109 protein-coding genes, 14 pseudogenes, 2 riboswitches and 2 other annotated features (2 of these 127 running past the window's edge) are annotated in these 115,343 nt (G+C 32.0%); of the genes and pseudogenes, 26 read left to right on the forward strand and 97 right to left on the reverse strand.

All coding sequences use genetic code 11. From position 1 onward, the window contains the following. The 12 genes and pseudogenes from Q9B79_RS05465 to Q9B79_RS05520 all read right to left on the reverse strand — a co-directional run. A protein-coding gene (locus Q9B79_RS05465; protein ID WP_306182932.1) for an NUDIX hydrolase crosses the window boundary here: on the reverse strand, window positions 1-110 show its beginning. Its footprint begins 334 nt before the window's first position; the window shows 110 of its 444 coding nt (coding positions 1-110); the start codon lies at window positions 108-110; the stop codon falls past the left edge of the window. Window positions 111-325: 215 nt separating this feature from the next. After that, window positions 326-751 carry a GNAT family N-acetyltransferase gene (locus Q9B79_RS05470; protein ID WP_306182933.1) on the reverse strand — a complete coding sequence of 142 codons (426 nt, stop codon included), beginning with the start codon at window positions 749-751 and terminating at the stop codon, window positions 326-328. Window positions 752-997: 246 nt separating this feature from the next. Further along, window positions 998-2,206: an L-lactate MFS transporter gene (locus Q9B79_RS05475; RefSeq protein WP_306182934.1), complete on the reverse strand. Its 1,209-nt coding sequence runs from the start codon at window positions 2,204-2,206 to the stop codon at window positions 998-1,000. A gap of 284 nt (window positions 2,207-2,490) precedes the next feature. Then, on the reverse strand, window positions 2,491-2,634 hold the full coding sequence (locus tag Q9B79_RS05480) for a hypothetical protein (protein WP_080492610.1): 144 nt from the start codon (window positions 2,632-2,634) through the stop codon (window positions 2,491-2,493). 31 nt (window positions 2,635-2,665) lie between these two features. Further along, window positions 2,666-3,681, reverse strand: a pseudogene (locus Q9B79_RS05485) (serine hydrolase domain-containing protein). A gap of 101 nt (window positions 3,682-3,782) precedes the next feature. Next, window positions 3,783-4,037 (reverse strand): heterocycloanthracin/sonorensin family bacteriocin, encoded by a 255-nt coding sequence (locus Q9B79_RS05490; protein ID WP_306182935.1) that lies wholly within the window; start codon window positions 4,035-4,037, stop codon window positions 3,783-3,785. Between the two features lie 184 nt (window positions 4,038-4,221). Further along, window positions 4,222-4,668: an NUDIX domain-containing protein gene (locus tag Q9B79_RS05495; RefSeq protein ID WP_306182936.1), complete on the reverse strand. Its 447-nt coding sequence runs from the start codon at window positions 4,666-4,668 to the stop codon at window positions 4,222-4,224. 27 nt (window positions 4,669-4,695) lie between these two features. Beyond that, entirely contained in the window at window positions 4,696-5,034 is a 339-nt protein-coding gene (cutA, locus tag Q9B79_RS05500) for a divalent cation tolerance protein CutA (RefSeq protein WP_306182937.1), read from the reverse strand. 30 nt (window positions 5,035-5,064) lie between these two features. Further along, the gene (locus Q9B79_RS05505; protein ID WP_306182938.1) at window positions 5,065-5,523 is read right to left on the reverse strand and encodes a GNAT family N-acetyltransferase; all 459 of its coding nucleotides are present in this window, start codon (window positions 5,521-5,523) and stop codon (window positions 5,065-5,067) included. Between the two features lie 76 nt (window positions 5,524-5,599). After that, entirely contained in the window at window positions 5,600-6,523 is a 924-nt protein-coding gene (locus tag Q9B79_RS05510; RefSeq protein WP_306182939.1) for a nucleoside hydrolase, read from the reverse strand. 194 nt (window positions 6,524-6,717) lie between these two features. Then, complete coding sequence (locus Q9B79_RS05515) at window positions 6,718-8,043, reverse strand: family 8 glycosyl hydrolase (protein ID WP_306182940.1); 1,326 nt, start codon at window positions 8,041-8,043, stop codon at window positions 6,718-6,720. Window positions 8,044-8,181: 138 nt separating this feature from the next. Beyond that, window positions 8,182-9,096: a DMT family transporter gene (locus tag Q9B79_RS05520; protein ID WP_306182941.1), complete on the reverse strand. Its 915-nt coding sequence runs from the start codon at window positions 9,094-9,096 to the stop codon at window positions 8,182-8,184. 148 nt (window positions 9,097-9,244) lie between these two features. Between Q9B79_RS05520 and norG the strand changes: the two genes are divergently transcribed. Next, window positions 9,245-10,678 carry an efflux pump transcription regulator NorG gene (gene norG, locus Q9B79_RS05525; protein WP_306182942.1) on the forward strand — a complete coding sequence of 478 codons (1,434 nt, stop codon included), beginning with the start codon at window positions 9,245-9,247 and terminating at the stop codon, window positions 10,676-10,678. A 45-nt stretch (window positions 10,679-10,723) separates the two neighbouring features. On the opposite strand, the gene Q9B79_RS05530 is transcribed toward norG, so the two are convergent. After that, the gene (locus Q9B79_RS05530; protein ID WP_306182943.1) at window positions 10,724-11,254 is read right to left on the reverse strand and encodes a DUF4269 domain-containing protein; all 531 of its coding nucleotides are present in this window, start codon (window positions 11,252-11,254) and stop codon (window positions 10,724-10,726) included. Between the two features lie 174 nt (window positions 11,255-11,428). Between Q9B79_RS05530 and Q9B79_RS05535 the strand changes: the two genes are divergently transcribed. Continuing rightward, the gene (locus Q9B79_RS05535; RefSeq protein WP_306182944.1) at window positions 11,429-11,890 is read left to right on the forward strand and encodes a DUF2306 domain-containing protein; all 462 of its coding nucleotides are present in this window, start codon (window positions 11,429-11,431) and stop codon (window positions 11,888-11,890) included. Window positions 11,891-12,161: 271 nt separating this feature from the next. On the opposite strand, the gene Q9B79_RS05540 is transcribed toward Q9B79_RS05535, so the two are convergent. Both Q9B79_RS05540 and Q9B79_RS05545 read right to left on the reverse strand, forming a co-directional pair. Beyond that, window positions 12,162-13,025, reverse strand: a complete 864-nt coding sequence (locus Q9B79_RS05540) for a glycerophosphodiester phosphodiesterase (RefSeq protein ID WP_306182945.1) — start codon at window positions 13,023-13,025, stop codon at window positions 12,162-12,164. Window positions 13,026-13,070: 45 nt separating this feature from the next. Next, entirely contained in the window at window positions 13,071-13,871 is an 801-nt protein-coding gene (locus tag Q9B79_RS05545; protein ID WP_306182946.1) for a GNAT family N-acetyltransferase, read from the reverse strand. 494 nt (window positions 13,872-14,365) lie between these two features. Between Q9B79_RS05545 and Q9B79_RS05550 the strand changes: the two genes are divergently transcribed. Next, window positions 14,366-15,064: a hypothetical protein gene (locus tag Q9B79_RS05550; protein ID WP_071716368.1), complete on the forward strand. Its 699-nt coding sequence runs from the start codon at window positions 14,366-14,368 to the stop codon at window positions 15,062-15,064. 40 nt (window positions 15,065-15,104) lie between these two features. Here Q9B79_RS05550 and Q9B79_RS05555 read toward each other — a convergent pair whose 3' ends face one another. Together Q9B79_RS05555 and Q9B79_RS05560 are read right to left on the reverse strand one after the other, a co-directional pair. Beyond that, window positions 15,105-16,409, reverse strand: coding sequence for an MFS transporter (locus Q9B79_RS05555; protein ID WP_306182947.1), 1,305 nt, complete (start codon window positions 16,407-16,409; stop codon window positions 15,105-15,107). 112 nt (window positions 16,410-16,521) lie between these two features. Further along, a complete protein-coding gene (locus Q9B79_RS05560) occupies window positions 16,522-17,745 on the reverse strand; it encodes a methyltransferase domain-containing protein (protein WP_306182948.1) in 1,224 nt (407 codons plus the stop codon). A gap of 420 nt (window positions 17,746-18,165) precedes the next feature. On the opposite strand from Q9B79_RS05560, the gene Q9B79_RS05565 reads away from it, so the two are divergent. From Q9B79_RS05565 to Q9B79_RS05570, 3 genes and pseudogenes are all read left to right on the forward strand, one after another. Further along, entirely contained in the window at window positions 18,166-18,681 is a 516-nt protein-coding gene (locus Q9B79_RS05565; protein WP_306182949.1) for a hypothetical protein, read from the forward strand. Window positions 18,682-18,848: 167 nt separating this feature from the next. Next, the gene (locus Q9B79_RS27065) at window positions 18,849-18,995 is read left to right on the forward strand and encodes a DUF8096 family protein (protein WP_483861652.1); all 147 of its coding nucleotides are present in this window, start codon (window positions 18,849-18,851) and stop codon (window positions 18,993-18,995) included. Beyond that, window positions 18,977-19,207, forward strand: a pseudogene (locus Q9B79_RS05570) (hypothetical protein); the annotation flags it as partial. The gene Q9B79_RS27065 and the pseudogene Q9B79_RS05570, both read left to right, overlap by 19 nt. Window positions 19,208-19,622: 415 nt before the next feature. On the opposite strand, the gene Q9B79_RS05575 reads toward Q9B79_RS05570, so the two are convergent. From Q9B79_RS05575 to Q9B79_RS05585, 3 genes and pseudogenes are all read right to left on the reverse strand, one after another. Continuing rightward, window positions 19,623-20,783, reverse strand: coding sequence for a serine hydrolase domain-containing protein (locus tag Q9B79_RS05575; RefSeq protein ID WP_306182950.1), 1,161 nt, complete (start codon window positions 20,781-20,783; stop codon window positions 19,623-19,625). A 613-nt stretch (window positions 20,784-21,396) separates the two neighbouring features. After that, a complete protein-coding gene (locus Q9B79_RS05580; protein ID WP_306182951.1) occupies window positions 21,397-22,029 on the reverse strand; it encodes a type 1 glutamine amidotransferase family protein in 633 nt (210 codons plus the stop codon). Between the two features lie 74 nt (window positions 22,030-22,103). Then, window positions 22,104-22,286, reverse strand: a pseudogene (locus Q9B79_RS05585) (hypothetical protein); the annotation flags it as partial. Between the two features lie 18 nt (window positions 22,287-22,304). Here Q9B79_RS05585 and Q9B79_RS05590 point away from each other — a divergent pair. Beyond that, a complete protein-coding gene (locus tag Q9B79_RS05590; protein ID WP_306183327.1) occupies window positions 22,305-22,871 on the forward strand; it encodes a DJ-1/PfpI family protein in 567 nt (188 codons plus the stop codon). Window positions 22,872-22,994: 123 nt separating this feature from the next. On the opposite strand, the gene Q9B79_RS05595 is transcribed toward Q9B79_RS05590, so the two are convergent. From Q9B79_RS05595 to Q9B79_RS05660, 14 genes are all read right to left on the reverse strand, one after another. Next, window positions 22,995-23,801, reverse strand: a complete 807-nt coding sequence (locus tag Q9B79_RS05595; protein WP_306182952.1) for a DegV family protein — start codon at window positions 23,799-23,801, stop codon at window positions 22,995-22,997. 199 nt (window positions 23,802-24,000) lie between these two features. Continuing rightward, window positions 24,001-24,507: a DUF3189 family protein gene (locus tag Q9B79_RS05600; RefSeq protein WP_306182953.1), complete on the reverse strand. Its 507-nt coding sequence runs from the start codon at window positions 24,505-24,507 to the stop codon at window positions 24,001-24,003. Window positions 24,508-24,761: 254 nt separating this feature from the next. After that, the gene (locus Q9B79_RS05605; RefSeq protein WP_306182954.1) at window positions 24,762-25,394 is read right to left on the reverse strand and encodes a VanZ family protein; all 633 of its coding nucleotides are present in this window, start codon (window positions 25,392-25,394) and stop codon (window positions 24,762-24,764) included. Window positions 25,395-25,536: 142 nt separating this feature from the next. Beyond that, window positions 25,537-26,130 (reverse strand): GNAT family N-acetyltransferase, encoded by a 594-nt coding sequence (locus Q9B79_RS05610; protein ID WP_306182955.1) that lies wholly within the window; start codon window positions 26,128-26,130, stop codon window positions 25,537-25,539. A gap of 240 nt (window positions 26,131-26,370) precedes the next feature. Continuing rightward, complete coding sequence (locus Q9B79_RS05615; RefSeq protein WP_306182956.1) at window positions 26,371-27,609, reverse strand: MFS transporter; 1,239 nt, start codon at window positions 27,607-27,609, stop codon at window positions 26,371-26,373. A gap of 65 nt (window positions 27,610-27,674) precedes the next feature. Continuing rightward, window positions 27,675-27,933: a binding site (T-box leader), on the reverse strand. A gap of 54 nt (window positions 27,934-27,987) precedes the next feature. Next, window positions 27,988-28,809, reverse strand: coding sequence for an SDR family NAD(P)-dependent oxidoreductase (locus tag Q9B79_RS05620; RefSeq protein WP_306182957.1), 822 nt, complete (start codon window positions 28,807-28,809; stop codon window positions 27,988-27,990). A gap of 84 nt (window positions 28,810-28,893) precedes the next feature. Beyond that, window positions 28,894-29,490 (reverse strand): TetR/AcrR family transcriptional regulator, encoded by a 597-nt coding sequence (locus Q9B79_RS05625; protein ID WP_306182958.1) that lies wholly within the window; start codon window positions 29,488-29,490, stop codon window positions 28,894-28,896. Between the two features lie 190 nt (window positions 29,491-29,680). Beyond that, entirely contained in the window at window positions 29,681-31,819 is a 2,139-nt protein-coding gene (locus Q9B79_RS05630) for a penicillin-binding protein (RefSeq protein ID WP_306182959.1), read from the reverse strand. Between the two features lie 366 nt (window positions 31,820-32,185). Continuing rightward, window positions 32,186-32,785, reverse strand: coding sequence for an undecaprenyl-diphosphatase (locus Q9B79_RS05635; RefSeq protein ID WP_306182960.1), 600 nt, complete (start codon window positions 32,783-32,785; stop codon window positions 32,186-32,188). 249 nt (window positions 32,786-33,034) lie between these two features. Continuing rightward, the gene (locus Q9B79_RS05640) at window positions 33,035-34,021 is read right to left on the reverse strand and encodes a zinc-binding dehydrogenase (protein WP_306182961.1); all 987 of its coding nucleotides are present in this window, start codon (window positions 34,019-34,021) and stop codon (window positions 33,035-33,037) included. A gap of 107 nt (window positions 34,022-34,128) precedes the next feature. Next, entirely contained in the window at window positions 34,129-35,544 is a 1,416-nt protein-coding gene (locus Q9B79_RS05645; RefSeq protein WP_306182962.1) for a HAMP domain-containing sensor histidine kinase, read from the reverse strand. Further along, window positions 35,541-36,215 (reverse strand): response regulator transcription factor, encoded by a 675-nt coding sequence (locus Q9B79_RS05650; RefSeq protein ID WP_001188928.1) that lies wholly within the window; start codon window positions 36,213-36,215, stop codon window positions 35,541-35,543. Before Q9B79_RS05650 ends, Q9B79_RS05645 begins: the two co-directional genes overlap by 4 nt. Window positions 36,216-36,227: 12 nt before the next feature. Next, window positions 36,228-36,758, reverse strand: a complete 531-nt coding sequence (locus Q9B79_RS05655; protein WP_306182963.1) for a hypothetical protein — start codon at window positions 36,756-36,758, stop codon at window positions 36,228-36,230. A gap of 117 nt (window positions 36,759-36,875) precedes the next feature. Continuing rightward, window positions 36,876-37,385, reverse strand: coding sequence for a GrpB family protein (locus Q9B79_RS05660; RefSeq protein ID WP_306182964.1), 510 nt, complete (start codon window positions 37,383-37,385; stop codon window positions 36,876-36,878). 127 nt (window positions 37,386-37,512) lie between these two features. Between Q9B79_RS05660 and Q9B79_RS05665 the strand changes: the two genes are divergently transcribed. Next, entirely contained in the window at window positions 37,513-38,394 is an 882-nt protein-coding gene (locus tag Q9B79_RS05665; RefSeq protein ID WP_306182965.1) for a protein kinase family protein, read from the forward strand. Between the two features lie 86 nt (window positions 38,395-38,480). Continuing rightward, window positions 38,481-39,749, forward strand: coding sequence for a sensor histidine kinase (locus Q9B79_RS05670; protein ID WP_306182966.1), 1,269 nt, complete (start codon window positions 38,481-38,483; stop codon window positions 39,747-39,749). 92 nt (window positions 39,750-39,841) lie between these two features. On the opposite strand, the gene Q9B79_RS05675 is transcribed toward Q9B79_RS05670, so the two are convergent. The 4 genes from Q9B79_RS05675 to Q9B79_RS05690 all read right to left on the reverse strand — a co-directional run bounded on the left by Q9B79_RS05675 (window position 39,842) and on the right by Q9B79_RS05690 (window position 43,136). Then, window positions 39,842-39,949, reverse strand: a complete 108-nt coding sequence (locus Q9B79_RS05675; protein ID WP_000120182.1) for a YjcZ family sporulation protein — start codon at window positions 39,947-39,949, stop codon at window positions 39,842-39,844. A gap of 134 nt (window positions 39,950-40,083) precedes the next feature. Beyond that, entirely contained in the window at window positions 40,084-40,884 is an 801-nt protein-coding gene (locus tag Q9B79_RS05680) for an energy-coupling factor transporter transmembrane component T family protein (protein ID WP_306182967.1), read from the reverse strand. After that, window positions 40,877-42,577, reverse strand: coding sequence for an ABC transporter ATP-binding protein (locus Q9B79_RS05685; RefSeq protein ID WP_306182968.1), 1,701 nt, complete (start codon window positions 42,575-42,577; stop codon window positions 40,877-40,879). The genes Q9B79_RS05680 and Q9B79_RS05685 overlap by 8 nt, the downstream gene beginning before the upstream one ends. Before the next feature lie 10 nt (window positions 42,578-42,587). Next, window positions 42,588-43,136 carry an ECF-type riboflavin transporter substrate-binding protein gene (locus Q9B79_RS05690; protein ID WP_001038201.1) on the reverse strand — a complete coding sequence of 183 codons (549 nt, stop codon included), beginning with the start codon at window positions 43,134-43,136 and terminating at the stop codon, window positions 42,588-42,590. Window positions 43,137-43,276: 140 nt separating this feature from the next. Continuing rightward, window positions 43,277-43,394: riboswitch (SAM riboswitch) on the reverse strand. Between the two features lie 152 nt (window positions 43,395-43,546). On the opposite strand from Q9B79_RS05690, the gene Q9B79_RS05695 reads away from it, so the two are divergent. Next, window positions 43,547-44,227, forward strand: coding sequence for an aspartate/glutamate racemase family protein (locus Q9B79_RS05695; RefSeq protein WP_306182969.1), 681 nt, complete (start codon window positions 43,547-43,549; stop codon window positions 44,225-44,227). A gap of 49 nt (window positions 44,228-44,276) precedes the next feature. On the opposite strand, the gene Q9B79_RS05700 is transcribed toward Q9B79_RS05695, so the two are convergent. The 7 genes and pseudogenes from Q9B79_RS05700 to Q9B79_RS05730 form a co-directional block, all read right to left on the reverse strand. After that, window positions 44,277-45,455, reverse strand: coding sequence for a macrolide family glycosyltransferase (locus tag Q9B79_RS05700; protein ID WP_306182970.1), 1,179 nt, complete (start codon window positions 45,453-45,455; stop codon window positions 44,277-44,279). Window positions 45,456-45,791: 336 nt separating this feature from the next. Then, entirely contained in the window at window positions 45,792-47,918 is a 2,127-nt protein-coding gene (locus tag Q9B79_RS05705; protein ID WP_306182971.1) for a peptidoglycan D,D-transpeptidase FtsI family protein, read from the reverse strand. A gap of 221 nt (window positions 47,919-48,139) precedes the next feature. Further along, window positions 48,140-49,927, reverse strand: coding sequence for a PAS domain-containing sensor histidine kinase (locus Q9B79_RS05710; protein ID WP_306182972.1), 1,788 nt, complete (start codon window positions 49,925-49,927; stop codon window positions 48,140-48,142). Window positions 49,928-50,378: 451 nt separating this feature from the next. Next, the gene (locus Q9B79_RS05715) at window positions 50,379-51,230 is read right to left on the reverse strand and encodes a Cof-type HAD-IIB family hydrolase (RefSeq protein ID WP_306182973.1); all 852 of its coding nucleotides are present in this window, start codon (window positions 51,228-51,230) and stop codon (window positions 50,379-50,381) included. Window positions 51,231-51,406: 176 nt separating this feature from the next. Further along, window positions 51,407-51,985: a cysteine dioxygenase family protein gene (locus Q9B79_RS05720; protein WP_306182974.1), complete on the reverse strand. Its 579-nt coding sequence runs from the start codon at window positions 51,983-51,985 to the stop codon at window positions 51,407-51,409. Between the two features lie 112 nt (window positions 51,986-52,097). Then, window positions 52,098-52,930, reverse strand: a pseudogene (locus tag Q9B79_RS05725) (cytochrome P450); the annotation flags it as partial. A 352-nt stretch (window positions 52,931-53,282) separates the two neighbouring features. Then, the gene (locus tag Q9B79_RS05730) at window positions 53,283-53,585 is read right to left on the reverse strand and encodes a hypothetical protein (RefSeq protein ID WP_306182975.1); all 303 of its coding nucleotides are present in this window, start codon (window positions 53,583-53,585) and stop codon (window positions 53,283-53,285) included. A gap of 236 nt (window positions 53,586-53,821) precedes the next feature. Between Q9B79_RS05730 and Q9B79_RS05735 the strand changes: the two are divergent. Together Q9B79_RS05735 and Q9B79_RS05740 are read left to right on the forward strand one after the other, a co-directional pair. Continuing rightward, a pseudogene (locus Q9B79_RS05735) lies at window positions 53,822-54,046 on the forward strand (hypothetical protein); the annotation flags it as partial. A 187-nt stretch (window positions 54,047-54,233) separates the two neighbouring features. Next, the gene (locus Q9B79_RS05740) at window positions 54,234-54,638 is read left to right on the forward strand and encodes a PadR family transcriptional regulator (RefSeq protein ID WP_306183328.1); all 405 of its coding nucleotides are present in this window, start codon (window positions 54,234-54,236) and stop codon (window positions 54,636-54,638) included. A gap of 102 nt (window positions 54,639-54,740) precedes the next feature. Here the strand turns inward: Q9B79_RS05740 and Q9B79_RS05745 are convergent, their stop codons facing one another. The 6 genes from Q9B79_RS05745 to Q9B79_RS05770 all read right to left on the reverse strand — a co-directional run bounded on the left by Q9B79_RS05745 (window position 54,741) and on the right by Q9B79_RS05770 (window position 60,080). Continuing rightward, entirely contained in the window at window positions 54,741-54,896 is a 156-nt protein-coding gene (locus tag Q9B79_RS05745) for a DUF1540 domain-containing protein (RefSeq protein WP_306182976.1), read from the reverse strand. 70 nt (window positions 54,897-54,966) lie between these two features. Continuing rightward, window positions 54,967-55,599 carry a Vat family streptogramin A O-acetyltransferase gene (locus tag Q9B79_RS05750; protein WP_306182977.1) on the reverse strand — a complete coding sequence of 211 codons (633 nt, stop codon included), beginning with the start codon at window positions 55,597-55,599 and terminating at the stop codon, window positions 54,967-54,969. Next, window positions 55,589-56,872, reverse strand: coding sequence for an MFS transporter (locus Q9B79_RS05755; protein WP_306182978.1), 1,284 nt, complete (start codon window positions 56,870-56,872; stop codon window positions 55,589-55,591). Before Q9B79_RS05755 ends, Q9B79_RS05750 begins: the two co-directional genes overlap by 11 nt. A 267-nt stretch (window positions 56,873-57,139) precedes the next feature. Continuing rightward, on the reverse strand, window positions 57,140-58,375 hold the full coding sequence (locus Q9B79_RS05760; RefSeq protein WP_306182979.1) for a cytochrome P450 family protein: 1,236 nt from the start codon (window positions 58,373-58,375) through the stop codon (window positions 57,140-57,142). Window positions 58,376-58,534: 159 nt separating this feature from the next. Next, entirely contained in the window at window positions 58,535-58,939 is a 405-nt protein-coding gene (locus Q9B79_RS05765; RefSeq protein WP_306182980.1) for a hypothetical protein, read from the reverse strand. A gap of 136 nt (window positions 58,940-59,075) precedes the next feature. Beyond that, window positions 59,076-60,080, reverse strand: a complete 1,005-nt coding sequence (locus Q9B79_RS05770) for a DUF1835 domain-containing protein (protein WP_306182981.1) — start codon at window positions 60,078-60,080, stop codon at window positions 59,076-59,078. A gap of 228 nt (window positions 60,081-60,308) precedes the next feature. Between Q9B79_RS05770 and Q9B79_RS05775 the strand changes: the two genes are divergently transcribed. After that, window positions 60,309-60,521 carry a hypothetical protein gene (locus Q9B79_RS05775; RefSeq protein WP_306182982.1) on the forward strand — a complete coding sequence of 71 codons (213 nt, stop codon included), beginning with the start codon at window positions 60,309-60,311 and terminating at the stop codon, window positions 60,519-60,521. A gap of 218 nt (window positions 60,522-60,739) precedes the next feature. On the opposite strand, the gene Q9B79_RS05780 is transcribed toward Q9B79_RS05775, so the two are convergent. The 4 genes from Q9B79_RS05780 to Q9B79_RS05795 form a co-directional block, all read right to left on the reverse strand. Further along, window positions 60,740-60,943 carry a hypothetical protein gene (locus Q9B79_RS05780; RefSeq protein WP_000878375.1) on the reverse strand — a complete coding sequence of 68 codons (204 nt, stop codon included), beginning with the start codon at window positions 60,941-60,943 and terminating at the stop codon, window positions 60,740-60,742. 138 nt (window positions 60,944-61,081) lie between these two features. After that, on the reverse strand, window positions 61,082-61,498 hold the full coding sequence (locus tag Q9B79_RS05785; protein ID WP_071725525.1) for a DUF3995 domain-containing protein: 417 nt from the start codon (window positions 61,496-61,498) through the stop codon (window positions 61,082-61,084). A gap of 143 nt (window positions 61,499-61,641) precedes the next feature. Then, window positions 61,642-62,412 (reverse strand): DUF3959 family protein, encoded by a 771-nt coding sequence (locus Q9B79_RS05790; RefSeq protein ID WP_306182983.1) that lies wholly within the window; start codon window positions 62,410-62,412, stop codon window positions 61,642-61,644. A 208-nt stretch (window positions 62,413-62,620) separates the two neighbouring features. After that, window positions 62,621-65,008 carry an RNaseH domain-containing protein gene (locus Q9B79_RS05795; protein ID WP_306182984.1) on the reverse strand — a complete coding sequence of 796 codons (2,388 nt, stop codon included), beginning with the start codon at window positions 65,006-65,008 and terminating at the stop codon, window positions 62,621-62,623. A gap of 273 nt (window positions 65,009-65,281) precedes the next feature. On the opposite strand from Q9B79_RS05795, the gene Q9B79_RS05800 reads away from it, so the two are divergent. Next, a complete protein-coding gene (locus tag Q9B79_RS05800) occupies window positions 65,282-65,542 on the forward strand; it encodes an HNH/endonuclease VII fold putative polymorphic toxin (RefSeq protein WP_306182985.1) in 261 nt (86 codons plus the stop codon). After that, complete coding sequence (locus Q9B79_RS05805; RefSeq protein WP_306182986.1) at window positions 65,535-66,035, forward strand: YxiF family protein; 501 nt, start codon at window positions 65,535-65,537, stop codon at window positions 66,033-66,035. Before Q9B79_RS05800 ends, Q9B79_RS05805 begins: the two co-directional genes overlap by 8 nt. Window positions 66,036-66,052: 17 nt before the next feature. On the opposite strand, the pseudogene Q9B79_RS05810 reads toward Q9B79_RS05805, so the two are convergent. From Q9B79_RS05810 to Q9B79_RS05845, 8 genes and pseudogenes are all read right to left on the reverse strand, one after another. Continuing rightward, a pseudogene (locus Q9B79_RS05810) lies at window positions 66,053-66,523 on the reverse strand (GH25 family lysozyme); the annotation flags it as partial. A gap of 135 nt (window positions 66,524-66,658) precedes the next feature. Next, on the reverse strand, window positions 66,659-66,970 hold the full coding sequence (locus Q9B79_RS05815; RefSeq protein ID WP_306182987.1) for a nucleoside 2-deoxyribosyltransferase: 312 nt from the start codon (window positions 66,968-66,970) through the stop codon (window positions 66,659-66,661). Window positions 66,971-67,378: 408 nt separating this feature from the next. Continuing rightward, a complete protein-coding gene (locus Q9B79_RS05820) occupies window positions 67,379-67,693 on the reverse strand; it encodes a heterocycloanthracin/sonorensin family bacteriocin (protein WP_306182988.1) in 315 nt (104 codons plus the stop codon). Window positions 67,694-67,987: 294 nt separating this feature from the next. Continuing rightward, window positions 67,988-68,677, reverse strand: coding sequence for a thiaminase II (gene tenA / locus Q9B79_RS05825; RefSeq protein WP_306182989.1), 690 nt, complete (start codon window positions 68,675-68,677; stop codon window positions 67,988-67,990). A 123-nt stretch (window positions 68,678-68,800) separates the two neighbouring features. Then, window positions 68,801-68,906: riboswitch (TPP riboswitch) on the reverse strand. 74 nt (window positions 68,907-68,980) lie between these two features. Next, window positions 68,981-69,895 (reverse strand): D-alanine--D-alanine ligase, encoded by a 915-nt coding sequence (gene ddlB / locus Q9B79_RS05830; protein ID WP_306183329.1) that lies wholly within the window; start codon window positions 69,893-69,895, stop codon window positions 68,981-68,983. A 168-nt stretch (window positions 69,896-70,063) separates the two neighbouring features. Next, window positions 70,064-71,497: a MocR-like pyridoxine biosynthesis transcription factor PdxR gene (gene pdxR, locus Q9B79_RS05835; RefSeq protein WP_306182990.1), complete on the reverse strand. Its 1,434-nt coding sequence runs from the start codon at window positions 71,495-71,497 to the stop codon at window positions 70,064-70,066. Window positions 71,498-71,648: 151 nt separating this feature from the next. Then, window positions 71,649-72,677 (reverse strand): homoserine dehydrogenase, encoded by a 1,029-nt coding sequence (locus tag Q9B79_RS05840; protein ID WP_306182991.1) that lies wholly within the window; start codon window positions 72,675-72,677, stop codon window positions 71,649-71,651. An 87-nt stretch (window positions 72,678-72,764) separates the two neighbouring features. Continuing rightward, window positions 72,765-74,006 carry an esterase/lipase family protein gene (locus Q9B79_RS05845; protein WP_306182992.1) on the reverse strand — a complete coding sequence of 414 codons (1,242 nt, stop codon included), beginning with the start codon at window positions 74,004-74,006 and terminating at the stop codon, window positions 72,765-72,767. Between the two features lie 269 nt (window positions 74,007-74,275). Here Q9B79_RS05845 and Q9B79_RS05850 point away from each other — a divergent pair, with 269 nt between their 5' ends. Next, window positions 74,276-74,617, forward strand: coding sequence for a DUF3914 domain-containing protein (locus tag Q9B79_RS05850; RefSeq protein ID WP_060630968.1), 342 nt, complete (start codon window positions 74,276-74,278; stop codon window positions 74,615-74,617). 76 nt (window positions 74,618-74,693) lie between these two features. On the opposite strand, the gene Q9B79_RS05855 is transcribed toward Q9B79_RS05850, so the two are convergent. The 6 genes and pseudogenes from Q9B79_RS05855 to abc-f form a co-directional block, all read right to left on the reverse strand. Then, the gene (locus Q9B79_RS05855; RefSeq protein WP_060630967.1) at window positions 74,694-75,362 is read right to left on the reverse strand and encodes a lipoprotein BA_5634 family protein; all 669 of its coding nucleotides are present in this window, start codon (window positions 75,360-75,362) and stop codon (window positions 74,694-74,696) included. A 67-nt stretch (window positions 75,363-75,429) separates the two neighbouring features. Beyond that, entirely contained in the window at window positions 75,430-77,361 is a 1,932-nt protein-coding gene (locus tag Q9B79_RS05860) for an ABC transporter permease (RefSeq protein WP_306182993.1), read from the reverse strand. Continuing rightward, a complete protein-coding gene (locus Q9B79_RS05865) occupies window positions 77,336-78,106 on the reverse strand; it encodes an ABC transporter ATP-binding protein (protein WP_042515073.1) in 771 nt (256 codons plus the stop codon). Before Q9B79_RS05865 ends, Q9B79_RS05860 begins: the two co-directional genes overlap by 26 nt. A 312-nt stretch (window positions 78,107-78,418) precedes the next feature. Next, window positions 78,419-78,538 (reverse strand): annotated as a pseudogene (locus Q9B79_RS05870) (DUF3267 domain-containing protein); the annotation flags it as partial. A gap of 437 nt (window positions 78,539-78,975) precedes the next feature. Beyond that, window positions 78,976-79,569, reverse strand: a complete 594-nt coding sequence (locus Q9B79_RS05875; RefSeq protein ID WP_306182994.1) for a GNAT family N-acetyltransferase — start codon at window positions 79,567-79,569, stop codon at window positions 78,976-78,978. A 19-nt stretch (window positions 79,570-79,588) separates the two neighbouring features. Then, window positions 79,589-81,217, reverse strand: a complete 1,629-nt coding sequence (gene abc-f / locus Q9B79_RS05880; protein ID WP_306182995.1) for a ribosomal protection-like ABC-F family protein — start codon at window positions 81,215-81,217, stop codon at window positions 79,589-79,591. A gap of 708 nt (window positions 81,218-81,925) precedes the next feature. On the opposite strand from abc-f, the gene Q9B79_RS05885 reads away from it, so the two are divergent. Continuing rightward, window positions 81,926-82,552 (forward strand): DUF6518 family protein, encoded by a 627-nt coding sequence (locus Q9B79_RS05885; protein WP_306182996.1) that lies wholly within the window; start codon window positions 81,926-81,928, stop codon window positions 82,550-82,552. 299 nt (window positions 82,553-82,851) lie between these two features. Here Q9B79_RS05885 and Q9B79_RS05890 read toward each other — a convergent pair whose 3' ends face one another. The 3 genes from Q9B79_RS05890 to Q9B79_RS05900 form a co-directional block, all read right to left on the reverse strand. Then, the gene (locus tag Q9B79_RS05890; RefSeq protein WP_306182997.1) at window positions 82,852-83,835 is read right to left on the reverse strand and encodes a sensor histidine kinase; all 984 of its coding nucleotides are present in this window, start codon (window positions 83,833-83,835) and stop codon (window positions 82,852-82,854) included. After that, entirely contained in the window at window positions 83,832-84,539 is a 708-nt protein-coding gene (locus Q9B79_RS05895) for a response regulator transcription factor (protein WP_147808204.1), read from the reverse strand. The genes Q9B79_RS05890 and Q9B79_RS05895 overlap by 4 nt, the downstream gene beginning before the upstream one ends. 126 nt (window positions 84,540-84,665) lie before the next feature. Beyond that, window positions 84,666-85,580 (reverse strand): acetamidase/formamidase family protein, encoded by a 915-nt coding sequence (locus Q9B79_RS05900; RefSeq protein WP_306182998.1) that lies wholly within the window; start codon window positions 85,578-85,580, stop codon window positions 84,666-84,668. 157 nt (window positions 85,581-85,737) lie between these two features. Between Q9B79_RS05900 and Q9B79_RS05905 the strand changes: the two genes are divergently transcribed. Continuing rightward, on the forward strand, window positions 85,738-86,166 hold the full coding sequence (locus Q9B79_RS05905) for a cell wall hydrolase (RefSeq protein ID WP_306182999.1): 429 nt from the start codon (window positions 85,738-85,740) through the stop codon (window positions 86,164-86,166). Between the two features lie 51 nt (window positions 86,167-86,217). On the opposite strand, the gene lysS is transcribed toward Q9B79_RS05905, so the two are convergent. Further along, on the reverse strand, window positions 86,218-87,771 hold the full coding sequence (lysS, locus tag Q9B79_RS05910) for a lysine--tRNA ligase (protein ID WP_306183000.1): 1,554 nt from the start codon (window positions 87,769-87,771) through the stop codon (window positions 86,218-86,220). An 83-nt stretch (window positions 87,772-87,854) separates the two neighbouring features. Beyond that, window positions 87,855-88,112: a binding site (T-box leader), on the reverse strand. 67 nt (window positions 88,113-88,179) lie between these two features. After that, the gene (locus Q9B79_RS05915) at window positions 88,180-88,350 is read right to left on the reverse strand and encodes a DUF2197 domain-containing protein (protein ID WP_033694550.1); all 171 of its coding nucleotides are present in this window, start codon (window positions 88,348-88,350) and stop codon (window positions 88,180-88,182) included. Between the two features lie 141 nt (window positions 88,351-88,491). On the opposite strand from Q9B79_RS05915, the gene Q9B79_RS05920 reads away from it, so the two are divergent. Then, entirely contained in the window at window positions 88,492-89,394 is a 903-nt protein-coding gene (locus Q9B79_RS05920; RefSeq protein ID WP_306183001.1) for an SMP-30/gluconolactonase/LRE family protein, read from the forward strand. After that, the gene (locus tag Q9B79_RS05925; RefSeq protein WP_306183002.1) at window positions 89,391-90,092 is read left to right on the forward strand and encodes a class I SAM-dependent methyltransferase; all 702 of its coding nucleotides are present in this window, start codon (window positions 89,391-89,393) and stop codon (window positions 90,090-90,092) included. The genes Q9B79_RS05920 and Q9B79_RS05925 overlap by 4 nt, the downstream gene beginning before the upstream one ends. A gap of 251 nt (window positions 90,093-90,343) precedes the next feature. Here Q9B79_RS05925 and Q9B79_RS05930 read toward each other — a convergent pair whose 3' ends face one another. The 5 genes from Q9B79_RS05930 to Q9B79_RS05950 all read right to left on the reverse strand — a co-directional run bounded on the left by Q9B79_RS05930 (window position 90,344) and on the right by Q9B79_RS05950 (window position 94,504). Beyond that, on the reverse strand, window positions 90,344-90,973 hold the full coding sequence (locus tag Q9B79_RS05930) for a class I SAM-dependent methyltransferase (protein WP_306183003.1): 630 nt from the start codon (window positions 90,971-90,973) through the stop codon (window positions 90,344-90,346). A 237-nt stretch (window positions 90,974-91,210) separates the two neighbouring features. Continuing rightward, window positions 91,211-91,708 carry a DUF421 domain-containing protein gene (locus Q9B79_RS05935; RefSeq protein WP_306183004.1) on the reverse strand — a complete coding sequence of 166 codons (498 nt, stop codon included), beginning with the start codon at window positions 91,706-91,708 and terminating at the stop codon, window positions 91,211-91,213. A 157-nt stretch (window positions 91,709-91,865) separates the two neighbouring features. Further along, window positions 91,866-92,033, reverse strand: coding sequence for a hypothetical protein (locus Q9B79_RS05940; RefSeq protein ID WP_048547055.1), 168 nt, complete (start codon window positions 92,031-92,033; stop codon window positions 91,866-91,868). Between the two features lie 490 nt (window positions 92,034-92,523). Next, entirely contained in the window at window positions 92,524-92,727 is a 204-nt protein-coding gene (locus Q9B79_RS05945; RefSeq protein ID WP_087956578.1) for a hypothetical protein, read from the reverse strand. Window positions 92,728-93,070: 343 nt separating this feature from the next. Beyond that, window positions 93,071-94,504, reverse strand: coding sequence for an IS4 family transposase (locus Q9B79_RS05950; protein ID WP_306183005.1), 1,434 nt, complete (start codon window positions 94,502-94,504; stop codon window positions 93,071-93,073). A 228-nt stretch (window positions 94,505-94,732) separates the two neighbouring features. On the opposite strand from Q9B79_RS05950, the gene Q9B79_RS05955 reads away from it, so the two are divergent. The 3 genes from Q9B79_RS05955 to Q9B79_RS05965 are packed head-to-tail and all read left to right on the forward strand — an operon-like array spanning window position 94,733 to window position 95,871. After that, on the forward strand, window positions 94,733-94,945 hold the full coding sequence (locus tag Q9B79_RS05955) for a helix-turn-helix transcriptional regulator (protein WP_000979036.1): 213 nt from the start codon (window positions 94,733-94,735) through the stop codon (window positions 94,943-94,945). Next, window positions 94,942-95,376, forward strand: coding sequence for a hypothetical protein (locus Q9B79_RS05960; RefSeq protein ID WP_002150719.1), 435 nt, complete (start codon window positions 94,942-94,944; stop codon window positions 95,374-95,376). The genes Q9B79_RS05955 and Q9B79_RS05960 overlap by 4 nt, the downstream gene beginning before the upstream one ends. An 18-nt stretch (window positions 95,377-95,394) precedes the next feature. After that, entirely contained in the window at window positions 95,395-95,871 is a 477-nt protein-coding gene (locus Q9B79_RS05965; RefSeq protein WP_078206864.1) for a small multi-drug export protein, read from the forward strand. A gap of 447 nt (window positions 95,872-96,318) precedes the next feature. Here Q9B79_RS05965 and Q9B79_RS05970 read toward each other — a convergent pair whose 3' ends face one another. From Q9B79_RS05970 to Q9B79_RS05995, 6 genes and pseudogenes are all read right to left on the reverse strand, one after another. Continuing rightward, complete coding sequence (locus Q9B79_RS05970) at window positions 96,319-96,951, reverse strand: type 1 glutamine amidotransferase family protein (protein WP_306183006.1); 633 nt, start codon at window positions 96,949-96,951, stop codon at window positions 96,319-96,321. A gap of 74 nt (window positions 96,952-97,025) precedes the next feature. After that, a pseudogene (locus Q9B79_RS05975) lies at window positions 97,026-97,987 on the reverse strand (helix-turn-helix transcriptional regulator). Window positions 97,988-98,050: 63 nt separating this feature from the next. Continuing rightward, window positions 98,051-98,359, reverse strand: a pseudogene (locus Q9B79_RS05980) (helix-turn-helix domain-containing protein); the annotation flags it as partial. Between the two features lie 8 nt (window positions 98,360-98,367). Continuing rightward, a pseudogene (locus Q9B79_RS05985) lies at window positions 98,368-98,454 on the reverse strand (carboxypeptidase regulatory-like domain-containing protein); the annotation flags it as partial. An 11-nt stretch (window positions 98,455-98,465) separates the two neighbouring features. Further along, window positions 98,466-99,845, reverse strand: coding sequence for an aminotransferase-like domain-containing protein (locus Q9B79_RS05990; protein WP_306183007.1), 1,380 nt, complete (start codon window positions 99,843-99,845; stop codon window positions 98,466-98,468). A gap of 71 nt (window positions 99,846-99,916) precedes the next feature. Continuing rightward, window positions 99,917-100,510, reverse strand: a complete 594-nt coding sequence (locus Q9B79_RS05995; protein ID WP_306183008.1) for a DUF4030 domain-containing protein — start codon at window positions 100,508-100,510, stop codon at window positions 99,917-99,919. A 170-nt stretch (window positions 100,511-100,680) separates the two neighbouring features. Here Q9B79_RS05995 and Q9B79_RS06000 point away from each other — a divergent pair, with 170 nt between their 5' ends. Then, window positions 100,681-102,372 (forward strand): M3 family oligoendopeptidase, encoded by a 1,692-nt coding sequence (locus Q9B79_RS06000; protein WP_306183009.1) that lies wholly within the window; start codon window positions 100,681-100,683, stop codon window positions 102,370-102,372. Between the two features lie 14 nt (window positions 102,373-102,386). On the opposite strand, the gene Q9B79_RS06005 is transcribed toward Q9B79_RS06000, so the two are convergent. Continuing rightward, window positions 102,387-103,481, reverse strand: coding sequence for a helix-turn-helix domain-containing protein (locus Q9B79_RS06005; RefSeq protein WP_306183010.1), 1,095 nt, complete (start codon window positions 103,479-103,481; stop codon window positions 102,387-102,389). Between the two features lie 185 nt (window positions 103,482-103,666). Here Q9B79_RS06005 and Q9B79_RS06010 point away from each other — a divergent pair, with 185 nt between their 5' ends. Next, a complete protein-coding gene (locus Q9B79_RS06010) occupies window positions 103,667-104,614 on the forward strand; it encodes a phosphotransferase enzyme family protein (protein ID WP_306183011.1) in 948 nt (315 codons plus the stop codon). A gap of 84 nt (window positions 104,615-104,698) precedes the next feature. Here the strand turns inward: Q9B79_RS06010 and Q9B79_RS06015 are convergent. The 4 genes and pseudogenes from Q9B79_RS06015 to Q9B79_RS06030 form a co-directional block, all read right to left on the reverse strand. Beyond that, a pseudogene (locus tag Q9B79_RS06015) lies at window positions 104,699-105,445 on the reverse strand (aminoglycoside phosphotransferase family protein). 116 nt (window positions 105,446-105,561) lie between these two features. Continuing rightward, window positions 105,562-106,356 (reverse strand): VOC family protein, encoded by a 795-nt coding sequence (locus Q9B79_RS06020; protein ID WP_306183012.1) that lies wholly within the window; start codon window positions 106,354-106,356, stop codon window positions 105,562-105,564. A gap of 169 nt (window positions 106,357-106,525) precedes the next feature. Beyond that, window positions 106,526-106,792, reverse strand: a pseudogene (locus Q9B79_RS06025) (class I SAM-dependent methyltransferase); the annotation flags it as partial. A 53-nt stretch (window positions 106,793-106,845) separates the two neighbouring features. Beyond that, a complete protein-coding gene (locus Q9B79_RS06030) occupies window positions 106,846-107,709 on the reverse strand; it encodes a serine/threonine protein kinase (RefSeq protein ID WP_306183013.1) in 864 nt (287 codons plus the stop codon). Window positions 107,710-108,156: 447 nt separating this feature from the next. Between Q9B79_RS06030 and Q9B79_RS06035 the strand changes: the two genes are divergently transcribed. Next, window positions 108,157-109,383 carry an MFS transporter gene (locus tag Q9B79_RS06035; RefSeq protein WP_306183014.1) on the forward strand — a complete coding sequence of 409 codons (1,227 nt, stop codon included), beginning with the start codon at window positions 108,157-108,159 and terminating at the stop codon, window positions 109,381-109,383. Between the two features lie 378 nt (window positions 109,384-109,761). Here Q9B79_RS06035 and Q9B79_RS06040 read toward each other — a convergent pair whose 3' ends face one another. The 7 genes and pseudogenes from Q9B79_RS06040 to Q9B79_RS06070 form a co-directional block, all read right to left on the reverse strand. Continuing rightward, window positions 109,762-110,256, reverse strand: a complete 495-nt coding sequence (locus tag Q9B79_RS06040; protein WP_306183015.1) for an SRPBCC family protein — start codon at window positions 110,254-110,256, stop codon at window positions 109,762-109,764. 184 nt (window positions 110,257-110,440) lie between these two features. Next, window positions 110,441-111,001 carry a class I SAM-dependent methyltransferase gene (locus Q9B79_RS06045; RefSeq protein ID WP_306183016.1) on the reverse strand — a complete coding sequence of 187 codons (561 nt, stop codon included), beginning with the start codon at window positions 110,999-111,001 and terminating at the stop codon, window positions 110,441-110,443. Window positions 111,002-111,173: 172 nt separating this feature from the next. Beyond that, window positions 111,174-112,933: pseudogene (locus Q9B79_RS06050) on the reverse strand (M4 family metallopeptidase); the annotation flags it as partial. A 297-nt stretch (window positions 112,934-113,230) separates the two neighbouring features. Further along, complete coding sequence (locus Q9B79_RS06055) at window positions 113,231-113,605, reverse strand: hypothetical protein (RefSeq protein WP_306183017.1); 375 nt, start codon at window positions 113,603-113,605, stop codon at window positions 113,231-113,233. Window positions 113,606-113,713: 108 nt separating this feature from the next. Beyond that, window positions 113,714-114,562 (reverse strand): GNAT family N-acetyltransferase, encoded by an 849-nt coding sequence (locus Q9B79_RS06060; protein ID WP_306183018.1) that lies wholly within the window; start codon window positions 114,560-114,562, stop codon window positions 113,714-113,716. 102 nt (window positions 114,563-114,664) lie between these two features. Then, a pseudogene (locus tag Q9B79_RS06065) lies at window positions 114,665-114,751 on the reverse strand (NADH-flavin reductase); the annotation flags it as partial. Beyond that, window positions 114,751-115,343 carry the 3' portion of a phosphorylase family protein gene (locus Q9B79_RS06070; protein ID WP_306183019.1) on the reverse strand. The gene runs 145 nt beyond the window's last position, so the window shows 593 of its 738 coding nt (coding positions 146-738); its start codon lies beyond the right edge, outside the window; it ends in the stop codon at window positions 114,751-114,753. The pseudogene Q9B79_RS06065 and the gene Q9B79_RS06070, both read right to left, overlap by 1 nt.

Here is a 115,343-nt window from a genome sequence, read left to right on the forward strand (position 1 = left end):
CCACCTGGTAATGTGTAATAAGAACCATTCTTTCCTTTGTTTTTTACCATTAAGATCTTTTCATTTGTTTTATCGTATAAAAGTGCATATGTAACATTTACTTTTTTCATCTAAGTCCACCTTTAATAACAAGAATTTTCTGCCTTTGTTACATTCTACCATTTAATCGTTTTAAAATATAAAAAAGTTAATTGAGTATTTCATTTATCTACGCTTAAAAAAGGTAATAATCGATATCTCTTCATTACTAAATAAAAAAGAACGTATTTTGAAAGTAATTATTCAACGTACGCTCTTTATGCTTTGATTAATTCATTTTTGGATTCTATATAATTTCTAACCTTTTTTCTAAATAGTATCGATTGTGCCCTTTAGGGTGATTTTCACTTAATCCAATTACTTTATATCCATGTTTTTTATAAAAAGCAGGTGCCTGAAAGCTAAAAGTATCTAAATTGATTAGCCTACACTCTTGTTCAATTGCAAATTCTTCAATAAGTTTTAATAACTTGCTTCCGTAGCCTTCGTGTCTATACTCTTCAGAAACCCAAAGAAAATCGACATGTACGTGATGCCAAAATGTAATTGCAGTTATTCCGCCTACAATTTCTTCCTTTTCATTTCTCACTATAAAACTAACTTTTTCTGAAGGCTTTTTCTCTTCATTCGAAATATGTTTTTGGTTATATTCAATTACTTTTTCTCTTATGTAATCACTATCTTCCTGGATCCATTGTTTTACTATTTTCATTTTAATTATCACGCTCCTTTTAAAGTATCTATTCAATTTAATAATCGTAATATCCTGTCTAACTTAATAGTCGTAGAGCACTATTTCATTTCACTAATATAAAGAAAAGCCATACTACATTTTATATGAATATTTTACTAATCTGCTACTTAGTTGCTAAAGAAATAAATTACTTTATTACCTTTCAAATCATTTTCACTTATTTTGTAATATAAAAAGAGCCCTATACAAGGACTCTTTTTAAAATTAAGCTACTTTCCGATATAAATGTCGTGTTTCTTTTTTGTTTTCTGCTTTTGGTGGACGAATTAATATCGAAATAATGAAGGAAATAACGCTTAAAACACCGATTATAATAAAGGTCGGTTGAAATCCACCCAGTAATGCTCCAATGAACGCTCCTGCAAGTGCACCAAACCCGAAACCTTGATATACAATCCCGTAATTTGTACTATGGTTTTTTAATCCGAAGAAATCGCCAACAATTGCTGGGAAGATTGTGATATTACCACCAAAGCAAAAGGCGACACTTGCTACACAAGCAAAATAAATCCCGTAATTTAGTGGAATGAAACTTAAAGTAAAGACTGACAATCCAATAATAATAAACGTTGCAGAGACAATTTTCATTCGACCAATTTTATCCGATAACGTTCCAAGAACGATTCTACCTACTGTATTAAAAATTGCAATCATTGCGACGGCATTAGCTGCAGTTGCTGCGCTAAGTCCAACGAGCTGTACGCCGATATCTTTCACCATACCGATTAAATATAGACCACCCATACACGATGTGAATAGCATAAAAAACAAAAGGTATACTTGTTTCGTTCGCATCATTTCACGAGGTGTATAATCATTGTGTAAAGTCTCAGTTACAGTGTTACTTACTATTGCTTCACGTAAGAAGAACGATCCAATTAATACTAAAAGTAAAACGATAATCCCCCAATATAAAAATGCTTGTGATACACCAAGACTATCGATAAGACTTCCGTTTATATATCTAAAGATTAAGCTGCCCATTCCATATGCAGAAACAGATATACCAGAAATAAGTCCTTTTCGATTTGGAAACCATTTAATTAAATTAGATAATGAAGTAATATAAGCAGTTCCATCCGCATAACCAACTACTACACCAGCTAATAAATATAGTAATGGTAAGGAAGAAACTTGTGAACTAAGTATTAAACCGAGTCCCAACACAATCCCTGCAGTAGCGATGAGTTTTCGAAGCCCTAATTTTTGCTGCAACTTTCCTGCAAATAAGGTTGAAAATGATAAAGAAAAGCTTGTTATGGAGAAAGTTATCGCAACTGCATTGAGATTCCATCCAAACTTACTGACAAGAGGCTGATTAAATAAACTCCATGTATATATTGTCCCAAGACCAATTTGAACAATGATTGTACCTAGAACAATTAGTAACGAATTTATAGAGGTTTGTTTCATACTAACTGTCCCCTTCTTTTATCATGACATGAATTTTCACAATTAGTATAACCATCATAAGAAGCAAGATACTGCATGAAAAATGGAAATTGAATTCATGTACGCAAAAAGACACTCCATAATGAAGTGTCTTTCTGCAGGTTATATTAGACTTACTTAAAGAAAGCTTTGTTAAGATAAGACATTTTCAAATGCTTATGTATATAGAATACCAAAAGATTTCAATCATGTGATGGGACTTAAGATGTATTTTTCATTCATCATATAGTCGGATGAACGAAAAATTAATATTCAATTTCATCAAAATCTTTCGGTTGCGGTACCGTTTGCATATTAGCTGCATCTTTCGGATCGCTATAAATTGCATTTTGTTCTGTATTTACATCTTTAATGTTTTGCTTTTTGTTTGTATTCATTTTATCTTTCACTTTCTCTCACTCCTTTTCATTATAGGAGTAATTATGCCCCATTACCGTTACGAAATGTATCCGCGACTAAATTACTGAATTCACGTAAATAATATAAATAATTATCACCGCCGTAGTTATATCTTTTATTATACATTTTCGCAACAACTACATTATATTCAGGTATTACTAATATAGTCGGTCCGGTAATTCCTAATATTTGATACGATCCTTTTGGAACGCGTTCACCAAGCTCACTTAAAAGCGCAGGTTCATTTTGAACGAACCAAAATAACCCGTTTTGTGGTAGTTCATTGTTTGTAAATGTTGGACTCTGCAAACTTGTCGCAATTTCTATCACTTCTTTTGGAACAATTTGTTTACCGTTTATCATACCTTGATTTAAATGAAGATTGCCCCACTGTGCAAATTCTCTAGCTGAGACAAACAGATTTTTTTCAGTACCGTCATCTAACGTACCAATTTCACTAATCGCGTCTTCATTTGGATTATTAACAACGTCAACTAAATTTTCATCTTGCTGAACTCTCCAACCTGTTCTTTGAAGTTAGCTAAATCAAATACACGCTCCTTTAACAATTCGGGAAAACTTTCGTTATATAGCTGATAAATAAGACGTGTCATCATTCTTACATTAATATCTCTATACGCCCAAGCTTGTCCCGGTTCAAATTCACGAAAAATTGTCCCGTCATTCGTTTCTTCTAATCCGTGCGAATGTGTTACTAAATGTCTTATCGTTGTTTTACCAAGCAATACAGGATCAAAGTCTTTAAAATACTTTATCGCTGCATCATCAATAGAGTTTATTTTCCCCTCATAAAGCGCATACGCTATCATTAATCCTAAATAACTTTTTCTCGCAGAAGCAACGTTAAATTGTGAAGATGCCGTTACTTTCTTGCTTGTAGATGCATTTGAGTGATAGCCATTATAATGTTCTAGTACGATTTTGTTATCTTTTATAATACAAAGTGCTGTTGCAGAACTATGATTTTCTTCTTTTATATTTTCTACCCAAGAAATCAACTTATCGTATATATACAAATAAATCCCCCTTAATACGCATAAAAATTACAGCTTGAAAGAAAAGTGCAAAATAGTTTTCACACCTTTCTTTCAAGTAAAATAGCTTTGATGTTCTAGACTTAAATGATCCACCAGTTCCAGCAGTTAAAACAACCGAAACAACCAGCGCAGCCTACACAACGTCCTCCACATCCACCACAGCGACCACCACAACCTCCGCACCCGCCACAACGACGTGCATCGTCTTGAATGTAATAGTATGGATATTGATTTTGTTGTAGTTGATCCCAATACACAACATTACCAGATTGATAATCATTAAGATTTAATGATTGTAGTTCTTGTTGAAACTGATTCATTACGAAACCCTCCATTTATAAAAATAAATTCCGTCCGAATGTTAAAGTTCATCTATTTTTGCAAACAAAGTAGAAATAAGGCTGTAGACTAAATGCGTACATCAACAAAATATGAACTTACACTAGGTGATGTACCTTGTTTTTTAGCCTATTTTCTTACTTTCCTTTTGGCGGACGGATTTACTATTGATAGAGGCGTTTAAAAATTACTAATCCAACAGTCTAGTAGTTCATTACTTAATTTTCTTTCTAGTAACTCTTTAACTGAAGGTGCTGGCATGATTTTATAAGTATGTAAAGCTTCTTGATTATAATCTATCCAGTGAAACGCTAAATGAGATTCTTTAGATTTTGGTATGAAATCAATATGTAACTCTTGTGAATCTATCTCAAAAATATGATTGATTTCATGGTGAAGGACTTCTCGATCTTGCCATTGGTTTTCTATGACTCCTAAAAATTGTTTTATACTACAATTTACTCCGAGTTCTTCTCTTAGTTCTCTTATTAATGCATTCTCAGCTGATTCGCCAACTTCAACGTGACCACCTGGTAAAAAATAATGATGGCCAATATATTCAGCCACTAACAATTTTTTATCCTTTATCAATACAGCTCGTACAATATGGTGAAATTTATTTTTCAATTGTTATTCCCCTCCCAGTTATTTACTTTATATTTGATTAAAATAGTCATTTAATATCGGTATAATATAAATCATAGGTGTTTCATACGGATGAATTTCGTTAATTACTTCAAGTGCATCCTTTACAAGGTCCTGTTTACACTTTATTTCAATTTTACATTCTTGCCCTTCGCATATTTGACCAACTTCTCCGTTAAAAGGTGCTGCATCGTCTAATGGTCTCCAGTATCCTTTCACGGAACTATAGGAAAGACAATGGTCATATTTTCCTGTTTTACAAGCACCAATTCTATTTAGCTCATCCCGTAATATCTCAATGTATTCTTCAGGAATAAACACTTCGATTTTCACTTCCGAAAATTGCATCTTTCCTTTCACACCTTTACTTTATAATACCTAAACAAATAAACGATACACTTGCTCCCCATCATAATCATGTCCCAATGGTTGAAAACCGTAACGTTCATATAATTTCTTTGCAGAGAGATTATCTTTATGTACCGTTAACCTTATTTCTTTACAAGCCTTACATGTATTTTTTATTAAATAGACACTTTCCTGTAATGCCGCTTTTCCGTACCCATTCCCTTGCTGCTTTTGATCGATAATAAATCCATTTATCCAATACATATCTGTTGTCTCTTTTATAACAGCATGCATAACAAAACCAACCATTAGCTCGCCGTCGTATATCGCAAATGGTATGTATTCTACATTGTCACCATCTGGTTTGATATATACTTTAGCAAGTGAAACTGCTACGGATGGAACAAATTTCAACTGATTCTCTTTAACTTGTAGCTTTAATGCTTCTTCCCAATTTTCTCTCGTAACAACCTTTAACTGGACATTCAATATTGTAAGCTCCCTTATATAGAGGATGTATGTTTATATTCAACGTAGTGAAATAATTCCCTTTTTCGACAACAACTTATAACATGATTTTTATAAAATCTTGAATGAATTTTTGTTCATCTATTTCTAATGCTATATGGGCTCCTTCAGATATAGAGCTAGGGCGAAAATCAGCAAATGTTTGTCCTTTCGTATCTCCGTATGTATCTACATTTACTGTACGATACACAAATTCAAAAAAACTTGGATTTACTAATCCACTTATTGCAACCACATCATGTAGCAAAGGTCCTTCGATAGATGGATTAAGTTTTTTGTATGCGGATAGATAGTAATCATACATTGGTTTCATTATCATATGAAATGGATTCTTTGTATTAGCTTGAATATAGTTAAATACATTTGGTGTTAACACAGCTTTGTTTGTTACATTTAAAGGGAATATTAATAAATTCTTTGCTTGATGGAAAACAATTTTACTTGCTATAGGATCGCCATACACGTTTGCCTCTGCTAATGGCGTAACGTTTCCTACTTCTAAAAAAACACCACCCATGAAATATATTCCTTTTACATTTAGCATTAAATCATTCCATAAATTAAAAGCAATTGCTAACGAGGTAGATCTTCCTACATCAACAATCGTTAAATCTTTTCCGTACTTTATAAGAATCGCAGCAATACTGCCAAAATTGTATATTGGAATAGATAATACTTTTTCTGGAACATGGATGGGACCTAATCCTTCTGCTCCGTGAATTTCAGGGTAGTACGTAGTAATTTCTTCTGTAAGTGGTTTTGTTGCACCACTAATGACAGGAATGTCTTGTCTATTTGCTAACTGTAAAATATACGCTGCATTATGTGCAGCATGTATATGCTCAACATTTCCGTATCCGGTTACAATACCGACAATTTCAATTTCGGGATGCAGTAAACCATACATAATGGCAAATGAGTCATCAATACCTGGGTCTCCGAAAAACAATACTTTTTCCAAGAAATACTCTCCCTTCACAAAAACATAGAGTCATCAATAACTATGTATATGAAAAAAGCAAGTATATCTATGCGAATTTTAGTATGGATAATGTTTTACAAAATATTAAAAAGGAACTAGCTTATGCTAATTCCTTTCTTAAGTAACTATTCTCAAATTTAATTATTGTATCCTTCATAAATTGCATCATTTATTTAATTTTGTAATTTTTTATCATCAGGTACAGGTTTCCACCAATTTCCTGTAACAAATAACATAGTTAATAAATTATAACTATCACTAAAATAGCTTTCTCTCTTATTCTTCATCCAATCCCAACCGCTATTTACCCACTTTTGATTATTGCTACTCGTTATACTTGCAGCAATAAATGGTGAAACAAATACAGCAGTTGGATAACTACCAATATTGGATCCATTTAATTGATAACCATCCACAATTTTAGAAGGGTTTCCATTCGTTTTATTTTGAATCCATGAAGAGACTTTATCAGAAATGACTTTACTTCTTTTCTCGCCGTACATCGCATAGTCCATTACAATTCTCAATGGTACTCGACTAGCATTGTAATAATATGCATTTGTATATTCTGACTCATCTAAGAAGTCTTTAGGTGCGGGTTGTGGTGGTTTTTTTACAACGAAATCTGAAATAAGTCCTGTATTTGGAGAGTACTTATTACTAAATTGCGTATAAACATCGTACAAATTATTAATAACAGTAAGCCAAGTTTTATCACCTGTAAATTCATAAAATGCTCTAAGATGTGACATCATCCAATCAGATGGTCTCGTATCAAGTGAACTTTTAGAATCCCAATCTCCTAAATTTAGTCGGTTATTATTTGTAACATTACTAGCTTTAATACCTTTTGTAATCATGTCTTGTGCTTCTTTCAAATAATTAACTGTTCCATTAGATCCCCACTGCTTATGAGCAAGAAGAAGAGAATACGCAATATCTAAATCCCCATCAGTAGCAGAATCAAAATGACCTTGTGCTTTTTTACTATCTGCGACAACCCATCCCATTAAATTAGGATTTTGAGAACTTTTAAAAGTTCTTGCTGTTTTAAATAAACCGTCATAGATTTTTTGAGCATTAGAATCATAACCAGCCATTAATACTGTAATTATCATCCCATACCCTTGACCTTCTGAAGTTCCAAGTGGCTTAAACCCATCCGCATCACCCGTAATCTCTCCTTTTACGTAATAACCACCAGGTAAAGAAGATAAATCATTTTTCAAATATTTCTTTTTCCAATTATCGTAGTAACTTCTTACAGAAGCATTTAAACTTTCCTGTGTAACATGATTCGGTTTTATAACACCTGCATAATTAACTTGCTGGGGAAATGGTTTCATTTCCTTTGCAGCAGCTACTTGTTGATTAACTATGGGAATTGAATTTTGTACTGAATTTTCCGTTACAATTGCTGCGAAACTAGAATTAGAAAAACTAGCTAGTCCGATTCCTATAATAGAAATACATGTGAAAATTTTTCTTTTTCCATTCATTATGTTGTCATCTCCTTTTAAAATGCTTACTACATAAAATGTAACATACAATATTTAACTGAAATACAAAATATTATATTTATCAACATAAGAAAGAAACTATATGAAAAAGTATTATAAAATTATTATTGAATTACATTATACGGATTGATTATTTGCTAAATTCCTATGTTTTTCTTTTCTGAATACTGGTATATGAGCAATCACAACTCCAAGTATAGTAATCCCTCCGCCAATTATCGAAACTAAAGTTGGCACTTCTCCTAACCATATCCAAGCAACAAAACATGCAGTTATTGGCGTTAAATATAGAGCACTTGTTGCTTCAGAAGCACCCGCACGAGATATAATATAGGCCAATGCAATATACGGGAGTACTGTTGGAAAGACACCTAAATATATAACGCTCAAGTTAACTGCAAGAGGAGCTGCTAGTATTTCTTGATAAACACCGGGTAAGAAAATAAGCATACATACAGTACTAGACAAAATTGTATATATGGTAAATGGTAAAAAGCCGTATTTTTTCAAGTAAGATGTTTGGAAAACGAAAAATAGACTTTCTGAAATCGCCGCTAATAATATAAATAATCCCCCGCTATTTAATTGAATAGCATCGCCCTGGCTAAATGAAATTAAGGCAATTCCTGCAAAACTAATTACACCACCAAGCCAACCATTTAATTTCATTTTGTCATTCAAAAAAACAGAAGCAAATATTGCAGTTACTATAGGCGTGACTGAAATAATTAAACTTGCAGATCCAGCATTTACTGTTTTTTCGCCGTAATTTAATGCGATGTGATAAATAGTAAACCCTAAAGCACCAAATATAAAAATTGCTGGGATATCCTTTAAATCAGGTAGTCGTAGTTTGTATATAAAAGAAAACACTAGAAGTATACATGAAGCGATTAATAAACGTAGTAAAGTAAGATGTTCAGGTGTATAAGATTCAAGTCCCATGCGAATTGCTGGAAAGGCCGTTCCCCAAATTAGAATTGTAAAAGCATGAGCACATATAATCCGAAAATCCCATTTTTTATTATTCATGTTTTCTCTCCCCCTTCAAACCAACCATTTGTTAATTACCAATTATTTCTTTTCATCATATTTGATAGTTGATACAATGTCTTCAACCAATTATTTATCGTAAAAACCAACCACTTAGCATTTTTAAAGTGAACGAGGGAGTTTTTTTATGACAATTAATAAAAAACTGCCTAAGTATCGGCAGATAATAGACTATATGAAAGCAAAAATTGAAAATGGAGAATGGCCAATCGGAAGTAAAATTCCTAGTCAACGGCAGTTAGCTAAATTATTTCATGTAAATCGAAGTACTGTAATAACTGCGCTAGATGAACTAATGGCAGATGGCTTAATTCAAGGACAAATCGGAGCAGGAACAGTTGTAACGAATAATACATGGTCATTATTAGCGACGAACCCCCCGCCTGATTGGAGTAAATATGTAAAGGCTGGTATTCATAAACCTAGCAAGTTAATGGTAAGAGAAATAAATGAAGCAGAAGCAAATAAAACACTTATCCATCTTAGTAAAGGTGAACTTGCGCCTAAACTTTTTCCGCTAGAAACTATGCAGTCCATTATGAAAAGCGTAAGTGACGAATTAAATTATTTTGGATACGAAGAACAAAAAGGGTTTTACCCGTTACGTGAAGCAATAAGTAAATACGTAAAATCATTCGGAATACATACGTCACCGAGTTCTATATTAATCGTCTCTGGTGCATTACAAGCATTGCAATTAATATCAATTGGTCTTTTGCATAGAGAATCAACTGTTTTACTTGAACAACCTTCTTACTTATATTCACTTCATGTATTTCAATCAGCAAATATAAATTTATCTGGTATAGCTATGGATCGTCACGGTGTTTTACCTAACGAATTATTAAAACGCATTAAATATAGTCAAAAGAAAAACATTTTATATTCTATCCCTAGTTTTCAAAACCCAACAGGGGTATTAATGTCTAAAGAGCGAAGAAAAGAAATAATAAAAATATGTGAAAAGGAACAGTTACCTATTATTGAAGATGATATTTACCGCGAGTTATGGATTGATGAACCACCTCCAGCTCCTTTAAAGTCGATAGATAAACATGGACATGTATTATATATTGGTAGCCTATCTAAAACACTTAGCCCAGGACTTAGAATTGGATGGATCATTGGACCCGAACCAGTTATTGATAGATTGTCAGATATAAAAATGCAAACAGACTATGGATCGAGTTCGTTATCCCAAAGAGTCGCTGCTGAATGGATAAAAAAAGGTTTTTATGAAGAACATGTAGCGAACGTAAGAATGCAACTAAAAGAACGAAGACAAATTATGATACGGGCTTTAAATAAGTATTGTGCAGATGTTGCAACGTGGGATATTCCTAGCGGCGGATTCTTTATATGGCTAAAGGTTATACCTAGCATTCCGATGAAGAAATTATTTTCAGAGGCACTATCAAAAGGAATTCTCTTAAACCCAGGGCGTATTTATGAAGAAGAATCAGATCAATACATTCGTTTATCATATGGATATGCTTCTCCAGAGCAAATGACTAACGGGATTAAATTACTGAGTGAATTAATTCGTAAGCTAATGGCATAACAAAAACTCCTCTTTTATCTATAGAGGAGTTTTTGTATATCTTATTTACCACAATCTCATTTCCTGCCCTAACAAAATAAGTTCCTCATAAGGATCTCCGTCAATATTTAATATTTGAGCAAAAGCAGGTTCTGTTTTCAAACCGTTTTCTTTCAAGCGAATAATTTCTTTCCTTATATGAGGATGCTGCATTAATAGCATATGCTCTACTATCATATGTCTATATGCATTTTGATTACGTACTGGCTTAGGCTGAGCGAATAATTCAAATTCAAAACCTTCAAATTTAAAATTTACCTTTATTGATTCAGTATTTTTCATTTTTTTCTTTTTTATTTTGAACCCTTCATAAGAACCATATAAAGATCTCATTTCTTGTTCAAAAACATCAAAGTTATGTACTTCCATTACTATATCTAAGTCAGATTGAAGAGTATCAATTCTTATAGGGATTGTCCCACAAAGAACGGGACTATACAGAGTTAAATCCTCCATTATATTTAGTTTGTTCAAAACATCATATACCTTTTGTTGCTTATCATTCCCTGATTGTAAATATGTAATAGATGTAAACATGGAAGTCTCTCCTTCATTTCACGTAATACGTGTCTCACTAAATTCACGAAAAATTTGTCCGTTTAAACTCGTTCTAGAAGTACCTTTACTTCAATATATTAAGGCGAATAAACAATATGTTTCAACTTTTCTCCTATACTGCAATACTATAAAAATAAAAAAGGAGGAATTATTATGAGCATTTTCAACATTCTTTTAGCCATCCACATTTTATTTGGAACGATATGTTTAATCACCGGTATTGTAGCGATGGTTGCTCAAAAGAAGAAAGGAAAACATACGGAATGGGGTGAAATATATCATGCATCCTATGTTGTGATCACCGTTACTGCAATTATATTATCCATTATAAACTGGGATAAAATCGCATATTTATTTTATGTAGCACTTTTCTCTTATTCATTTGCGATTTATGGCTACCTAGCACGAAAAAAACGTTGGAAAAATTGGCTGCATCACCATATTAGAGGTATGTTAGGCTCTTATATTGGTGCTGTTACTGCACTTTTAGTAAATGTCGGTATTCATATTCCCTTAATTAATTTACTGCCACCTATATGGTTTTGGTTTTTACCTACATTAATCGGTATTCCTCTCGTAGCCAGTGTATCAAAAAAATATAAAAAGCGTAGTTAAAATTCATTACATTTTCGTTACTTTCTGATGATTATTACGAAAAATCATACTCAATGTAATATTTTATTAACAAATTCAAAATTGCATTGCTTTAAGTTAGTCACTTAGAGCTAAAGAAAAAGAATCCAATAAAAAATATTGGATTCTTTTTCAGATTTCATTTCAATATCGGCTTTATATATTCAATGATGTTACCATTTGGACCACAAATTATCTTTGTATACTTGTGGGTATTTGTTTTATTGGTTCAGTGATAATTACACCATATAGTTTAAGATTGTACTAAAGAATGTAAACGATCCGGATAATTCGTAAACATCCCGTCAACGCCCCATAAAATTAATTTTTTCATATCTTTTTCATTATCTACAGTAAATGGATGAACTTCTAATCCATGTTTCTTTATTCTCTTTACATAAGCTGAATCTATATATTTATAGTTCATTCCAAGACCGATGCAGTATGTTTTATACTTTTTTATCTCTAATTCAGTTAATTGAACTGCCTTTTTGTAAGGTAGTAATTGTACTAGCGGTAAAGTAACATCTAAACTATGAATTTTTTGCAGACTTTCTTCACTAAATGATTGAATTATAACTTTATCATTTATTTCGTATTGCTTTATAATTTCTAATAGCTTTTCTTCCATACCAGCATATTCATCTGGCGATTTTGTTTCAATGTAATAATTAACATTATGCCCGAACGTTTCAATAACTTCTTCTAATGTTGGAACTGTTACATTTTCATATTCTATCTTTGATAAAGTTGGATGTTTTTCATTAAAAAAAGAACCTGCATTTAATTGCTTTAATTCTTCTAATGTATGTTCCCTAACTAGCCCTGTACCGTTTGTAGTACGATTTACTGTTTCATCATGCATAGCTACTAAATGTCCATCTTTTGTCATTTGAAGATCTATTTCTATATAATCACCCTTCAATTGTTGTCCTAATTTATATGCTGCTATTGTATGTTCAGGCGCATAAGCAGAAGCGCCTCTATGAGCAATGTTTTTTATTTGATTTGATTGATTAATAGCTTTCATGTACTTAAGTTCAATTACTTTATGAAAAATAAAAGTACCTAGTACTATAAAGGCGTAAATGATTGTAACGATATATATATTTTTCATAATGATGTATTAACTCCTACATGAAAGCAATTTGGCTTGGATAATTTATTCAAATAAATGTCGATTTTCAAATACCGTCATTTGTCCAACAGATTGAAAACCAGCGTTTTTATAAATATTAATCCCATCAGGTGAAGCTTGTAATACACATTGAGCAACGTTTAATTCCTTTGCTTCTTGCAGTAAGTAATTAAACATAGTAGAACCGAATCCTTTTCCTCTCATTTCTTCTTTCGTTGCTATATCATAAATACCAATACTATCTTGTGTACATACTAATGAACCCACCGATACGACTTCATCTTTATAAAACCCTAAGTACAGTTTCATATTTTCACTATTCCATAAATGGAAAGAAGCAGTTTGATTGTAGAATGATTGTACATATATACCTTCCTCTGATGTACCAAATAGACTAGCTAACGCTTCTCCAAACTTTTTAATTTGTCCTGACGAAGCTGCTTTTTGTATCGTAAAACCTTCTGGCAAGTTTATTGTTGGATGTATTGTATGTAAGTTTGCTACCATCGCGATATTTTGTTCTGTTTCTTTTAATCCAAGCTTTATTAATTCATTCTTTATATTACCCTCTAGCTTCTCGTCCCAAAACCAAACACTCATTGGATATTTCTTTTGATTAAAGTATTCTATCTCCTTATATAGTTTCTCGAAACCTTCCGTTAAATGATTGTCTAGTAAAGTAATGATATTAAATGTATCTGCAGGTAAACCACAGTCGACAGCGATGTAATCCTTCGTTTCTTTTACATGCATTCCCTGTGCCTGCCGCGTAATATATGAAGTTTTATATGTAAAATTATCTATTAACAACTGTTTAAAATTCATTCATTTTTCTCCTTTCATAATATTTGTGTTCGAATACTTCAGTATTAAATATAACATATAAGAAATGTACCTATTTCTATAAAAATATCTCTTTACACCCTAAAAGAATTAAAAATGATATAACGTTGTCGGAATGAAAAAAGTGGTATATAATAAATATTAACATTACTAGTAATTATTTTAGGTATTCCTAGAATAAAGGAGCGATACATATGAAAATTACTATTTATTTCGGAAGTCATGAAGATCAAGATGTTCGTACTATGGACTGTCATTTAGATGTAGAAGATACAGAAGAGATTGTTTCTGTATCATAATATAAATTGTTGGGATGAACCCTCTTCCCTGCAGCGTTTAAGGCACCTTTTATAGGTGTCTTTTTTGTTGTTTTTTCTTCAAAAACCCTTTACTTTAGAGCGTTTTAATAGTAAAATATAAATATACGAACAAACGTTCTTTTTATTTTAAACGTACATGAAGGGATGATTTTAAAAATGGCTCCATTAAAGCGCAGAGGAAGAAAAAAGCAAACACCTATTATTTCAAATACAGGCTTTATCGGCTCTGTCTTTATTGATACATTGGAGTTACAAAAGAAGTCCTATTATTTCGCTCGTAAAAAACTTCAAATTGTTCATCATGTATTAGACGGTCTATCTGGAGCAACAAGTTCCCTATTTAAAGAACATAACATTTCAGCATTTATGTCATGTGTGTATTTACATAAACAAAAGAAAATTGGATTCGTTCTTTCGACGAAACCATTTGAACAAAGTGATGGCGTTGCTTACTTTATAAATTATTTAATCGAAAAGAATTTTTATGGTAACGAGGAAATAGAATATCAAGAAGTATTTAATACGGGTTTTATCGGTGTAGTGTTCGCTGATTTATGCAGTATAGATCGTTTTAATTTCGAGTTTGAAATGGGTATGTTAACGAAATTAATGAAAGATATGATTATTCCGGTTAAAGAACTCTTTTTACGCCACAATGTACCGGCCTACATCTCGACTTCTCATTTAGAAGAACAAAACAAATTAGGTTTCGTTCTATCTGTAAAACCATATGATGAACGTGCAGAAGCAGATTTATATTTTGAAGCGTATTTAAAAGAACGCGGTTTATTTATTGGTGATGAAGAAGATGATATTGATAAGATTGTTATTAGAAAAACAGCTGAATTACGATAGAAAAGCGCAGGATGTGGATCCTGCGCTTTTTCGATATTATTTAATTACGTTCAACACTATACCCTTTTGAATGAATTTCTAAATTCAACTTATTTGAATAAATTTTATTCAAAATAAGAAATACGATTCCTCCTCCAATTGGAATCGTGTAAGCTGGAATATGATTTAATAATAGGCCTGATAATACCAGTGCTATCGGCTGCATCATTTTACCTATACTTAATCCAATACTAAGCACTCTTCCTCTATATTCATCTGGAATCTCTTTTTGCATAAAATAAATTAAAGGAATATCGATTAATGCTATCATTAGCCCGAAAAAGAACATAATAGCGCAATACATAGTAACAAATACAATATTATTTACTTCAATACTTTTGAATAAAACAGGGATACCTGAAATGATCATAAAAATTGCCAACATAAAACTTATTTTTTTTAATAAATAGGAATAAGAAAAAAGATCAGTTATCTTTTTTACAAATATTGAACCAACTATCATACCTATTGGAAAAGTCCCTTGAATCATACCAAATTGTTTAGAACTAAGATTGAGAACTGTATTAATAATGTATGGAAATGGGACAGTTACAGAAAAACCTAAGAAGAAATTAAGGTGAATTAATATACTAAACGTATTCTTTAAGCTTTTCCTCTCCATTAAGTAAGAGTAGCCCTCCTTCATATCTTTAATAAAATTAATTTCTTTAATTGAACATTCCTCATTTATGTTTTGCTCAAACAATTTAAAGTTAATAAATAATATGGATATACCTGAAAGAATAAATGAAATACCGTTTATAATGATAAATGTTTTAATATCAAAGACTGCAAAAACAATCCCCCCTAGCATAGGGCCTAGAATTAAAGAAATAGAATCGATAATTTTACTTATAGAGTTAATACTCATAAGCCTCTCTTTAGAGACAATATTTGGTTTTGTAGCTTCTAACCCTATTCCAAAAAAGGTTGTAAATATAGTCATAAGAAAGGTTGTAGTATAAATGATGAATAAGTTTAATCCATAATGGCTGCATACTATATAAACAGCTATTAATAAGCATCCACTTAGTAAATCCATACAAACAACTAGTTTCTTTTTATTAACTTTATCAGCGATTACACCAGCAAATGGATTCATAACAATCATTGGAATCGTTCCTAAAATAAGCGTAATCGCGAAATTTAAAGCAGATCCGGTTATTTGTAATACATACAATCCTAATGCGAAACTATAAATAGAGCTACCGAATATTGATACTGTTTTTGCAATTGAATATAAACAAATATTTTTTAGTTCTTGGTTGCTTTTTTTATTTTCTATATGTAACCGTAAACTTGCCATAACTTTTCCCCCTGCCTAATTTTGTATTACGTACATTGTAAGTTCTTGGGTCAACCCAATCGCAATATGTACGATTTGAATAATTTTAAGGGGAAATAAATAAAAGATGGGGTTAACCCCATCTTTTTCCGAAAAATGAATATGTATAAATTTCTTCACCTTGAACAAAGAAATCCTCGTACTTTCCGCCTCGTTTCAAATAATTTGAAGTACTTTCATCAATGGATTGAAACTGTAGATTTTGGAGTTCTTTTTTTATTTTTGAAAGTGTAAAATTTGCTCGAAAGTTATTTGTGATTTGGCTATTTGAGCTGAAATTTTTAAATAAAATAAATAAGCTTAATAAATAACAATTAGATTTAAAAAGTGGATTTAATTCGTGAAGTAAAAAATTCTCATGTTCAAAACTATAATTACTCGTACCAGAATGATCGATTACAATATCAACAGACCGATTCTGAATAGGGGTGTTCAAAAAATCAGCACAGATAAAGAGAATGTTTCTTTTCGGATTTCTTCTCGCTAATACATCCTTTAAAAATAAAAGTTTATTGAAATCTCGATCCACTGCGATATATAGGCAATCTTCGGGTAGTTCTTCATAAATGCTCCTCAAAAAGAACCCAAGTCCTGATCCTATATCTAGTATTAATTTGTTATTTAAATCTAACTGTATTAGTTTCTTTTTCGCCCATTCCCCTTCTCTATGCATATTTTCCAAATATGCATTATCAGTTTCATAAATATAATCCGAAATAATATTTTCAAGTGACGTTTGTTCATTTGCTTTAAATAATTTACCAGCAGATATAATTCCTGAAGTAATAATGTATTCTTCTCCACAAATACAAATTAACTTTCCTTCAATAATTTGATTGTTAGTAATAATTCCATCTTGAAGAATTAATTTTTTGCTACACTTAGAACATGTCAGTAAATGTAATACACTTAAATCTATCCCTATAATTGAATTAGAAGTTTCATTTGTTAATAATAAATCATGTAACACTCCCTTTAATTTATCCCGTTTCTTCTCCAAAAGTTCTATTTCCTGTTCCATCTTGTCATATTTCAGTTTAAATAAAGATTGGTAAAAAGTATCTTTTTCGTAATTCATAGATTTCGCTAAATTTTTATAAAAAAATAGTTCTTTAATTTCATTCAAGCTAAATCCTAGGTCTTTGTAATGTAAAATAAGTTCTAAATCTGTTTGACAATACTCATCAAAAAAATAGTGTCCACCCTTTTTTTCAGGAATAATGAGACTAAGATCCATATAATGTCTAATTGTATCAATACTTAAATTATTTACTTCTCCAAACTTACCGATTTTCATAATATCCCTACCATTTAAATATTTTCTTATATAGATTTCTATTTTTATCTTTAAAAATCCTTTTCCCTTTTTTATCAACATTATTTATATTGTTGTGCCTAATAATATAACATGCAACTTTTGGTTTTATGTATGTCAAATTATGAGTATCAAAAATATTAAACCTCAATAGATTTATTATTTTCTACTTAATGAAATGTACCTATAAATGGACATTATAGCATTACTTTATTGAACTATTGGAGTAGGATTACTGTAGAAGATTACATAGGGGTAAAGTGATATGTTCTGTATTTTAGTTTGTATAATGCTCACATAACGTCTCATTATCGGTAGCAAAGAATGAGGCGGAATCTTCAATTAGGATGATGTTATAATTAAGTGGGAATTTACTTTATTTTATAATTTATGAGGTGGCAAATGGACTCTTTAGAAATAAATAAATCTAAATATATTATCTCTAACATCAAAGATATTCTGTATAAAAAGCTCATTCTTGATAAACCGATAACTAAAGATGAGGTAAAAAAATTAAACCTAGTTAATCCTACTGTATGCGAAAATGAGAAGTATCTCATACAGGCACGTTGGTTTTGTAGTATGAATATCGAAGAGTGGGAAGATGTAGAAGTTATCATTCAAGGAAATAATGAAAATCCCAATGTTGAGATTATCGATATGGCAGAAAAAATATTCGATGAACTCTATCTCCATATAAGCTGTGCATTAAAATATCTACAGAAATTCTTCCCTAATCAAGAAATGAAGAACTACTACCTATCCACAATATCTTTTGGAAAGATGGCTAATATTGACGATTATATATTGTCAGGTTTTAGTTTAGCGTTTATTTATGAAGGCACTTATGAGTTTCAGTATAAAGTAAAATTTAAAGACAATGGATGGCCAATCGGTTTTGAAGGTGGACCACTTTAATAATCATAGATAATTTTTCTTATTGTGGGATTTAAAATAAAAATTATCTGTTTGTAAAAAAGTTGCAATGCTTTTTCTCTTACAAAATAAAAGGTGTCCACTATATGAACACTTCATGTTATTATAGGTAAGCTATATTAATTTAGATTGATATGTAGGTGAAACTAATGGAAAACAAACAACTTGAACAAAAGTACGACCTTAGCAAGATATACACATACAAAGAGCATCCTGATAAAATCAGTGGTCGCTGTGATAATTGTGGCAACACCGTATTTAAAAGTTCCGTTAAAGTGCACCTGGGGCTAAAATAGAATAAAAAGGTAAAAGTACAATACCATCAGATTTCAAAGGGAATTGGGATCAAAAAGGATATATTGCCCCTCATACAAGTGTAGATGGAACAAACCTTTATACATTGGACAATATAACAAATGAATTTGACTTTAAGGTTAGACACGATTTTGAGGATATAAAGAATAATCCAATCGTTGAGAATTTTATTTTAAGAGTAAAAATGCATTAATTATAAATCCAATAAAAGAAAATCGAACTAGATAGCCTTTCTAGATTGATTTTCTTTTTTATATTCTCAAGGAATATTCCTCTTCACTGCAACTCATTGTAATACGTTTTTTCTATGACACATTACACAATTGTACAAAGTTAATAAAGTAATAGGGGTCACCATACATGTCCATCAACTTAAGAACTTTCTTTAACCCCAAGTTTAAAAATACGCTATCCTTTTCTATGATTCTACAGAAAGAATAGCGTATTTTTTTATTTTAGGGAGTATTTTGTTTTATTAGCTTAATAACATTGGCTTGCCCCCGTAATTCCAAAATCCCCAAATTTTTTTAGAATAAATTTTTCGAACCATAAATGTATATTTTTAACTATAAAAACTATGGGAAGATTTATCTGTTTTTCCTTTTTACCTACTTGCTAAATTCAGCAAGTAAAATACTTTTAAAAGGATTAGAACGACTAGTTTTATGGCCATTCAAATTGATGGCCAATGTATGCTTGCCTCCAAGTGTGCCTCCAGCAAAAGTAGAAAACCCTGGAGAGGCACCTGTGTGTCCCCATATCGAGACACCGTTTGGAAGTTTAGTTTCATAGATTCCAAGACCATATCCATCGATTACTTCTGTTCCTGTAGGAACTGTAGTAAGCATTTGTTTTAGTTGCTGTTCCTTCAGTAATTTGCCACTGAGTAAGTAAGAGAAGAATTTGTTTAAATCGTCAGCAGTAGAAATCATATCTCCATCCGAGCTACCTGGGTAAGAATAAGTAACGTCTTTTAGCTCACTTTCTCCGTCATATCTTTCATATCCACGGGCATGATTGGTACCTGGAATAACAGTTGAATTACCAGGTAGGAATGTATTCGACAATTCTAGCGGTTCAACAATCCGATTTTCAACCTCTTCTGCATAGCTGTTTCCAGTTACTTTTTCAATAAGGATACCCAGTATTACGTATCCTGTGTTTGAATAAGACCAGCCCTTACCTGGAGCAAAGTCTGGTGGAAGAGAAATTCCCATCTTTACTAATTCTTCAGGCGTATACAATTTTTTTGTATCCATAATATCATAGTCTTTTGACTTTAAGTATTCAGCAATCCCACTTGTATGATTCAATATCTGCCGAATCGTAATCTGGTTAGCATCATATCCGTTTCCTTGAATGACGCCAGGCAACCATTTTTCGATGGAGTCATCTAGATTCAAGCGGTTCTCTCCAGCCAATTGAAGTAGAACTGTTGCAATGAATGTCTTCGTCGTACTGCCAATGCGAAAGCGAAAATCTGTTTTCATCGGCTTCTTGGTTCTCAGGTCCGCTATCCCGGCGGCATAGTTCCAATTTTTACCATCCTTAGAAATTTGAGCGAGTATTCCAGGGTATCCAAGTTGGAGTGAATCCCGCATTGCTTTCTTAACGGAAGTACGATCGCTTTGATTACTTGTTTGTAACGAACTAGATACATTTTGCGTGGGTTCTGCTTTTACAATTGAGGCTGGTGTTATGTATAATAGGGAACTTCCAGCTATTAAAAGTGATAGACTTGCACATGTAATTTTACTGCATGTTTTCATAAAGCATCCTCTCCTTTATTTAAATTGTAAAGTTAGTTGCTTGCTGTTTCGTATTAATCACACAGCTATCATCTCGAACAATGACAAAAAAGTCAGAATTAAATTCGTAATTATATTCATAATTATTATTTTTACAAAGGCTATTCTAGCTTAACAAACGGTAAATCCCTTTTCTTCCACATGTATGTTAACCCCAGAAATTACTTCTTTTCCTTGAAACACTCTTGTTACTGGTTTGTTTTTCATATATAAGTCATATCTGTTCCGCCTTTCACACCTCCTTATATTTTTATCCTACACAATGAAAATCTCTTTTTTCTTACCTATTCCTTACAAATTACTTACGTTCAAAATAGCTTCTATAATAGGATAGAAGGAGCATCTGTACCCGAAAGTTCAAAGTATTTTCTAATAAATTTATTTATCAAAAAGAAAAACAGGGGTTTTTCACTTCTATGTTTCTTTTTTTCGTTTTGGGGAACAATTAATTCTTAAGTTGATAGCGATGGAGTAGCATCAGGAAAATGCGGATTTACAACGATAAGGGAATTCCAAATTAAAAAGCCCAACTTCTCTGCAAATCAAAATAGAGAAATTGAGCTTTTTAGTTATTTCATTTATTTATTGAATTCATTAGCTGGAAGAAGTATTCAGGTTTATGAGTCTTATTTAGATTATACCATGAATGTAATGCATCTCGTGTAAATACATCTATTTTTTTCAGTACCTCCATTGCAAATTCCAGAGGAGCTATTCCTGATGCAGTAACTAAATTCGCATCAGATACCGCAGGTCCCAACTCATAGAACTTTTCTCCTTTATAGTTAGGACATACCATTTTAGTATACTCTAAGTTATTACTTGTATGTTTTCTAGTATCCAAGTATCCCATATTCGCGAGGGCATCACTTGCACCACAAATTGCAGCAACAATAGTACCAAGCTTTAAAGAGTGTCCAATTTTTTCTAAAATAGGTTGATGAATTTCTTCACTCCAAGTAGTCCCTCCTGGTAAAATTAAAAGATCTTTACTTTCAAGAGTACATTCATCAAGGGAAATATCTGGTTTTATGCTCAGTCCTCCCATAGTAGTAATCATTTCTTTATTAGCTCCTACTGTAATTACTTTTAAAGGTGCTAAATCTTTTTTGAAATATCTTCCTGAATTTAGTTCAGCAATTAAATATCCATATTCCCAGTCCGACATTGTATTAAATACATATAGAAAAGCTTTTTTTGTTTGCATCCAATAACACTCCAATCACAATTTATATAGCTATTATAATATAACTTCCCTGACAGTTAACGTCAGGGAAGTTATCATACTTGATGAAATTTTATTAATTCCGACAGAACTTCAATTAGTCTATTCTTAAGACTTATTGGCTCAATAACTTTAATAGATTTATTGTACGGTAAAAGTAAATAAGGTACATATTTATGTATCAGATCTTTTTCAAGAAGAAAAACTGCTTGATTTGAAGTCCGTTCTTGTAAAAAGTGGAGGGTTAGAAAATGTAAATTGCAATAGTCTGTTTCGATAACTTTACTGATATAGATGTTTTTCTACCATGGGATTTATTAAATCATGTACGTTTAGTCGGTAGTATTTCTGATTGGGATGTCCAGCTTTTAGGAACGGAAGAAACTCATATATCTATGTCTGGCTTGCGTATTCCCATGACAGGAAGCATATCTGATATCCCTTTTGCCGACGCTGTAATATTTGCAAGCGGTAAAGGTATACAAGATTTATATAAAAATCAAGAATATATTAATAGCATTCATGTAGATCCTCAAAGACAATTAATAGGATCTATGTGCTCTGGTTCACTACTATTAGGAGCTAAAAAATTGCTAACTGGCAAAAAAGCAACTACATATCCATCCGTAGTAGAACAACTTAAAGAATATGATGTAGACGTTATTGAACAAAGTTTCGTAAACGAAGGAAATATTTCAACTGCTGCTGGCTGTTTTGCTGCCCAAGAACTCTCAGCTTGGATTATAAGAACCCTAATTAATGAAGAAATGGTTGATATTGTGCTAGAAACTGTTCAGCCAGTAGGCAAAGGTTTATATTTTTAATTTTAAATCAAGTCGAGTGATCGGTTAATCCCGGAAACGATAAATGAATTCTATTGCTTAATGGAGACATAATGTACCCCATCTTCAAATAAAAAACCCGCGAATCATTCACGGGTTTTCTTCTTAATAACTAATTGCAATTGTACCTTCACCTGCATGAACAGCAAATGAAATTGGTAATGGATATAATTTGAAATCCATTTCAGGGAATGCTTGTCTTATATCTGCAATCCATTCTTCAGCTCCATCTTTATCGTTAGCATGGAACATATGAAGTACTTTTGGTAATTCTTTTTCAAGCTCATTTTTAATGTATTCTCGACATTTTTGGATTTTACGAACTTTCTTTTCAAGTAAAAGCTCTCCACCTTTTACTTCTAATATTAAGTTGACACTTAATAAACTTCCAAGTAAAAATTGAACTCCTTTTACACGTCCACTTGCATAAAGGCCCTTTAAACTCTTTGGGAATACGTGGAAAGGTCTTCTTTTTTCATCTACTAATGTTTTGTGTATATCTTGTAAAGTCATACCATCATGGTATAACGATTTCGCTTTTCTAATTAGTTCATCCATTGGATAGCTTGTTGTTTCACTATCTAATACTGTTAATGGGAAACCTGCCATTTCTGCAGCTAATTTCATGTTTTGATAGGTTCCACTTACTTTTCCGCTAATAGCAACTGCAAATCCCTCTTCATATTCTTCTTTACATTTCGAAAATAACTCTACCATTTCCCCTATGTTAGGCTGTGATGTAGTGACTGTTTTACCTTCATTTAAAGCGTTATAAACGCGCTCACGCACACCTTCTTCACAATCCTTGTACGACACACCATCAATAATAACTTCAATTGGGATAACAAAGTTATCTCCTTCTGTTGTAAAACTCGCAGTTGTACTATCAGTAATCCAAGCAACACGCTTCATGTTGTTCCTCCCTTAATTCAATTCCTCTTTTCTAATTTTTCTATATATTTATGTTACGAAAAGAGAATATCCCTGTAATAGTAACAGGACTTTATAGTTTTGGCTATAGTAGATAGATAATAAATGTGAATATTTCTTGTCTTTTTCACAAATTAAAAAGAAAATCAAGTAATTTGCTCGATTTTCTTTTTATCATACATTATTTAAAGGTTTCATTATCTAAAATTACAACATAATCATTCGTCAATTGCCCGGCTTCTTTCGTATAACTAACAAGTCTTTGTACGTTATCGCAGCTAAGTTTTGCACCCCATACGAGTAGTGGTACACCAATAAAGTCAATATGAAATCTTCTAGAAAACAGACCACCAAAAGTCATTGGTAAAGGCACTGTTGGTGATGTATTAGAAAAAATAATCTTTTCATGGCTGTGATAATGTTTTTGCAGAATCTCTCCTAAATGCTTCATCGCAGGTACAACGACTTTTGATGCCCCGCACCCGATTGTATATACAGGATTCCCATATTCATCTTGTCCATGGAAAATGAGCTTTCCCATATCCTCTGTTTTCAATTTATTAAAGTAATCTACATTTAATATTTCTTCTTTTGTTAGTTTACGATCCGTTGGTAATTTATTTAAATGATAGGCTGCAGCGAGTGCAGTTGAATGTGTTCCGCCGAAATCTGTGTAAATGAATATCATATTATCATCCCTTATTATAAAAGTTCAATGTTATTTAGTATTACCGTTCAGAGCATTGATAAACAAGGGATGAATGTATTTACACTTTTTTATTAATTTATTATGTATTTCCGATTATATTATTTTCCGTTTATTATGATACACTATGTAATAGCCATAAGCTTATTTATAAAAGTAAAAAGACGTACTTTTGACTCGTACGTCTTTTATCATCTTTATTCAAAATAAATGTATACTTTAACACGTATGAATTGTTAGTTATCAATAGTTTCTATTCTTTTAGAATCCGTCTCATTAAATACTTGAATGTTAAATTTAGCAGCTAGCATTATAGTGATTTTATAAATAAAGTATCCAACAATACAACCTATAACGTTACAGATTACATCATCAATATCAGTAATTCGTCCCACTCCACTAAATAAAGACTGAATTAACTGTATCAATTCAATACTAGTTGATATAGAAAATCCTAATAAAATTGTATTTTTGGATTTCTTATATTTATCCCATAGGATTGGTACTAAAAATCCTAAAGGCATTAATAATAAAATATTCCCGCCTACATTTTTTACAATTAGACCAATCATAAATAGGGCATCTCCATCATAAGCACTACCAATTTGATTGATGTCTTTAATAATTGATGCAAATGGTATTATATTGACCGAGCGATTCAAATTTTCAATATTAGAAGGAAAACCGATTGGTAAAGGGAATAAAGTTACTGCAACAACCATACAAATGTAGACCAAGAATAAAAAACTTACTATTTCTTTCCACCAAATCACATGTTTTTTATTTTTGGTACCAATTAATATTCCACGTACAATTAAATAACAAATAACCCCTAAAATAATAAACAAGCTACCGTTGATCATATACAAATTGTTAACACATCCTTTCATATGAATTAATAATTAAAATTTATAACTATATAGTAATGTTTTTCAATTTAAAAATCCATATAATCATATATATTTGTACAGAATTAGAAAACCCTTTATTTACTAAATAAAGGGTTTCTCGTTAACTAAAATACTTTTCAAAACAAAAACAATCATGAACTCGTTTAAATTGTTTTCTTATGTCTTCTTTATTTTCACCTGTATAATGAGCAAATGTTTGAACTGGATATAACTGATCTATATTACTTTTTATTACACCGTTTATCTCGTCTGTATGATCGGAATACACATGTAAATATGAATCTACGTTTACAAATCCGTTATTTTCGTACCATCCATGTACCCATAGGTTGTCCCTAGTCCATGCTTCCAGGCGATTTAGGTTAAGTTCTTTCGCTAACTTTTCTGCCTCATTTAATAGTTGATTACCAATTTTCATTCTACGGAAATCGGGATGAACTGCAATATGCCAAATCATGCCGCCAAGGCCAGTTCCTCTTGAACAAACTGTACGTTCTTCTACTTCATATTCGATATCTATTATACCTACAATTTGATTTTCATATACAGCTACTAATTCAATAGCCGGATGTTCATATCTTTCCTTTTCTCTAAATACGTTATCGTAATAAGCTGTATCTAAAAAAGATAACACACGGCAACGTACCCAACCGGTTTCATCAGATTTTTTATATGCTTTAATCTTAATATCCATGTAATCTAAAAGCTTCCTCTATATTTTTATTAATTTTTTAACCCCTACTTCGTTGCTTTAGACATATAATCAATTGAACAATCTAAATCTAGATATAATAATTTCCTGTGCTACATCCTTTGCATTAATCATATTTGTCACCGTCATATGCAGAAGAGATTCTTCCACCTAATTATTATTCAATATATAGATGGAAGAATCCTCTAGTGATGTATACTAATTGAAAAATGGAAGAAAAAATTATTTGGAATCTACTGATTCAGCATGATATACCTTGGATTTTGAAGGTAATAAAGTAAACACACACAATATAATAGTTATAAGTAACATTACCAATGATCCTACAATAACTACAAGTTGTATAGAAATAAATTGAGTTGCAACTCCGAATAGAATCGTAATCAAAATGGTTATGCCGGCAATTACTAGTCCATATATACTTCCAATCCGTCCCATTATGTGAACGGGAACGTTGTTTTGATAAAAGGTATAATATCCTGTATTTGCATATGCCATAGAGAAAGATAAAATAAGAAATCCGATAGCAGCTATTACGAACCCATTTGAAAAAGCATAAATTAAATAACCAATTGCAATGAATAATGATCCTATTCCAATTAAAAATGAAGGCGCTAATTTTTTAGATAAAATTGTATTTGTTATAGCTCCTAAAATAATTCCAGCCCCGCCGGCACTAACTAAAAATCCATATTCACTATCTGTTAACAATAGAACTTCTTTAGCAAATGACAATTCAAGCGAATCATTTGCGGTAGCTAAAACCATCATCCCTTGAAATAAGAAGTACACAAAAACGATATACAAAGATTTTTTACTAAAATTTAAAACGATGTTCCAATCTTTTTTTAGTAGAGCTAAAGATAACTTGTCATTTGATGTATGCATATCGGATTTTTTATCAAGATTAGGTAATAGCAATGTAATTACTCCTGATAAGAGAAACGCTATAGCATTCATATATATAGCAAACTCTGATGTACTTGCTATTAATAATACTCCCGCTATCGCTGGACCAATTAAAAATGCACCAGATCCTATTAAACTACGCAATGAGTTGAAACGTTGTCTTTGCTCAACTGGAATTAATTTAGTCATATATGTCATAGCAGTTGGCTCGTAAATTGCATTAGCCATACTAATAAAGAATACGAATACATAAACCATCCAAAGTGCTGGAAGTAAAGGTAAAATAGCGATAAATACCGCACGATATATATCGAGGTGAATCATTAACTTCCGTTTATTTAAACGATCAATCATACTTCCTGACCAAGCGTTTGTTAATAAAGCGGCTAATGGTTTAATTACATATAAAGTAGCAACAGCTAGGGCTGATCCGCCCATATTATAGACAAGTACGTTTAGTGCTATTAAGTAAATCCATGCCCCTAAATTTGCAATACCAACTCCGGACAGTAATAATAAAGGATATTTCCAATCGTTAAGTAAGTTTTTCATTTTTGGCCCCCGCTTTCCAAATTGTTTTAAAACAATAAAAAATCCCACCCCCAAGACTTTTTAGTCTTAGGGACGAGATTTATCATCGCGGTGCCACCCTAATTTGTTAATATGTCGCCATATTAACCTTATCAGGTACTGCATTGTAGATCATGCTTATACCATAGCTCTATAACGGGAGCTCCCGTCACACCACCCTCTATTAATAGATTCCGATGCGCTGCTCAGAGACTTGGTTCAATAAAGAATTTTTACTCCTTTTCAGCTAAATGGAGCTCTCTGTGAAAAATTCATCTTATTTACTCTTCTCTTCACTGCATTTGATTTTTCCATATTATCACAATTTTATTTTACTGTAAATATAAAATAATCAGATATTTATAGTTGCGTCATTTTTGCTTTTCGGCCAATTCGGCATACGAAACGCATTAGCTTTTTATGAAGATAAGGAAATAAGATAAAGAATACGTCCATTGTTTTTTTTAACGGCATTGGACATATCACTACTTTATTTTTATGAATAGCTTTCAGTGCAATTTCCGCAAACTTGTCTGCTGAAATCGGCTTATTCGTTTTTAGTTGTTTTATAATTTGTCCCTTATCCATATGAATTGCAATTGATTTTTCAAATATGGGTGTATCTACAAAAGTTGGACAAAGTACACTTACATTTACACCGTATTCTTCTGCCTCATAATGTAATGACGTTGTTAAACCTACGATAGCATGTTTGGTAGTTGCGTACGCGGTACAAAGTGGAGCAGGTCCTAAACCGGTTGCAGATGCAGTGTTAATAATATGACCAAATCCTTGTTTTTTCATGAATTGATAAGCTAATTGTGTTCCGTAAATTACTCCTAGTAAATTTATTTCAATAATATGTTTCCAATGATCCAAAGACATATCGAATACTTCTCCATACATAGCAATTCCTGCATTATTAAACATATAATCAATTCTGCCAAACTCATTAAATATTTTTACAATAAGTTCCTCTACGGATTTAGCGTTAGTAACATCTAAATATTCGAATCTAGCTAGTTTATTATTTTTTTTTATATTATTCACAAGTTTTTGACCACATGCTTCATTAATATCTGTGATAATTACAAATATATCTTTATTTGCTAATTGAATAGCTAAAGCTTTACCGATACCAGAAGCTCCGCCAGTTATAATTGCGACTCTTTGTTCATCCATATAAAAAACCTCCTGTTGTTAATACATGTAATGTAAACGGACGAGTGTAAGGATTTGAACAATCGTTCTAATTCGCTTAAAACGCTACACATGTTTCTTTAAAATAGAGAGTAAAAAAATTGTAATGGCTTCATCAAATAAAACTTCTAATTTCTCTGTTTCAATTGAATGAATGAATTGACATAATCCACCAAGCCATGAACCTAATAAAAGACTTGAATCTTCAACATTTTCTATATAAAATTCGCCGCTTTGTATACCTTCATCCAAAATTTTTTGATATGCCTTTAATGGAACAACAGCTAAACCATAAAGCTGTCTTACTGTAGACGGATTCGTGCTCGGATCAGAGGCAAGCTCTTGCCCTGCCCTTAATAACGGCGTTTTGTAATTATAAAGTACAAATTTAGCCATTCCATATAATTTCCCAGTAGCGTTTGTATACTGTTTTTCTGCTATTTCCCATTTATCGTGCCAGTTTCTCATACTGTCTTTAGCTAAATAAACAAATAATTCTTCTTTATTTTTATAATGATAATATATATGCCCTTTACTATAACTAGAGGCTTTCGCAATATTATCAATTGAGGTTCTTGTATATCCTTTTAAGGAAAATAACTCTATCGCTTTCTCTGCTATTATTTCTTTGGCTAAATCGCTATCGTATCGTCTTTTATTCAATGTAGACTCCTTCCATCGTTTAGTACAAAAAAATTGAACAATCGTTCTAATTTCAATATATGTCAGGTTTTTAATTTTAGTAACTGCTTAAAACTTTGTTTATTATTTTTTCTGAAAATTACGGTGCGTGAAATTTCTAAAATCTATAGAAAAAAGGCCTATTATATATAGACCTTTCACATTGCCAGAATTAATTTGTATTTGCCTCTGCTAACGGTTGTAACGGTGGTTCTAATTCTAGTTCTAATGCATCGCCTTCTTGTATAGCTTGTCCTTTTTCGATACTTTGATTTGTTACATATCCCGTACCTGAAGTTTTTAAATCTAATTTTAATAGTTTAGAAAAATACATAACATCACGCATAGACCAACCTTGTAAATTAGGCATTGAAGCATTGTTTCCTAATAAAAATATTCGATCTCCTTCACTCATTACTTCGCCAGACTGCGGATATTGTTTTATTATTTTTCCTTCTCCTAAAGTTATTGGTTGGAGTTTCTCTTTTTTTACATTATTCTCTACCGTATCCATGGATTGATTCACATAGTTTTGCACTTTTAATTGATATTTTTTCGTTGCATCGGCCATTTGTTGTTCTGTGTATGGTTTCACCTTTAAATATTCAAGGCTATTTTTCATAACTGGTTTAAATATTTCAGCAAGCGGCTGAGCTCCATACTCATCTCCCTTTAACTTTGGTTGCTTAATAGCTAAGTATACAATTAACTCAGGGTCATCAATCGGAGCCATACCTAAAAATGAAAAAATATAATTTTCTTTCCCCTCCATATATCGTCCATTTTCAGGATTCGGGATTTGCGCTGTTCCTGTCTTACCTCCTATTGGATAACCATCCACTTTATACATTGTACCAGTACCTTTTGAAGACGTAATAACACGCTCCATTAAGTTTCTTACCTTGTCCGCCGTCTCTTTTTTTATCGGATTCCCAATTTCTTTCGGTTGATTTTCCATAATAACTTGTTTATTTATTGGATTTACAACTTTGTCAACGATATATGGTTGCATCATTTTCCCATCATTTGCTATAGCGGTAGCAGCTTGGATTAATTGAATAGGCGTTACTGTAGAGCCTTGTCCGAAAGAAGTTGTGACTTGTTGAATTTGTGTATTTAATAATAAAGTATTTTTACTTTCACCAGGTAAATCTATTCCAGTTTTTTGATTAAATCCAAATTTATTCATATATTGTTTAAATTTATTCGGTTTCAATAGCTGATCTTCTAAAATAGAAAAAGCTACGTTAGATGATCTTTCAAAACCTTCATCAAATGTAATGGATCCCCATCCAAATCCACCGTTATGATCTTTAATATCAGATGAACCAACGGAATATTTTCCGGATTGGAAATATTCTTTCCCGTTATATACACCTTCATTAATTGCGGCAGCTAACGTAAATATTTTCATTGTTGAACCTGGTTCGTATGCATTTGCGATTGGATCATTTAAAAAATATTCGATATCGCCTTTATTAGGATTAAAACTAGGTTTACTAGACATTGCTAAAACTTTCCCTGTCTTTGGATCCGCTATGATTCCTACTAACATAGAAGGATCATAGTGCTCTTGCGCCTTATTCATCGCTTCTTCTAAAAAACTATTAATTTGTTTATCGAGTGTAAGGTATACGTTATTCCCATTTTTAGCGGGTTCTATTTTCCCTATATCATTTGTAAGCGGGATTCCTCTTGGTGCTCCCACATATTCTATATTCCCGTTTGTAGAGCGCAAATATTTATCTAGGCTCTTTTCAAGTCCAAATTTCCCTTCTGTATTTCCTTTATCGTCAGGTCTTGCAAAACCAAGTATATAGGATGCAAAATCTTCATTTGGATATACTCTTGCTTTTTCTGACATAAAAGATACCCCTGGAATTTTTAATCTTCCGACTCTTTCCTTTACTTCTCTAGATAAATTCCGGCCAACTTTTCCAATTTCAACTTGTGTACGTCCCTCATGAAAATTTTTTAATACGTCCTCTTTATCAATTTCAAGCGCATCAGCTAATCGCTCTGCAGTTTCATCTTTATTTTTCACTTTATTGCTTCCTTTTAAATTCACAACAACACGATACGTTGTGGAATCTTGGACTAGCACTTTTCCAGCTTGATCATATATTGTGCCACGATTCGCTTCCAAAACACCATTTTTATTATGTTGTTCATTTGCTAGATCCTTTACATTTACATTATGCAAGACTCCTACTGCCTGAATATAGAAAAAACGCAAAAGCATAATAAGAAACAAAACAATAAAAGCAACCATAAAATACCGCGCGCCTTTATTCGTTTGAAGTTTATGCATATTTATCCCCTTTCTTTCACAATTAAGTACTACGATGATGTGCTATAAATTATGTAGTTTTTGCTTTCAATACTATATGTTTCGAACTTTTCCTTTTAATTCCTTTAAAACAGCCTGAAAGTAGCTATTGTTTCTGTTTTTATTTTATTTATCTATTTACATTACGGTGCGTGAAATTTATGAATATTCTATCATGAACAGGTGATTTATCATAAACTACATATTTTACTTAAAATGTTAATTCATTTATTCTTTCACCACCTCTTTAATGTATATGCCCTTTTCTTGTGCACAATAAAAAAGTTCCCCTCTGGATTTCCAAAGGAGAACTTTTTAACAAACCTACAAATAGTTATTTATAAAAATTTAAGCTATATGATTATATTTCGCTAAAAAAGGAATTCGTTTCGCTATCACTGCGTACATTTTAAATGCAAATTTCGCTATCGGTTCGAATATACGTGTACTTTGCATTACTAAGCCGCTCGTAATAAATGTTAAGAAAGCAGCACCAAGTATATCTAGAGGATAATGAACTCCTACGTACATGCGTGATACACCAACTAATACCGCCCAAATAAGAGCGACATATTTAAGTTTTTCCCCTCTAAGTAAAAATACAAATGCAATGGAAAATACAAGTACAGAATGATCACTAACGAATGATGAGTCTGCTGCATGTGGCACTAATTGATGTACATCATGTGATACAAATGGACGTGGGTGGTAATATACCGCATGTATCAAAACATTTACTAGTAATGCGATAATGACTGAAAGCGTCGTATATAAAACTGTATATTGTTTTCTAATCGCATTCTCTTTCTTTCCATTATCAAACCATAAGATACACATAAATAGAATGGCTACATATGCAGCACTATTCGTAATAGCAATCATTAGCGTATCTAATAGTTTGGATGATCCAGCAAAATTATTAAACCATTGAAATACTGTGTAATTCATAATACTCTCTCCTTAAATACAAACGTTCTTGATTTACACAGTATACAACATCAATATGAAAATGGGCTTAAACTTTTCTCATCTAATTCTCATTTTACTATTACGTATTTGACAATATTGAGACTAATTATAACGGCTAATTATGTATAAAGCTAAAAAACCTTTAAAACAATACGAATCATATGCTTTTTATGTGTAGAATACATAACATAGTCATTTCAATATATTAGTTGCAAAATCATATTTGTATTACATACGAAGCGCAATGTTACCAAATTGTTCTCCTTGTTCCATACGAGTTAACGCCGCAATGGCTTCTTCTAACGAATATATTTTATCAATAATTGGTTTAATTTTATGTTTCTCTATAAACTGAATCATTTCATTAAATTCCTCACGGCTACCCATAGATGTTCCCATTATATCGATTTGATTATAAAATAATGCTCGTAATGGTAATTCAATTTTATCTCCTGAGCTTGCACCAAAATTAACAATTCTCCCATTTGGTTTTAATACATCAAAGTATTTTAAGAATGTTGCTGGTCCTATACTATCGATGATTAAATCTACTTTCTCTCCGTGTAAACTCTCTTCCCAATTTCCAGAACTATTAAAAGAAAAGTCTGCGCCGTATGTTTCTGCAAAGTTCCTTTTGTTCTCAACTCTTGAAGTAACACTGACTTTTGCGCCAATTGCTTTCGCAAATAACATGGCAAACGTCGCTACACCGCCGCCTATTCCTGGAATTAAAACATGTTCTCCACACTTTAATCTACCCTTTGTAAAAAGCGCTCTATATGCAGTTAATGCCGATAAAGATAATACGCCAGACTCTTCCCAAGTAAGATATGACGGTTTTGCCACTACATTTTCAGCTGGCACAATGACATATTCAGCAAACGTTCCGTCTTTCGGTCCACCTAACACCTCTGGTAACTCTGGTACTTCGGCAATATTATCCCATCCAATGCTAGGATTTATAATAACCTCGCTTTGTAATAAAGTACCTGAAACACCTTCTCCAATTTCCGTAACAATACCAGCACCATCTGATCCTAAAACTAATGGTAATTGCATTTCTTTTCTATTATTCATTATAAATAAATCTCGATGATTTAAACCTGCTGATTTTAATTTCACTTTCACTTCTCCAGCATCAGGTGTTATCTCAGGTAATACTTTATATTCTACCCCTTCAAATCCAGCTTTATATTGATGTACGATAGCTTTCACTTTTATTCCCCCTTCATATTTCTAATGTACTAGAAAGTTCGAAATAAACAAAATAATTTGACCGTAAAAAAGAAGGAATGCACAAAACATCCCTTCTTTTTGAATTATTAAAGTGAAACGGTAGGCAGTGTAATCGTAACGATTGTTCCTTCGGCTTCTTTACTCTCTATTTGAATCGTTCCTTTGTATTTCTCTACAAGTCGTTTTGCAATAGACAAACCTAGACCGTTTCCACCTTGTTTTCGACTTCTTGCTTTGTCCACACGATAAAAGCGGTTAAGAACAAAAGGTAAATCATCTTCGGGTATTCCTGCTCCATGATCTATGATACGAATTTTAACTTTTCCTGCTTGTACACTAGATTCAATACATATATATTGATTATCTTCCTTTGTATACTTCACTGCGTTATCCATTACGATAATAATAATTTGTTCTAAGTAAGATGATGGTATTGAGACATACGCTGCACCTCCATCCAGTTTCATATCAAATTGAAATTCAGTTTGAAGTATAGCAAAGTTTTGTGTAACTTGTTTTAATATACTATTTACATGGACTGGATCTGCTGCGATTGCATGCATCTGTTCTGATTCAGCCCTTGATAGTTCTAGCAATTCTAAAACTAACTTATTTAAACGATCGACTTCCTTTAAACTGGATTGAAGCGATTTATCTAAAATTGCTGGATCATTTTTTCCCCACCGATTTAACATTGACAAGTGGCCTTGAATAATTGTTAGTGGTGTTCTCAGTTCATGGGATGCGTCTTCTACAAACTGTTTCTGTTGTGTAAAAGAAGTTTCTACTTCATCCATCATTTCGTTAAAAAGAAACGATAATTTTGCAAGTTCATCATTATTTTCACGTACTGGAACCCGTTCATTTAGTCCGTTTTTCTTAATGCGTTTCATCGTATCCGTTATATTTTGCACGCTTGATAATAGTTTTTTCGTGATTAGTAGTCCACCTAAAAAACTAAAGATTAGTCCACATATTCCGGCAATAACCATTACCACTAGAATAATTTTTAATAAATGATCGAAAGCCTCTAAGTTTTTCGTAAGTTCAATAGTACCAGTGAACTCTTTTGTTTGAATTGGTATACGCTTAACTAAAATACGATCTTCTACATGTCTTTTTATAAATAAATCCTCTTGTGTAACTTGTTTTGGTTTTATCCACGCTTCATTAAATTCTCGTGAAACAGTAACAATCGGTTTCCCGTCCATACCGATAATACGAATCATTTGATGTTTATCAATCATATTGTTTAAGAAATCTTTACTGTTTTCAAACGTTTTACTCGAAAGGGTATCATTTTTATCTTGGAAGTAGGCTGCTATTTCTGTCACTTGTCTATTTATTTGTTTCTGTTCATAGTCTATAGTCCACTTATTAATTACAATAAACTGCAGAGCGCTATATAAAATGAATAAAATAAATACTAGAGTAGTGGACCAAAGTGTTAATTTCCACTTTATAGGTAGATTTCGAATTCGATGCACAATATTTTTAATCATTTCATTATATATCCAGCACCGCGGACCGTTTGGATATATTCCTCCTTATCTACACTATGTAACTTGTTACGTAAATAACGAACGTATACATCAACGATATTTGTCTCAACCATCGCGTCATATCCCCATACTTGATCTAATAAAACATCGCGGGTAAGTACTCTATTAACATTTTTCATGAACATTAGTAATAGTTCAAATTCTTTATTTGTTAGTTCGATTTCTTCATTTCCTTTCGTAATCGTTCGCGATTCAATCTGGAGCTGTAAATCTTTGAACGTAAGAGATGAAACATGTTTGTTTTCTATATGTTCTTCTCGTCTAAATATAACTCTCATTCGCGCTAATAGCTCTTCAATTGCAAATGGTTTCGGAAGATAATCATCAGCTCCGCTATCTAATCCTGTCACACGATCCATAATACTATCGCGTGCAGTCAACATAATAATAGGTGTATTTTTAGTTGCCCTTAATCTACGACACACTTCTAGTCCATTTAACCCAGGCAGCATTAAATCAAGTAAAATAAGATCATAATTTGTTTCAAGCGCGGCCTCTAATCCCTTCCTTCCATCAAACTGAATGTCTACCTTATATCCTTCATACTTTAATTCTAATTCTAAAAAATCAGCTAAACTTTCCTCATCCTCAATAATTAATATGCGTTGCAACAGTAATTCCTCCTATACAGTTAAATGAATGAGTAATCCTATCCCAAATATAATTGCAATGATTTGATGTGCTTTTCTATACAATATCAAGTTTGTTTTTTTATTATGTTTCTGTAAGAGAAATCCAACGATTCCTAGTATGATTAAAATGAAAAGAGAGAATATACCACTATAAAATATAAGCAAATGCCGACTTCCTTTTAATAAAAAATAAATGCCGTGAGTAATTGATACCGCTAATACAGTATATCCAATTAATACGTGAAACTTTTTAATAAAAAGATATACATTCTTCATCAATTTAAATCCAATTATATTTTTCTTTTTTAAAAATAACCATATATGACGTAAAATCCATAACGATGCAGCTAAAATTGCCCCGTATTCACCGAAAGAACCTAATTTCTTATTTAACCATTTCATATTTAATACGTTGCCGTATATTACATTAATAAATAACAATACTATACTACAAAAAATAATAGTAATGCCTATAATTTTAACATACAAATGAATATATTTATTTCTTAGTATCTTCTCCAATTCATTCAAGCTCCTTCCTTATAAACCTTCTGTAACAAGCAGAATATCAAATGAAAAAGAAAGGAACATGAGAGAAAGATTAAAATAAAATGAGAATTTAAAGATCACTTGAATTTTCTAGTGATTATTTTTAGCTAATTTTATTATTTTTTGAATAAACGGTGCTTTTGCATTTGTGTATGAAGCACGATCAAAAGGATATGTAGCAGCAAGTTTCTCTTTTAATTCTCTATATTCTTTTTGTGCCCATTTATGTTCTCTAAGAAAATCACGAAATAAAATGTTATTCTGCCACTCCTCACTATTATAAATATAAACATGTAAATGGTGGGTGCCTGCCCTCCATTTGCCCTTTCTAAAAAAACGCCAATTAGGGGTTTCTTTTGGAATATACTCATATCCAATTTTTAACAGGGCTTCAATCCACGTTTCTGTAACTTTCAAATCAGTTACACCAATCATCATATCAATTAATGGTTTCGCACCTAATCCCTGTACAGACGTACTTCCTATATGTTCAATAGCAATACAATCTTCTCCGAATAAAGAAATAAATTTCTCTTTTTCTATTACATACTCTTCATACCATTCTTTTTCATACGGTTTAATAACGATTTGTTGTGCCATTTTATTCACCTTCTTATAATTAATTATTATTATATTTATAAAATTTCATGTGTTTAACATAGGATTTTCAAAAAATATGTCGAATACTGAAATATACAACTTTATTATAATAAATGCGAGGTATATTATGAAAGATTATCCAGTTGAAATTCAGTTGAATCAAGTTACATTCCGGTTAAAAGAGCATCATAATTTTGATTGGCTATTGAAATTAGGAAACGTATTTGCGGTTTTTGACCAGCAAGATTCAGGCAATCTATCTTTCGGTGTAGAAAAAGATGGGCGTAAGAAATTTATTAAATATGCAGGGGCACAAACACTTGCATATGAAGGAACAATGAAAGACGCTATTGAAAGATTAAAAAAATCAGCTTCCCTATACGAAGAATTAAAGCATGACTCGCTTATAAAACTAATTGAACATTATCCAGTTCACTCTGGATATGTACTAATTTTTGATTGGTTTGATGGTGAATGTCTTCATTCGCATTGGAGTTTCCCGCCTCCTGAAAAATATACTAATCCAAGCTCTCCATTTTATAAATTTAAGCATTTATCAGTTATGGAACGAATTCAATCATTACATTCCATTTTTTCTTTCCATACATTTGTCGAAAAGAACAACTATGTAGCAATAGATTTTTATGACGGTAGTATTTTATATAATTTTCAAACAAATGAGACGAAGATTTGTGATATTGATTTATATTCTAAAAAACCATATGTGAATAAAATGGGAAGATTATGGGGTTCCTCTCGTTTTATGTCTCCTGAAGAATTCGAGCTACATGCAATGATTGACGCAAGGACAAATGTATTTAATATGGGGGCAATGGCTTTTGCTCTCTTGGGCGGTGGAAAAGATCGCTCCTTTACAAAATGGGAAGCAAGTAAAGATTTATATGAAATAGCGTATCGTGCTGTAAATGAAAACAGAATTGAACGATATGCATCGGTTGAAGCATTTTATGAAGAATGGCTAAACGTGGCTAATGCTAAAAAGATATAAACTTATATTATTAAAAGCAAAAAGTTTCTACTATAATCATGTATAATATATTTGAAATGGAAATTCAAAATAACGGGGCAAATATTATGAACTTTGTTTATATTAATCAAAACGTATTAAATAATCTTCTTTACATTTTAAGTAGTATATTTATTTTTTATTTTATATATGATAGCGGGCGCAATTTAAAGAAATATAAAAAACTACTTATTATACTTTGTACGAGTATCCCTCTTATTTTATGTATGCGTTATCCTATCTATATGGATGAAAATTGTATTCATGATTTAAGACAAATACCAGTTATTATAGGTACGCTTTATGGAGGCTTCCCTGTTGGTATAATATTGCTTGCCATCTTATTAATTACAAGGTTTTCATTTTATGGATTTAGTATGTTAACAATATTAGTTTATGGCACAATGTTTATCATTACAGCGTTCGCATCCGCAAAATTTAATAAGTATAATAGAAAAGTTAAAGTAGCTTACGGAATGTTTTTAACATTTTTTCTAGCAATATTTACAACTGTAATTGTATTAACCTTATCAGATTTTGAAGTAAATAATTTATACATCATTTATTTCATAATATTACCAACTACTTTAATGTTATTTGTAATTTATTTTAATGAAGTTTTAAAAGATGCAGTATGTATGCGATCGAAGTTAATCAAAATGGAAAAAATGGAGATTGTTAGCCAGCTTGCTGCTAGTATATCGCACGAGGTAAGAAATCCATTAACTGTCGTAAAAGGATTTACTCAACTTTTAAAAACACCAAATTTAACTCCAGAATCAAGAGACGAGTATATTGAACATATACTTGAAGAGTTACATCGTGCCCAAGGAATTATTGATGATTATTTAACGTTTGCCAAACCTGCTTCAGAAAAATTAGATCATATTTCAGTAGAACAAGAGTTAAATCGAGTTATTAACATGATCTTACCTTTATGTAATATGAATACAATACATATTACAAAAGATTTCTCTACGGCAACAATTGTTGGTAATAAACAGCACTTTCAACAATGTTTTTTAAACTTAATAAAAAATGGTATTGAAGCAATGCCTAATGGTGGTACTTTAAATATCTCCTCATCTATTAGTAATAATAAGGTTATCATACGAATTGAGGATAGCGGAATTGGTATGTCACAAGAGCAAATAAATCGATTTGGTGAACCGTATTTTAGTACAAAAACGAAGGGTACAGGTTTAGGCACAATGGTTGCTGTTAAAATTATTGAAACGATGCAAGGTAATTTGAAAATCCGAAGCGTTATTAATAAAGGTACAACTTTGACAATTACATTACCGAAATATAATATGAACTCATCTAAAAACAAATAAAAAAGGAGCATAGTTGCTCCTTTTTTATTTGTTTCGATACATAAGTATCTTCTATGTTTTGTAAGTTTACATTTGTGGAGACTAATTAGAAATTAGTATCCTCCGCCCCAGCAGCTGCATCCAACGATAATTAACAAAATGAATAACACAACTAATAAAGCGAAACCTCCACCAAAACCACAAGAACCACCGTAACTCATATTTTCTCCTCCTTTTGGTTTGAAAACTAATAGGTAGTTGATCATTTTAACTGGTTCGTATTATACATTATGTAAATATCCCTTTTTTGAGCATGTCTATATAAAAATAAGTAAAGCACTCATTTGAGAGTGCTTTAAAATGGATACCAAAAGTTTTGAAATACATGTAACTTTAAATACACAGCAACAATTAAAATAAAAACACCTATAAATAAAGCAACAAAATCTCCTCTTTTCGCTTTATTTGTATAAAACCACGTACGTGTATCCTTCTTTCCAAACCCTCTTAAATCCATTGCATTTGAAACTATATCAATTCTATTTAGAGAGTGAATAATTAAAGGCCAGAAAATTAAGACACGGTTTTTCATACGAATCCATAAACTTGCTTCTCCTTTTTCAAATGCTACTCCTCTCGCCTCTTGCGCATATTTAATAATTTGATATTCAGACTGAATATCAGGTATATAACGTAATGCAATATTTATCGCATAAGTAATCTTATAATGAATTCGAAATTTACTTAGGCTACTCACAAATCCGCTTGGATCAGTCGTATAAATAAAAATAAGTGTAAATGGTAATAACGTAAAATACTTTAATGAAAGTGTAGCTGCATAAAATAATGTTTCATAAGTAATTGTTGCATATCCAATATGTAGAAATGAAGTATATGATTCGGTTAATTCAGATCCATGGGTTGGTGTAATAAATAAGATCATGACAGAATTTAATAAACTAAATGTAAATATAACAGTAAAAACAATAAAAATTTTACGAAATGGAATTTTAGCAACCAGGAGTCCAATACATCCAATTATAAATACAAATAGCAATACGCGAAAATCAAAAAATAAAAAAGTAAGCGTCATACAAAAAATAAATAACAACAATTTCACTGCTCCATCCATACGGTGAAAATATGTACTATACACCTTCCTCCCTCCTCATAACATTAAAATAAAGTTCTATAAACCTTTCAGGATTTGCAATACCACTAAATTTAACGAGTTTGAATAAAGAACTCTCCCTTAAGTTCGCCCTTTGTAACGTTTCTAGATTTCCTAATACAGTAGACGCGGTATTATTCGCAATAATTTCTCCTTCATGTAGAACTATCGCCCTGTCTGCATATTCTAATGCAAGATTCATATCGTGTGTAATAAAAATAAAAGATATTCCCTTTGCAGCTAGTTCTCTAATAAATGTCATAAACTGTTTATAATGATAATAATCTTGTCCCGCTGTCGGCTCATCTAAAATGATAAGTTTCGGATTTGTTGTTAGTACAGATGCAATCGTTACTCTCTTTTTTTGTCCATAACTTAATGCCTGGATTGGCCAATTTCGAAATGGATACAAGCCACAAATTTTTAACGTTTCTTCCGCTCTAAGCTTAATTTCTTCCTTTGATACCTTTTTTAATTTTAATGTGAATGAAACCTCTTCTATAACAGTAGGCTGTGTAATCATATGATTTGGATTTTGCATGACATATGATATAATCTCTCCACGTTTACGAATAGACCAAGTATTAATATTTATTCCATTAAATAAAATCCTATCATTATTTGTTTTGTTTATACCTATCAAACTATGAGCGAGTGTTGATTTTCCGGCACCATTATGACCTAAAAGTGCAACAATTTCCCCTTCTTTTATAGAGAAATTTACATTATCTAATACTTTTTGTTTATTAGAATAGGAGAACGATAAATTTTCTACTTTCAATATTTCTTTGTTTTTAGGAGTGTTTTTATAAAAAACTTGCTTCTCCATCCACTCATTTATTGCGCTACGAACACTTTCTCTTTGAAGATTTTCAAGAGGGTATATTACCTCATTCTTACTATCAAACTGTAATCTCTTTAATGCTTCCATGTACATAGGTTCCCTTAAGCCAATAGAAGGTAATATATTTGAGGCTAAAATCTCTTCTGGTGTTCCTATCTCAACGATTTCCCCTTCATCCATTAAAATAATTTTATCTAAATCCAGATTTAACATTTCTTCTATTCGATGTTCAATAATTACAATTGTTTTATTATATTGTTTATGTATATCTTTAATAAGTTCTATTGTATGTAAGCTACTTACTGGATCTAAATTCGCTAAAGGTTCATCAAATAATAATATATCGGCATTTGTCGTTAGCAGACCTGCTAACGACACAGTTTGTTTTTGCCCTCCTGATAATTCATGCGGACTTTGTTTATGTAAAATGTGCATCTTTACCTTGTTTAATGATTCTGAAACAATCTTTTTCATATCCTCTTGATTTACACATTCATTTTCTAAATAAAAAGCCACATCTTCTTCTACTGTAAGCCCAATAAATTGTGCATCTTGATCTTGCAAAATTGTTCCTACCTGTTTACTCTGTTCAAAAATACTCCCTTTCCTCGGATCTTTTCCATCAATTAATATATTACCGGCACTCATTCCTTCATAAGAAAATGGGATTAGCCCATTGATACAATGAGCTAACGTTGATTTCCCTGAACCACTACGCCCAGCAATTAATACTTTTTCCCCAGGATAAATATGAAACGTAATGTCTTTTATAGTAGGCTGTGCCGCATGCTTATATTGAAAACTAAATTGTTCAAAAGAAATAATTGGTTGCATGTTAACATCCCTACTTTTCAATTTTTAAATGTGTATGTTTCTTATTTGACTTAGCTAGACCTATTGTAATTGGCAATCCAAGAACTAAAAATACAATAACATCCGCAATTGTTGCACCTAATACTTGTATTACAATTTTGTCAAACGGTTCTCCCATGACAATAATATCGAACGCTCCAGCAAATATAATAGCAATGACGATACCAATTAATCCCGTAATGGCTAAATAAGAGATATCGCCTTTATTATACGTCCCGTTTTTCACACTAAAGCCAACTCTTTTTTGAATGAGCCCCATTGCAAAACCGATAATGCCTGAACTAATAACCCAGCCCCACCAAATACCCCAGCCGGCAATTGTATCTGTTACGGTATGACCGATAAGTCCTATTAACAGCCCTGCCACTGGACCAAATAAAGCTCCAAAAACGGTTAAAATAGCTAATGCAGGTTTTATAAACGTATTTGGTGCAATAGAAAATCCCCAAAGTCCTAATATCCCGTATAATGCTGCTCCAATTCCGATTGCTACTACTAACTTTGTTGATAATTTATTCATAACAATTCCCCTCTCATATAAGTCAACTTTTATTACTCTATATTTATTTTGAAAATGAATTATGCATTGACACTCCCTTTCTATATAACAAAAAAATGACCTCTTACATAAGAGGTCATTTTCTTTCACATTCAAGAATCCTCTTATCTTCCAAAACACACACGTGTCCTCTGCGGAATTAGCACCTTCCTATAGTATATTTACATAGGGGTTGCTGAGGTTTCATAGGGCCGTTCCCTCCACCTCTCTGGATAAGTATTAATTTGTAATTCGTATTATGGCACTAAGAAGAATAAATTTCAACACTTTTCTAATTATTTTTATTTTTCGTTTAACAGTACATTTAAATCATTGTATTCTTATCGGAATTATGAAATAATAAATTAAAATAGTTACGGGAGGAATGTACGATGAAAGTAATCGGTTTAATTGGTGGCCTAAGTTGGGAATCTACATCATTATATTACAAACATATCAATACACTTACACTCTCTCAATATGATCAAAATGCAAAGCTGGTTTTATATAGTATGGACTTTGGCGAGGTAACTACTTTATTACAAAATCATCAATATGAAGAAGTGAAAAATGAATTAGTTACAGTTGCAAAAAAGGTTGAAAAATCCGGGGCTGAATGTTTATTAATGTGTTCCAATACAGTCCATTTATTTGCTGAAGAAGTAGAACAAGCAATATCTATTCCACTTCTTCACATTGGTGATGTAAGTGCTAAAGAAATGGTAGAGCAGAATATAAAACGGATCGGACTATTAGGAACGAAACAAACGATGGAACAAGACTTCTATAAATCACGTCTAGCGAACTATAACATTGAGACAATTATTCCAAATAAAGAGGAAAGAAATTTTATTCATCATGTTATTTTAAATGAATTAAGTAAAGGAATTATTTCAGAAACATCAAAAGAAAAGCTATTACAAATTACAAAATCATTAATTCAAAATGGCGCAGAAGGTATACTACTAGGTTGCACTGAAATACCATTGCTCATTTCCCAAAACGACCTTACTGTTCCTGTTTTTGATACTGCTTTTTTACATGCAAATACTGCTGTACAGTTTGCAGGATAATAATATAAAAGCATAAAGGTTGAGCCTCTATGCTTTTATATTGTCTAAACTATTTTTTTAAAAGAGATGTAATCACTGCAATTGCTTCTTTTGAACCACCACATTCTAAAAAACTATCATTCAGTTTTCGTATACCATGCTTATACTTTTTGTTTGAAAGAACATCTGTTACCGCTTCTTTTAACGTTTGCACATTAACATTCTCTTTCAATATCCGATGTGCAGCTTCAAGTTCAGTTAATCTTTGCGCTATCATTGGCTGGTCTTTATCATGTGGAATGATGACGAATGGGACATTCAAATAAATAGCATCGTGTACGCTGTTCATGCCGCCATGTGTAATAAAAACATCTGCTTCACTTAATATTTCTGATTGGGGTACGTATGAAGCAATTATAAAATTGTCTGGCGCCTTCTTGATTTTTGAACGATCATTTCTATCACCAATTGCCATTACAACTATTCCATCAAAATCCGAGAAAGTATCAATGCACATATTAAAGAATGGTTCAAGCCCTTCAAGCAGTGTTCCCATTGAAATATATATAACCTTCTTACCTTTAAGCAATTCAAGTGGAAACTCTACATTTGTTTTACGCCTTAAAATACTCGGCCCAATAAAAATGTTATTTCTTCCAAACAAATCGCTATTAGGTTGAAAATAACGACTTGTGTACACAAGAGTAATATCTCCCTTGTTATGCATAAATTGAAGATTATTTTTAGGCCTTACTCCAAATTCATGTTCCATTTCATATAGTAACTGTTCAGAAATTTCATCAGGTTCGAATGGTATTTTTGCATTTGGATGAAAAGGTAATGTCTCCAAAAATTTTGGAGGAATTAAAAATATAGGAGAAGAAACTATACCTGGAATTTGTAAATATTCCTTTACTAACTCCCCAGCGCCAAATATATCATAAATTACGAAATCAAAATGTATGTTTTCGCATAATTGTTTCGTAATTTCTAATATATATAAAGAAGTTTGAACATGTACACGAAAGAAAGAATTCAGCCCATCTGGAGTTTCAGAATCAATAGAAATCTCCTTTAATAAATCTGGATGTGTATATACAGTAGCTCCCAAATCTTCAATTCTATCTTTAAATTGTTCTGTCGTAATATAATGTACGTGATCACCCCGTTCAGTATAGGCTTTGACTAAACTTAATGTAGGATTTATATGTCCCTCTGCTGGAAAATTAACCACTAAAATATTTAGCACTTATTTCTCACTCCTTACATTTCAATTCACTTATTAAGCATACTGTAATTATTACCGTCAATCTTCACCGAATAGTCCTAATATGCTTGCTACTTTAGGTTGATAAATAATTGTTAGTGATTAAATTAAAAAAGGCATCTACATAAGTAGATGCCAAACCGTGATAAGGAGTGTTCTGTGAGGTTAGAATAAGCTTTTCAGCTTGTCCTATGCTATCAATATATGATTTATTTTATAAAGCGTGAATAATTGATAGCATAATTTTACCTCTCTATCACCCATTTTGAATCTATTCCCAAATAAGAAGACTCTAGTTTCTATACTATTTCATATGTATTAACCTTCTTGAGAGCTATCTATTTTTATAGTTTCTCCAGTCAATCGCTTATTTTTCAATTCAAAATAAGCATCTAAAACTTCTTTTCCAATATCAGAGTTAATACCAGATTTATCATTAATAACCCACGGTACAACCACAGAGAACGCTACTTCAGGATTATCATATGGCGCATATCCTGCTAACGTTAAATTATAACATTCTCTTCTCTCACCCTTTTCATTTCTTCCAATATCACTTTCTCCACCGTAAACTGTCTGTGCTGTTCCTGTTTTACCTGCTGGTTTATAAGTTGCTTTTTGGAACGCCCTTACTCCTGTTCCATCCCCTTCTTGGAATACCCTTCTAAATCCCTCTTTTACTTGATTTATATATTCCTCTTTCATATCTATCTTATTTAAAACGATTGGTTCTACTGCATGCACCACTTTACCAATCTCATCTTTTTGCGACGTTTGCTCTCTTACCTCTTGAACAATTTGTGGCTTCATTCGATATCCACCGTTTGCGATTGTTGAAATATACTGTACGAGCTGAAGTGGTGTATACGTGTCATACTGGCCAATTGAGTAATCTAATAAAAAACCAGGTTGATTATCTTTCTTACCAATTTGTCCAGCTGTTTCATTCGGTAAATCGATACCCGTTGGAACACCTAATCCAAATTGCCTGAAATAATACCTCATTTTATCAAAGTACTCCTGCTTAATGTTTAATGAACTATTTTTCACATAATCCACACTTGCAATTTTTAATGCTGTATGGAACATATAAACGTTTGAAGAGACTTGTAACGCTCTTAAATCATCAATATTCCCAAACTCTTTCCAAGACTTTTTTTCCTTAGTTCCTTTAAACTTCATTGGCGCATCATAAAAATATGTACCTGGAGTTATAGCTTTCGTTTCAAATCCAGTTAAAACTGTCGCACCTTTCACTGTTGATCCAAGCTCATATGAACTAGTCATTGTGCCTAATGCATAGTCTTCAACTTCTGTTTTTCCGTCTTTTTCTACAAGTCTTTTCCCAGCCATGGATAATACTTGTCCGTTTTTCGGATTCATCATCACAACGAAAGCACGGTCCAACATGGATTCTGACCCTTTATATGCCTTTAATATTTTTTCAATACTTTCTTCTACTTTTTTCTGTAATTCCATATCTATTGTTAAAGTTAAATTCTTACCGCTCTTTCCCTCAGAAACGGTTTCTGTTCTCATTGTATTACCTTGTTTATCAGCTACGCTTCTTACTTCTTTTTTTGTCCCATGAAGTACATCTTCATATTGCTGCTCGATATAACTTTTTCCAATCCTATCATTTCGGCTATAATCACGTACCAAGTAGTAATCTAATCGTTCACTTGGTAATCCTTCATCGGCATTAGAAACATTTCCAAGAACGGATCGAAATAATCCATCATTTACATACACTCTCTCCCAATCAACCGATACGTCTACACCTGGGAGATTTGCTAAACCTTCACTAATTATAGTAAATTCCTTTTCACTAACATCTTTTTTAATAATTTGAGGAGCCATTTGATAACCAGAAGTCATCTTACTTTTAATAGCTAACACTTTTATATCTTTATCTGTTAATTCCTGAAGATTTTTATCTGTTACACGCTTCCTTTTTAACTCTTCTATTTTTTTATCTAAATTTTTTCCGGTAATATCTTTATCTCTGAACTGATTTATTTCTTTTTTAGATACTAACTTTTCGGTAAGTTTCGGATTTAATTGCATCCAAAAATCTTTCTTATCCGTCTCAGTTAGCTTATCTATATCTTCTTGCGGCATTTCAATTATGTCTGCAAGTTGTCTTGCCGTTTTTAATATTTCTTCAGATTTTACCCCTTTCATCTTTGTATATGTAATTGTACGTAAAGATTTATTATCAACTACTGGATTTCCTTCTCGATCAAATATTTTTCCGCGCGGGACAGAAAGACTTACGGTCGCATTTTCTTTTTTCGCTACTTCATTTTTATATGTTTCTCCATCGATAATTTGTACTTTACCTAATTGTATAATCATGGCAGAAAATAATAAAAATACACAAAAAAATAAAATATTTAACCGCGTCGGTATTGCTCTACCTGTTGTTTTGTCTCGTTTTTTCACTTCGTCTTAATCTCCTCCTTACAATATTTCAAATACTGCTTGTTTTATATATGAAAAGTAACGTAAAAATTCCATGCATTACCTTTCACAAATATTAATATAATATTTAAAACTTAATAGAAATTAAAACAAATCTAAAGAAAAGGTAAAGTTTACTAAATTAAATGTAAAAATACCCAATAACCAAAAACTAAGCTTTTGGTTATTGGGTATTTAGTAATTTAAGAATTAATAATGGGACGCATTGATTCCAATCTATCATCATAATTTGATAGAGATTTTTTGATTTGAGCTTTCGGCAAATATATCGTTACTGTTGTCCCGACACCAACCTCACTCATAATACTTATTTTCCCTTGATGACTTTCAATGATTTTATAACTTAACATTAATCCAATACCAGTACCTTTTTCTTTCGTACTATAAAACGGCTCACCTAATCTCTTAATTCTTTCTTCAGGTATCCCAATTCCTTCATCAATTACATGGATAATAACACCTTCATCGTTAATCTCTTTTATATGAATTGTAATTTTTCCACCATTTGGCATAGATTCGATTGAATTTTGCAAAATATTAATAAACACTTGTTTCAATTGATTTTCTGAGCATTCAATACTTATATCTTTGGTGTCTGCATATAATTCTACTTGAATATTCGTCATAATTGCTTTTGTATTCATTAACGAAACGACATTTTTATAAATTTGATAAATATTTTTTTGTTCTGTATTTATTTCATCGGTTTTAGCAATTGATAAAAACTCTTGCAGAATCGCTTCTATCCTTTCAATTTCAGAAAGCATTAAATCAAAATATTTTTCTTGATCTTCTTTATTAATTTGGAATAACTGTATAAATCCTTTAATAACTGTTAATGGGTTCCTCACTTCATGAGCAACACCAGCTGCTAATTGACCGATTGCTGCAAGTGTATCTGATTTATTTAGCAATTCTTCTGTCTTTTTTCGCTCTGTAATATCACGTACAATAATCATAATTTTATCATGTAATAATGGTAAGCATCTAGCTTCAAAGAAATCGATACTACCATTGATTGTAAGTGGGTATTCGACAATTACATTCGTTCCTTTTTCTTGCACTTGACAAATAGCTTCCTGAAACTGCTGCGCCACTGGCGATGGTAATACTTCGAAAAACTTTTTTCCCATAAAAGCTTCTGCCGGTACGTAAAATTTTGTAGGTGATCCTGCTTTATAATCTATAATTGTGCCATCATCTTCTGTTAAGAAACATAAATCCGGTAAAGCCTTAAAAATTAATTCCAATTCAGACGTTTGTTGTTTTAATTGCTCTTCTATCGCCTTTAAATGAGTAATATCTACACCAACAGCCCAGTAGCTATATCCTGTTACAGGAAACTGTTCTGAAATATTGGACCACATAATTGTTTTGATTTCACCGTTTTTACATGTTAAGTGCATTTCCCAATCTCTGAAATTTTTTCCACAAGTTAAAAATTTCGTTTGTATTTGGTGACGATAATCATGATCAGGATACAATAATTGAAGTGCATGTGGATTCCCGATTATTTCCTCAGCGGTATAACCTGTTACAATTTCACACTCACGATTCCACAGAACAAAATCTCCATTATAATCAAGCGCATCAACCATAACGGGCATATTTTGTAAAATCGTGTGTAATTCCTCTTCTTTTTGAGAGAGCAATGTTGTATTTTTACGTTGAAATACTTTTGTTGTCCCATCTATAATTAGATTTGAAAGCATTTCGAAATATTTTTGACAATTAAAAATTTCACTTTTGTTTGACCATACTACAAATGATCCTAAATGTTGATTGTATAAAAAAATGGGGATTTCAATTTTGGGAAGTTTACATATTTTCGTCTCATTTATTCCGAAAGAAAATATACATTCTTTTTCAGCATCAAGAAGTTGATGTGATATGTTGGTTAATTGATAAAATTGTTCTGCCATGGTTTCTATTGTACTCACATCAATAAGTTCCATTAGCCGCGCATTCATTCTTTTTTCACCTCAATATGTAAAATTAATACAAATTCAAATTTTATACTTCTCCATTATACGAAGAATGTGCCTTTAGGTATATAGCTGTAGAATAATTATTCGAACAAATTTTATTTTTCAATTAAAAAAGAAAAGAATAAACGTGTAAAACGAACCTTTAATCAGTATGTGTTTTGTTCATCATCTAATTTAATAAGCATCCTAACGCGTGAGCTCATGTATACATTTAATTATTAAACTACCGTTATACACATCGTTTGGAGCAGTATAAAAATACACAACATATAAAGTTCATAAAATATTCACAATTATTATGAAAAATATAAACATTTATTCCAATATATTCTATATAATAAAAAGTAATAAGGCTTCTATGAATCTCATAGAATACCTTACCCCTAATAAAAAGAAAAAAAGAATCTATTTAGATTCTTTTTTTCTTTTTATATTACATTACATATTTATATAAAGCATGTGCAACGCCATGTTCTTCATTTGATAAAGTTTCATATTTACACATTGCTTTTATTTCTTCGACTGCGTTCCCCATTGCAATTGATATGTTTGCTTTTTCCATCATAGATACATCGTTTAGCCCATCACCTATCGCTACAGTATTTTCAACTGGAATATTTAGATGTTCTGCTAAAGTATATAAACCATTTCCTTTTTGGGCATCTCGATGGTTAATCTCTAAATTATGCCAATATGAAGATGTAATTGCTAAATCCGTATTATGCAGAAATGTTTCTTTTAACTTTTTTAATTTTTCTATGTCATAAGAAAATGGTAAAAGCTTATGCACATGTATATCTGTTTCTACAATTGGTTTACAACTTTCTGCACTAAGAAATGCTGTATGTTCAAGGTATAATGCTGCAATCGTTTCTAATTCTCTCAAGTCGAAATTTTCTTTTGAATTCTTCACATATTCTATTTCATTACGTACGCTCTCTACTCCATAATCCGGTACATACACACCTTTGTCAGTATAAAGCTGATAATATAAACCATTCTCTTCAAGATAGTTCACAATCTCAAGTGCTTGCATATTTTGAATTGGATATCGTTTCATCATTTTTTTATCTTTATATATAAGGGCACCGTTCTCTGCAATAATTGGACACTCTAAATTAACTTCTAACAATAATCGTTCAATGTCGACGATAGAACGTCCTGTACAAATTGCTACCACATGCCCTGCTTCCTGACATTTTCGAATCGCTTCTGCATTCTCTTTACTAATCATTTTATTGCCCGAAAGAAGAGTTCCATCTAAATCAATTGCGATTAATTTCATTATTTCTTCACCACTTTCTATATATACACGAATTTATATTAAACGAAAGGTATCGTTTTCATACTGATTTCGTGAAGTACTCCTTATTTATAATTTATGAAAAGCGTTTCAGGTCAAGAAATAATTAAAAATAAAATCAAAAGCTTTTCTTTTAAAGAAAAGCTTTTGATTTTAATCTATGAACTATAACTAATATATTTTGTCTCACACATGTACACATTCTTTTCTTCAGTTGGGACATATATTTTAAACTTTTCTAAACGTTTTCCGTAAATATGAATAGTGACAACGCTTTCATTTTCGGCTATTTCAAGAATATGACAATCAGCTGGTGGAATGACTTTATCTGTTTCTCCTTCTCCCAAATAAAGATTTCCTGTATGTGTTAAATAAACAAGGGAATTTTCAAGCTGCTTAGTTTGTATAAAGTTCTGCACCATTATCCTTCCTGTAAAAACGCCTTCTACTCCCCATGTACCATCATGATCATGTAAAGGTGTAGATTGTCCATCTTTCCATACAAGAGCTAATACTTCAAAACGATTAAAAGGATCTTCATATAACAAGTGTCGTGCGTATTGAACCGAATTCGCCTTCTGTTTTTCTAACGGAAGCCATGTTTTCTTTTCTAAAAGGTCTTCTAGTAATTTTTCAATCGCACAAACAATTTGATTTTCTAATAAATTACTATCCATTAAATCCGTTACAGCTTTAATAAACGTTTGAAACGTTTTACTTCCATTACACGTTAACATAAGCGTCCTCCTCCATTCTTGTTCACACATCTTCATACTAAATAATCAACTGAAAACTTACAATTGAGAAACAAAAAACAAGGTACAGTAAATTTGTACCTTGCTGAGCGATTTACCTAGTTTTCAAAAGAAGAGGTAAGGAATTTAACGTCTGTTCATTTTCCAATAGACATTTTTCTAAATTAAACGAGGGAGATAACTCTATTTTTTCAAAGGCATTTATAAAAGTTCTTAATGCAATCTCAGCTTCTAAACGTGCAAGTAGTGCCCCTAAGCAAAAGTGAGCACCCTTACCAAATGTCAAATGCTTTTCATTTCCTATTCGGTGTATATCAAATTTAGAGGCTTGTGAAAACTTTTTCTCATCTAAATTTGCTGCACTTACCCATGCAATAATTATTTGATCCTTTTTCATAAAATGTCCAAATATATTTGTGTCCTCTGTAATTCTCCTAGCTAATGTAACGGGAAAGCGATAGCGTAATACTTCCTCAATTGCTTTTGAAATTAATTTAGGTTCTTCTCTTAATTTTTTATATGTTCCAGGTGAATCCGCTAATAAACCTAAAGAAAAAGTAACGATTTCTTCATCGGTCAATCTTTCACCTTCATATTCAGCTCGTATTAAATCCGAAATAATATCATCTGTTAAACGGTATCTCTTTTCTTGAACGATCGGTAGAAGATATGCTTTAAATTCATTTAGTGCCATTCCCTTTTCTGTATCCAGATCATTAAACTTTTCTTTACTATACGGCATAAATAAAATATCAGACCAAGCTTTAATTTTTTACGGTCAGTTGTTGGAATTCCTAATAAATCGGAAATGACAGTAGCCGGCAAAGGTGCAGCAAACTCATCAACGATATTTACTTCACTACATTTCTCGATATGTTGTACAAGTTCATTTGCGATAGCCTGTATACGAGGTTTCCATTTCTTCATTTGCTAGTTTACGCAATAAATTAGTCATTACTTTCTCCTCCATTTAGTGATTTAACTATCTTATTATTCAGAGCTAAAACTCAAAGAGAAAGCCCTTATATTTTTTGCAACATTATCCCCTGAATATGTTAATTATTTTTTGTTGTCTTGTTAGTTAAAGGGGTCCTTAGTACAAAAAATAACCGTAGATAGTAGCACGAACACTGTTCTTGTTATAATTAATTTTTTTCAGAACGTCTATAATCCTCTTTTAAAAAATATATGTAAATATAATAAAAAACGAATGATTAATAGAAATCTTCTACGCCACTCGTTTTTTATCGGACTTCTTTTTACTGTACTTTTATTTTCTTTATGAGTTATTAGAAAAATAATTGTCTATATAAGCCTTTATTTTTTCAAAATCCTTTTCCATAAATAAGATTGCTGGTACTTCAATTATTGGAAGATTATTTTCATTATCAAAAGGTGGACACGGTTTGGGAACTACCAAATAGTCAACTGAGTTTTTATCCCTAATATAATTAATTGAAACATCGTAATACTTAGAAAAATACCCCTTCAAATCATCCTGATTCCTTAAAAATGGTAGGGAAAATATTGAACCATAATTTATACCAGCGTCGACAATTAATACAAAGCATATTTTTTTCATGATACACCCTCCTCGTATAATAAGTTTTAAGTTAATAACTGTTTCTTGAAAATTAAATAGTTTTTATCTTCAAGAGCTACATCAAAAAAATGATGTATGGGTAAAATTTAGTCTTGGATAAGGTAACACTGATAAAAACAGGTTTCCTTTTTCTTTATATTCAATTAAATCATATCACTATTTTACATTAATTTCCATACTTTGTTTTTTTATTTTATTGGTAAACTTCGGCTTAGCATGAATTATCACAAGTTAGAGAAAATACACTAACATATCTGAAATCAAAACAAGATAGCTGGTTATTCGAGGAAAACAAGTGGGATAATGGTGTGCCTTATAATAATTACTACTTGTGGTTTCACGTTATGGAAGACGAAATTAATCATCGTGGACAAATAAGAACAATTAAGCGATTGATGGGAATGAATAAATCTTATTCAACCAAAGGGTGCTTTACTTGAGAAAGTCACTAGAAGAGTCAAATGATAACTATGAACTGCCCCCAATTGCTAGGTTTTGTTTAACAATTGGGGGCAGTTCATTTATAGCGCATAGGTAATCAGCTTTTTGTTAATCATGAGGTAGATATTTTTAACTAAAAAACCAATAATAGAAATATATTACAGCTTATGACCCGTTTTTACACGTATCTCGGCTGAACCCCATAATACACTGTATCCCGCTCTTCGGCGCTTTGAAAATATGGGGGCTATAATTAAACAAATACATAAACAAGTCGGAAAGCCGAATCGAAATATGTACGACATAACTGAAACAGGAGAAGAAATTTTTTATGAAATGTTAAGAGAGTTTCCCGAAAAGATTGCGACAAATAACGCTGAATTCCTTGTGCGTATCGCGCTATTTGAAAAACTTGATTACGAAGCTAGAAAAGAAATTTTAACAATACGCCAAGACGTACTATATAAACAGCTTACTGCTATTCAATCTTTACAAGTTAGCTCATCTTTTATTACAGAAGTCATTGAATTTAGTAAATCACGTATTGAACATGAATTGCTCTGGATTACATCACTTATGAAGAAAATATGAAAAAATAAAAAGAAAAGTTAAAAACAATGAATGAAAATGAGATTTATTATCAATACTATAATTAATAAAAGGGCAACCACGATTTGGCTACCCTTCAAAAATTTATAATTCTGGATCAAAAGTTTTGCAATCTGTTTCTTCCGTAGTAGATGCTTGTTTCCCTTTATGACTTACTACATAAATTGCATCTGCACTACATTTATTGCCGTTTTCCCAAAATTTACAGTTGTTAACTTCACATAAAACGTCTTGTGCCATAGTATCACACCTCCTTGTTCTATTATCATTAACAAAATTCGGAGGTATGATACTCTTTGTTATGCATTTTTTATCCCCTTTTTAGCTTTCTTAAAGGTTCAATATCTCCTCGTACAATAGCATCTATATTTTCGGTTATTTTTTCAATATCAAAATGCCACCATTGAATTTGCAATAATTCTTCTATTATTGTATTTGTAAATCGTTCCTTTATTTTATTTGCAGGGTTTCCACCAACAATTGTATAAGGTGCGACGTCTCTAGTCACAACAGATTTAGCTGCAATGATTGCACCATCCCCTATTTTTATACCGGGCATAATCGTTGTATCCATACCAATCCAAACGTCATTTCCTATAACTGTATCACCTTTGTAAGGTAAATCAGACAAATTAGGTGTATATTTCTCCCACCCATTTCCAAATATATTAAATGGGTATGCCGAAAATCCATCCATCCGATGATTCGCTCCGTTCATAATAAAGGTAACTCCATTTGCAACACAACAAAACTTTCCAATGATAAGGCGATCTCCAAGAAATTCATAATGATGTAATACACGATCCTCAAATGTTTCTCCATCTCTCGCATCATAATATGAATAGTCTCCAACGAGTATATTAGCTTTTGTTATTGTATTTTTTATAAAATGGACATTTTCATTTCCTTCAATAGGGTACTTAACATTTGGATTAGGATTCATGTTGTACAGCACTTCCTTTATCACTTATTTCATTTTCTATTGCTATTACTGGCTTTAAATTATATATCGGTAAAATAAACAGTAATCCAATAATAAATAATAGAGCTGTGCCCTCATACATCGTACTTAATGTGAACATTTCTTTTAACGAACCAGCAATACTCATTGTTACTACCATTGAACCGGTGAATAGTGGACTTAAAATACCATTTACACGACCGATAAAATCAGTATCACTATTTTGAATAATGAGCGTATTAATACCTATTTGGATACATGGAAGAGCTAAACCACTAAAAAGTTGTGCTGTGAGTGTTACCCATAAATTTGTGGAATAACCTATAATACCAATACCAATTGCCTGACCAAGCATACCGATTATTAACATTTTTTGCGGAGCAACGTTTTTTGCAAATACCATCGCTAAAGCGCCGCCAACAATCATTCCTGCACCATTTACTGTTAGTAACCATTGTAAACTCTCTTTTGATAATCTTAACTGCTCAGTTACGATAAAAATGCCTAACGGCTGAATTAAACCAATCCCTAGTCCTGCTGCCATAAAACAAAGCCCTAGCAAAGTTAATGCTTTTTTCTTTTTCACATATTTAATACCGTCAAGCATTTCCTGTAGTAGCGTGATTTCTTTCTTCTCATTATCATTCTCAAGATCTTTCGGAAGAAATAACAACACAGCTGCTGCCAGTAAAAAAGCGATTCCTGTTATGATAATGGAAATATAAATTCCAAAACTATGAAAAATAAATGTTCCAAGAATCGGCCCCAATACCATAAAAATCGCAAATATTGTTTGATATATAGACATCGCTAATTGGATCTGCTCCGCCGATAAATGCTGTTTAAACAATTTCATGCCAGATGGCTGAGAAAACTGCGAAAGGATTGCAGAAATAAGCGTGACAAAAAACACAATTCTCCACGTACCAAACATAAGGGTAATTAATACAGCAAATACTGATAAAGAGCTTAGCGTTTCACACCATATCATTGTCTTCTTCGGTTTCCATCTATCAGCAAATGTTCCGCCAATAAAAGAAAAGATGAAAATTGGAGCAAACTCCGCAACTGAAATCATCGAAATAGCAAAAGCATCACCTTTTGTCATTTCCATAACGTATAGTAATACAGCAAAGTTTCGAACCCATATCCCTACTTGTAAAAATAACGCTGATGCTAGAATCCCTTGCACAAACCGATTTTTCAATACTTGTGATACCCCAGTATTTTGTTTCGTTTCTACATTTGTCGACATAAAAAAGCCCCCTATTTCATGTTCTGAACAGGAGGCAGCACAAATCATATAAAAAGACTATATATTCGCAGAGCGAAATACATCCCTTTTCTATAAATGTACAGACTAATCCTATTCAGAAGAATATTTCGTTTTTTAACGAAGATCTCTTACAAATAGAATTAGTTGATCATTGGGATGTTTTCACCCTTCCATTTCGAATTTAAATAACACATACATACTCTATGTAAAGCATTTGCGATGTATGCATGTCTTACCATAAACATTCTAGAATGTTAATGGTAATTCCTCTAAAGAACGCATTAAATAATTACCTTGCCATTTAATTTCTTCACGATTTCCTTTAATTTGCAAATCAGGCATTCGATTAAACAAGGTAGTAATAGCAATCTTTGCTTCCAACCTAGCAAGCGGGGCCCCAAGGCAGAAATGACTACCATGCCCAAAAGCAATATGACGATTATTCTTCCGAGTAATATCAAATACTTCTGGGTTCTCAAATACTGTTTCATCGCGGTTTGCCGAAGCTAATGCAATGACAACCATATCCCCTTTTTCAATTGTTCGATCGTGAATTTGAAAAGGTTCAGCTGCCCATCTTGCAGTTGTAACCTCAACTGGAGAATAATAACGCAACCCTTCTTCAATAGCAGAATCAATTAATTTTGGATTATCTTTTAATAACTGTAATTGATTTGGATTTTCAAGAAGTGCTAATACCGTATTTGTAATTAAATTCACTGTTGTCTCATGTCCTGCTACAATTAATAGCATTATCATTGAATATAGCTCTGGAACACTAAGTTTATGCCCTTCATTTTCCGCAAGGATAAGAGCACTAACCAAATCTTCTTTTGGATCTTTTCTTTTTAGCTCAACTATATATTGAAGATATGTAATAAACTCAGATAATTGTTCTTCAGTTTCTTTTATTTCTTCAGGTGTTTCTGGCGATGCAATGACAGCATGAGACCAAATTCTAAATTTTTCTTGATCCTCTTTTGGAATTCCAAGCATCTCACTTATTACAATAATCGGTAATGGGAATGAATAATCATCTACAAGATTTAATGTACCTTTTCGTTCTATCTCACTTATTAAATCATCCGCTATTTTCTGTATTCTTCCGTCTAATTGTGTAATCATTTTTGGTGTAAAAGCTTTTTGAACTAAAGATCGTAAACGACTGTGATTAGGTGGATCTGAATTTAACATGTGCGTCGTTAAATGATCACTATTGTCAACGGAAAGATACATGTTTGTTGTATCTTGAGGAAATACATTTGTCGCATCTTTTTTCAACCGATTATCTTTTAAAAGAGGCAATGCATCTTCATATCTTGTAATGAGCCATTCTTTACCAATTTCAACTTCATTTACAAATAATATAGGTTGCATTTTTCGAGATTCTTTATAAATTTCATATGCATCTTCTTTAAACTGAGCTGAAGCTAAATTAATGCCATCCTCTATTCTTAGCCCAACTTTATTTTTTATTGACATTGTATTCCCTCACTCTCATTTTTTTTTGAAAACCAACCAACATATGCATTATACTCTATTAAAAACGCGAAAATTATAAATTTTTAATAAAAATCTTACTTCATATATTGAAAAATAAAAAAGTGAGTGAGTAAAATCTTTCTACTCACTCACTTTTCTTTATGCGAAGCACATAAAATTACTAATTTGTTGATAGCGGTAGCTTACTTTACGACGACGACCACCTTGCCAAGTGTAACCTGATACTCCGTTTCTTCTCACTTCAGTCGGAAAGAACCATAAGTCTCTTCCGAAAGGTCCTGGACGATGTAAACGTAAAAAGCCCCATCTTCCTAGACAGTTACACATCCATGATTTCATATTGCCTGGTTGTGCTGGAGCAGCAAATGTGGATGGTAACGATGGAGCTTGAGATGGTGGTGGTGACGTTGGAGCATCTTCCGCATCATCTGGTCTATAATCTTCTTGTTCCATATCTCTCACTTCATTTACAGGCTCATACCCGTAGTTTTGTGGATTATAATACATCCCCTGATCATATGAATAATTCTGCTGGTTATACATATTAACAAATCACCTACTTTTCATTCAGTACCTTTAATATTCATATGTGATAAGCGTTCTATAGGAAGCTTATGTATAGCCTAAATTCAACAAAAATAATGCTCGTATTTACTTCTTCATAAACGGAATAGATGTATTATTTTCTTAATTTCACACTATAAAAACGCATTTCATCTAACGAACCTTCAAATTCAAACACTTCTTGTTTAATTAATTCCTTTAAGCGATATTCTAAAAACGTATCGCCAACTAACTGCTCTACATGACCTAGCGCTTCACCAATTACTCTAGGGGCTTTTAGGAATTCTTGATCAGCACCTATACTTTTCGCGCATTCAATAATAAATTGATCAAAATAATCTTCTTGTACAGAACGCACTTCATTGTCTGTCCAAACTCTTAAAAATTCCGTACTTTTCGATAGACTATCCCACTCATGTTCAAACTGCATACGATTCTCTACAGTTAAATACGGCAATTTCACAAAACTTTTTTGAATTAGAGCTAAACTTTCAGGTGCTAACTCTCCAGTTCCACGAATCGCATACTCTAGTTTTAATATTTCTTTACTTGCATCAGATGTATTCATAACGCGAATATTTTTCTTATCTTTTAATTGCACCATTACAAAACATAGACCTACATGTTCATGTGCGTTATCGGCTTTCCAAATTGTAATAGGCATTTCAGTAGGTATGGTGTGTAGTTCTTCTATAGTTTCTAAAAACCTTGGTAAATACTCTTCTTCAAAATAATTTTCATAAGTAGTTAAGTTGTTTACTAACCATTCCTGTCTTGCTAGTTGCCCTTCATTTATATGTAACTTGTTTATCGGCCCAATTGAAAAGAATTCAGAAAAAGCAACAACCATCTCTTCCAATCGTTCTTCTTTATTCAGCATATGCTTTAAACTTCCAGCAGTTGAATCATCAAAAGCAATATGCACATGTGAGCTTTCTTTTACATTTCTTTTATAAGATGTATGACTTGTTAGTTGCTTAGGAATATCCATCAAATTTTTAATAGTATCTTCACTATAGTTTTCTTCTAATAAATTCAACTGAATTAGAATACTTTGAAGTAAATGTTTTGCTTCATCTTCGTACATATCCTCTACAGCATTTTTAATTTTATTTATCACATAAATCCCTCTATTCATTTCAAAAATAACGTAGATTATAGTGTATCATTTAAGTGTTACTCTTTAAAAGTTTTTTTAGTCAAACCATGTATTAGAAAGATTGCTACAGCTATATACGGTTTCAACAAAAGCTTTCCCTACAATTCTTAAATGCTAAATAACCTTTTGAAAATCCCATTATTTAAATGTATAATTATATAGAAAATAAAAAGTACAGGAGCTATGTTTATGGAGAAAGTATTTCCTAATTATAAACAGTATCTAAAAAATTGGAGATTTATATTTATTTGTATATTACCTACTATCGCCTTTTTATATGCTTTTGATGTCATCTTTGAATTACTATTTCATCAAGATTTCTATTTATCTAACTTAATTTTTGCTATTATTTTATTTTTAATATTTATGAGCATCAAAGATATGTTTAAAATTGAAAGTTAAAGAGCTGAATAAAAAAGAGCACCCTGCAATCGGATGCTCTCATGTGATAGAGGTTTTTTCTGAGTATTAAGTAGGACACGAAGGTCTTGTCCCACTATCTAATATATGCTTGTACTTATTTTTTGTGCCTGTCCCAAGTATCACTATAAATTAATTGTACAATGAACATATTTATACATAAAAAACATCCCCCGTGGATGTTTTTTATGTACCGATTTTTAAGCTTCCATAAACTTAGCTGGTACACCAATTTTTTCAACTACAGAAGATATATTAGTAGGATTAATCATTACATTTTCAATACTAACTAATTTATTTTCTAATAGTCCATTCTCTGTTGTAATAAGTTCTTCAAACCTTTCTAAAGTCATCGAAAATTTGTGTTCACTTCCGCCATTCATACTGACTTTTACATACTTCATCGTGCACCCGCCTTTCATAATAATCTATAATTCGATAAAAAGGCGCTTACATCCTTTTATTTACTACTAGATTTTTCACTTTTACACTTGCCAATTTACGTTTATATTTAATATAAAAAAGCTGCTACTATTTTTTGTTCACGTTATAATTGCGAGTAAAAATGATAAAGATAGAAATGCACAAAGTGGTATAAATAAAACAGTATCCATCCTAGCAAAATTCGTATCTTTTTCGCGTTTAAAAATACCAAAATAATGAAACTCACCAATTACTCTTATGAAAAACACAATCATACAAACCCATGATCCCATTTGAACAATAATGTTAGGAAATGCGAAATGAACAATATTCGTTTGTTGTAATAAAATTATCGCTGCCATACTTAGTAATAGCGCGATGAACAATGTCATCCCTGTACCTGGTGTAAACGCCTTTTCTCCAGCTTTTGTTGGAATGACACTATTTGTCGCCCACTTACCTCCAAAAGCCCAATAAACATGTAAAAAGCTAACTAAAAATAATATACAGACAGAAATATATGTAATAATAAACATTTTGTCCTCCCATTATTTTATTTTAGTCCTCAATTTTAGAGTATGCTATAAATTTCACCTTAGCAATCTATTTTTAATAACATAAAAAACCCCTTAATGATTTTTCTTAAAATTGATTAATCATTAAGGGGCTTTTAACTTCATTATGCATTATACCTATTTCTACGACGTTCCATCCTCGTTTGTCCTTGAGCAGTTTCCTCTTTATATTGATGCATTTGCTCTGCCATTTCATATGTTGCAGCTGGAGTTGCTTCTTCATAATTATGCTCACGTATTTTTTCAGGCGTTTTTTGTTTTGATACTTTTCTACCAAACTTGAATAATTTTAACTTAAATTTCGGTAATCTTGGGAGTGGAATCTTAAATGATCGTTTTTTATGTTTCTTTTTTTGTTGAAATAAAGTTGTATTTTCTTTATTATCCTCTTCTTTACGATGTAATAACATAGCAATTAATCCACCTAATATAAGTCCACCAACTAAAAGCATAAGATATTTGAAATTACTTGTCATTAAACTCGACATACGTTCAAGTATGACTAACGACTGCACTTCTTTAATATCCCAAAGTAAAGCGGCCCATAATGAGAATAAACCGAAAGTAAGTCCATATGTACGAAAACGGAATAAACATGGAATTAAAGCGATACAAGCAGCAATTTTTGCATTCGCTATGATTGAACTTGTTGAAATATCTTGATGCCAAATGACTAACAGTAGTGTAATAAATGGCGCATATGCTATCCAACTACATATGCGTGAATATATTTTTTTCGCAAAATAACTACCGAAACTAGTGAAAAATAAAAGGCCTCCAATATATAAAGATTGTTCTAGTGGGATTTGCTTCATAATTCCTGCAACTGGAAAGAGGCCGCTCAATAGCATAAATAGCACATCTAATTTCTTCACAATTCCTCATTCCTTTCAAATTTCTTTTGAATTCATTCATATTGCTTTTCCAAATAATATAGTTTTTTATTTCTAAAAAACATCTTAATCCTGTATGGAAATAAAGTAAATATGTAAAGAAGAAGATACATGACAAAAGATATCCTTATTTACATGAAAAAATGACAAATCCTGACCAATATAATGGCAAGGATTTGTCTATTATATTTCAAAGCAAAATAATTGAATCTTTCTTTTCTATTCTCGTTATATCTACATCCAGTTCATCATCAAACTCTTTAAACTCTCTTGCAGCTATATCCGTCATATAGCTTTTTATTACTTTTGCCATATGCACGGAATATGGCATGTGTATATTTTTTTCCAAAAGCATACTTGAATTACAGCACATGTAATGTACCATTTTGGCAATATAGTTCCTTTCAACAGCTTTTACACCTAGCGGTAATATTTCAAGTATATATCGATGTAATGTTTCACTACCATTAGACGAATACTCACCAGTGCTATAATACATTCCTTTTTGATCTATATATAACCCCGTACTATCCAGTACGTCATCACATTCTATCACACCGTATTTTGGTACATCAAAAGATGTATTTATTCTTACAACATTTAAGTTTGGAACCTTTAGCACATCTGGAACAATGTCAGGGAAAGTATCTATATCAATTTTTTTATTTTGCAACTCTTTTATCCAATATTTCCTTACATTTGCATCAATAATGAAATATACTTGCTCATTTTGCTCTTTTGCATGTTGTAAAATTTCTGTTAATGTTTCAGAAACAAATTGTTTAAATTGAATTCCCATATCATTTCTTTTTGAAGGTTGTGGTAAAAAGGCGTTATGTTTATTTACATTTAATAATAAATGATCAATCGTTTGCCAATTTGTATTCCCGTATAATTTATATGAAATTTCTTTTCCTTTTATTTGTGAAATAATAGGTAAGAAATCAAATTTCGAGATTCGTTCAATTGATAAATTAACATATGTACAAGTTAAATTTATCTTATTCCAACTACGTTTCATAAACCCTCTTTGTTCTAATAAGTTAAAAATACACTGTATAATAGTTTTACGAGATACACTTTGACCTATAAATAAATTAATAAATGCTGAAATACGGTTTGTACGCGCAAACCCTTCTCTAACAATTTGCTTTGGATCAATTTTTTCACGCCCATCACAATCTTCCATTGCAATTAACGCCAATGTCGCATTCTTGCGCTCACCTGCAGTAACATTGACTGCTTTCCTAACATCCTCTACTAAATTTGATTTGTATTTCTGGCAATATTGCATTCTATATGGATTTTGCAATACTTTTTCAATATTACATCTTACTATTTTTAACAATACTGGAGAATCTGCATTTAATACATACGATGACTCACCGATTTGAGCTAACACAATTTTACTTTCAAATAACGCTTGTTCAACTTCCAACGATATTTTTTTAGACCATATTTCTAACGTTATCGTTTCTAATCCTTTTGGTGCAATTAATGGGAATAATTCATTTTCGTTATTTGTTGCCACCTTTTTACATTCTGGGAGTAATGTGAAAGCAGTAAATTTTTGCTGAAACCTTTTAAATAAATACTCTCTTTCCTTTACTTTTATACCAGGTTTTATTTTCGTACCTTGAACTTTATATATTCTCTCATTGTATGGAAGTAACACCCTAAGATTTTCTCCTAGCATATAATCTTTCGGATATTGAAGAATATGCTCTAATTCAACTTCTCCCCCTATATGAAAATCATCTTTTAAATTTCTAAATATCTTTATCCACTTTATACCGTTTGTAGCTTGTTGTACTTTTAGTTTTACAAACCGAACTTTTTTATTATTCGATGCAAGTTCTGGAGTAGAAATTAAAATCATGCCTCGTTTTCGTCTCAAAAGCAAAGGAATATCTGGATGGTTATATTCTTGATAAAATCTCCGAATTCCTATTGAGACGTTTAATAATGGAATATTCTCACCTCCGCGCGTTATACATTCGAACCGATATACATAGGCGAAATAATCTTGTGTTTTTTCGTCTTTAACGGGCTCTGACATAGCCTCACAAATATTTTGTGATCTAAGAGCAGAAAAATATATATCTTCTTCGTGTATGTTTTCTAATTGTAAAGGCCGTTCACAAAAAATATGTGAAATTAAAGCGGGCACCCACTTAGAATATACTTCATTATCATGTAATACTGTTAAATTAGAAATTAAATCGTAATGCCATTCATATTTTGGTGATTCTATTAATTTATTCGGTTTCCAATCATGAATAATCTCATACCAACTTTGAAAAATATAATCAAGTTGTTCTTTTCTAATAGGTTCTTTACATACAATCCATGGTGTATTTTCATTTAATACATATGGATTATGCTGAATAAATAATATATCAGAAAACATATCATATAATCTTTCATTCAACCGTTTCAACTTACTCGTTAATAAAAATGTCTTATAATGTATCTCTACAATATCAAGCCATTCAATAGGAAAATATATAAATGATACGCTTTCGTTTAAAAGAGGTTCTACTATATTTTCAAATGTTAACAACTTTAATTTTTCCATAAAATGATTACTTCCTTTCTTCATTTTTCTTAATCACAAAAAAACTAAAGTATTATCACATAATCTAATTATTTAAAAGAATAGCAAATACCGTTTATCCAACTAACATATTAATGACATGACTCTGCTAAAAGTTAAAAGAAATTATCATACATGGCCCCCTTTGTATATCACAAATGCATTACATTAGGATTATACAATATTAATTACGTATTGTATTTGAGATTTACAATAATTTTACAAAAGATTATAAAAGAGATATTGACCCTACATATGTATATCAATATCTCTTTTCACTATCCTATTACCTTTTTCGATTCTGTATTCACTCGCGACTACTCTAATATTAAGAATAAAAAAGTATATATAATTGAGCCTAGAGAAGATAAGATGGTAAAAGACTCCCATTTCCATACTGCAGATAATGAAAAAGGAAGATATAATCAACACCATTGGCATTATCCGGAAAATTTTGAAGGATACAAGAAAAAAGGAAAAAATGAAGAAACTAAAGGTGTGAAAAATTTTGAGTAATATGAATAAAAGCCGAATCGAAATTCTAAAAGTGAAAGCAAAAAGAAACACTAGTAGAAAAGAACTGATAGACGAACTTTCTAATATTGTTACGGTTTCTATGGACTCATTTATGGATGCCGAATCTAATGATTTATTTTGTAAAGAATTATTTAATACGCTAGAACAAAATTCAAACATAAAAATTTTTGGTAGCACTGATTATGAAGAAAACAGAAGACTATCAATTGCACTGTTAAAAGAAATAGCTAAAACTATTCAATTTCCACTTAATCAAGGAAGATTCTTTTTCTCTAAGGATGGTAAAATTGAAGCAGTTAAGCTAAACATTGCTGAATTATTCGATAATTTAGAAGAGTTAACAACCATATCAAAATTTCTAACTGGGTATACCGATTTTGTATTAGTTGGTGATGATTTAGAATTCGGCATATGTATCGAAAGAACGGAATATCATTATGAATTCAGTATGTGGGGAATAACGAAAATCTAAATTGTGAAAACAATCCAACTTTGGATGATGTTTTGTATAGGTGCTTGTACAACTTCTTGTGTTGCTGATTCAGTAAACCAAGACAGTGACTTATTACCTATAAGTGAATTAAGGTCACATTTACCGATTTCAGGTACATTCCCTGTTTCAGTATATTGCCAAATATCGCATGGATAAGCTGGTTTGTTGCCACCATAACGAGGAATCCATACAAAGTCAGCTTTTACATTTGCCATACCAAAAGTTGCATACATATTTTGGCCAACATATAAACCAACTTTCTTAGCACCTAAATGATATAACTCATCAATAAAAGCCTGTGTTCCTGCTCTCATATCATTCATTATTTTCACTTCTACATCTGCAACACAAACCGTAGCACTCTTGTCACCCCGACCCCAGAAGTCTTGCGCTTCTTTCTTCGCAACAGCAATGGAAACAAAGCGGCAAAATGCATAGTTACCAAAAGGAATGTTGTGCTGCTTCAATTCACTCCAGCTGCCTTTTATATGGAATACGTGGCATATGAATAAAATCATACGTCACAATATCTTCTACATTTGTCAGATAGGCATGTAAGCTTTCAACTAACATAAGATTAGGTATGCTTTCTTTTTCTTTTATCAAAATAATAGGCTTTTGAAATGCATATGCGTAACCAATTTCAAAAGCCGTACCACTACGAAATCATGAATTGCCACTACTACATCCGCTCTTCTTAAATATTTTAAATCATTATGAAAAACTGCAGTTCTCCACTCCATAGATCCAAAAGTTAAACGTTCATGTTGATAGAACATAGCTGAAAAAATATCTGCAACAAAAGGATTGTTACTAAGCGCACTTTCTAGCCTTTTTACCCTGTTAAGTTGTTCATCATTAAAAAATGGACTTGCTATAAAAACCCTAACAACCCTAGTATTCTGTTTATCCATACCACCTATACCTCGTTTCACCCTTATAAACTTTAAATATTCCGTATATTACATAGATAGTTTCTTTTATTTAAAAAATATGAATATCTACTCTTAAAAACTGAATATTCCTTTAATTACACAAAGTACAGTTTCTTATTCCCTTCATACCCGAAGGTCGAGTAGTTAGCTTTTGCTAGCTTCTATTTAATGTATGAAAAAAAGATAAGACTCTTTAAAATGATTCTTCTTTATTTCTCAATATAAAGAGTCTTGGATTTCCGCTAACAATCCTATACTATATGAACAAAGAGTAAGTTAAGATTTACTCTTTTACTTGAATGATTGAATATATCCACTAGCGATAGCGCTATATTCTTTGTCGACATGTACATGTATAAAGCTAATATTTTATATGGATATTCATAGTCAATATTCATATATTACAATAGCATCGGAAGTACCATTAAAACAATTAGAGCAACTACCACAGCTGCCACAACCTCCACAACTAAAACAACCAAAACAACCGAAGCAACCAAAACAACGGAATCCACCACAACGAAATCCACCACCACAACCTCCACAACGACCTCCACAGCGACCTCCACAGCCGCCACAGCGACGAGCAGCATCTTCAATATAGTAATATGGATATTGGTTTTGCTGGTCCCAATACACAACATTTCCAGACTGGTAATCATTAAGGCTTAACGCTTGTAGTTCTTGCTGAAACTTATTCATTTTCATGACCTCCGTTTATTAACTTTAAACCTTTCGACACTTTCCTATATTTCTGTTCGTTAAATCTAAGTAGAAATAGCGCTATAAACTAAATTCAATACGTACACCTACAAAATATGACCTATCACTAGATGATGCACCTTGTTCATGTACCTATTTTTCGGTTATTTTTCCACGGGCTCATTTTTATAAAGTGAAATTTTAATCAGTGGGGGTCTTACTTCCCATTAAAAGCGGGATAAATTGAAAAAAGACGCACTTAGATTGATGCGCCTTTTGCGATACCTCTTCTCTTTATCCTATTACATTTTTCTCTTCTGTACTCACTGGCCACTCTTCTAATGTATAAGCCATTTCCCAAAATGAATATTCATATTGACTGCTAATAATAAAATGTTGTTTCATTCGATTTCGGTCTGCCTCTGTTACTTTTTCAGCGATAGTATCTAACCGTGTAATTTGCTCTTCAACTAATGTACGGAACCAATCAGATCCGTAAGCAGAAATCCATTCGTTATAAATTGGTTCTTCTGGCTGACACTCTTTTAAACGCTCACCAATTTCATAATATAACCAATAACAAGGTAAAATTGCTGCAATAATATCACCTAAATGTCCTTCATACGCAGCACGATACATATGTGAAGTATATGCGTATGCAGTCGGAGCAGGGATAAAATTATCTTTTTCTCCTTGTGTAATCCCTAGTTTCTTCGCAAAATTTTCATGTAAGGATAATTCTGCTTCATATGTATTTTGAGCATGGTGTGCCATACGAGCTGTCGTTTCTAATTCCAGTGCTTTTGCAGCTCCTAAAGTTTGTACTCTAGCAAAGTGACTCAAATAATACGAATCTTGAAGCACATAATAGCGGAAACTAGCTAAATCTAACGTTCCTTCACCAAGTTTTTTTACAAAAGGATGATGAAAACTAGCTTCCCAAATTGAGTCTACTTCTTTACGTAATGATTGTGAAAAAGTCATTTGAATCCCTCCAATTATGTATGAAATTTAAGTATTTACCCACTATTATTAAATCTGTAAAACAAAAAAACTTTCTTTACAGGCGTAAAGAAAGTGAAATTGACAGTTTTTATTCATAAAATAGCAATGTCTTTCCCACTTCCCTACGCTGGCATTAACCAGATCAGGTACTAAGAGTCTCAAATTCCCATTTGATCTCAGCCTATAATAGGCCCCCCTAGTGGATAAAATATTTAATTTTCGTATTGTATTCATCATAACATACTTCATATAACTGTCAAAAATTATTCATGATACCTCTACTTAAAAGCCTTCTTCTTTTCTTACTCTTAATGAAGTTTCAATAATCATATCTAATAGTTTACTATATTCAATTCCCGCTGCAGCTGCACTTTTTGGTAGTAAACTCGCTTGCGTCATCCCTGGTAATGTATTAATCTCCATTACATATGGAATGCCATCCTTCACCATCATATCCACCCTTGCATAAACGCTACACTTTAATGCTTTATAGCAAGCCAGTGAAGCTTTGTTTACACGTTCCTTAAGTTCAGCTGGAAGTTCGATAACCTCTTCAATTGTACTAGTATCATCATATTTCGCATTGTAATCAAAGAACTCAGCAGCATGTCGAATCGAAATGATAGGTAACTGTTTTCCATCAAAAATGGAACATGTAATCTCGTCACCTTTTATATATTTCTCAATTACTACTTCAGAATCCCATTCGAATACAGTTTCCAGCATTGAAATTAATTCGTCTTTATTATAGACAATCTTTACCCCGACACTTGAGCCACCAGAGTTTGGTTTTACCACTAACGGAAATCCTAACTTATTTAGTTCCTCAAGATTTAGATCCTCCATTTTTGTAAGTTCAATCCAATCTGGCGTTTCTATTCCTTCATAACGTAAAATCTTTTTCGAAATATTTTTATCCATACATATACCGCTAGATAACATATTGCTGCCGCTATAAGGAATACCTAAACTTTCAAGTGTTCCTTGAACTGTCCCATCTTCTCCGTATTTTCCGTGTAATGCGAGCAATGCAAAATCAATATCTTTCGCTTTTTCGATTAAATCCATTTTTTCATTTAACGTAATTGGTACGATTTCATATTTATTTTTATCTAAATTTGCAATCATTTCATTTCCAGTCATAATTGATACTTGTTTTTCAGAGGATACTCCCCCCATAATAACGCCAATTCTCATTTCCTCAACTCCAAATTTCATTTTTTTATCCCACATTAACGGGCAGTAAGACCCCCACCTCAAAATTCAGCGGAAGCAAAGAAGTTAGGTGGGAATCAACTACCCGTAAAAGCCCGATTGGTGAGGGCTGATAATCAGTGGGGGATGAACCCCCCACTGATTAAAGTTTCACTTTATTGTATCACCAATTATTTTGATTCCCCGAACTATTTCTTCTTCTTTTAAACGTGAAAATCCTAATCGAAACGTGTTCGCTCCTCCTCCATCAGAGTAAAAAACATCTCCAGGAGAAAATGTAACCCCTTGCTCATAACATTTTTGCAAAAGTGTGCGGGCATGAATTTTTTCTTCTAACTCTATAAATAAATGAAGTCCACCATCACCGGTCATTCTTTGAAACGGAATGTACTCGTTACACGCCCCAACAGCTAACTCATATTTTTTCTTATAAACAGACCTTGCCTTTTTTAAATATTTTTCAAAATATCCTTCATGTAAATATTGAAAAAGAACAGCTTGATCTAAAGTAGATGTGTGAATTGTTCTTGCTCTTTTTACACTTTCTAAATAATGAATCAGTTCTTTATCGGCAATGATCCATCCTACACGTAAACCAGGGAAAAGTACTTTCGAAAAGCTACTAATATAAATCACATTATTACCCGCACCAGCAAAAGTTAATAATGGTGCTAAATGTGAACCTGAATAACGTAACTCTTCATTAAACCCATCTTCTATAATAGGAACCTTATATTTTGAAAATAATCTCATCAGTTCCGTTCTTTTCTCCGAACTCGTGACAATACCGGTTGGATTATGATAAGAAGGAATTAAATACGCAAAATCAAAATCCTTTTCACGTAAACTTTGTTCCACTTCGTTCGTATCAATGCCATCTTCATTCATATTCATTCCATGAACTTCAAGTCCATGTAAGCGGAAAAGCTTGAGTGCAGCATGATGGGTCGGATTCTCACAAATAACCCGCCCTGATTTTTTTGATAACGAGGATAGTACAATGTCTAATCCTTCTGTAAATCCATTTGTAATTAAAATGTCTTTGTTCGAAATATCTACACCTTTCATTTCCATATAATGAAGTAGATAATTCATTAACGGTCTATAACCTTTTGCATATCCGTAATTTAATACGACATCACCTTCAATGGACATACGAGTAAGAAAAGCTCTTTTGAAATTTTCCACATCAAATAGCTTTTCGTCTGGAGCAATGCTATTAAAAACAATCATACCCTTTTCCCAGCGAACACCATGTTTCATTAAATCTAATTCATCCGCTAATAAGGTAACTGTATTAAGTTTATTTTTCCAATCTATTTCAACAGACGAAGTATTTGAAATATCAACCTTCGCAACAAAATTCCCTTTTCCTTTAACTGCATAAATGAGTCCTTCTTGCTCTAAATCTGCATAAGCAGCGAGCACCGTATTTCTGCTCACACTTAGTAATTCACTAAGTTCCCTCGTTGAAGGAATTTTTTGATCCCCAAGCAAATGGCCTTTCATAATCATCTTTTTTAAATAATCTTTCAATTGAATATAAACGGGACGATCTTTCACAACTTTAAAATCTTTAAACAATTCCTTACCCCCTGCAATCATTTTTGCATATTTATTTCATTCTCAAAAGGTCCACTACATATGTATTTTTTATTAAGGGCGGTACGGTCTTATAAAATGAAACTTTAATCAGTGAGAATATTCATCCCCACTGATTATTAGACTTCACCAGTTAGGACAAATCTTTTCGATATAAGTTTATAACATCCTTTAAAGCTGCTGCTGCGGCTCCACGTGGATTAGAAGCACCACCAATTGTAGTAACTTGTCCCATCGTATCTGTAAAGAACGTAACCCCTTTTTCTGTCCCATTTACATTTGCTAGCGGATGATCTTTATCTATTTCGTGCGGTTCCACATGAAGAGCCACTTTACCATCCTTACCCTTATATGCTGAAGCTATTAATTTAATATATTTATTATGTTCTTTAGCATTTCGAATTTGTTGTTGTGTAACATGTTCAATTCCTTTTATTTGTATATCGGTAAGCGTATTTTCTGTTCCCATTAAACTGTTTGTCAAAAGTAACAATTTACACGCACTATCAGAACCACTTACATCTAATATTGGGTTCGTTTCAGCAATCCCTTTACTTTGCGCTTCTTTCAGTGCTTCTTCAAACGTAATATCTTCCTCATTCATTTTCGAAAGAATATAATTTGTAGTCCCGTTTAATATTCCTTCTATTTTTTCAATATGGCAACCAGCTAAACTAAATTGACCAATATCAAGTGTCGGTAATGCCGCAGCAGTTGCGCCACTATATCGAATTCGTACATTTGCGATTCTTGCAGCTTCATTTATTTCTCTCCAGTTTGTAACAAGCGCACCTTTTGAAATTGCTACTATATCCATTTGTTTCTCAATCGCTTGTTTTATATATTGTTTCCCTGGATTTCCATCTTTAAGGTTTGTAGCTGTTGATTCCACCAGCACTGTACCACTTATGTTATCTGTTGCACGTTCCTCCGGATGATATTCTATATACTTTTCAATTGCAGCACTACTGCTACCATACATTAATAAGTTATGAATAGATAATCCATCCTCATTATGTATTGCAACATTTCTACCTAATACGCCACTTACAACTAACTCTATACCATATGTTTCATATATATATGAACATTTTTCATGTAGTAATTTTATAAACTCTCTTCCTACTGTTCCATATCCTGATAGTACAACTTTAATTTTCATAATATCCCCCCATATTTTTCTACCAAATCCCTCTTTCAATATAATATAAAGCGCCCTCGAATTCCATCGAGAGCGCTTTATTATTACCTATTTCGGTAAACGTGATAGCTTTTCAGCAATTGTTCTATAAAACTCTTGAATGTTAGAAAAACCTAACGTGTCTGAAATACTTAATCCTACCATGTCGAGATGGTCCCAATTTGCTTTCGTTTCGATATGATTCCATTTCCCAATCTGTAATGACTCATTATTATTTACGGTAGCATTAGAAGAAGGTGCAATCATAGAACTTGTATTTACTACACCATCATTTTGCCACCAAGTAGTATCAATTAATGGACGATTTTCTTCATACCTTGCATAGGAACCTAAGAAAAATGCATTCCCCATTAACACTTTATTCATCGTTATATGAGGCAAATGTAAACCTGTTATAGGTGCCGCTTGTGATGCATGTCCACTATAGGATAAGTAATACACATTCGGTTGCGTCTTTACCCAATTATTTAACTCCTTTGCACCATCTGTACTTAAATCCCATTGACTTATATCTTTTGTATTTTTCCAAAGTGAACTATTTAGAATACGATTACTGTATTGGAAAAAGGACTCTCCAACATTTTTCTTTATGCCCCATTGATCCAATTTAAAATCATATAGTGATAAATTATTGTTTCCTCCAAAACTTGCAGCTGTAATGAGTAAATCTTTAACGAACGGTAGTAGAAGACTACCATCCGCAAGTGTTGTACCGTTGTGAGGGGTTGCTAATGTCGTAACACTATGAACATATGATTTCTCGCCCTCAAATAATGGTGATATTTTGATGTTTGGGTGATTTTTCACATAATTTTTTTCTTCAAAACTGCCTTCTTTTAATAGCTGTACTAATGTTCTAATCGTTTGTCCACCCATGCTATGCCCAACTAAATGAACTTTATTTGTTTCACTCCAATTCGGCGCAAAACCACTATAAGTTCTACCAAAACGATTATGTCCATGTTTCTCAGCATGTGCGGCACCGTAGTCTACTGTTCCACCGTTAATTTGGGCATATAATTCACATGCACGGTCCCAGTTACTAGAAACTGGTCCAACAGCTGCGGTATGAACTGTATAACCATTACGTTTCAAATCTTCTTGTATATCATGAACACCACCCCAATATTTAACCCCTAGCATTTCCTCTCTACCCCATCCGGCAAACCCATTTACTAAAATGATCGGATAATTATTTTGTTGACTCTCTTCAGCATATGTTATTTTCGCTACCAATGAACAAACAGCCACTAATGCAAAAAAACATATTTTTAAAAATAACTTCCCCATACTTCCTCCCCCTGATAAAACGTTTACATTTTTTACTTTACAGCATGCTTTAATAACTTAAACATACTGTAAAGTATTTTATATACGTTGTATATATAGAAAACATATACAAATGTTGATAAATATTAATTCAAGTGAATATTTACTTTTTAAAATATATCTTGTAAATCTGTTTATTTGAATTTATAATTAAATATAGTTTCCTCATGTTAAAAAGATTTAAAAACCATAAGAAAACTAATCTCATTGCTTGAAAAGGAGGAAAAAGCATGCAAATCGGATCAAATATTCATACATTATCTCAACCTACTAAAATAACTCCATCTACTCTTGAGCATAATACTATCTCTTCTACTAAACTTGAAAGTAAGAAAGTAAATGATCCTATCAAGTTCGATATTCGTTCATCCGAAAAAGAAATGAAACAGCCTGAACATAAATTTAATGAATTAGATTTATGGAAGATGTTAAAGGATAAAGGTGTTCCTTTATGGATCATCCTTGAAATGCTACAAAAAGCCCGTAAAGAAAAAGAAGCTCAAAATAATTCAGTTCAAAATTCAAATGCGATTGAAGAAACAAACGAGAGTCGATTAAATGAAGTAATGTAATCTTTTTTATATGAATGGTCTATGAACTAAAAAGAGTTCGAGCTTGATAAAGTTTCTATCAAGCTCGAACTCTTTTTTAAGATTTTTCTCCAATCGTTACAAACTGAAAAGCTACTTCTCCTTCCAAACCTTTAATTAGCTTTTTTACTTTGACATTTTCATTAACCATTGTATTATCTGTCGACATTTTAGGTCTTTCATCACCTATAGATTTTTTAAATTGAAGAAGGTGCATTTTCGTTTCATTTGCTTTTATTTCCTTATATACGCTATTTTTTGCTACAATCACATACGATTGCGTTGGATATTTACGAGTGTTACCTATCCAAGTGTCACTATCGTATGTGACAGGAATCTCGTTTCCTTCTATTTTAATACTTTTCATAGTCTTTTCGTCTTCATTTGTAAACAATAGCGATCCTTCTTTTGGGAATTTTGGTAACGTATCTAAAATATAATTGGAGCCATTATCTCGTTTACGAAAAACTTTTTCTTTAATCAGTGCTAGTGCTGTAGATTCATTTAAAATTAATACATGTCCATTTCCAACTTCACCTTTTTTCACAGAAAACACTTCATTTTCTTTCGTAATTTCCTGATAACGATTAATAATTGGTGAAATATTATTTTCATCTCCAATAATTAATACACCGTTCGCAGGAAATGAGTTATCCTTTTTAGAGCATGCACTAAAGCTTATTAAAAGTATTATAGTTAACATAAAAATAGTTAAAGTTCTTTTCATCACGGTTCCTTTCATAATTCATATCATTTTTTACATGCTTTTCTGTAATTTTATTAGTTGATATCCTTTATTGCTCCATAGTCTTATAAAGCTTTTGTAGGTAACGCCAACGAGTGATAAAGAAATATAAAACTTGTATACATATAAATGAAATTAAAATAACAATCGAGCTATTTAAAATAGAAAAACTAACTAATTGTTGCAGTGCCGTATACGCTACTACAGTATGAATCACTGCAACAACAATCGGTAAGAAGAACATTAATAATAACTGTCTCGTTACAACTTTTTTTAACTCTTGTTTACTTAATCCCATTTTCGAAATCATTTTATATTGTTGTTGATCACGGTCCAAATCAGTGTATAATCGGAAATAAATAAAACTAGCAGCAAATGTAAAGAAAACGATTCCGACTAAAACACTTGCCATAAGTAATAAACCATTCTTTTGCTTTGCCTCCAACAAGTTTAATGTTAAAGCTTCAAAGTAGAAATCACTGTCCCTAAGATCTTTATCGAATATACTCTTTAATTGATTTGAAATCTCTTTCGTTTTTATCCAATCGTCTACAACAAATCCGTAAGTACGATGTTGAATATTTTCATCTTTTGGATTACTCGTCAGAGGAATTTCATCATACACATTATCTTGAACAGCAATATAAATACTACTAGAATCATGCGGTAAAACTAAATCCCCCACAGTTTTTTTCACACGAAATGTCTTTGTCCAATCTCCTTGAATGACTTCAATATTTCTTTTATAGTCACCATTTTTAAATTCTTGTTTTTGTGACACCCTCCCAGGGATTAGTAAAATTTCATCTTCTTTTTCAATCGTTTCGTGTTGGTACCCGAGTGCTCTCGTAAGTTCGTTATATTCACTTAATTTCAATACATTTACGTTACTTTCTGTAAATTTACTTGAAGATGAAGCCATTCGATACGGAATATTTGCATCCAAGAGATGTTTTTTTATAATAGAGAGATGTTTATCTACCAATTTGTTGTTTTCAGAGCTTTCATACAGAAATGTATATGGGTTTGTCATCCACACTAAATTTCTATTACCAATAGCAGCTGTTGTACCAATAGCTGTAAATGCAACTGCTGAAATAATAGATACAATAAAAAACATCATTGCATTATCTTTCATACGGTAAATTAATTCAGAAAACGTTAATATATTTGTTCTTTTTAAAAAGAAAGATTCTCTCCTTTTAGCAAGATGTAATATATAAACGCTACACTGTGTATATAAAAAGTACGTTCCTATAATTACTAGTAGGACACCCATTCCTAGCGTAGTAAAACTGGAACTTGAAATAAAGCGAAATACTGAGAAATATCCATATCCTATACTAATTAAAGAAAGCAGTGATAATAAAATTGAAGATTTCGGTTCAGGTTTTGGTTTGTCCTCTGCTCGAATAAGTTCCACAAGTTCCGTTATTTTTACCATTTTAAATGTAAATAGTGAAACAATTAAAAATAAGAAAAGAAAAGTGATAACTGTTAATAATACAGCCTTCACTGGTGTATAAAAAGGCAAACCATTATTAATCATTAATACACTTGCGCTTATCAATAAGACTAGTTTAGAAAATATGAGTCCAATGAAAATTCCTATACAAATTGAACCAAGTCCAATCAACATATTTTCAATTAATAATAATTTCTTAAACTGTCTCATTGACATACCTTGCATCATTAATATGCCAAATTCTTTCTTACGAGTTTTTAAAAATGAACTAACTGAATATAGAATAAAGAAAAATGAAAATACAAAAATCAAAACTTGCGAAATTGTAAATCCCATCGTACCATATGCACTTATTGTTGCACTTGTTGATTTTAACTCCCCTTGTAAATCAGGATGAAATAATAAAAGGGCATATGTAAAGAAAATCATAATAGAAAATGTACTACTTAAAAAATGGGCAGCATATGTACGCTTATTACGAAAAATATTATTAAATGCGAACTGACGAAAAGTCATGCCTTTTCCCTCCTAACAAAGAAAGAACATCCATAATCTTTTGATAAAAGGCTTGTCTGCTTTCACCACAATAAATTTCGTTATATAGTTGACCATCTTTAATAAATATTACTCTACTGCAAAAACTCGCAGCATACGGATCATGTGTAACTAACATCATCGTTGCTTTTTCTTCTTTATTAAGAGTATCAAGCATCTCCATTACATCATTTGAAGATTTAGAGTCTAAATTCCCTGTTGGTTCGTCAGCAAGTAATAATTGTGGCTTATGAACAATTGCACGTGCGATTGCCGTTCTTTGAGCTTGCCCTCCTGATATTTCAAACGTTCTTTTACTCAATATATCTGTAATATTTAATTTCTCTGCAATTTCTTCCACTCGTTTATTCATTTCTTGTACAGACACACCATCTAAAGTCATCGGTAATACGATGTTTTCTTTTACAGTAAGTGTACTAAGAAGATTAAATGATTGAAAAACAAATCCTAATTGTTTTCTGCGGAATAACGCTAATTCTTCTGATGACAATTGAAAAGGATTTGTGCCATTGATTAAAATTTCTCCCGATGATGGAGAATCAATTGTAGATACCATATTCAATAACGTTGTTTTCCCACTACCCGATGGCCCCATAATCCCTACAAATTCGCCTTCTTGAATTGATAAATCAATATCAACTAATGCTTTATAAGGTACTTTTCCTTTATATACTTTACTAATACTTTTTGCATGTAAAATTTCCATGTATATTCTCCCTTCATTTGCACGTCTCATAACAGAGTGTAAATGAATTGTCTTACAGCTCATATTGATTCGTCTTTCATTTATCTTACACGCTTGTAAGATTTCTAAAAAAACTGATAATTAAGCTATTTTCAAACTAAAATTAACGCATAACTATCTTATAATAATTGTATAGTGGTAGAAAATACAATATATATCAATACTTTATTATATAACTGAAAAAAGACCGATTACTTATCGATCTTTTACTTCCCAAAGTTATATTTTTAACTATTGCCTTAGTTGATATGTTTTTGAGTTACTCTTTTAATTCTATTGCACTTTATAATAACCTCTACAAAAAATTGAATTCTTCGGTTTAATGACAATTAAAAATGAATTGTAAATATCTGAAGCGGAAATTATTGCGTTTATCCAACATACAAATAAAATAAATCCATACTTATCTGTGGTAAGTGACGAAACCAAATAATAATACGCCTTCCCCTCCCTCATTTAAATAATTTCATATTTAAAAACATGTAATCCACTAACATTCAACCGTTAATTTTAAATGCAAACCTTTGCTTGCCTTCATTTTTCCCTATCCATTCTTCTACTAAAGTTTAAAATGATTCATTTGTAAGATGCTTTGAGTGAAAAATTAGTGTTTTCATAGATACATAAATTCGACATTTTTTTCCAAACACCTTCTTCAAATATAATGGTTATAAAATGATTCAGGTACAACTTGATCCATCTGTTTTTAGCGAAAAACAACTTCATCCAGAAGCTACTCTTTAATATGATTAACTGGTACATTTAAATGTAAAAAAGCTTAGAGTTTTCACTCTAAGCTTTTTAATAATTTCATTGCATTTTAGCACTTGTTAAAGAGCTGTATTTTTTATCCACTTCGACTTACTCAATATATAATGGTTATATAATTGATTTTCTATATTCAGTTGGTTCTTATAGGTAAATCCGCATTTTTCAATAACTTTATTTGATGCTACATTGTTAATTAAAGCAATTGCGTTAAGGAGATCTACATTCGTTTTTTCAAACAAATAGTTAATCAGTCCTTTCGTTGCTTTCGTTGCATATCCATTATTATGATATTCACTTGAAACTGCATACATAATTTCTCTATTCGGTGCTGGAAGCTCATCTTTCATACTTGTGCAGCACCACCCAACAAATTCATTTGTGGTTTTCTTAAATATTCCTAATCTTAATATGTGATCATCTATGTTAGTCGTAGTTCTCACTGCATTAAGAAATGCTTTGTTTTCTGTTATTTCATAATTTGTAACCCAATTAACTCGTTGTTCTTTCGTTGATTTCCAGTCCGGTAAAAACATTTCTATTTCGGGTTGATTGGATATTTTATAAATACTCTCTGCATCTTTATCCGTAAATTCTTGTAGGTATATATCACCACAATCTATTCTAAATAACTTAGTCAAACTCTCTTCTCCCATGTTAATCTCCTTCCTTACGTTAAAGCGCCTTAATCTGCTTCGTAAGTTCCATAAACCGTTCATCTAGTTCTTTATATTCTTTGTCTTTAGAAGTTAAAAAGCTTAATTTCCCTAATACTTCTTGTCTCTCTGTTTCTAACGTTAAACGTAGCTCTTCAATTTCATCTCTTGTTTTCGTAGGTTCTTCGAGCTGCTTTTGTATCGTATTGTTTACAAACACGAGTTTTGCGTTGGTTGTCTTCTCCAGAAAATAACGATCGTGAGAAACGATAACGAGTGTTCCATTATACTCAGCTAATGTATTTTCAAGCTGTTCACGTGAAGGGAGATCAAGGTGATTCGTTGGTTCATCTAATATAAGCACATCTTTTTCATCTAAAATATAAGCCATTAGCTTACACTTTACTCGTTCACCCATACTCATATGTCGAATCGGCTCTTTCCATTGGGAAGATTCAAATCCTAAATGTTTCATTAAATTTTGGACTTTCCCTCTTTCTTCAAATGTCTCTTTATAAAATAAATCTTCTGGTGTTTTATCCAGTGGTAAATCAAATACTTCTTGTGTTAAATAACCGATGTTTGCTGAAGGTGAAATCCACACTTCCCCTTCAACAGTTTCTGTTCCCATAATCATCTTTAGTAACGTTGTTTTCCCGCTACCATTAGGCCCAATAATCGCAACCTTCTCACCGTGCTGAATTGTAAAATTAACGTTTTCAAATAATGTTCGATTATTAAATTTTTTCCGTAATTGTTTTACTTCTAAGAAACGTTTCCCTACTTTCTTACTCGCTTGAATAGAAAATTCAACTGAATAATCTTCTTTCACACGTTCAACTTTCGTTTTCTCCAGCTCTTTTTCAAGACGTTTTCGTTTCGATTTAACTTGCGCGTCCATTCGCTTCGCCTTTACACGATAAAACTCTTTCACACCTTCTTGTTTTGTGGACTGTGCATGTGCCTTTTGTGACCATGAACTTAATTCTTTTATATGCGTTTCTACTTGTTCTATCTTCTTTTGTTGTTTTTCATATTCACGCTGCTGCGTCATTCTTTTATGCTCACGTGCTTTCATATAATTCGTATAATTCCCACTATGGTCAATTAATTTCTTATCCTCAATTGACCATATTCTAGTCGCGACAACATCTAAAAAATATCGATCATGTGATACGACGATAACTGTACCTTTCATATTTTTGATTTGTTTAATGAGAAATTCCGTACTCATCTCATCTAGATGATTTGTCGGTTCGTCTAATATTAAGACATTAGGATTTTCAGCAAATCCTTTTGCTAATCGAACTTTTAGCTTTTCACCACCACTTAAAGTAAGAAAATCATTCGTCGGTACACCCCATTTTGCAAGAAGTTCTGCTTCTTTTGCAATCATATCCTTACTAACGAAAAATTCTTTTTCTTGTTCAACATATGCTGTTGTCATATTCATTTGCATCCATTCAACAGTACCTTTTGAAGGTTCAATCTTCCCATTTATTAATTGAAGTAACGTTGATTTACCAGCACCGTTTTTACCAATTAATCCGATAACATCCCCTTGTCTTACTGTCACATTCATTTTCTCTAACAAAGTATTTTCTTTTATTTCCACATAAACATCATTTAATTTTAATAGTTCTTTCATAATACCAATCCCTTTCATAAAGGGAGAATAAAAAAATCCTCCCAAATAAATTTGGCAGGATTAGTCGTTAAAATATTTATACCCAAATAAGCTATTGCGCAACATAAATAGCAATATCGTTGTATGGAAATTGGGCAGACTAATCCTATTTTTTAGAAATTGAAATATATTGAATTTCAACATTTAAAAATAAGATTAGTTAATCATCGTCCACCCATCATTCCTTTCCGTCATTAATAACCATATTGTACCATACTAGTACTGTATGAGTAAATGCAATTATTTGTGCTGCTAAAAAGATTGCTTTCTTTTAGGCTTATTTATCATTCCTTAACTTCATGTTGAACAAGCACAAATTACATTGATTGTAATACGTCCTTTAGATTTCCCCAGTAATAAACTTCTAAGCACACTCTCTTATATAAAGTGAAACTTTAATCAGTGGGGGTTTTCTTCATCCCCACTGATTATTAGTTGAACCAATCGGACTTTTATGAGCAGTTGATCCCCCACCTAATTTCTTTGCTTTCGCTGAATTTTGAGGCGGGGGTCTTACTGCCCATTAAAGCGGGATAAATTTTATATAAAAACAAAATGTTATTCGTTACTCAATAACCGCTTATTGTTTTTCGATAAATTTTTATTGATTATTCCCTTATAATAAGCTATTATATCTTTAAAGAAAATAATAATGTAAGGATTGAATTTATGGACAGGACATTAAAAATAACAAAGTTAAATATGTTTTTAAGGATTTTCCTCGTCCCGATTATAGTAGGGATAATTGTGGGTATACTAACTAAATTGGGGCAAGGTATACTTCCAGGAAATTGGAATTCATTAGCTAACCTAGGAAGCGTTTGGTTAGTTCCATCCTTTTTCGTGGCTAGCTTTAGTTATTCTAAACGTACAGCTATACTTTCTGGCATCCTTGCACTACTCGGCATGGTATTAGGCTACTATGGTTATGCAATAGTTATTAAAAATGTAGCTCACTCTATTTATTTTATATCGGTATGGATTGTATGTGCATGTATAGGAGGAACTATCTTTGGAATTGCAGGTTTTCTATGGAAAGATAGTACAAATCCACTTCATAAATTCGGAAGCGCGCTTATTAGCGGAGTTTTTGTAACGGATGGACTTCACATTCTTTTGAATTTTGAAGACTATAGTCACATGTTACCTGTTGGATATACCGAAGTCATAGTCGGGATTATCTTGATTCTTGTATTAGAACGCTCTAATGCTAATCGAATTTCTTCTTTCTTAATGATGATTCCTATCACTATTTTAGGAATAATTGGATATAAATTATTAAGTTTGTTTGCTTAATATCATGAAAAAAACAAAAGACTAATTCTATTATAATCCACAATACATATCACGAATTCAAACGTTATACTTATTAATGTTGATACACTTATTCATAGGATGGATGCATGAAGCTATCTCTTTCAAAGAGGTGGCTTTTTTCTTACAAAAACTATTTATCAGCTTGTTATTAAACCCTTCTAATTTAAAAATTATATTTATTAGCGTGTCATTATACATACTAAGATAACCTTTTACTATTTCATATAAAATAAAGCTAAAAAACTTATCTCCAAAGTTTTTTAGCCCAGATCACTTATTTACACATTAAAAAATATAATTCGTACAACGGTACCTTTACCAACTTCTGAATGGATTTCTACACTATGTCCTAATTGTTTCGTAATTTCATATACAAGATATAGCCCCATTCCAGTTGATTCTTTAAAATCTCTACCGTTTTCCCCTGTAAAGAAAGGTTTAAATACTCTAGGTATATCTTGCTTCGGTATCCCTACGCCATTATCGGTAATTTCAAGTATAACGTTATTATCTTCCTTACAAGCTTTCACTTTAATCTTCTCTCGACTACCAGCTGAATATTTAATCGCATTCGATAGTATTTGTCCAATTAAAAATTGTAACCATTTCGCATCACTTTCTACTGTAATGTCCTTATCAATTTTAAGCTCAGGATATACAAAGTTCCGGATAAAGAAGCGTTTATGTTCATGCACGGAATCATTCACTATTTTATGTAATTGTACTCTTTCCACATAAAAATCTTGTGTAAATGCTTCTAAACGTGCGACATACAGTGCCATCTCTAACCCCTTTTTCAGCCTATCTGTTTCCTCATTTATACTTTCAAAACGTGGATCCACTTCATCCTGTGTAATTAATTCTATTACAGATAAAGGTGTTTTCATTTGATGAATCCACTGATTCATAAAGGTTAAATGATCATTATTTTTTCTCTCTTGCATCTGAAGCTGATTTTGATAATGGCGATATTGCATCTCAAGTAGTTCTTGAAGAGCAGTCGACACAGCTGCAAAATCAGATTTTTGAACAGATTCATCTAAAGATTGCATCGGGTTTGCTAATCGTTCATAGAAAGTACGATGAGTAAAGTAACGAAATACTAAATAGCCTACCATAAAAAAGGCACCTAAAAACATTGCATACAATGCCGTCGCGATATGCTTATGTCCATCAAACCAATATACGAGAAATATGGATAGTAGTTGGATTGCTGTAAAACAAATAAGAGGTATATGATCACGTATAAACAGCTTTATCATTTTTCCATACCTGTATCCCAAGTAATATGCAATCTATATCCAACACTACGAATCGTTTCAATCGCATCCTCAATATGTAACGTTTTTAACTTTTTTCGCACACGCGTTGTATTTACACTCAATGTATTATCATCAACATAAGATTCGCTATCCCATAATTTATTTAACAACACTTCCCTACCCACAACACGCGGATAATTTTTCATTAACATTTCTAATAAAATAGCTTCATTTCTCGTTACATCAATTTCTTGATTCTTAAGCTTCAATACAAGCCTTTCCGGATATAAACAAAGACCATGTTGTTCAACCATCCGTTCTTCTATTTTCGGTGCATAATCTCCGTAAGCACGCCTTAAATGACTTCGAATTTTAGCCATTACAACTTCGTAATGGAATGGCTTTGAAATGAAATCATCGCCACCGTTTTCTAACGCCATAACTTGATCCATTGTACCTTCACGGGCTGAAATAAATAATATCGGACATGTAGAAACTCCGCGAATTTGACGACACCAATAGTACCCATCAAAACTCGGTAGATTAATATCTAATAAAACTAACTCTGGTTGTTCTTCTAAAAAAATATTTAATACATTTTGAAAATCCGATACAATAATTCCTTCATACCCGTATTTCGCAACATGTGTTGATAATAATTCTGCAATTTTCATATCGTCTTCTACAATCATAATTTTAACCATGTGTTTACTCCTTTTTCGATCCACAATCTTATATTCAATTATATAAAATAAATACTACCTTTTTTTTTATAATCCGTAAATTAAAAAGGATACTTTTAAACAACAGCATCCTTTTTCTATTATTTCTTATTTAATATGAAATTTACTAAATTCAAAACCTAACTTCTCCACATAATTCATACCTAGTTCCATCCGAGCAGTCTTCAGCGGATCCACAACTTGGCATACTTTTAAATCCCCGGTAGCGGATAATAAAAGCGTTGCATCAGCTTTAGACATTTCTAATTCTTCATGTAAAAATGTCACCATATTACGTACAGCGCGATTCGCTGCATCATCTAGCAATTTTTCTGAAGCAATCGTCATTACTTTTTCTCTTTGGATAGCCATTGGTAGTGGCCATTTCTTTCCTTTTATAATCTGAACAGTTACCGTCACCTCACCAGCAACTTCTACTCCACTAACACCAATTTCACCATCACCCATCGCTGCGTGTAAATCGCCTAATGCTAATAGAGCACCAGGAACATTTACAGGTAATAATAACGTTGTCCCTTCTTTTATCTCTTTACAATCCATATTCCCGCCGTGATCATGCGGTGTGCCACATGAAATGCTCTCTTCTTTCGGCGCAGTACCAATTACACCGATCATTGGATTAACCGGGATTTGTAGTTCATTTGTAAACAAAACATGTTCATTATGTATTGGGACAATTTTCACTGTGTTTTCGTTTAGCTCTTCCCCCATTACACCAAGATTCACCCCTGTAGTTAAAACACCTTGCTTAGCAATTTTAATTTTTTCAATCTTTACGACTAAAATATCACCAGGTTCCGCACCTTTAATATATACAGGTCCGGTCGCTGGATTAATACGATTCCAGTCTAATTCTTGGAACGCAACATCTTCAGATTCAATTTGATTTTCAAAGCAATCATATGTTTCAAATACAAGACGACTCCCTATTTCTACTTCCATACATGGCTTATTATCTGGTGACATTGCGTAAATGATATGCTCTTTATGAATGCGATACATTCTATCTCTCCCCTTTTATATTGGTCTACAATTACTAATTAGCTTTTTTCATACAAGCTCCTCTTCATATTTGAGGATATTTACACGTGAAGAAGCACCTAGCTTATTTTCATACATACACTCTTTACTATAACAGGTAAAGAAAGGTGGTAGCACTATGCCCCTTATTCCATATAACGAAAGCGATGTTGATTTACTAGCTCGTTTAATTCGTGCTGAAGCTGAAGGAGAAGGTCGACAGGGTGAACAACTTGTTGGTTGCGTAGTAGTAAATCGTGTATTTTGTGATTGCTTAGATTTTAAACAACTTCGAACTGTACGTGATGCAGTATATCAAAGTCCTGGTGGATTTGAAGCAGTGCAATACGGATATTTTTATCAACGCGCACGTGAATCAGAAAAAGACATCGCAAGAAAAGTTTTACAAGGTGAGTGGCGCTGGCCAGCAAGATGGGCTCTTTGGTATTTCCGTCCAGTTGGTGCTTGTCCACCTGAATGGTATAACCAGCCGTTTGTAGGACAGTTTAAAAGCCATTGTTTTTATGAACCTAATGGTGATGAATGTCCGAAAATGTATTCACGGTAGTAAAATGTGAAACGCAAGTACTTAGCTGAGTACTTGCGTTCCCTTTATTTTTTAGAAATCTAATAATGTGATAAACTTTTCGATGCCTACTACATGTATTAATAACGGTATTCGAGGGCCACTGGACTGATTCATAATGAGCTTATATATAATAATAAATAATTGTTTTTGATTTTCTTTCATTATTTTTTTATTTTCATCATGACAAATCGAATACAATTGCTCCATTAAGTTAGAGTCATCTTTGTTAAAACGAAGTATGTTGCAAACTTCTACTAACCATTCTTTCTGCCTCTCATCTAATGTGTTGTAAAACTCTGTATTTCTCTCTTGATTTACCGCAATTAATTTTTCAGATTGAAAGTTTCTTATCCAATACTCTGCTCGGTTACATATCGCTATCATAGAATCTAATGCATAACTTCTATCTGTTTTTTCTAATATACCTTGTAAAATAGATGAATCAAAATTTAATAGCGGTAACGTTCCTGCTACTTGATTAAATTTCGGATATTCTTTAATTCTGCTATCAACTCTAGAAAGTTTAATTGCATCAAATAAATCTTCATTTTTGAGCGTTTTATTCTCATAACTATCTTTCAATCGTTCATATTCTGTATAATTGCGAATTACATCTTCATCAAGACCAATATGAAAAGCTGCGTTTGATCTATATTTAGCAAACATAAACAGAATCACTTCTGGTAAATACACTTTTAACAAATCACTAGGTGTCATGCTATTCCCTGAAGAACTTGACATTTTTTCATGATTCCCTTTAATTCCGATGAAATCATAAGCAACATAATGTGGAGCTTCACGATTGAATATTTTCATTGCAATTTCCTTTGATACATTATAACTACCTGTTTCTGATGAATGATCTCTTCCGCCCGGTTCAAAAATAACATCCTCTATCATCCATCTCATCGGCCAATCGACTTTCCAATTCAGTTTCATTTTATTTGTATTTAATACCGATAATTCAGTTTGATTTCCGCATTCACATTTATATCGTACTGTTTTTAATACTTCATCAAAATGTGTAATCGTTGTTGCATCTTTCCCGCATTTCTCACAATATAATGTAACCGGATAAAAGCCCTCTCGCTCTTCTTCACTACATTCTCCTGTTTTAAAACTCATTAAAATATCATATATTTCTTTCCTTTTATATAAAGCCTCCAATATGTTTTTGTTATATCTTCCACTTCTATATTCAGCATGTTGATATATGAATTCCACTTCAATCCCAAATACTTGAAGCGATTTCTCAAACTCTTTTTCAAAATGCTCTGCATAGGAGTTATGACAACCATATGGATCTGGAATATCACAGTATGGCATACCAATATATTTTGCAAAAGATGGATCAAGATTTTTAGGGACTTTTCTAAACCTATCATAATCATCCCATGAAAATATAAAACGAGTCTTTTTTCCTAAATCTTGAAGTGCTCTTACAACGAAATAAGTCGTTATTATTTCGCGAAAGTTTCCAATATGAACAGATCCAGATGGACTGATTCCAGATGCGCAAACAAAGGTTTCTTTGTTTGGGTGTTTCCTTATTAATTCATGTGCTACTTCATATGCCCAATGCATAATACACTCACCTCAATTGATTTTTTGTTTTCACACTTTCAGTTTTACGCAATAAAAAAACTCCCACCCCCAAGATTATTCATCTTGAGGACGAGAGTTGTTAACTTCGCGGTACCACCTCAGTTTGTTAATACGTCGCCATATTAACCTCTTCAGGTACGGCAAAATATGCTTATACCCTATCTCTATAACGGGAGAACCCGTCGCACCATCCCTAAACAAATTAGTTCCTTGCGCAGCTCCAAGTCTTTTTTCGTCAAGATGTATACCGCTCTTTCTCAGCTACCAGAGCTCTCTGTACGTATCCTTTTCTTAACTACTCTTCTCTTCCATACTATTTTATATATTAGTTTTTTTCATATGATAATTTATAATACTTTTATTGTCAAACTTTTCCGAATGAAATAACTATCTAAAAAAATGTTTTATCGCTTCTAATTGAATTTTGTGACTACACTCATCACAACAATATACCCCTTTTGGTTTCTCTTTAAATCGCTTATATTTTTCACTTCCCTCGTAAACACGGAATATATTTTTGCAAGAAAAACAAACAATTTCATAAAACATCATATGCATTTTCCTCTCCATGTTTATACATTTTTTTAATCGCTTCAGATAGTCCGTTTTCTACAGTAAAATCTTAATATCCTCTTACTAAAAGGTTTACCTTCATTCTTATCGAATTATATAAATATCTTATAAAGCGTGGTGAACCTCTTGATCAGTAATATAGAATTAGTTTTAGATGCGAAAGCAAGTTTAGCTGAAGGACCATGTTGGAATGAAAAAAAGCAACTTTTATACTGGGTTGATATCATGGAGAAACAATTATGCATATTTAATCCTATTACTAATACAAACCGAGTAATCCCCCTCAATCAACAAATTGGCTGTGTTGTTCCATATTTAGATGACGTACTACTCCTAGCTATGGAAAACGGCTTTTATTCTATTAATGTAAAAACAGAAAAACTAACACATATTTTTGACCCTGAACCACATTTATTTGAAAATCGTTTTAACGATGGAAAATGTGATCCAGCAGGACGTTTTTGGGCAGGTACTACAGATACATACGGTATTAATGCTACTGGCTCCTTGTATTGTTTAAATAATAATTTAAAGGTAGAGAAAAAAGTTTCACATGTAAATACATCAAATGGCATAGCTTGGTCACCTGACCATACATACCTTTACTATATTGATACGCCTACTAAAAAAGTAATTCGTTTTCATTATGATATATGCTCTGGAGTAATTCGTAATCCAAGTGATGTAATTATTTTCCCCGAAAATGACGGTCTACCTGATGGTATGACAATTGACGAGGAAGGTTGCTTATGGATTGCTCATTGGGGAGGTTCAAAGATTACTAGATGGAACCCTTCAACTGGTGAACAAATATTAAGTATCCCGATTCCAGCGCTATATGTAACATCTTGTACATTTGGAGGGCCTAATTTAACCGACCTATATGTTACAACAGCCAGAACAAGAATGACGGATGACGAATTAAAGCAATATCCACATGCTGGTGGCATTTTTCGAATTCAAACAAATGTTAAAGGCTGCCCCACTTATTCATTTTGTAATAAAAATATTGGAGCTGAAACAATATGAATCGACTCGATTACATAAGACAAGAAGAAAAGAAATATCACGACCTTTGCTATGAACAATATAAACTATTTGAAACTGGTTCTTGGCTGTACAAACCGGTTAAAACAGTTATGGACTTGATGGATCACTTTGAAGGACAAAACAGCTTGCAAGTACTTGATCTCGGCTCTGGCGTTGGAAGGAATAGCATTCCCATTGCGCAAAAGATACAAAATGCTAGTGGTACTGTTACATGTGTGGACTTACTTGATTCTGCTTTAACAAAATTACAAACTTATAGTAAAGAATATGGTGTAATTAATAATATTAAAACAGAACAAGCAGCAATTGAAAACTACTACATCCAACCTGATACTTATGATTATATCATTGCAGTATCAAGTTTAGAGCATGTTCAATCAGAAGAAGATTTAAAAAACGTGCTCCATTCTATGAAAAAAGGTACAAAGATTGGTGGTATCAATTGTTTAATTATTAACTCAAACATACAAGAAATTGACTTACATATGAATGAAGAATTAGATGCTTTAATTGAAATTAACCTTCCTACTGAAGATATGATATATCTATTAAAAAACATTTATAAGGAATGGAAAGAAATTAAAGTTGAAATAAAAGAATTAGCTTATGACATAGTTCGAAATAACAGAAATATACAATTAAAAACAAATACTATAACGTTTGTCGTTCAGAAATAATCGTATAATAAAGATGTGACCCTTTCTCCCAGGGTCATTTTTTCGTAAGGAATTTGTAACTTTAAATATTTATGAAACAAAAAATAAAAGAGCACTTGTTTCCGCAAGTGCCCTTTTGGGGATTTTGAGATATCCTATTAAAGAAAGTTAAGGTTACTTAAAGTTAATAGGTACTTCTATTATATGCTTGTCCTTTTTATTTGTGCATAATCAATATATAAACATCTTTAATAATTCTTAATAACTTTTAGTTATAGTTCTTTCTTACATTTTATCATTAAAAAATTGATTGAAGGTTTATTTGCCATGTTCTTATTTGGTTCATCAATTTCCGAAATTTGTACTAATCCATTTTGATTAAAATCTTTTTTTATAGATTCAGAATCATAGAAGAACATTTTTACGCCTTCCATTATCTCATAATAGTCTTGCTCCAGCTGTTTTCCTTTTCCGTACATTGGAGCTTTTTTAGAAACAGTTGTAAAAACCATATATCCGCCTGGTTTTAACTGATTATAACAATCTTTAATAAATTTCACTCTTTCCTGCTCATTTAACAAATGAAGAAGAGCATGACTAAATATCCCATCATAAGATTTATTATCAAAAGGCATTTCGTTTACCGAACCGTGATATATACTAATATCTTCTAATCCGTTTTGTTTCGCTAAATCAATAGCTGTTTTTGAAATTTCAATCCCTGTTACATTTATATCATTATCGATAAACACCTTTGCGTTTCTGCCATATCCAATACCCGGAACTAATATGTCCTTAACGTTCTTTTCTAGAAAAAAATCTTTTGCCAAAATTGCTGATTCTGTAGATTCAAATCCCCACATCGTTTGTTTCTCGATAAAACTTGATTCCCAAAATTCCATTATGTTTCTATCTCCTTATTTTCATCTCATATTTAATATCACATGAAAGACCTATTCATTTTAACGCTGCTTTTTTCACCACAGTTACTATAGGTCCATTGAATATAGCATATTAATAAGCCTATATCTATTTTAAAGATTGGTGTAAAACTCACTCTTTTTATCAACCCATATGTTTTTGTAGAAAAATAAAAAAGCCAATACTTTCGTTGTGGTATTAGCTTTTCTCAAGAGAAATTATCTTTTTGTATTGTACTGATTTAATATTTTTTCTAACATTTCTAAAGTTATCGGTTGAGCTTTCTCTATTAATTGATAACCAATACGCCCATTCGGCTCAGCTGTAACTTGCTGCAAAATCTTTAAATCATGTATTCCTTTTTCTCTTAATTGCATATAAAGTTGTTGTTCAGACATTTTTGCCTTCATCAAGTTCGCTTTAATAATCTCTCCGTTTTCAACAATTACAAAGCTACTGCCATTTAGGAATTGTTCCGCCTTCCTTGATTTCAGTTCAAAGAAATGAATGATAAGAAGTACGCTTGCAAATATTACAGCTGCAAATATAGATGGGACTACTTTCCTACTTAATACAGGCTCTACAATAATACGCGCAATTGATACTACTATAATGATTTCAGCTCTTGTCATTTGGCTAACAGATTTACTACCTGTCATTTTTAATGCAAGAATCCCAGTGAGAATTAAAATGATGCTTTCAAAAATAATATGCATAATAGCCCAATCCTTTAATGGTAAATGTTATTAGCATTCCCATTTCATATAGCATTCTAAATGAAATTTAATTAAACTTTTTTCAATAAGGATTTGATGAACTATCTTCTATTGTTAAAAAAACAAAGGCACCCAAATGGATGCGTATAGATTAAACTTATTCATTATTACTTTCTCCACTTTTATCATCAACTGATTTGGAGTCTAACATGCTGCCTATATCAGGCGGTAAAGCTAACTCTATACCAGCTACTGGTTGATTATCTTCATTAAACCATTGTTTCTTAAATTTAATCAATTCTTCATTTTTCTTATTTTCATCCATATTACCCCGCCTTTTATGTACATGATATTAAATACTTTACTTAATATGTACATTGAGAAAGATAATATACTATTTGTACATAATGAAAGCGCAACAGTCCTTCTCACTTTACACAACCCGTTGTACCTATAAAAAATCCCCGTACATGTTACTCCGCGCTCTGTTATCATATTAGTGTCGAAACATATGTAGGCTATGTGACAAGTATCTGTTTGTTTTGTTCATTATTCATATGAGACAAATACTTTTAAAGGAGTAATTATTCCTTGACTTAATTCCTTAAAACATTAAATGCGTCCTGTATATAAATGTGAAAAATGAAGAGTTATCTAACGAAGATCTTCTAAGCTTATTTTGTGTACGATATCACTATGAAAAAATCCCAAAGTTACTACGAGAAGACGTCATGAGCGATGTTGTCATTGATTTAGATACGGACTATATTTATATTCCTAATAGATAACAGTAAATTAATTGAAATGAATAGAAATTACGATTCAGCTAAGTGTTTAATAAAATAAGTGAATGCCCAAATTAATGTCGCAAATTGAGTGACAAAATACATTGTCCATTCAAAACCAGTCAATTTTCTCTCTCGTCTTACCTTTTTTAAATATCTGTAAAATATAAATGTACTTAAAAACATTAGTAATAACGATAATTGCTGTAAATCATCGACTATACGTACCCCCATAGACTCCATCACCCTCCCATTCAAAATAAATGCTATACTTTAAGGATATCATCTATTGGTAGTTCATTTCCATTTAAAACAATTATGTCCTAAACAAAAAGAGCACTCAATAATTGAGTGCTCTAAAAAGTATTAACGTAACACTTTTCTTCTACTTTTTATAACTCAGTTCTATCACTTCCGGTATATGATTGTTATCATATTTCCTTTTATAGAGGTAACGTCACATGCCCATCAAGTTAACGGTGAGAACCCCTAGCTACACCTTGATTTTCGTACTGTGACTAATGAGTTTTGGAAAAATAAACATGCCAAATAAACCTATGAAAATGTGATTTTTCCGTTAGGCAACTTGTCTTTTATTCACCGTCATTTCATAGACAACACCAAGAATATCGAAGACGGTCATTTTTTTGTACCGATGACATTTACGACCATTCTTTTTAAGCGATTGATAGAGACGATGCAGAATCGCCGAGAGTTCATCGGTGTCAACTGCCATTGCTTGGAACAGTAACGGAAAGTAATCCTTAATCATATAAATTGCTTTGTATTCACTTAGTTCTTGCTTCTGCTTTCTGAGTAGAAACTGTCGCATTTGAAACATCGTAGAGGAACAGATGAGAATGCCAATGAGTTGGCCATACAAATGGCATTCAAGACGTTCTTTGAAATTGATGCCCTTACACTCATCAATTTCAAAGAACGACTTCCATGTTTTAAACAAAATCTCTATTTGCCAACGCAGTGAATACAAGGAATGCACATAGTTAGACGGTACTTCTTCTGGCGATGTGTTCGTAATATAGACATTCATGCTCATCAAACGCTTACTTTTATCCTTCATGATAATCCCCTTTTTTTTCTCACGTATTGCTTGATTTTTCAAACGCGTTTGTGTTTGGTCACCGGTTAAACGATGGATCATGACACGTGCTGGAAGCTTCTTATTTTGGCCAATATATACCTCGGGGATTTCCATCGTTTCACCAGGGGGTAGACTAGACATTATTTGTATCATATCAAGTTGGGTATATTCTGTTTGCTTTTTTAACGTACCATTGTTGAAGTATTCTGGCTCAGGATTCTTGATATAAATGCGTGTATTCAGCTTCAACCTCGAGATATAGTAAGCTTTTTTATCGTGAATCGCTTGTAAATCACTTAAATCGAAGTAACCGAGATCACGCAAACATAGGTCTCCTTTTTCAACGGTTTCAAGACAAATAGTGCCGTATGTTTTATCATTGTTCTTTCCTGGCCCAAGCTGTACGTTTAAAAATTGACCACTGAGTAAATCGTATTCAAGTTGAATCTTCACCCCCGCAGTATTACTACTTCCGCCTGACCCTTGATAGTCAGTGGCGAAGGTATCTGGTAACTGAAACACCGTTGCATCTAAAATACGAATACGATTAAAAATAGACATCATGTGTGCAGAAAGCGATTGATTGGAACAGAGTTTTTGTGTGAGAAGAGAAGTAAAGACTTCTCGAAGAAATGCGACAGCTGCTGGATTAAAACGTTGATTCAATCCTTCTGGGCTCATTAGTACCCCAGTGGAAGCTTCTAACCGACTGCACAATTGTGTAAGTGATGTGCTAGCGATTTCCTGACTGAGCCATACGCAAAGGGCAATGAGTTCGTTAGCTTGATATTTACTAGATCGCTGTACAAAGCCAACTTGTCTGGCGATGTCTTGTAGGACTACTGGAGATAGAAAGCATTGTAATTCCTGTGAGAATTGATGTAATTCTTCAGAAAGTGAGAGGTCCATAAAAAAACACCATCCTTTCCTATGATTCTACATAAAGCATAGCGTATTTTTTCATTTTATGGGGTATTTTGTTTTGTTAGCTTGATAGCGATGGGGTGGGCTCCCTTTTTAGCTTCAGGGTAATTTATGTCGAATTTGCAATTATTCATGACATAATGCAAATGATTGTTTACATTTTGTTAGTAATCATTTACAATTACAGTAATTGTAAATGAGGAAAGGGAAATTATGATGCTAGAAAACAGAGTTAGAGAATTACGAGCACGATTTAGATGGACTCAGCAAGACTTGGCTGATGCAATTGGGGTCACAAGGCAGACAATTGGATTAATAGAAAAAGGTGATTATTCTCCATCTGTCACTATGGCGTTAAAAATAGCTGCTGTATTTCAAGTTACCGTAGAAGAAGTTTTTTATTTAAAGGGAGAGGAACGATTATGATAAAACAGGTTTTAAGGTCTCCACTTATAGGGGCCAGTATATTTGTGTTGATTATTGCATTTTTACTGTTTTCTCTTATGAATACACAAGTCATTTTAGCTAAGTTATGTTTCGGGATTTTAGTGACGGTTACTTTTTTATGGCTCATTCTCACAAGGATTTATAACCGAAAGAACCCTCATGATAAGATTAGGTTATTTGGTTTTATACCATCTGAATTTCGTGAAATAGATGAAGGACAGCAGTGGGTAACCTATAAGGCTTGCCGAAATGTGTATATTTACTATAGCATTGCGCTTCCAGTAACGGCAGGGATTTGCTTCCTCTTTTCTCAACATAATTTTGTTCCGTTATTGTGCATTGGTTTACTAGGTGCAGGTCAATACATTGTCTATTGGTTAACTACTATTCTTATTTTAAATCGTATTTAACAAAGGGGATGAAACAATATGGTGGAGTGGGCTCAAAATGCGGGTGCATTATGGCAATATGTAGTGTTATTTCTTTTAGCTTTTGCCCCATGGATGGATGTATCAATCGTTGTACCACTTGGTATCGCATGGGGGTTACAACCATTTGCAGTAGGAGTAACAGCATTTGCAGGAAATCTTATCTTGGTTCTATTACTCGGTTTTTTCTTTAAACAGTATGCAAAATGGCAAACAGCAAGAAAACTAAAAAAAGGTATAACAACACCTTCTAAAAAAGAAACCCGATCAAGAAAAATATGGGAACGATATGGTATTCCCGGTTTGGCTCTTCTAGCTCCAATTCTCGTAGGAACTGATATTGCAGCCGTATTAGCTTTAACATTTGGATCTAACCGGACACATGTCATAAGTTGGATGACGGTCAGTCTAGCAGTATGGACAGTCATTTTTACAGTTGCTGCGATGTATGGGCTTAGCTTTTTAAATATTATTTAGGATATCATGATGATTTTAGGTAATCTAAAATCGTTCACTACCTAAAAATTATGGAGTAATAAAGTGAGTTCATATAATATCAAGACAAAAGCTCTGACCAAAAACATTTAAACACTCAACTAGCTGTATGATATGGTCATAGTACCGTAGCTCACGAACTTATATGGGTAGAGACACATTGCTACCAAGCTAATATTTTGAAGCATCCCCAAAACAAAAAAATTGTACATTTTCATCTGGAGATGTCAATTTTCTCGTTTTGGGGTATTTGCTTTTCTTAGGTTGATGGGCATGAGGTAACGTCAGGAAAATACGAATATACAACGTTAAGGAATTTTCATTACTTTATAACCATTTTTAAGTTATATTCAATAACCATGCTTTGACATTGTCTAGAGCATGGTTATTTTTTAAACAAATATAAATCTGCTTAGTTGATTTTTTAGTTCAGTAATTTATTGAATTCATTAACTGGAAGAAGTATTCAGGTTTGTGAGTTTTATTTAGGTTATACCATGAATGTAATGTATCTGGTGCAAATACATCTAATTTTTTCAGTACTTCCATCGCAAATTCCAGAGGAGCTATTCCTGTTGCAGTAACTAAATTCGCATCAGATACCGCAGATCCCAACTCATAGAACTTTTCTCCTTTATAGTTAGGACATACCATTTTAGTGTATTCTAAATTATTAGTTGTATGCTTTCTAGTATCTAAGTATCCCCTATTTGCAAGGGCCTCAGTTGCACCACAAATTGCAGCAACAATAGTACCAAACTTTAAAGCTTGGCCAACTCTTTCCAAGATAGGTTGATGAATCTCTTCACTCCAAGTAGTCCCTCCTGGTAAAATTAAAAGATCTTTACTCTCAAAAGTACATTCATCAAGGGAAATATCTGGTTTTATGCTCAGTCCCCCCATAGTAGTAATCATTTCTTTATTAGCTCCTACTGTAATTACTTTTAAAGGTACTAAATCTTTTTTAAAATATCTTCCTGAATTTAGTTCGGTAATTAAATATCCATATTCCCAGTCCGACATTGTATTAAATACATATAGAAAAACTTTTTTTGTTTGCATCCCATATCACTCCAATCACAATTGATATGGATATTATAATATAACTTCCCTGACAGTTAACGTCAGGGAAGTTATCATACTTCATGAAACTTTATTAATTCCGACAGAACTTCAATAAGTCTTTTCTTAAGACTTATTGGCTCAATAACTTTAATAGATTTATTGTACGGTAAAAGTAAATAAGGTACATATGTATGTATCATATCTTTTTCAAGAAGAAAAACTGCTTGATTTGAAGTCCGCACTTGTAAATAATGTCCTAAAAACCAATGTTGGCAAATATCAGCCAATACACTTTTATCCCCACTAATAACCAAAGAAATAATCCCTTCCTTATCTTTTATAGTTGGAAGAAGATTTTTTATAAAAAAGTCACGTGCTGAAAAATTTTCTGGCCGGTTAAACTTATTTTCGGTTAGCATTAAATTTTCAATTCGATCTACCCTAAAACTACGGATATCATTCCTAAGATGACAAAATCCAATCACATACCACTTATTATTCCAATAGATAATTCTGTACGGATCGACCAATCTATAATTTAATTGCTTTTTCCCACTTTTATAATAAAGAATTTTTACTGAATACCCATCAGTTACGGCCTGCTCCAACTCCTTCAAAAAATGTTCCATAGAGGATGAACTAAATCGACTTATTACTTCTAGACTACTTAAATGTCGGTTTATCATTGCTTCCTGCTCTTGATTTGAGTATTTACTTAGTTTTGAAATGGCTCTATTTAATGCTTCACCTCCATAATATCCGGCTTCTTCTGCAAAAACAGCAGCGTGAAATAGTGAAGTTTGCTCTTCAAAATCAAAAAAAGAGGGGCCTCAATAAAATTGTTTAATAACGTGTATCCACCGTTATGTCCTGGTTCTGAAATTATAGGTACACCACTTGTTGAAATTGTATCAATATAACGATACACAGTCCTTATATTCATCTCTAACTTTTCTGAAATTTGTTTTGCAGTAATTTTTTTACCTGAGCGAAGCATCCATAGAATCGCTAACATATTATCAATTTTAGGCATGTAATTCCACCTCTCTATGGAATTTATCCCTTATTATATATTTCTGATTTTTAGTATAACTCATCAACTGTTCCTTTCCGATAGCTTTCTAAATAATGAAGCCCTAGACACATTTGTAATTTCACAAATTTGATTTACATTCATATCTACCTCTTCATAAAGCTTTACTGCATAATTCATTCCTGCATGATTTTTATGATATTTCTTTAACCAACCTTTAAATTTTCCTTCTTTCTTATTCAGTTCAATCCCTTTATGTTTCCACCTACGGATCAGATCACGTTCTAATTGGTTTACACCCGCCATAACCTTAATTAAGCATTGGCTTTAGGAATTATCTTCTAATAAATCTAGCCATGTATCTTTGAAGGATTATAATTATCATCCTTATTATAATATTTAGTTACAACAATACCCTCAATTATTATAGCAATACACACAAACAAGAGAATTATTTTGCGTCTCACAACAAAACTACTTATTCATTTTTTTCTTTTTTAAATTGGAAGGTTATATGTTCCAATTGTTTGATTTCCTCTATTATTTTACGAATTCCTTCTTCAATCCTATCTTCCTTTACATTCGATACGTTTAACTTTAATAGCCTTTCTTTCGGAAAACCTCTCACATAATTTTTATCAATTGTATCAATATTTATTTGTTTTTCACTTAGTCTTTGGAAAAACATTTCTGAAATACTCGTTTTATGTAACTCTAAACAAGTATGAATTCCAATTGTATTATACTTTTTATATGTGAATAAAAGTGGGTTTTCACTATGAGTTCTTTCTAGTGTTTCTGTTAGTTTTTTAGATCTATCGTGATAGGAAGTTTTAATTTTATTTTTATGGCGTTCAAACATGCCACTCTTTATATAAATTTCTAAAGCAGCTTGAGATATCATTGGGCTATCAATATCTAAAATTTTTTTATATGTATAAAAAGCATTCGCAATAATCAGTGGAATAACTGCTACACCAACTCGTAAACCTGGAAAAATAATCTTCGAATAACTTTTCAAATATATAACATGATTATCATGATTCAAGCTATATAACGGATCAGCTTTCGAATCCGTTTCTAAATCTGCTAAGTAATCATCTTCCACTATAAATACATTATATTTCTTAGCCAATAATACGATTTTTTCTTTCTCATCTTTAGAATAAGAAGTTCCAAGCGGATGATGATATCTTGGTATTGTATAAAAGAATTTTATTTTACCTGTTCGAAAAATACGTTCCAATTCATTTAAGTCAATCCCTTCATTCGTACGTTTAATACCGATTACAGGGATTTGGTTTATTTCTAGATATTCAACATATAGATGATATGTTGGTTGTTCAATTAATATCGTTTCATTTTCATTTGGAAATGGTATAGAAGTTAATATTGCTAGCGCCTGCTGTACACCTGACGTTATGAAAATATTTTCTTCTTTAGTGAAGACTTGATAGTTTGCTAATTGTTTTTGAATGACCGGAATTAAAGACGGTAAACCTTTTGGCGTCCCATATACGAACAAGTCATTTTTATATGTATCAATGGCTTTATTTATACAATGTTGAAAATCTAAATATGGAAAAATATCTGGATCTGGTGCTGAGGAAGCAAAATCAATTATCCCGTCATTTTCTACAAAACTCCCTGACTTTCGAACAACGTAATATCCACTTTGAGGGACGGAATAAATAATATGACGCTTTTCTAATTCATGTAGTGCCCGTATAACTGTTGCCTTATTGCATTCATATTGCGTAACAAGCGATCGTATAGACGGTAATTTCTTTCCTTCTTTTATTTCTCCATTTTGAATCATATTTTCTAGGTCGTTTAAAATATGTAAATACTTATACATCCTACACCTCCTTCAAAAAATTTTATATTTAATTATATCGATTTTTCATTCGTATAGCATTTACCCCTCCATTAGTTAATTTTCCGATCATCTATATCGTAAATCCCAATAGCATATGAATCATTTTCAATCCATTTCTTTACTGCTTCTGTTTTAAGTACACCTTCAACTTCTTTTTCTATTTTCTGTCCAAGTTCTTTCGCCCCTACTTCATCATCGCTAATCTTAGTTTTTATATCAATGGTAACAGGTTGATTCCTTTTATAATTTATTTGTTGAATACCAAATCCTTCATATCCATTTTTTCTGAATACTTCATCAAATATATGTCCAAAAATTTGATTCCATCTACTCTCTGCCCTTACAACTTCACTATTTCTTGGAGTTATATTAATTTTATAAGAGGTTACACCTTGTATCGCCAATCTTTTATTAATATCCTTTTTTATTTCGTTACTATCTTCGCTATCAGCAATCTCTAAATCTAATATTGGTTCTTTTTCATCTCTTATAGCAGCACTAAAAAAAGACTCCTCCTTTACTGTCGCTGTAGCAATATTCATCACTATAGAATCTTCACTTTTAGCATCTTCAATCTCATTCTCAAAGGCACATAATAAAGCAAGTGGAATTAAAAATACAAGTACCTTCTTTCCCTTTCTCATGTAGCACCCCTCCATACATTTTCATTTACAATAAACTTTTTACTTTGATATATAAATACCTTCTATAATTTTTAATTTTAACATTATTTCACATTTCCTCCATTTAACAAGGAAATTAAAATTAATAAATAGAATATCTCCATGAATAAATAAAAAGTGAGGGATATGTCATGCAGCGCTTAAATACAATTGATATTAGTAACGTTCTAGAATTAGAAAAGACTCTTTCTACTTTATTAAATAAAGAGATTTCTTCAAAATTAGAGCTTGTAAACTGGTTAAAAAAACAATCTACAGTCATTTGGAAAATCGAAGAACAATTAAGATCACACTATATCGCCTTTCAATGTAATACGGATAATAAAGAAATAAAAGATACTTTTGAATATGATCAACAATTTGTAAGGCCTCTTTTGAAACGTTATCAAAATTCATTTGATAATAAATATTTAGAGTCTCCTTTTCGAATGGAACTTGATCCAAAAACGTATAGCTTACTAGATAAAAAAATTAAGAATGCGCAAACATTATTTTGTGAAAAGAACATTGATCTAGAGGTAACTGAAGACAAACTAGTAACAGAGTACTTCGAAATTACAGGTAGTTTAACTGCACTATGGGACGGTGAAGAGAAAACAATTACTGAACTACAGTCTTACTTACAAGATCCGGATCGTCATATACGAAAAAAAGCAAAAACCCTCATTTCTGAAACATTTTTATCTGTTGAAGATACATTACAACATATATTAAATGAATTAATTGCAATCCGTCACCAAAAGGCGAAAAACATTCAATTAGATAATTATCGTGATTATATGTTTAAAAAACATGAACGATTTGATTATACGCCTGAAGATTGCTATGAGCTTGCTGAATCTATTCGCAAATACGTAGTACCACTTATCGATAAAATATTTAATGAGAAAAAATCTGAACTTCAAGTAGATAGTCTTCGTCCATGGGATATAAAAGCAACTGCACCAAATCAAAAAGTATTAAAACCTATTGAAAATGCGAATGATTTAGTCAAAAAAAGTTCTCATGTTTTACACAAACTAGACCCGGAATTTTATGCATTACTGGACCGTATGCATAAAAATAATTGCTTAGATTTAGAAAGTCGTAAAGGAAAAGGACCTGGAGGATTTTGCGAATACTTACCTGCTTCACAACTATCTTTCATTTTCATGAATCTCAATCATACACATTATGATGTTACTATTTTCCTCCATGAAATGGGTCATAGTATTCATAATGAATGTATGAAGCAGTTAGAGCTACAAAAATATTTAGAAATCCCTTCTGAATCAGCTGAACTCGCTAGCATGACGATGGAATTATTTTCGATGGAATATTGGGATACATTTTATGAGAATAGAGAAGAATTTATAAAAGCAAAATTAGATTTCTTTAAAGGTATTGTTAAGTATTTACCCCCAATGCTTATCGTTGATCAATTCCAGCATTGGATGTATGAAAATCCTAATCATACCGCTAAAGAAAGAAATGAAAAGTATTTAGAATTACATAAAACATACCAATCGAACGTCGTAAATATTGAAGGGTATGAAAATTGGATTGCAACTGGCTGGTTACCTGTACTACACATATTTGAATTACCATTCTATTACATCGAATATGCTATCGCACAACTTGGGGCGTTGCAAATGTATAAACAATATAAAGAAAATCCTAAACAAGCAATAGAAAATTATAAAAAAGCTTTATCATTAGGTAGCTCTAAATCTTTACCGGAAATATATGAAGCGGCTGGAACTCGTTTTGATTTTTCTGGAGAAACGATTAAAGAACTAATGTTATTTGTAGAGGACGAATTAGAATCACTTGAACAATTGTAAGAAGGAAGCTGTTCCTATATTTTAGGTTCAGCTTTCTTCTTTATTTTACTTATCAATTCTATGTACTGGGAATCACCATATCCGATTGTTGGAAAAAGTTGAAACAACTTTATTAATAATTCTTGATTTGAGAAAGCTTGATTTTTAGAGATGAATTTCATTACGATATTATCTTCTTTTAGCATTTCTAAATATAAGTCTATAGCCTGATACATTACAGGTGGTACCTTATGATAAGTCTTTTTATGGTTTACTAATACTTCATTGTATGTAGTAGAATAATTACCCAATTTAAGTTCAATTTGATTTACTTTAAATTCATCCTCCCTGAAACTATTTAAGTATACTTTCCCTTCAAAACACGACTGCTCAAGGTATGAAAGTAAAGTAAGTAGATTCATTTGGCAAAACATATCTTCACCGAACCATAAAACAATACATTTATACTTTTTCCCAAATAGATTTTCTAACGGATCTATAACTTTTTTTGTATAATTTTCGACTGAACTGTTATGACCTTCTGCTCTTATTTTAATAAACTCTTCATCAAAAACTTGTGCAGTAGTGCTATTTACACACATGGCCTCGTTAAATGGGGCATAATCAGACTCACCCATTAGCTTCTCCATTTTAAATTCTTCATACATCATTTGACCATTCAATATGTTAAGTACATCTTTATCAAACAACTCATTATTATTGCTACGTAACTGCTCAACCTCTAATTTTCTAGAAATATTCATTTTGAACTCCCCTTCTTTATTTATATTGAGTTTAACAAATGATTGAATAGGCATGTTGTTACGTTGGTATTCTCTTGGATTCATTCCAAAAACAGTCTTGAAAGCTCTACTATAAACCTCTTGCGAAGAATAATCATAATCTAATGCAATATCTATTATCTTTCTATCATTTTTCAAATCCTCCGTAGATAAATACAGTCTTCTTAAAAGAATATAGCGCCTAATACTAATGCCTGTTACTTGGTGAAATCTAAAAGAACAGTAATACGGAGAATAACCCGTATAACGCGATAATTCATTTAATGAAAATTCTTCTTTTAAATTGCTCTCTATCCAATCAATCATCTGCTGTATACGTTCATTCATTTTCTTCACTCCTTATTTATAAGTATAAAAGAGGTTCGTTTCTTTCTTTTGATATTTCGTGTGTTTTATAACAGGAGCCGTTCATTACTTCATTTTAAAGGAAATCAAACATAAAACACGAATGTTGTATATTAAGAATCTTTTAGTTCTCTAGTAAAAAATAAAAGTTTGGAAAGGACGTTACAATGAATGAGCTAGAAAAAGAAATACTTCAATTCATAAATGAACGATATCCATTAAATTTTATTAACATTAAACCTATAACGAATGAAATGTATCAATGTCTTACAGAACTAGATACATACTTCATTAGAATTACAAACTACAAAACATATGAAGAACAGTTAGAAGAAGTTACATATACGAACTTTTTATATAAAAATAGTTTAGCAGTTCCTCCAATCATACATTCTCTTAATGGGAATTTAGTAGAGAAATTAACCTTAGACGAAGAGCTATTTGCTGTATTATATAAAGCTGCACCTGGTATACATTTACCAAAGTGCGAATGGAATTCTAATATATTTAAAAAGCTTGGGAAACAAATTGGAAAATTACATCGTATTTCTAAAAGCTTTGAACAGACTAATCCAGTTAAATATATACACGATTGGTATGAAAATGAAGAGTATAATTTTCTTAAGTATATCCCTAAAGAAGAAACTACTATAAGAGAAATTGCATCTGACGTTTTAACTTCTATAAAAAAGCTACAAAAATCCACTTCGAATTACGGCTTAATTCACGGTGATTTATGGTTAGAAAATATATTAGTTGAAAACAATTCAAACTTAACAATAATTGATTTTCAAGACTGTGAAAAACATTTTTACATATTTGATTTAGCAGTTCCTATTTATAGTGCGATAGAATATTCATTTGCTGGAAATGGGAATATCGTTGACTATGAGCACTCTATTACAAAAGCAATATTTGACGGATATCAAGAGGAAAATGAACTACCTAAAGAGATGATAGACAAGTTGCCTATGTTTATTAAATTAAAGGAGATTTTTGAATACAGCTTAATGCATATGTATTGGGATAAAGAAGAATTAACTGAGGAACAAGTACGGATAATGAACCTTTATAGGATGAAGATTGAAACTAAATATACCTATATTAATGTTTAAAAACGCTGTTGTTTAACTACAAGGAAACTTTAGTTAAACAACAGTATTTATTAATTAGCTACTAGACAACTTTTGTTGTATTACTTATAAATACTGATTCAATAATTTGTTTAAATCCACTTCATTTTGCGGAGATACCTTCTCAGAAAATCTAGCTGCAGTTATAATAGGAGCCCATTGAAAGATCTCCTCTCTTGTTAGATTGGTATTGTGGCAATATATTTGTAAATACATTTCCGCTAATTCTATATAAGCCTGCGCATATAATAAATATGTACGAAACACATCTGCACGAGTATCACCTGAACAAGCATCTACCCAGTCTATAATACTTACTTTTCACTTAAGATTAGATTAAATGGATGGAAATCGCCATGGCATAATCTAGGATCAAATTTGATTGAATGTAACTTATTCAATATACTTTCCTTTTGTTTTTCATCCAATTTATGTACAGATTTAATTTGACGCTCTAACCTTTCCCCCATCGCTTCCATTTCATCCGTATTCACACGTATAGCATGAATCTTTTTTTTGTTCATTAACACAAATACTTATGTAATACTCTGCCTCATTTAGATTATTAAGCAGGAGATCACCTACACTGTCCCCTTTTACGTATTCCATAATAATTGCCTGTCTATTTTGTATCTTTGTCACTTCAAATACGTTTGGAACTGATAGTCCGCATGAATAAGCATATTTTTGTTTTTTTGCTTCATTTATAGACTCTGTATCTGGAAGATATTCTTTAAATAATTTTACAACCTTACTATCATAGAGATAGATTTCCGCTGTATTCCCTTTAGCTATCGGATTTCCTAAATTCAATTCATTTCTCTCCTTATTGTAAATTAAGCTAACACCTTATACTCCTATATAAATTCAGTGTAATTATGCGGAAACCCTTCTCTACGAAAATATAAAAAACTTACCACTTTCTATCCTTAAATAGAAAGTGGTAAGTTTAATTTACTAGGAATATCGGAAGGAAAATGTGGTGTATGCACAATTGAAAATGCATATCCTTGCTCAATAAATGATACTTCATTATGTTTACATTGAAATGGGACACTATTTTTCTTAAAGTTAATTTGGATTCGCTGTAAAAATGCTTGATCTGGTGTTCCGAAAGATACGTGTACTTTCGGTGGTAAAGCTTTCATCGCAATTGGGATCCAAGGTCGTTGCCACCAAGTTGCAACAATATATGCTGTGCCCCCTATAACAAAGTTGAAAATATCCCCATCTTCCATCGTTTTCATATTTAGATTTGATTTCAACCATTCTGTAAATACAGGTACACTTTTAACGGGAAGTCCGATTTCTCTTACATATAAAATGTTTAAAGGCGAATGCGGTACTAATACACCTTCTTTAACATAACTATGTGCAATAATTTCGAGTAGGTTTCCATCACTGTCTTTAAAGTATAAATTGAATAAATCCTTCTCCACACCGATTGTATTTCCATCTTTCCATTTCACAATGAGTAATCCAGAATCCTTTAGCCATCTTGCTGTTTCATGAAATTTTGAATATGGAATCTCAAAAGCGAAATGTGCAGGTGCAATTGGTTCATACACTTCTTGAAAACTAATAGTTGTGTATGGAGTTACTTCAAATTGAATGAACGATGCTGTTTCCTTTTTTATTGGAAAAGAAAATATATCCTTATAAACTTGTTTTACCCCTTCTATGGAAACCGTTTGTAATTTTATATCTGATATATGTGTAATCACTTTACATTCCCTCTCTTTTCTTATTATCTATTCGTATTGTATTACGTTTATAAATAGATAGAATCAAACGGAAGGATGGATATTTCAAATGAAAAACTACAACTTTAGTATGAATTTGTTAGCTTCCTTCATTGTTAATATGGTATTGTTTCTATACAAAAAAGCTGCCTTTCCTTAAACGAAAAGCAGCTTTTTCAATCATTCCATTAGAATTATCTATTCCAACTAACAATTTAGCCGAAGATGCTATATTAAGTACATTTTCTCCTCCGCCTGTACCAACATCTAGTAAGATATGTGATGGCTTGCATCTTTCTTTTACCTCTCTATAAAAGTCCCATGAATCTCCTACAGTTTCACATTTTACTTTACTAAAATCCCATCCATTTAATCTTCCTACTTTATCATAAAAGTTTTTGTACTCTAATTCGTTCATTTTATGTGTTCCCCTTTGTTAATACATATAAATTAAAATGAATCTTCAATTATTTATTCTATATATAAAAGCCAAGCTTCATAAAACGCTTGAACAGTGCGATATCTTTTACTTTTTTCTTTATGCAACGCTTTTTTACATATATTATATAATTCTTGTGAGCTCTCCCATTTTTCATAGCTTTTATCATTTTTTCCACCGATAAAGGCAAAAGCAATTCCAGCTAATACATACACATTCGTTTCGCTTGTAATTTGTGCATGCAGTTCATATTCCTCTGGTGCTTTAAAGCGAGCTGTACCCCAAAAATTCTCCCCAATTTCATTAAACACTGGTGCTTTTTGAAAAAAATCAATATCACAAATCGTCAATTTTGATTGCTCGAAATTATATAAAATACTACCGTCATAAAAATCAACCATGACATAGCCTAGTGACTCCACATAGGTTGCAAACTCAAAAATCTGAGTCAATATGTTAAGTCTCTCCATCACGGATAATTGCCTTAACTTAACAAAAGGTGAATTTGGTGCATGGTGTTTTTCAAACGGCGTAAAGTCCCAATGATTGTGCATGCATTCCCCATCAATCCAATGAAACCTTAAACAAAATCCATTTTTCATTTGAATCGAATTAATATATGAAACTAGTAAAGGATGTTGAATTTGTTCATATACTTCTTTTGCTTTCATTAATCGTTGAATTGCATCCTCTACATTACCTTTATACTCTAAATTGCGTGCACCAGCATACTTCAAAAAATAGCGTTGTCCCTTTTCAATAATACCAAAACTAATATTACCTGAATCTTGCTGATCAAAAATAGTAAATACTTCTACATCCTTTAACCAATCAAAATTATGATCCTCAGCTAATGTTATTGGGTATTGATTTTTTCCTATTGTAATTTTTATCATGCGCTGCTCCTAGCTTTGAGCGAACGTAGTTTATAGAGGCATGATACGCATACTCAAATTATTTTCACCTCATTTTTTGTTTTTTTGTTTGTTCATAAAACATCACTCCTTTCAAATAACCGCTCTTAATTACTTTCGATAACTACCAAAATATTCTTACTTTCTATTATATATTATAAAATACAAATTATAAGGAAATATATTCCATACGCACAAATAGTTTACATAACATTTTTATGGTTTATTTTATGTGTATAATCTACATCTCTCTCCAACCACACATACTATCTAAAACAGTACAGGCTGCTTTTACATTCTTCATTTTTATTTCCTCCTTAAAATACATGTAAAAAGTAGGATTCACCAAAAAATTACAGAATTCTATATATAATAAGTATTGGACGGTTTATTTTCAAATCCCTCTATAATAAAGGTGGTATAAACAGTGTGAAACCTATACAAGAACGTAGCCTTACCATAAAGACAACTCTTTCTAAAGAATACAAGATTTTCATTTTTGGTTTACTCATTTCACGAATTGGGGATTCACTATACACTTTTGCGTTGCCTTGGATTGCCTATCAATTAACCGGTTCAGCTGTAATTATGAGTTCTTTATTTGCTATTAATGTATTGCCAATTGTTTTATTTGGCCCTTTAGTTGGTGTAATAATTGATCGATACGATCGAAAAAAGTTACTTTGGATAGCGGATATTACCAATATTATTTTAGTAAGTCTTGTCCCCATTCTACATACATTACATCTATTAGAAATCTGGCATTTATACGTAATTACTTTTACCTTAGCGGTTATGTCCATGCTTTTTGATGTAACAACTGTTACAGTCATTCCACATATTGCAGGTGCATCATTGACGAAGGCTAATTCTTTCTTTCAAATGGTCAATCAATTAGCTAGTTTATTTGGTCCAATGATAGCTGGGCTTTTCATTTCTTTTATTGGGGGCTTTCAGGTACTTTGGATTAATGTTCTTTCATTTATTGCAACATTGATTGCTGTGATATTATTACCGTCTATGAAAACCGTAAACAAGAAATGCGAAGATAAAAATGCACTTCAAAATGTACTAGCTGATTTGGTAAATGGATGTAAATGGATCAAAAACGATCGCTTAAATTTAGCTTTATCTTTTCAAGCTATGATTGGAAACTTTGGAGCAAGTGCGGTTTTAGGTGTGTTCATGTATTATTTACTGTCTACATTGCAACTTACGCCAGAACAAAGTGGCTTTAATTATTCACTAATTGGAATAGGCGGACTTTTAGGAAGCTTGATTGCAGTTCCTTTAGAAAAAAGATTGCAGCGCGGTATTCTAATTCCTTTACTCCTATTCGCAGGAGCAATTGGCTTAACTTTTGCGCTTTGGAGTACATACTGGCTTGCTCCCGGAATTGCTTTCGGTATTGCAATGACTTGTAATATTGCATGGAATACAATTGTAGCCACAGTTCGCCAGGAAACCGTTCCATCAAATATGCAAGGAAGGGTTTTAGGATTTTCACGTGTACTTACACGATTAGCTATGCCACTCGGGGCATTAGTAGGAGGCATTATTTCGGCTTATAATCCAGTGTTTGTATTTGCTTTAGCTGCTTTCACGAAGTTACTTGAAGTTGTTATTGCACTTTATAGTCCGATACGAAAACTATGATGGAAGGAAAGGTAATTATGTATGACTGGTTAATTGAAATCGAGAAACTTAAATATCTATTACAATGCGCTAATTTTGTAGATTTGCAAAGAAAATTGTGCTAGTCATTGATGAATCGAATCAAGAAGTAATTTCTCTTGATATTTATGGACAAATTGATAAAGAAAAAAGGCATTATGTATATGCCTTTTTTCTTTATCATCATTTAACTGGATAACAAACTTCTGTAACCCACTTTTTAGGACTCGATTCCATACGACTTATGAAATGGAATCACTATATCTATTTTTATATCAATGACTTTCTATATAAACCCCTATTCTTATTCTTCATTAAAACCATTTTTATAATGTAATAACTATATAATGAATATAACCCCTAACGTAATTGTCCTCTGATTTCAAGAACCTTATCCTTATATTTTTCAAACCACCGTTGCCATTCATCTTTAGAAAATTCTTTTTCTTGCCCTTCTAGTACGGAGGAAAAAAGATCTAAACAAATATGCCAACCCGCTATATCTTTCGGAGTATGATCTGTTAACTCATGAATGAATTCTTTAAGAAGTAAAATAGAACCATTTTCATTTTCTTCTTTATGTATTTCAAATCGGACACGATCTTTATCCCAAGTAAATTCAAGCACTGCGTTTACTTGACACTCTAAAATATCAATATTTATAAAAGAACCGTCCATCATATCAAACTTGATTATTCCACCTGTTTTAAGGCATTCAATCTGTAAATTCGACATCCATCTTTTAAGCTTACTGTTTTCTGTTAAAACAGACCAAACTTCTTCTATCTTATATGGAAATTGGCGTTCAAATTTTACAATATACCCATCAGTTACTTTTTCAATTTCAGCTATCATATTAATTACCCCCCTATACAGAATATATGTTCTCATATTATTTTACCCGATTTTATATATAAAATAAATCTTTAATAACGTATTAATTATTATAAATAGCCTCTTCCATATTACATCCCAACAAAAAAAGTCGCAAATGCGACTCATAAAATTATAGAATTAATTCCTGCTTTTATTGAATGACTTACCGCTTAATCGCATCGACAATTAACGATGGAAAGCCAAACTTATCACCTTTATTTCTAGAATCATACCTTTTCGAACGGAAAATAACACCGTCGTTTGCATCCCATTCGTTGTAAAAAAACTGACCATTTTCATCACAATATTCAAGTAAAACTACCTCAAACCCAGCAGTTTCAAACATTTTGGTTAATGTTTTATAATTATGAACAATTTTATGACTTGCTGCTGGATGATCTTTCGGACCAGGTCCACCTATTTGAACTATATTTTGGTACGCCTCATCTCGGAAAAATGCATCAGGAACGCCGCACCGAATGTACCCTGCTGGTTTTAAAAATTCATAACAAATTTCAGCTGCTCTTACACCTTCTTCAAAAGTAAGGTGTTCCCATACATGCTCAGCTAAAATAGCTGAAATAGAATTGTATTCAAATCTTTCTTCCCACGTCACTTTATCTAGTAAGTTAAGTTCATCTTCTTGCGTTTGAATCCAGCCTGGATTATTATTGAACACCCCTGCTCCAACTACTACTTTAATTTCATCTTGTTTTATTGCCATCTCTTACACCTCGTAAACATTTTAATTATTAATATATTCTATGTTTACTATTAGTCTACCTTCTACAGTAAATTAAGAAAAAATGAGTAAAGGACAATATTAAACCGAAGAAATAAAAATCCCCTTAGGCAATGATCTAACTAACTTTATGGAATCAGTTCATGATACACAGCTATTTTTGTATCTTTCTAAATTTGCGAACTAAAGTGAGCACTGTACCTGCAATAACCATCCATAAGCCCATTGTTGCACTATTAGTTGTACTTGTACCTGTGTTTGGAAGCTCTTTATATGTAGTTTCTTTTTTATCAGAATTACTGTTATTCGGGATATTACCGTTATTCGTAATACTTTTAGCTTTGCTAGTGTCTTTATCCTTCACTATTACTTTTTGTATTGTATGTACCTCATTACCTACAGAATCTTTGACACTATATATTATTTCAAAAGTACCAGCTATAGAGGTATCTACAGTTCCTTCGTACGCTACTTTAGTAGTAATGTTTCCGTCCTCTTTATCAATAGCTGATACGCCTACCATTAGGTTGAAATGGTCTCCTTCAGTAATTGTAGTTGTAGCAGGTACTTTTAGTATTGGTATTTCATTTTCAACTTCTTCTCTAACTTTGACCGTTACAGTTTGTTTTTCAGTTCCTTCATGGCCTTTAGAATCTGTAACTGTATACTTTAATATGTAAGTACCGACTTTAAAGGTATCAACTTCACCCTCAACTTTTACTTTAGAAGTAAGATTGTCATCTTCTTTATCAATACCTTTTATATTGCTCATTGGGTCAAATTTATCACCGATACGCAGTGTAATTGTTGGCGGTACTGTTAACTCTGGGACTTGGTTTGACTCAGTTTTTTCGTTTTCTTTCACGGTTCCTTTAATTCTCGCTGCATCAAATGCTTTTTGAACCGCTTCAACCTCAATTGAATTTGCACCATATTTGTTCGTTGCAACTTTAAGACATGCTAATCTTAATTCAGTGAAATTAGATGTCATGTTCAATTCATCAGTATTTGCATAATAGAAAATATCAAACATTTTATCTTCACCAATGCCATTTACAGTTACACCGTTATGAGTTCCACCTTGTGCAATTAAATACGTGACTTTATTAATGATACTTGAGTTGAAATGAACGCCCTCATTATCTTCTCCGTTTAAATCACTGTATTTGCTATAATCATCTGGATACGGTACTCCATCAAATAATTTGACTGAAGCTGGATTTTTCATATTACGGAGAACTGATCCGCTTTGTTCTCCTATTGTCCAATTAAATTCCCCATTATTTATATATTTCTCCATAGCCGTTCCCATAATATCAGATAATGCCTCATTAATTGCCCCAGATTCCCCGAAAAATTCAAGATTAGATTCGCTAGATGTAACCGCATGTGTAAATTCATGACCCGCTATGCAAACGCTCTAACCATTGGGTCACCATATATAAGCATACTAACATTGTTAATATTAGCACTACATGCATTTGTCCAATTTTTAGGATCATTTGTTTCTCCAGAATCCCATGCATGCACAACTGAAACTATTTTTTTCCCTTTATTATCAAAACTATTATGCTTATATTTGTCTTTATAAAAATCATATACGTTTGTTGCTAAGAAATGAGCACTTACCGCTTTTGGATCATTAAATGTTGTTGATGTGCTAGTCGCTAATATACTAGGATAATATTCATCTTCAAAAGTAATATCTCTATAATTCACATCGTACGTCTCAATTCCTTGCCCCCTTATGCAATCAGCAAGCGCATATTTCCCGTTACTTTGTTCAGAAATACCGAATGTACGAGTTATTCCTAAATCATCTTTTCCAGTCCCAGTTAATAATTTAAAATTACTTTTTTTACTCTCCTTAATAGCTTCAACATACTCTTCACTTACTTTTAAATCTGACTCTTTTCCCTTGCATAACCTACTCTATATGGTGTCACAGTTGTTAAGGCCAATCCTGTTGTTAAAGCAACTATAGCTATTTCTTTTTTATTATTCATGTTATTTTCCTCGTATTATTTACTAAAATATGAAACTACTTAAATGTATCCCTATCAAAAATAGAAAAATAAAAAGTACAACACATTATGCAATACTGTATTATAAAAAGATGACTTCTGTAGCAAACAAAAGTCATCCTTTCAATATGTAATATCCTTAATATTTTTTATGCATAATTTCTATATAGAAAGAAAAAAGCATTCATTAACGAGCATTTTGCATTACTTTTATTAGGTCATTTATATTTTCAACTTTCTGCTGAAACTGATCAAATCTGCTATGTAGCAATGAAGGATTCTTATCTTCAGTTGAAATAACTTTTTTTAATTCCTCTTCTAATTTATCATATGTATAAAAGAAATTATCAAATTCTACACTTACAAGTTCTTCATTTTCACGATAAAATCTTTTTGCTTCTAAATAAGTCATATATGATTTATTTAGAAATCCTAATGAAATTAAATATTTTGAAGTATTTTCTTGATAAATAGCAATATCACATGCTATTTTAATATCAGAATAAGTCATTTGAACGAAACAATGCAATTCAAAAATCTTAACTTTTAATCCATTATTCATTTCATCCCCTCCCATCCTATCTATTCTACAAAAAAATAAAATATTATACAAAGTAAAATATCAATATAGTACAAAAATAAAAAGCGAAAGAATAACTCCTTCCGCTTTTTACAGCAATACATACATTTCATATTGTGCTAACGAATTCTTTTCAAATCCATTTTTCTTTAAAAATCCTTCTAGTAAATTGTTGTTTGGAAACCCAATTGATAAACTTGATACATTTAAGTTTTCTCTTGCCACTTGTAATAATCTTGATCCAATACCACGATTTCTATAGTCTTTGTCTACGAAAAGAAAACTAATTTTACCTTGTTCATTCATACATATAGAACCCTTTAAATCATTGTCGACATATGCGCCGTAAAATGTATTATTTGTTTTTTCAATATAATCCATATCATTTTGCCAATTTATATGGAAGTGCAACCATTTCTGAATTTCAAGTTTAAACGATGGAAAATCTAATTGTTTTACTTCAATTCCTTTACACTCTTTATTTATTATTTTAGTCATATCTTTTAAATTATAATAAGATAGGTCATACACTTTTTCATAGCCTAATTTCGTATAAAAATGAATCGCTCGATCGTTTCCTACAATGACTTCAAGGAAAAGTTGCTTACACTCATTTTGAAGCGCCTCTTCTTTATGCAGTTCAAATAACTTTTGACTCACACCCATACCACGGTAATTAGGATGCACGGCTAATGTTCCACAGCGCATTGTTTTTATGTTTTCATAATCCTTTATCCCGCCAAGTATTACACCAACAGATTTGTTCCCATCTAAAGCAAGAAAGGAATGTTTAAGTGAATTCCCTTCAGCTCCAAAAAATCTTTTTATAAAATCTTCTTTTGAAACTTCCATTTTAATGATATAATCTGAAAAACCATCTCTAAAAGCTTCATATACTAAATCTATATTTACTTCACTGCATCTTTTGTATTGAATCATATAAAATTATCCCCCACTCACTCGTACTAAATTTAATATTCAAATACATAAAATGTACTAGTTCCACTCTGCCCATCATTCTTTCATTTTTAATGAAACCATTTAATTTGAAATAAATGGGCACTTCCCTACATATCTGTCACTATTAATTTGTTTTATAACAAATGGTGCAATATCAACCCCTCTTACTATCTATTATTTACTACATTAATCTCATATACACGTAAAAAAGCAATTAAATGCTCGCACGCTCGTTCACACGCTAACATTTTAAAGATTTTTTGTTCCTCTTTCGTTTTATCATTCGCTTGATCTGAAGCAGCTTTTAAACATAGAAAAGGCTTGTTATTGATTTGACACACATAAGCAAAAGCTGCCACTTCTTGATCAACCGCTAATGCTCCATATACAGTATGGAGTAAATATCTCATTTCTGAACTACGGATACGTTGATCTCCAGATAAAAATGTACCATAATGGATCGGATCATAAGATCGTATCTTTTTTATTCTTCTTACAAGTGACTTTGTTGTTTCAATAGGTGCTGTTCTACCATTATATAAATTGAAAACATCTTCCCCTGAACCAGCGGCAGTAACGTCGTGTTGTATTGCATTAAGGGCTACTACAATATGTCCATTTTTTACCTTATTTGATAAGCTGCCGCATATCCCTGTCATAAACAACTCATCAGGCTGAAACTCGCTAATTAATAATTGTACACAACTAGCACAGCTTACCTTACCAACACCAGTTATAACTGAAATAATTTCTAGATCAT

Source organism: Bacillus sp. MHSD_36, assembly GCF_030757775.1.
Lineage (GTDB): Bacteria > Bacillota > Bacilli > Bacillales > Bacillaceae_G > Bacillus_A.

Bases quoted from the DNA above. Each gene is read 5' to 3' on its own strand.
- Q9B79_RS05470 (WP_306182933.1), bottom strand. From the start codon at position 751: ATGAAAATAGTAAAACAATGGATCCAGGAAGATAGTGATTACATAAGA.
- Q9B79_RS05475 (WP_306182934.1), bottom strand. From the start codon at position 2,206: ATGAAACAAACCTCTATAAATTCGTTACTAATTGTTCTAGGTACAATC.
- Q9B79_RS05490 (WP_306182935.1), bottom strand. From the start codon at position 4,037: ATGGAGGGTTTCGTAATGAATCAGTTTCAACAAGAACTACAATCATTA.
- cutA (WP_306182937.1), bottom strand. From the start codon at position 5,034: ATGCAATTTTCGGAAGTGAAAATCGAAGTGTTTATTCCTGAAGAATAC.
- Q9B79_RS05515 (WP_306182940.1), bottom strand. From the start codon at position 8,043: ATGAATGGAAAAAGAAAAATTTTCACATGTATTTCTATTATAGGAATC.
- Q9B79_RS05520 (WP_306182941.1), bottom strand. From the start codon at position 9,096: ATGAATAATAAAAAATGGGATTTTCGGATTATATGTGCTCATGCTTTT.
- norG (WP_306182942.1), top strand. From the start codon at position 9,245: ATGACAATTAATAAAAAACTGCCTAAGTATCGGCAGATAATAGACTAT.
- Q9B79_RS05530 (WP_306182943.1), bottom strand. From the start codon at position 11,254: ATGTTTACATCTATTACATATTTACAATCAGGGAATGATAAGCAACAA.
- Q9B79_RS05535 (WP_306182944.1), top strand. From the start codon at position 11,429: ATGAGCATTTTCAACATTCTTTTAGCCATCCACATTTTATTTGGAACG.
- Q9B79_RS05540 (WP_306182945.1), bottom strand. From the start codon at position 13,025: ATGAAAAATATATATATCGTTACAATCATTTACGCCTTTATAGTACTA.
- Q9B79_RS05545 (WP_306182946.1), bottom strand. From the start codon at position 13,871: ATGAATTTTAAACAGTTGTTAATAGATAATTTTACATATAAAACTTCA.
- Q9B79_RS05550 (WP_071716368.1), top strand. From the start codon at position 14,366: ATGGCTCCATTAAAGCGCAGAGGAAGAAAAAAGCAAACACCTATTATT.
- Q9B79_RS05555 (WP_306182947.1), bottom strand. From the start codon at position 16,409: ATGGCAAGTTTACGGTTACATATAGAAAATAAAAAAAGCAACCAAGAA.
- Q9B79_RS05560 (WP_306182948.1), bottom strand. From the start codon at position 17,745: ATGAAAATCGGTAAGTTTGGAGAAGTAAATAATTTAAGTATTGATACA.
- Q9B79_RS05565 (WP_306182949.1), top strand. From the start codon at position 18,166: ATGGACTCTTTAGAAATAAATAAATCTAAATATATTATCTCTAACATC.
- Q9B79_RS27065 (WP_483861652.1), top strand. From the start codon at position 18,849: ATGGAAAACAAACAACTTGAACAAAAGTACGACCTTAGCAAGATATAC.
- Q9B79_RS05575 (WP_306182950.1), bottom strand. From the start codon at position 20,783: ATGAAAACATGCAGTAAAATTACATGTGCAAGTCTATCACTTTTAATA.
- Q9B79_RS05580 (WP_306182951.1), bottom strand. From the start codon at position 22,029: ATGCAAACAAAAAAAGCTTTTCTATATGTATTTAATACAATGTCGGAC.
- Q9B79_RS05595 (WP_306182952.1), bottom strand. From the start codon at position 23,801: ATGAAGCGTGTTGCTTGGATTACTGATAGTACAACTGCGAGTTTTACA.
- Q9B79_RS05600 (WP_306182953.1), bottom strand. From the start codon at position 24,507: ATGATATTCATTTACACAGATTTCGGCGGAACACATTCAACTGCACTC.
- Q9B79_RS05610 (WP_306182955.1), bottom strand. From the start codon at position 26,130: ATGGATATTAAGATTAAAGCATATAAAAAATCTGATGAAACCGGTTGG.
- Q9B79_RS05615 (WP_306182956.1), bottom strand. From the start codon at position 27,609: ATGAAAAACTTACTTAACGATTGGAAATATCCTTTATTATTACTGTCC.
- Q9B79_RS05620 (WP_306182957.1), bottom strand. From the start codon at position 28,809: ATGGATGAACAAAGAGTCGCAATTATAACTGGCGGAGCTTCTGGTATC.
- Q9B79_RS05630 (WP_306182959.1), bottom strand. From the start codon at position 31,819: ATGCATAAACTTCAAACGAATAAAGGCGCGCGGTATTTTATGGTTGCT.
- Q9B79_RS05635 (WP_306182960.1), bottom strand. From the start codon at position 32,785: ATGAATTACACAGTATTTCAATGGTTTAATAATTTTGCTGGATCATCC.
- Q9B79_RS05645 (WP_306182962.1), bottom strand. From the start codon at position 35,544: ATGATTAAAAATATTGTGCATCGAATTCGAAATCTACCTATAAAGTGG.
- Q9B79_RS05660 (WP_306182964.1), bottom strand. From the start codon at position 37,385: ATGGCACAACAAATCGTTATTAAACCGTATGAAAAAGAATGGTATGAA.
- Q9B79_RS05665 (WP_306182965.1), top strand. From the start codon at position 37,513: ATGAAAGATTATCCAGTTGAAATTCAGTTGAATCAAGTTACATTCCGG.
- Q9B79_RS05670 (WP_306182966.1), top strand. From the start codon at position 38,481: ATGAACTTTGTTTATATTAATCAAAACGTATTAAATAATCTTCTTTAC.
- Q9B79_RS05675 (WP_000120182.1), bottom strand. From the start codon at position 39,949: ATGAGTTACGGTGGTTCTTGTGGTTTTGGTGGAGGTTTCGCTTTATTA.
- Q9B79_RS05685 (WP_306182968.1), bottom strand. From the start codon at position 42,577: ATGCAACCAATTATTTCTTTTGAACAATTTAGTTTTCAATATAAGCAT.
- Q9B79_RS05690 (WP_001038201.1), bottom strand. From the start codon at position 43,136: ATGAATAAATTATCAACAAAGTTAGTAGTAGCAATCGGAATTGGAGCA.
- Q9B79_RS05695 (WP_306182969.1), top strand. From the start codon at position 43,547: ATGAAAGTAATCGGTTTAATTGGTGGCCTAAGTTGGGAATCTACATCA.
- Q9B79_RS05710 (WP_306182972.1), bottom strand. From the start codon at position 49,927: ATGAATGCGCGGCTAATGGAACTTATTGATGTGAGTACAATAGAAACC.
- Q9B79_RS05715 (WP_306182973.1), bottom strand. From the start codon at position 51,230: ATGAAATTAATCGCAATTGATTTAGATGGAACTCTTCTTTCGGGCAAT.
- Q9B79_RS05720 (WP_306182974.1), bottom strand. From the start codon at position 51,985: ATGTTAACGTGTAATGGAAGTAAAACGTTTCAAACGTTTATTAAAGCT.
- Q9B79_RS05730 (WP_306182975.1), bottom strand. From the start codon at position 53,585: ATGAAAAAAATATGCTTTGTATTAATTGTCGACGCTGGTATAAATTAT.
- Q9B79_RS05745 (WP_306182976.1), bottom strand. From the start codon at position 54,896: ATGGCACAAGACGTTTTATGTGAAGTTAACAACTGTAAATTTTGGGAA.
- Q9B79_RS05750 (WP_306182977.1), bottom strand. From the start codon at position 55,599: ATGAATCCTAATCCAAATGTTAAGTACCCTATTGAAGGAAATGAAAAT.
- Q9B79_RS05755 (WP_306182978.1), bottom strand. From the start codon at position 56,872: ATGTCGACAAATGTAGAAACGAAACAAAATACTGGGGTATCACAAGTA.
- Q9B79_RS05760 (WP_306182979.1), bottom strand. From the start codon at position 58,375: ATGTCAATAAAAAATAAAGTTGGGCTAAGAATAGAGGATGGCATTAAT.
- Q9B79_RS05765 (WP_306182980.1), bottom strand. From the start codon at position 58,939: ATGTATAACCAGCAGAATTATTCATATGATCAGGGGATGTATTATAAT.
- Q9B79_RS05775 (WP_306182982.1), top strand. From the start codon at position 60,309: ATGGAGAAAGTATTTCCTAATTATAAACAGTATCTAAAAAATTGGAGA.
- Q9B79_RS05780 (WP_000878375.1), bottom strand. From the start codon at position 60,943: ATGAAGTATGTAAAAGTCAGTATGAATGGCGGAAGTGAACACAAATTT.
- Q9B79_RS05785 (WP_071725525.1), bottom strand. From the start codon at position 61,498: ATGTTTATTATTACATATATTTCTGTCTGTATATTATTTTTAGTTAGC.
- Q9B79_RS05795 (WP_306182984.1), bottom strand. From the start codon at position 65,008: ATGGAAAAATTAAAGTTGTTAACATTTGAAAATATAGTAGAACCTCTT.
- Q9B79_RS05800 (WP_306182985.1), top strand. From the start codon at position 65,282: ATGTATATCAATATCTCTTTTCACTATCCTATTACCTTTTTCGATTCT.
- Q9B79_RS05815 (WP_306182987.1), bottom strand. From the start codon at position 66,970: ATGGATAAACAGAATACTAGGGTTGTTAGGGTTTTTATAGCAAGTCCA.
- Q9B79_RS05820 (WP_306182988.1), bottom strand. From the start codon at position 67,693: ATGAATAAGTTTCAGCAAGAACTACAAGCGTTAAGCCTTAATGATTAC.
- tenA (WP_306182989.1), bottom strand. From the start codon at position 68,677: ATGACTTTTTCACAATCATTACGTAAAGAAGTAGACTCAATTTGGGAA.
- ddlB (WP_306183329.1), bottom strand. From the start codon at position 69,895: ATGAGAATTGGCGTTATTATGGGGGGAGTATCCTCTGAAAAACAAGTA.
- Q9B79_RS05840 (WP_306182991.1), bottom strand. From the start codon at position 72,677: ATGAAAATTAAAGTTGTACTATCAGGATATGGAACAGTAGGAAGAGAG.
- Q9B79_RS05845 (WP_306182992.1), bottom strand. From the start codon at position 74,006: ATGGGGAAGTTATTTTTAAAAATATGTTTTTTTGCATTAGTGGCTGTT.
- Q9B79_RS05850 (WP_060630968.1), top strand. From the start codon at position 74,276: ATGCAAATCGGATCAAATATTCATACATTATCTCAACCTACTAAAATA.
- Q9B79_RS05855 (WP_060630967.1), bottom strand. From the start codon at position 75,362: ATGAAAAGAACTTTAACTATTTTTATGTTAACTATAATACTTTTAATA.
- Q9B79_RS05860 (WP_306182993.1), bottom strand. From the start codon at position 77,361: ATGACTTTTCGTCAGTTCGCATTTAATAATATTTTTCGTAATAAGCGT.
- Q9B79_RS05865 (WP_042515073.1), bottom strand. From the start codon at position 78,106: ATGGAAATTTTACATGCAAAAAGTATTAGTAAAGTATATAAAGGAAAA.
- Q9B79_RS05875 (WP_306182994.1), bottom strand. From the start codon at position 79,569: ATGGGAGAAGAGAGTTTGACTAAGTTATTTAGAATAGATTGTGGTGAT.
- abc-f (WP_306182995.1), bottom strand. From the start codon at position 81,217: ATGAAAGAACTATTAAAATTAAATGATGTTTATGTGGAAATAAAAGAA.
- Q9B79_RS05885 (WP_306182996.1), top strand. From the start codon at position 81,926: ATGGACAGGACATTAAAAATAACAAAGTTAAATATGTTTTTAAGGATT.
- Q9B79_RS05890 (WP_306182997.1), bottom strand. From the start codon at position 83,835: ATGATAAAGCTGTTTATACGTGATCATATACCTCTTATTTGTTTTACA.
- Q9B79_RS05895 (WP_147808204.1), bottom strand. From the start codon at position 84,539: ATGGTTAAAATTATGATTGTAGAAGACGATATGAAAATTGCAGAATTA.
- Q9B79_RS05900 (WP_306182998.1), bottom strand. From the start codon at position 85,580: ATGTATCGCATTCATAAAGAGCATATCATTTACGCAATGTCACCAGAT.
- Q9B79_RS05905 (WP_306182999.1), top strand. From the start codon at position 85,738: ATGCCCCTTATTCCATATAACGAAAGCGATGTTGATTTACTAGCTCGT.
- lysS (WP_306183000.1), bottom strand. From the start codon at position 87,771: ATGCATTGGGCATATGAAGTAGCACATGAATTAATAAGGAAACACCCA.
- Q9B79_RS05915 (WP_033694550.1), bottom strand. From the start codon at position 88,350: ATGCATATGATGTTTTATGAAATTGTTTGTTTTTCTTGCAAAAATATA.
- Q9B79_RS05925 (WP_306183002.1), top strand. From the start codon at position 89,391: ATGAATCGACTCGATTACATAAGACAAGAAGAAAAGAAATATCACGAC.
- Q9B79_RS05930 (WP_306183003.1), bottom strand. From the start codon at position 90,973: ATGGAATTTTGGGAATCAAGTTTTATCGAGAAACAAACGATGTGGGGA.
- Q9B79_RS05935 (WP_306183004.1), bottom strand. From the start codon at position 91,708: ATGCATATTATTTTTGAAAGCATCATTTTAATTCTCACTGGGATTCTT.
- Q9B79_RS05940 (WP_048547055.1), bottom strand. From the start codon at position 92,033: ATGGATGAAAATAAGAAAAATGAAGAATTGATTAAATTTAAGAAACAA.
- Q9B79_RS05945 (WP_087956578.1), bottom strand. From the start codon at position 92,727: ATGGGGGTACGTATAGTCGATGATTTACAGCAATTATCGTTATTACTA.
- Q9B79_RS05950 (WP_306183005.1), bottom strand. From the start codon at position 94,504: ATGGACCTCTCACTTTCTGAAGAATTACATCAATTCTCACAGGAATTA.
- Q9B79_RS05955 (WP_000979036.1), top strand. From the start codon at position 94,733: ATGATGCTAGAAAACAGAGTTAGAGAATTACGAGCACGATTTAGATGG.
- Q9B79_RS05960 (WP_002150719.1), top strand. From the start codon at position 94,942: ATGATAAAACAGGTTTTAAGGTCTCCACTTATAGGGGCCAGTATATTT.
- Q9B79_RS05965 (WP_078206864.1), top strand. From the start codon at position 95,395: ATGGTGGAGTGGGCTCAAAATGCGGGTGCATTATGGCAATATGTAGTG.
- Q9B79_RS05970 (WP_306183006.1), bottom strand. From the start codon at position 96,951: ATGCAAACAAAAAAAGTTTTTCTATATGTATTTAATACAATGTCGGAC.
- Q9B79_RS05990 (WP_306183007.1), bottom strand. From the start codon at position 99,845: ATGTATAAGTATTTACATATTTTAAACGACCTAGAAAATATGATTCAA.
- Q9B79_RS05995 (WP_306183008.1), bottom strand. From the start codon at position 100,510: ATGAGAAAGGGAAAGAAGGTACTTGTATTTTTAATTCCACTTGCTTTA.
- Q9B79_RS06000 (WP_306183009.1), top strand. From the start codon at position 100,681: ATGCAGCGCTTAAATACAATTGATATTAGTAACGTTCTAGAATTAGAA.
- Q9B79_RS06005 (WP_306183010.1), bottom strand. From the start codon at position 103,481: ATGAATGAACGTATACAGCAGATGATTGATTGGATAGAGAGCAATTTA.
- Q9B79_RS06010 (WP_306183011.1), top strand. From the start codon at position 103,667: ATGAATGAGCTAGAAAAAGAAATACTTCAATTCATAAATGAACGATAT.
- Q9B79_RS06030 (WP_306183013.1), bottom strand. From the start codon at position 107,709: ATGATAAAAATTACAATAGGAAAAAATCAATACCCAATAACATTAGCT.
- Q9B79_RS06040 (WP_306183015.1), bottom strand. From the start codon at position 110,256: ATGATAGCTGAAATTGAAAAAGTAACTGATGGGTATATTGTAAAATTT.
- Q9B79_RS06045 (WP_306183016.1), bottom strand. From the start codon at position 111,001: ATGGCAATAAAACAAGATGAAATTAAAGTAGTAGTTGGAGCAGGGGTG.
- Q9B79_RS06055 (WP_306183017.1), bottom strand. From the start codon at position 113,605: ATGAATAATGGATTAAAAGTTAAGATTTTTGAATTGCATTGTTTCGTT.
- Q9B79_RS06060 (WP_306183018.1), bottom strand. From the start codon at position 114,562: ATGATTCAATACAAAAGATGCAGTGAAGTAAATATAGATTTAGTATAT.